Origin of the sequence: Bacillus sp. PS196 (assembly GCF_037963555.1) — a bacterium.
Lineage (GTDB): Bacteria > Bacillota > Bacilli > Bacillales > Bacillaceae > Bacillus > Bacillus subtilis.
The window spans coordinates 1,042,110-1,157,452 of record NZ_CP150159.1 but is presented as its reverse complement, the minus strand read 5'-3'; the positions used below and the strand labels follow the sequence as shown (position 1 = coordinate 1,157,452).

The window sequence follows — 115,343 nt, the reverse complement described above, 5'->3', positions numbered from 1 at the left end:
GTCTTTATTTTCGGTAAATTTGGAGAAAGGGAAAAACGCCAGGTATCTTTTGGCACTTCCTGACACGAAAATTTCATATCCGTTCTTATCAAGAGAAGCAGAGGGACTGGCCCGACGAAGCTTCAGCAACCGGTGTAATGGCGATCAGCCATGACCAAGGTGCTAAATCCAGCAAGCTCGAACAGCTTGGAAGATAAGAAGAGACAAAATCACTGACAAAGTCTTCTTCTTAAGAGGACTTTTTTTATTTCTCTTTTTTCCTTGCTGATGTGAATAAAGGAGGCAGACAATGGGACTTTTAGAAGATTTGCAAAGACAGGTGTTAATCGGTGACGGCGCCATGGGGACGCTCCTCTACTCCTATGGCATTGACAGGTGTTTTGAGGAGCTCAATATTTCAAAGCCGGAGGAAATTCAGCGCATACATAAAGCGTACGTTGAAGCGGGAGCCAACATTATTCAAACGAATACGTACGGGGCCAACTATATTAAATTATCCAGACACGGGCTTGAGGATGACATCAAAAAAATGAATCAGGAGGCCGTAAAGATCGCGCGGGCTTCAGCAGGCGATGCATACGTGCTTGGAACGATGGGCGGCATACGCACATTTAATAAAAACGCATACAGTCTTGACGAAATTAAGCGCAGCTTCCGCGAGCAGCTGTATCTGCTGCTGCATGAAGAGCCGGATGGCTTGCTGTTAGAAACGTATTATGATTTGGAAGAAGCCCGTGAAGTGCTGAAAATCGCGCGCAAAGAGACTGATCTTCCGATTATGCTCAATGTCTCCATGCACGAGCAAGGCGTATTGCAGGACGGAACGCCGCTTTCTGACGCATTGCGCTCGATTGCGGATCTCGGAGCTGATATTGTCGGCATTAACTGCCGCCTCGGCCCTTATCACATGATTGAAGCGCTAAGCGAAGTGCCGATTTTTGATGACGTATTCTTATCCGTTTATCCGAACAGCAGTCTTCCTTCGCTTGAAGAGGGACGGCTCGTCTATGAAACAGACGACACGTATTTTCAAAACAGCGCGTCAGAATTCCGTAAGCAAGGTGCGCGGATTATCGGCGGCTGCTGCGGCACAACGCCGAATCACATCAGGGCGATGGCGGAAGCGGTTGGCGGGCTGGCTCCGATTACGGAAAAAGAAGTCAAAACCCGGGCGAAAGAATTCATTTCTGTTCATCACGAGCGAACCGAGCCCGGCCTGGATGAGATCGCAGCGAAAAAACGCTCTATTATCGTAGAGCTGGACCCGCCGAAAAAACTAAGCTTTGACAAATTTCTGTCCGCTGCTGCTGAATTAAAAGAAGCGGGAATCGATGCCCTGACACTCGCCGACAATTCTTTGGCGACCCCGCGGATCAGCAATGTTGCCTGCGGCGCCCTTGTCAAGCAGCAGCTCGATATGCGTTCCCTTGTCCATATTACGTGCCGTGACCGTAACATTATCGGCTTACAGTCACATTTAATGGGCCTTGATACGTTAGGGCTGAATGACGTACTTGCTATTACAGGTGACCCTTCTAAAATCGGGGATTTTCCTGGTGCGACGTCTGTATATGATTTAACATCTTTTGATTTAATCAGGCTGATCAAACAATTCAATGAAGGTCTGTCTCTGTCTGGAAAACCGCTCGGCAAGAAAACGAATTTCTCAGTTGCCGCCGCATTTAATCCTAACGTCCGCCATCTGGATAAAGCGGTAAAACGGCTTGAGAAAAAAATAGATTGCGGCGCAGATTATTTTGTTTCTCAGCCTGTCTATTCCGAGCAGCAGCTTGTCGATATCCATAACGAAACAAAACATCTGAAGACGCCGATCTATATCGGCATCATGCCGCTGACAAGCAGCCGGAATGCCGAATTCATCCATAATGAAATTCCCGGCATTAAGCTGTCTGATACGATTCGCGAAAAAATGGCCCATGCCGGTGAAGATAAAGAAAAGCAAAAGGCGGAAGGCCTTGCAATTGCACGCTCCCTGCTGGATACGGCATGCGAGCTGTTTAACGGCATCTACTTGATAACGCCTTTCCTCAGATCTGACTTAACCGCTGAGCTCACTTCATATATTCAGCAAAAAGATGAGCAGCGCCAAAATATCTTTTTGCATTAATCCCTTAAAAGACTGTCTGATCCAATCGGGCGGTCTTTTTCAACGGGATTCGTGTTACGATATAGAAAAACAGTCATGAGGAGGAACATTATGCTCGAAGTCAAAACCATTTCCGCGGAAGATACATATGAAATTCGGCACCGCATTCTGCGTCCCCATCAATCCATTGAACAATGCAAATATGAAGAGGATCATGCAAAAGGCTCCTTTCATCTCGGCGCGTTTTTTGAAGGAAAGCTGATCAGCATCGCTTCTTTTTCCCCGCAAATTCAGCCATTAGTAACAGAATCCCCAGCATATCGGCTGAGAGGCATGGCAACGCTTGAAGGATATCGTGATCAAAAAGGCGGGAGCACGCTGATCAAACACGCGGAGCAGAAACTGGCAAAGAACGGCGTTCAGGCAGTCTGGTGCAATGCCAGAAGCCATGTGAAAGGCTACTATTCAAAGCTTGGCTGGGAAGAACTCGGTGAACCGTTTGAGATTCCCGGCATAGGCACACATATCATCATGTATAAAAAACTCGAAACAAGCAGGTGATCTGTATGAGGGTAATCGATGAGCTGATTAAGCTTCATGAAGAACATATCCCTAGTCTATTGCGGCTTTGCAGGCAAGCCGGGTGGCCGGATTACGGCGAACAAGAGCTGGCACTGCTTGTCCAGCAAGGACGCTTTTTCGGCTATCAAAATGTCAGCGGTGATATTATTTCCTGCATCGGCTTGTTTTTGTTTGGCCGTCTTGCTTCTATCGGCCTCGTGATCGTGGACAAAGAATATCAACGGCTCGGTCTAGGCCGGCGTATGGTAAACGCCTGTATCACCCAAACGGATGAAAACACCGCCATCAGGCTTTGCGCCACAAAAGAAGGTTTGCCGCTTTATGAAAAAGCAGGCTTTCATACGGCAGGAACAGTGCGAAAGTACAGCTGTCACAGTTTTCAACCTTATACAAAACAGCTTGACGCTGAACTGTCATCCTTTAGAGAACAAGACTTTCAAGACTTAGCGACGGCAGATCTGGCCGCCTTTGGAGGAGATCGATCAAACCTTTTGCAGCAGCTTATTTCCACTTCATGCGAATGTGTCATCGCCAGAAATCATGACGGACAGTTCATTGGGTACGGACTATCTGTACAAACACCGGCCCATTTGAAATTCGGCCCCATTATCGCTCCATCATCAGACGTTGCTGCACAATTAATCAACAGGCTGGCGGCCGGCAAACAAGGTCCGATGCGAATCGATATACCGGGTGAACACACGTCTCTGCATGACAGCCTGATAGAAATGGGATTTCATAAAGATGATGAACCTCCGCTGTTGTTCTATCAGAAAAAAGCGCCTATTCAAAATGGACACTTATATGCTTTGATTTCACAGGCTCTCGGTTAACCCTCTTTTTTCCCGAACAGGTATCTTCTGTTCGGTTTTTTGCTGTCTGCTCGCTGAATAAACGAAGCCATCAGGGACATTCTAAGCAGAAGAAAAGGAGTGTGCTCTGAGATGGAATCATCAAAACAAAATAACGGAATGACGATTGTAGCAATCGGTTCAATCCCTTTAATATTAACCCTAGGAAACTCGATGCTTATTCCGATTTTGCCAAAAATGAAATCTGAACTTCATTTATCACAATTTCAAGTCAGTCTCGTGATCACAGTATTTTCCTTGATTGCAGCATTTGCGATTCCGATTGTCGGTTATCTCGCAGACCGATTCTCAAGGAAAGTCATCATTATTCCCTGCTTAATTTTGTATGGTGCCGGTGGTTTGTTAGCCGGGTTTGCGGCAGGTTTTTTTGACAATGCCTACCCTTGGGTCATGGCAGGACGAGCGTTACAGGGAATCGGGGCAGCCGGAACCGGCCCAATTGCCATGGCACTGACGGGAGATCTGTTTAAAGGCGCCCAGGAGAGCAAGGTGCTCGGCCTTGTTGAAGCTTCAAACGGCATGGGGAAAGTGCTATCGCCGATCATTGGCTCGCTGATCGCCCTGCTTGTCTGGTATGGCGCGTTTTTTGCCTTTCCTGTGTTTTGTATCATTTCGATCGTACTGACTTGGATTTTTATTAAAGAGAAGAAAAAGGAAAAAGAACCGCCACCTATCGGAAAATATGCGAAAGGGCTGTTAAGTGTTTTTAAACATGAAGGCAGATGGCTGTTTACCGCTTATTTAGCCGGTGCGACCTGTTTGTTTACTTTATTCGGCATCCTGTTTTACCTATCAGATGTTCTTGAAAAAACATACGACACCGACGGCGTGAAAAAAGGCTTGATTTTAGCGATTCCACTTTTGGTTATGTGTGTGACGTCTTATACAACAGGAAGCAAAATCGGGCAAAAGCAATCGTTAATGAAAAAACTGATCGTACTCGGATTGGCGTTCATGACCGTATCTTACGCGGCACTGTCATTCATTGAAAATCTTGTCCTCTTTATCAGTGTTCTCGTGCTGAGCAGTATCGGCTCAGGTCTTGTCCTTCCTTGTGTGAACAGTTTCATTACCGGGGCTGTCGGCAAGGAAAGACGGGGATTTGTCACCTCGCTGTACGGATCTGTACGCTTCTTAGGGGTAGCAATCGGCCCTCCGATTTTCGGCCGCCTGATGCAATGGTCTAGACCCGGCATGTTTTTAAGCATCGCGGGATTGACTCTCGTTGTCGGGATTCTTGTGATGATGCTCATCCATGTGAAGCAAAACAATGAAGAAACAAAAGAAAAAGAAGACCCTAAAATGGCTGGCAATCGACTCCAGCCCGCTGAGGAAAGGTAGCACCCAGTGTGAAAATTGTACGGATTGAAACCTTTCCGCTATTTCACCGATTAGAAAAGCCATACGGAGATGCCAATGGGTTTAAACGATATCGGACTTGTTATCTCATCAGGATTATCACCGAAAGCGGGATAGACGGCTGGGGAGAATGCGTTGATTGGCTCCCTGCTCTCCATGTCGGTTTTACGAAACGGATCATCCCGTTTCTATTAGGAAAACAGGCTGGCAGCCGCCTGTCATTAGTGCGCACGATTCAAAAATGGCACCAGCGGGCGGCCTCCGCTGTAAGCATGGCGCTGACAGAGGTTGCAGCCAAAGCTGCGGATTGTTCGGTTTGCGAATTATGGGGCGGGCGATACAGAGAGGAGATTCCTGTGTACGCGTCTTTTCAATCGTACTCAGACTCCCCGCAATGGATCAGCCGCTCAGTCTCCAATGTTGAAGCCCAGTTGAAAAAAGGGTTTGAGCAAATCAAAGTCAAAATTGGCAGGACTTCATTCAAAGAGGATGTCCGGCACATCAATGCGCTGCAGCATACAGCAGGCAGCTCTATTACGATGATTCTGGACGCAAACCAAAGCTACGATGCCGCTGCGGCTTTTAAATGGGAGCGCTATTTCTCCGAATGGACGAATATTGGCTGGCTTGAGGAGCCTTTGCCCTTTGATCAGCCGCAGGATTATGCTATGATTCGAAGCCGTTTGTCTGTTCCTGTTGCCGGCGGAGAAAACATGAAAGGCCCGGCGCAATATGTGCCTCTCCTTTCACAGCGCTGTTTGGATATCATTCAGCCCGATGTCATGCATGTCAACGGAATTGATGAGTTTCGGGACTGCCTCCAGCTCGCGCGTTATTTCGGCGTCAGAGCATCCGCACACGCATATGACGGATCGCTTTCACGGCTCTATGCTTTATTTGCACAAGCCTGTCTGCCCCCATGGTCTAAAATGAAGAAAGATCACATTGAACCGATCGAGTGGGACGTCATGGAGAATCCTTTTACAGATCTCGTCAGCCTGCAGCCTTCAAAAGGAATGGCCCACATCCCGAAAGGAAAAGGCATTGGAACAGAGATCAATATGGAGATCGTCAATCGCTACAAGTGGGATGGCTCAGCATATTAAGCTGGGCCATTTCTTTATTTTGAGACATAAATAATGGACAGCCTCATAAAATGAAAACAGCGGACAAGTCTTTTCATAAAGGAGCAAATGACTTAATGGCTGAACTGCTGATGAAAGCAAAACTTACGTTTATGATTGTCGTAGGCGGCGTACTACAGGGACTCGGCATGTCCTTGTTTTTATTTCCGCATGATATTCCGACAGGCGGTGCAGCAGGTATTGCGGTGCTATTGCATTATCTGTTTCAAATCCCCCACGGATTTTCAGTGTGGGCTGTGAATGTATCAATGCTTTTTACCGCTTTAAAATGGCTGGAGATGAGAACATTCACCGGCACCCTCGCTTCTATCACCGTCACCTCTGTCTCGGTATTGATCTTTGATGCAGTTTTTCCTGATATCACATCTAACCTGTGGCTTGATCTGGCAAGCGGCGCAGTGTTATTGGGACTCGGAATCGGACTTTTATACAAATATAAAATTTCGAACGGAGGATTCGGAGCCCTTGCTCTGATGATTTCTATCTACCGCGGCGGGAATCCTGGAACGATCCTGCTCATCATGAATTGCATCATTTTTATGGTCACCGCGTCTATTATTGACTGGGGCATCGTCATTCAAGCCCTCATATGCCAGGTGATATCGACAAGAGTCATCGACTTCATCTACAACATCCGCCTGACCTCACTTCCCTATCTCACGCCTATGTACCGCCATAAAAAATAATAGGCAGAGGCTCTCTTCACGACGAGAGCCCCGCAGCCGCTATTTTACAGAAAAAAGGTATCGGATCTTAGCCCTAAACGCAGCGTTTCCAACGCGATGGCATCATGAAATGGAATATTGGCCAGATTCACATTCGGCCCGATTTTTTGAATAAACCCTTGCTGAAGCGTTTTGTTAGGCGCTTCAAAAATCAGCCTGTTGATATCAATATCCGAGGAAATGATGTCGTCAACAATTTGAAACCTGACATCGCCGCTGCTGGAACAGATCCCTCCCGTTCCGCTTTCTCTGGCTTCTGTAATCACTTTTTCCGCGCCCGCTTCCATATCCTCAACGATATATTCAAGCCATTCCTCAGAGCTTTGCCGGCTTGCTAATTCCGCATCCTTGCTGCCCACCTCACTGAGCACAAGAAATTCATCAGAAAAATCGGCAATGAAAGCCGCTTTCTCTTTATTTGTCATCGGGAGCGTACCGTTTGAAATCTCAATATATTCACAGCCGAAATAGGTGCAGTACCGATGAAATTCATTCACTTTTTTCTGGCTTACGTACTTTTCAAACAGTGTGCCGCCAAAGAAAAATGTAATGTCATGTTCTTTCAGTGTGCTGATTTTTTCTTCAAGATCTTTCGTAAGTAATGATGTGCCCCAGCCGAATTTCACAAAATCAATATAGTCGGACGCTCCGGCTATCGCATCTTTGAAAAATTGCAAGGGATAGCCGTTATCAATTAAAATGGACTGCCCGGTTTCTCTCGGCTTGTTTGTTCTCACTGGCAATTCTAGTGAAAAATCATTCATATTATGACCCTCTCTATCGTTGGAACTTCTCCATCTTGTTTCACTTTCATCACGAAATCGCCCGTCAGTTCTTTTGTACAGTAAACGATGTCTTCCGAATCAAACAATGGCTGGCGGCAGTCAAAAAACTTCTCCGCAACAGAAGAGCCTTTTATTCTTTCAATCGCCTCCGCAGCCGTTACCACATTTGTCCCTTCAATGATGCCTTTGATATACTCCGCACATGCCATATCGTCATCACCGGATGGATGGGAAGCCACTATGTTTATGACACAATCGTTTGCGACGAGCTTTTTCACATGCTGTGCCGTTGTTTTGGCATTGGAAAATCCAGTTACGAACAGATGCTTTGCGTTCAGCGCCCCCAATGCTGCTGTGACGCCGTTTGTTGTTTTCTGGATCAGGCTTTTATCCGTCATATTCTGCCCAGCCATACGTTTTGGAGAATTATCTAAATCAAATCCGCTGATACCGACCCCCTTTTCCTCTCCCGTCAAAACATAATCCGGATAGGTGTCTTTCAGCGCAAAGGCTTCATCAGCTGTCCGGACCAACAAAATCTCTTTCGCCCCGCCGATAAACGCATAATGGGCGACCGTAAAGGCTCTGATGACATCAATGACGATGTTAATGTCCGCCGGGGCAAGCGAATGATGATGCCCCTGATAAATGGCAATCGGCATACTACCTCTCCTTGGGCATAAAACCATTTTGCTAAAAAGCATATTCAGCCGGGCTCTTAATGGTTCCGCACCTCATTTTAGGCGGGCGCGGCACCTAAAACCTGAACCTTTATGCAAAAAATGAATAGTCTGCCTATAACTCGATCAATAGATAAAAAAAGCAGATGCAAACGGGGGGAAAACATTGAACGAAACCATCACATATGACACATGGAACGACATGCTGTCCAAACGGATAACGGATCAATTGATCGATGAGCTCGATGTGTTGAAATGGGCTTACCGAACGTACGGAGAAAAGATTGTGTATGCCTGCAGCTTTGGCGCAGAAGGAATGGTGCTTCTCGACTTAATATCAAAAATCAACAAAAATGCACACATCATCTTTTTGGATACAGGGCTTCATTTTCAGGAAACATATGAGCTGATCGAGACCGTCAAAGAGCGATATCCGGGATTTGCAATCCAGATGCTCGAACCCGAGCTGAGCTTAACAGAACAGGGGACGAAGTACGGCGGAGAGCTGTGGAAGCATAACCCGAACCTCTGCTGCCAATTGCGGAAAATCGAACCGCTCAAAAAGCACCTGTCCGGCATGACAGCTTGGATTTCAGGACTGCGCCGGGATCAGTCACCAACGAGAAAGCATATTCAATACGTAAACCTGGACCAGAAGTTTGAGCTCATCAAAATTTGCCCGCTTATCCACTGGACATGGGATGACGTTTGGACGTACATCCGCCTGCACAATTTGCCTTATAACAAACTGCACGATCAACATTATCCGAGCATAGGCTGTGAAATGTGTACACTGCCTTCCTCGGACCCGAACGATGAGAGGGCTGGAAGATGGGCCGGACGGGAGAAAACAGAATGCGGCCTGCATCAAGAATAGCGGATGGCAGGTTCTTGATGTGAGAATCGAAATGATGTTAAGGCGCTGATGTCAAACTTTCATTAAGTGCAGAAAAGAAAACAAGGAAACGTATAAATGGAGGTTGAACACGTTGAATGGAAACGAACCCCACGGAGGGGTATTAATCAACCGCTGTGATCCCGCATGCCATTTTGAAGGGTGCGCGTGCCAAGCAGAGCTGGATCAGCTTGCACTGAGTGATCTGGAGCTTATTGCGATCGGCGGCTACAGCCCGTTAACAGGTTTTTTGGGAGAAAAAGATTATCATTCCGTTGTGAAAGAGATGAGGCTGGCAAACGGCTTGCCGTGGAGCCTGCCGATTACGCTGCCTGTCGGAGAAAAAACAGCAAGACAGCTGTCTGCCGGAGATCACGTCAAGCTTGTGAAAGACGGTGTTACCTACGGCATGATCACAGTCACCGATATATACCAGCCTGATAAAACACAAGAAGCACTGTCTGTTTTTAAAACAAACGATCCTGCCCACCCAGGCGTAAAAAAATTGCTGGCGCGCCCGGATTACTATATCGGAGGGCCTATCACGGTCAGCCGCCTGCCTGACAAATCTTTCGAACAGTTTTATGCAACGCCCGCTGAAACAAGAGCGGCCTTTCAAAAACTCGGCTGGAAGACGATTGTCGGCTTTCAAACCAGGAACCCTGTTCACAGAGCGCATGAATACATTCAAAAAACAGCGTTAGAAACGGTCGACGGTCTGCTGCTTCACCCACTTGTCGGAGAAACAAAGTCAGACGATATCCCAAGCGATATCAGAATGGAGAGCTACCAGGCTTTGCTTAATCACTATTATCCAAAGGATCGTGTCATGTTATCGGTTTTCCCTGCCGCCATGCGTTATGCAGGTCCGCGGGAAGCGATTTTCCATGCGCTCGTCCGAAAAAATTACGGCTGCACCCATTTTATTGTAGGCCGTGATCACGCGGGTGTCGGCAGCTACTATGGAACATACGACGCCCAAAATATTTTTCAATCATTCACAGAGGAAGAGCTGGGCATCAAGCCGCTGTTTTTTGAGCACAGCTTTTATTGCCGAAAATGCGGAAACATGGGCACCTCCAAAACATGTCCGCACAGCCCGAGAGACCACATCCACTTATCAGGCACAAAAGTGAGAGAGCTTCTCCGCCAAGGCAAAAAGCCGCCTAAAGAATTCAGCCGGCCTGAGGTCGCAGCCGTGCTGATCAAGGGACTTCACCAACAGCCTGTTGCCATCAAGCAAAACAGCGGGGAATTGCAATGACACACAATCCGAACATCATTTGGCATCCCGCTGCCATCTCAAAGTCTGACAGACAGTCCTTAAACGGACACAAAAGCTGCGTCCTTTGGTTTACAGGTTTGTCCGGCTCCGGAAAATCGGTGCTGGCCAATGCTGTCGATGAAAAGCTTTACCGCAAGGGCATTCAGAGCTACGTGCTTGACGGTGATAATATCCGCCACGGCTTAAACAAAGATCTTGGATTTCAGACTGGTGACAGGATTGAAAACATCCGCCGGATCGGAGAAGTGGCGAAGCTGTTTGTCGACAGCGGGCAAATGATTTTAACGGCTTTTATTTCTCCATTCAGAGAGGATCGGGACATGGTTAGAGCGCTCTTTCCTAAAGGTGAGTTCTTCGAAATTTATGTGAAGTGCCCGCTGCATGTTTGTGAACAGCGCGATCCAAAAGGGCTTTATAAAAAAGCGCGAAACGGAGAGATCAAACATTTCACCGGGATCAATTCTCCGTATGAAGCGCCGCTTTCACCCGATTTCATCATTGAGTCAGACCAGACCTCTATTTCCGATGGAGCTGATCTCATCATTAACGCACTGCAAAACAGAGGAATTATATAAAAAACCCGATCAATGTCGGGTTTTTTCTTATGAGTTGGAGAACTGCGCAATCAAACTGTTGATCTTCTCTTTTTCCTCATAAAATGCTCCGTGCCCGCTGTTTGCAAACGGAACCAATTCCGACTGTTTGATGCCGCGCTTCAATTCTTTCGCAAAATCAAACGGCGCAATTCTATCCTTTCTCCCGTGCAGGATCAGCGTCGGCACCTTGATTGCAGCAAGTTCCTTTCTGAGATCTTCGTCTCTTAATGCGATGCCCGAGTGGATCGTCCCGTAGGAGGAGGCCTCCAGCATCAGATTGAGAAACCACTGTCTAAGCTCTGGAGACACTTTTTTCTCAAAAAACTGTTTCCCTAAATCAGCCAGTGTTTTGGGCCGATCAGCTTTGAACAATTCAATCATATCGTCAATATCCTGCTTCCTCATCCCGTACGGATAACCCGGGCGTTTTGTAAACGCGGGGGCCGCCGCAGACAGTAAAATCAGCTTATCAACATCGGCTCCTTCATGCCTTGCCATATAACGGATTGCAATGGCGCCGCCCATTGAAAAACCGGCAAGAATCGCATTCTCAAGCTGCAGCGTATAAATGACTGCTTTCACATCATCGGCCATCGTGTCATAATCGTAGCCTTCCCAAGGGCGGTCAGATTGCCCATATCCCCGTAAATCAACGCCGATAAAACGAAATCCCCTTTTCGGAAGCTCATTCATTTGATATTCAAACATCTTATGATTCAACGGCCACCCGTGCAAAAAGATGATCGGCCTTCCATGTCCGATATCCTCTACAAACAGTGTCACATGCTCCTCGGTTTTGATGTAATGCCCCATTCCGCATTCCTCCTGTTCCCTTTGGCTTTTTCGGCCTGTAAACGCCTTGACGTATAGGAAGCTTTCCATTTATGCTTACAAAACAAGCGGGCTGCTGTACCAAGAAAAGGCTCTTCACGATTTACTATATGTATCAATTTCCTTAACGATCTATTAAATTGAACCCGGAAGCCTCTGTTTTTCGGGCAGCAAAGGATGTCATCACATGAATAAAATCGCAATTCAAAAACCGAACATACCGGAAAACCTGCAAACCGCAGATTTTCATGATGCCGTGACACAGGATGATGTAATCAGCATGCATTTGTTTGAAGATTGTACAATCTGCGGCGAAGATATCGAAAGACTCTGTGTGGAAAAAACGGTATTCAGAAATGTCGTCTTTATCGATGTGTCTTTTCGGCATATTGAACTGACCGATGTGATCTTTGAAAAATGTGATTTATCAAACGCCGATTTCAGCGGGGCTGTCATTCACAGAACTTCAGTTAAGCAGTCAAAAATGGTTGGAATGAATGTGGCGGAAGCAACGCTGCGGAATGTTTCATTCGAGGAATGCCACGGACATTTCAGCTCATTTTCGTACTCAAATATGAAACAAGTTCGATTTGATCACTGTGCTCTTATGCAAAGTGAATGCAGCGATACGGTGCTCCAGCAGACACACTTTGACGGATGCGAATTGGAAGGCGCCAGCTTTACCGGCACGTCCCTTCAAAACATGGACATCAGCACGTGCCGTTTTGAACAGCTTCATGTCTCCCTCGACAAATTGAAAGGCTGCAAAATCGCACCTGAGCACGCGATTGCCTTCGCCAGGGCACTGGGAGCTGTCATCGTATAACCAAAGCCTAGGACATCATCAGGCGGCGTGCTGTTTCAGCTGCCGCTTTAATGCCAGTTTCCAAATCTCCAAGAGATGCATAGGAATATGACAGCCTGATGCTGTTTCGGTCTTCACCGTCATAAATGTAGCCGGGATTCACAAGCACCTGCCGTTTCAGCAATCCATAAAAGAAACGGCTGACAGGCAGGTTTTTGTGAAATGTCACCCAAATATAAAAGCCGCCTGCGGGAATCCGCCACGTGGCAATGTCCCCGGCATACCGCTCGAGAAAATGAACGGCGGCGTCTCTCCTTTCTTTAAGCTTCCTGCGTACCCAAGTCAGATGCTCTTCATAATACCCCTGTGACAGCCACTCGGCAGCAGCCCACTGGGACAGGCCGCTTGATCCGTAGTCTGTCTGCATTTTAATGTCCGCCAGCCTTTCAATAACCGGCTCCGGACCGGCAAGCCAGCCGATTCGCAGACCGGGGCTAACCGTTTTTGAAAACGTGCCCAGATACAGAATATTGCCCTCATGATCCATTGCTTTCAATGGCTGTGGCGGTTTTTTTTCAAACCATAAATCACCGTACGCATCATCCTCAATGATGGGCAGCTGCTCTTTTTTTGACAGGCTGATGATCTCTTTCCTTCGCTGCTCTGACATGACTGTGCCTGTCGGATTATGAAACGACGGAATCGTGTAAAGCAGCTGTCCTCCATATTGTTTTCGATTAGAAGAAACAAGCCCCGCTTTGACCCCTTCATCATCCATCGGCAAGCCGCGAAGCCGCATCCCAGCTGATTGAAATACATGCAAGGATTGAAGGTAGGACGGCTTCTCCGTCAAAATGACAGAATCTCGTTTTAAAAGTCCAATTGAGATGAGCTGAAGTGCCTGAAGTGCACCGGACACAATTAAAATTGCAGACGGTGACACATGGATCTTCTTTCCTTTTAAATGGTCGGCCACTGCCTCCCGCAGCAGACGGTTTCCTTTCGGCTGCTCATATCCTAAAGACAGGGCGCCAAGATTGATTTGCTGAAACATCCGTCCAATTGTGTCAGCAGGCACAAGATCCGGTGAAAGTTCTCCAGTTCCTAATCTGATGATATCCGCTCTTGGTTCGTTCTGATTAATAGCTTGAATGATGGAAGAATTGGCGCGATGAATGCCCGAACGGACGTAATCGCTCCAATCAAGCGGAGGCTCAGCCGCCAGCACGCTCCAAGTACTGTTTACAACCTTCGTACCGCCGCCTCTTCTTCCCTCTAACAAGCCTTGAGACGTGAGTTCATCTATGGCGGCTGTGACTGTGCTGCGGTTGACTTGAAACATGTCGGCCAGCGTTCTCTGTGAGGGGATTCTCGTCCCTACAGCCCACTCTCCGTGAAGAATCTTGTCTTTCATATATTGTTCGATCTGCCGATGCAGCGGAACATCCGACTTTCGGCTTGGCTGCCATTGCGACAAGGTCATGCCCTCCCCTTTTTTACACATTATACATTTGGCTGGTTCCTAACCCAACCAAATGGCTGGAGACTTTAGTGACAATCTCTCTTATGATTGAAAAAAATGTGAAGGGAGCTTTTTCAGCATGAATGCAATCATTCACGGAATTGTGCTCGCGTTTGGCTTAATTTTGCCGCTGGGAGTGCAGAATGTGTTTATTTTTCAGCAAGGCGCGTGGCAAAAGCATATTTGGCGGGCTCTCCCAGCTGTCATCAGTGCTTCAGTCTGCGATACCCTGTTAATCGTATTAGCCGTTGCGGGCGTGTCTGTCATTGTGCAGGAGCTGCCTGTGTTTGAGACAGTCATGATGGCCGGGGGATTTTTATTTTTGCTTTATATGGGCTGGGTGACTTGGAACAGCCGTCCGAACACAAGCCAAAATGAGAAACATACGTTCACACCAAAAAAGCAAGCTGCATTTGCGGCCGCTGTTTCTCTTTTAAACCCGCATGCCATTCTGGACACGATCGGCGTCATCGGCACGAGCTCTCTTCAATATTCGGGGCTTGAGAAATGGCTCTTTATGGCCGCCTGCATCACTGTGTCTTGGATTTGGTTTATCAGCCTTGCAATAGCGGGCCGGTTGTTTCAGACGATAGATACGAGCGGCAGGCTTATGCTGATGGTAAACAAATGCTCTGCAGCGGTAATGTGGGCAGCGGCAGGATATTTTGGGGTGTCACTCTTTTGCAATTGAAGGAGAAACAAATGAAAAAAACGAATTTCTTAGAAAAGGGGGCATACTGATGACTGATGCAAAACAGTTTTATGACTATCATTCTTGGGCAAACAAGAAAATATTTACCCATATCGAAAACCTGCCGGAGGAAACTGCCTATCAAGAAGTAAAGAGCGTATTTCCTTCTGTCAGCGACGTGCTGCTTCATATGTGCAGGGCTGACTACATTTGGCTGAATGTTCTTTCGGGAGTGGCCTACCAAGAGATTATAGACAGCGCAGGCAAATTAGAGTCCGCGCAAGGTAATATGGCAGCGATTAAACAGCACGCTGCCGAGCTGGAGTCACAGTATCATGATTTCTTCAGCCGCCAGACGGACTTAGAACAGACCTTCACAATGCAGCATCCGAAACTAGGTACACTGGAATCAACCTATGCAGACACCATCCTGCATGTCGTCAATCACGGCACTTACCACAGAGGAAACGTAACCGCCATGCTGAGACAGCTGGGCCATTCAGGCGTACCTACTGATTATATGTACTATTTATATGAGAAAAGAGAAAGCAAGGGCTAAAATGTCCTTGCTTTTTTTTGCGGAAAACCTCAAATGCAACACATTAGCTTTTACATACCTGTATAAGCGCGCTTCACATCAAGCTGTACAGGCCTGCCGCTCTTATAGGAATTGGTCGCCGCGATGCCCACTTCTAAATTGATCGTCGCATCGATATCTGTCACAATCGGTGTTTTTCGATCCCGGACACACTCGGCAAAATGCTGAAGCTCCAAGCAGTAGGCTTCATGAAAACGAGTTTGAAAGTCTGGAATGATATCAAAACTGCTCCCTTTAGCCGATAGGATGGTCACATGTTGATGTCTCAATGTTCCTATGAAAATACTGCCCTCTGTCCCGATCACCTCCGCCCGAATGTCATGTCCATATGGAGAGGTTCTGCTTGCCTCGACGTCCCCCGCTGCGCCGGAGTCAAATTCAATATACGTCAGCGCCTGATCCACATCGCCGTACTGCTCCATAAACGGATTGTTCAGAATCCTGCCGTGTCCTGAAACAGAAGTAATTTCCGCCCCTAGCAAATAACGGGCAATATCATAGTCATGGATGGAACAGTCAATAAAAATCCCACCGCTGTGTTTGATAAATTCTGCGGGAGGCGCGCCTTGGTCGCGCGTAAAGCCTTTATAATAGATAGGTTTGCCGATTTCTCCAGCGTCGATCCGCCGTTTGGCATCTGCGTATGCTGGATCGAACCGTCTCATAAAGCCGACTTGGCAGATGACACCTGTCTCCTGCACTTTTTCAGAAACTGCTCTAGATTCCTCAAGGCTTAATGTCAGCGGTTTTTCAACAAAGATCTGTTTGCCGTTCTCGGCAGCTTTGATGATCATATCACCATGTGTGCTTGTCGGCGTTACGATAATGACAGCGTCAATGCCGGTATCTTCTAACACTTCATACGGGTCCTCTGACCATTTTTCGATACCGAGTTCTCTGGCAACCTGCTCCGCTCTCCCTTTTAACGGATCACCGACACAAACCAGCTTTGCCCCCGGCACACTGGTGACGAGATTTTTCGCATGATAATAACCGAGCCTTCCTAATCCCAATACTGCGCACCTTACTTGATGTTCCACGTCCCATCCTCTCCTTTATCTCATTTCGGGCTCGCTTCAGGAAAGCGCTTTCTCTTAACAGCTAAAAAAACAGCGGTTCTATCCGCTCTGCCATTTTGCGCAAGCGCTTTCTCAAAAGATGGTTTCATTTTACACTGCCTTTGGTTTACACGCAATATGTTTTTTTGGCTTCAACTGTCATAATGAAAAAACCCGCTCATTAGCGGGCTCATGTGTTGAGCGGTGATGTAGAATGTCTGACTACAAGCTCAGGCGGGAGCACTATTTTTTGTTTCGCCTTTCGTTTTCCCTCTATTGCTTCTGCCAGCAGTTCGATGACGCTCCGCCCCATCTCTTTTATCGGCTGGGCTACGGTTGTCAGGGGCGGAGCCGCCATTTCTGCGAGTATCGTATTATCAAAACCAATGATAGAAAGATCATCCGGCACTTTTATGCCTCTTATTCTCGCAGCTTGTATGGCGGCACAAGCCAATACGTCGTTGAAGGCAAAAATAGCAGTCGGAGCGTTTCTGTCGAGCAATTTTCCCGCTTCTTCCTTGCCGCTTTCCAAGGAAAACCGCGTCTGGATGATAAGTGATTCATCAATGGGCACGCCCGCTTCCTCCATCGCCTGACGGAAGCCTTTGATTCTATTTTTTTCGCCTGTCGTTGACCCGTCTCCAATAATGCAGGCGATGTTCGTGTGGCCGAGTGACAGAAGATGCTTGGCAGCCTCATATCCGCCACGAACGTCATCTATCACAACAATATCCATCGGAAGAAGCGGCTTATCCTGAGAAATCATGGCAATCGGAATGTGTTCACTGGCGATTTCCTCCAAAGCAGACATACTGTCATGGCTTTCAATCCCTGTTGCAAAAATAATGCCATCCACCTTTTTCTGTTTCAGCACAGAAAAATACTTTGTTTCTTTTTTCGGATCGTAATCGGTGCTGCAAATCAACATTTGAAAACCGAGCTCATCCGCTCTTTCCTCAATGCTTTTGGCCAGTTCGCCGTAAAACGGATTTGAAATATCAGGCGCCACGAGAGCAATCATATTCGTTCGTTTTCCCGTTAACGCCGCGGCGTGAACATTGGGCGTGTATGCCATTTCATTCATGACATTCATGACCTTCTGCCGTGTTTTATCGCTGATTCTCCCCGTATTGTTTATCACACGGGACACAGTTGTGATCGAGACACCCGCCGCCTTTGCCACATCGTAAATTGTTGTTTTCATGTTCATCCCTCGTCTGGTTATTGAACTTTCCGGCTGACAATTTTCCGGTATTCAATTGGTGAAATGCCTTCTATCTGCTTAAAGAGTTTTGAAAAGTATGTCGGATCTTCCATTCCGACCGTTTCCGCAATAACGCCCATTTTATCATTTGTAGAGGATAAAAGACGCTTCGCTTCCGTCATTCTCACCCGGTTCGTGTATTGTGCCGGAGTTACGCCGAGCACCTGCTGCATGCAGCGGCTCACATAATCCTGATGATAGTGAAGGGCGAGCGACAGATCCTTGATTGTCGTCTTTTCCTTATAGTGCTCCTGTAAGTACCGGGCCGCCTCCCAGGCTACCCGCTCTTTCGCAGACGGTATTTGGAACGCTTCTTTTTGAAGATGCAGCATCAGCTCCTCAAATAAGATTTGCTTTCTGAGGGGCAAATCAGAGTTTTCCGCGGAGTAATCGATCAGCTTTTCAAACTGCTGCGCCATAAACTGCGGGCGCTGCACCTTGCCTTTTCTCGGCAAAGCCAATCCGTAGCGGGCCGGCTCTTCGAAGCTCCCTTTTTCCTGCTGAAGCTCAGACCAGTTGCTGCCTCCCTTTGCCGTAAATTCATATCGATGTTCATCGAAGTGAAGCCAATAGTAGGAGGTTGCTTCATCACTGCCCTTCGTCCCGTAGTGTTCAAGACCGGGAGAAAGCAAGATGTACTCGCCGCCTTCAACAGAAAACGATGTTTCATTTTCCGTTATATATAACGTTCCCTGTTTGACATATATCAGATCAAACACGGAGAATACACGTTTCACATGGGTTTCTCCTTTTTTAAAAACCCCTTCCCCAGCTGCGATAAATACCGGAAAAGGCGGGACTGTAAACAGGATGCGAGGCATTTGAATCATCCTCCTTTTTAAGTCGGATTTTTACAAGAAGTATCGTTTCTATCCCTTTTTATTATAAGGAAATGGAGGTACACTTTAAAACGTTGATTTTATTTACGAAAGGGGTTAGACACTATGAAACAAGCTGTCTTCAAATCAACTGCTTTGAAAAAACCCGCTGACAAAACGTTCTCATTATTTTCGCTTACTTGGCCGATCTTTATTGAGGTCTCATTATATATGTTTATGGGTAATGCCGATACACTGATGCTCAGCCAATACTCGGATAACAGCGTGGCAGCAGTCGGCGTCAGCAACCAGATTTTAAATTTAATTATCGTGATGTTCAGCTTTATCGCAACAGGAACGACCGTTATCATTTCACAATTTCTAGGCTCACGGCAAAAGAAAGAAGCCATGGAAGTCGCTTATGTGTCAATCGGCGCCAACTTCTTCATCAGCCTGGCCATCAGCGCCGTCGTCTTTTTCGCGGCTGTCCCTCTGCTTCATATGATGGGATTATCAGACGCACTGATGCCTGATGCGAAAGTCTTTTTACAAGTTGTCGGAGGTCTGTCCTTTATTCAGGCTTTAATCATGACATTCAGCGCGATCTTAAAAAGCTACGGCTACACAAAAGATACAATGTTTGTCACTATCGGCATGAACATTTTAAACATTGCCGGAAACTTTGTTGTGATTTTCGGTTTGTTCGGCTTTCCTGTTCTCGGCGTTGCCGGTGTGGCCATGTCCACATCTATCGCCCGCGTCATCGGATTAATCGCGATGATTGTGATTGTCAACAAACGCATCCAGCTGAAGATGTCGCTGAAAAAAGTCTTTCATATGCATAAAGAGCATTTGCGCAAGCTGCTGAAAATCGGCATTCCTTCTGCGGGAGAGCAGCTTTCATACAACCTTTCGCAAATGATTGTCACGTATTTTATCGCCATCATGGGCGCGCAGGCGTTGACAACAAAAGTGTATACGCAAAATATTACGATGTTTATTTTGCTGTTCGGCACTGCGATCAGCCAGGGTACACAAATCTTAATCGGCCGTTATATCGGCGGCAAACAATTTGATGCCGCTTATGAGCGCTGCATGAAGAGCTTATATTGGGCACTCGGAATTGCTGCGGCTACCTCTGTTTTGATGACGATCTTTTCAAAAGACCTGATCGGACTCTTCACACAAAGCCCTGACATTATAGCAACTGCAAGCCTATTGATTGCCATGACCATTATTCTTGAACCAGGCCGCTCGTTTAATGTCATTATCATTAACTCTCTGCGGGCTGCGGGGGATGCGAAATTCCCGGTTTACATGGCAATGATTTCAATGTGGGGCATCGGCCTCCCGCTTGCTTATCTTTTCGGCATCCACCTCGGTTTCGGTCTTGCCGGCATTTGGATTTCTTTTATCGCGGATGAATGGGTCCGGGGAATCTTAATGTACAGAAGATGGCGCTCACGTATCTGGATTCAAAAAGGTATGGCGTAACACCCGGCTCAATCAAGGCCGGGTGTTTTTTAGATATCAGACAGAATCTGCTTCACTTCGGTCTCTGTGAGAGCGATGTGATGTTGAAATACATCGTGCTGCTTCGCCCGGATTTTTTCTAAAACAGCCCGGTGCAAATGAAGAGCGGCTTTCACCGTTTTTTGAGAATACTGCGGAAATAGCGGCAAGGCATCCTGACACTCTTCAAGGTAGGCTTCTGCTTCAAAAGCGATATACTCCCACGTCATTGTGAACGCTTTATTTACGGTGCCTTTTTGGAGATCAGCCTCTGTATAGCCGAATTGCTGCATTACCTGACGGGGAATGCGGTTTTTTTGCTGATCTGTGCCAAGATCACTTAAGAAGCGAACCAGCTGTACGGCCAAGCCTAGAGAGACGGCTGCTTGTTTGAGCTGATCTTGTTTTCGGCGTGTCAGTATCGGCAGCAGCATCAATCCGGCAGCACCGCCCGTCCGATATGCGTACATGAGCAGTTCATCAAGGTCATCATACGGCTTGGCGTCTTCTTTTTGTGCGGCAATAAACTCCCGAAAAGGTTCGCTTTCCAATGTAAAGGTCCGATACGCATGATCAAAAGCCTTCCATAGATGTTGATTACCGTTATTTGTCCTTTGGTAAACATGATCAGCTTTAGCTTCAAATGCGGACAATACCTTTTCGTCTGCACTGGCCGCCGTGTGGCAAAACGACAATACTGCCCAAGAGGCTTGTCTTTGCTTTAGCGGAAGATATGATAATGCTTTGAAACAGGCTGGCGCGTATTCGCCAACAATCTGTCCGCATTGCTGGTAAGCTTCTTTTATCTCTTTCATTTTCTCACTCCTATGTATCACTGCTTCTTCAAGTCTAGTATGTTTTTTCCTAATTGTATATGAAGAAAATGCCGATTCTTACTTTGTAAAAGTAACAAGACGCACAGCATCATCGACGAGATATGCATTATTATTTTTAATGCCATACAACAGGTAGAATGTAAACATTTCTCAATCATCACTTCAATAATAGAGGAATCACGGAAAAAAGGGCTAATTGTTATGATACATGATAGTATTGGAGTGAGTTCAGTGATAAAATTTTTTGAATATAACTGGCAGGTTAGAGATCAATGGTTTACTTGGTGTCATCAACTAACCACTGAAGAATTACTTAAAAACCGTCTTGGCGGAGTAGAGAATATTTTATATACCCTTTTTCATATTATTGATGTGGAATATAGTTGGATTCGTGCTATCCAAGGAAAAGAAGATATCGCTGTTCAGTTCGCTGATTATCAAACACTCAATAAAGTGAAATCTCTCTCAAATACATTCCGAACTGAAATAATTGATGTTTTACAAACACATTCAGATCAAATAAAAGATGAACTTGTAAGCGTTCCTTGGGAGACAGGCGTTTTATATACGCGAGATGAAATATTACACCATATCATCGCTCACGAAATTCACCATATTGGTCAACTTTCTGTATGGGCTAGGGAATTAAAGTTAAGCCCGGTATCAGCTAGTTTTATCGGCAGAACATTAAAACCTATTCATTCTTATTGAAGGAATGCGGGGGCAATTCGATAGTGCTGTTGTACAAAAAAGGATAGATAGAGCATATATTTCCCTGCTCATCTATCCTTCTTATTTAAATCTATACATCTCTGGCTTTTAATCACATTTGTATTGAACCTACCTCTCGTCAATATCAATGCGATACGCTTCAAACCATGTATGAATTTGAGCAAGATGGGCGATCAGCTGAGGCCCCTTCATGAGCTGCCCGAACCACGGCACCTTGAAGGAGGAGCCTTCCGTTTCTAAAAGCTGATCTAATTGTTTTCTGTCCAGCAAGGTATGGAGCACGGAGTCCTTTTGGCTTCTGATCGTTTTCAGCCATTCGCTGACGCCTTTTGTATATTCCGGATGGTGTGTTTTCGGATACGGGCTTTTTTTGCGATACAGAATGTCATCAGGCAAAATACCTTCAAGCGCTTTGCGTAAAATGCCTTTTTCCCGATTATCATGCATTTTCATTTCCCACGGAATATTCCAAACATATTCCACAAGCCGGTGATCGGCGAACGGCACCCGCACTTCCAGGCTCGCCCCCATGCTCATGCGATCCTTCCGATCCAAAAGGTTCGTCATAAACCAAAGCATATTTAAATAGAACAGCTGTCTTCTTGCTTTATCCACACCCGTTTCTCCGTCTAATAATGGCGTTTCTGCCAAGGTTTCTTCATATTTGGCATTTACGTATTCTTTCAGATTCAATTTTTTCTGCCATGAGTCAGAAAGCAGCTTGATCCGCTCCTCCGTTGATCTCATCCATGGAAAGCCAGACTCAACATCTGCCGTATGGAACCACGGGTACCCGCCGAAAATCTCATCCGCGCACTCTCCCGATAGGCTGACGACAAAGTCCTTTTTGATTTCCCGGCAAAACCACAGCAGGGATGAGTCGACATCCGCCATTCCCGGCAAGTCTTTGACCAGTACAGCTTCCTCCAAATGATCAACGAGATCTTTTTGGCTGATGACGCATTTGTGGTGCGTTGTGCCGAAAGCCTCTGTCATTTTTTCAATCCATGGTCCGTCATCATTCGGCTGAAAAGCGCTTGCTTGAAAAAATTTATCGTTCTCTTCGTAATCAATCGAATAAGTATGAAGCGGTGCTTTTCCTTCCTTTTCAAAATGGCCCGCCGCAATCGCTGTAATTGCGCTTGAGTCCAGACCGCCTGATAGGAATGTGCAAACCGGCACATCCGACACAAGCTGCCGCGTCACCGCGTCCTGAAATAACGATCTGACATTGGCAACCGTGTCATCAAAACTGTCCGTATGTTTTTCGCTTTCAACATTCCAATAACGCCAAATATTAAGTCCGTCTTTGGAAAATGTCAGCGCGTGAGCCGGGCGGATTTCTTTTATGCCTTTAAATATGCCAGTGCCCGGGGTTCTGGACGGTCCAAGACCGAAAATTTCAGAAAGTCCCGTTCTGTCCACTCGCGCTTTTATATCAGGGTGCGCGAGGATTGCTTTGATTTCCGAACCGAAGAGAAATGAAGAGCCTTCCTTCGTGTAAAAAAACGGCTTTACGCCGAGACGGTCTCTCGCGGCAAACAACAAATTTCGCTTTTCATCCCACACAGCGAAAGCGAATATGCCATTGAGATGGTCGACACAGTCTTCCTGCCATTCGATGTAGCTGTGCAGAAGCACCTCGGTATCTGACGTACGCTCGAATTGATGGCCCCGCGCCCGCAATTCTTTGCGCAAATCTTCCGTGTTATAAAGCTCGCCATTGTAAATAATGGTGTACGTATCCCCTTTATAGGTACACGCCATCGGCTGGCGTCCGCCTTCAATATCAACAACCGCAAGTCTTTTATGTCCGAATAAAACATGGTGCTCCCCCCAAACGTTTGAATCATCAGGCCCTCGTTTGGAAAGAGTGTCTGTCATTCTGTCCATCGTTTGTTTTTCCTGGACGAGCTGCTTTTTAAAATCGATCCAACCCGTAATTCCACACATGTGACATCAGCTCCAATCCCGTTTCTTTCGTAACAATTTCGTTTCTTTCAGCACCTTAGTAAGTTTATGCATCTATAGGCAGATAGTTGATTTGTCCATAAAAGAGTTGTATGGGACAGGCTTGAATTGGAAAGAAAAGAGTTGTATGGGACAGGCTTGAATTGGAAAGAAAAGAGAGGAATGAAGAAAAAGGAGACAGCATGGATGAAACGGAAACAATTGATATATACAGGGGAACGAAAATGGGAATACGGCACCATCCTCATCGAAGACGGCATCTGTTTAATCGAAAACGGAGAAGGCGATATACTGCTGGCGGACAGTCTCCAACACAGCCCAATCTGGATCCATCATAAAGGAAAGTGGGAGCAAGCCGGCTTTCAGGACAAGTTGGTTTTGGCATGCGGTGCAGAAAACATCTCCCTTTCCGGCGGAGAACGCATCCGCTATGAGAAATCAGTCAAGCGGCCGCTCATGGCGCTTTTGGATTCTCTTGACGACGAAACCTTTATCGCGTTTCTACAGCACTTGCACAGCTTCGGCTTATCGGTATTCGATTGCGTCTTTTCTTATAATAAAGGAGTCTTTTCGAATTCTTCGGCGGGGCAGGGTGTGTCCTTTTATCACTTTTCAAATGACACCGCCCAATGCGCGATGCAGCATCACTACAGCAGCGAAGGGACAGGAGACCGTTTTGAATGGACGGCTTCAAACGGAAAGCGATCCATTATGTATTCAGCAGTCCAACGGGGGGGCAAATAAAAAAGCGGTGCATCGAGCACCGCTTTTTGGTTACTTTTCAACAACCACTTTTGCTTCCTTGCTTTCTTTTTTATCTGTATCCGCAGCCGTGACGTACAGCACCGTTCCGGCTTTTTGTTTTTTGATTTTCACCGAAAACGTTCCTTTTGCGTCAGCTTTGGCAGAAGCAATGACTTTCTTTGATTTGTTTTTCACTCTGATCATCGCTTTGCTGTTTGCCTTCCCTTTTACTGCCGTATCCTTCGTTTTCACCGCGTTTACTTTCGGTGTGCCGGAAGGTTTTCCTTTGACGACAACAACTTTATACGATGTTTTCGCATCGCCTTTTGTTGCTTTCACATACAGTACTTGATCCTGTTTTTGAGTCGCGATATTAACCTTGAACGCATTGTCTTTTCCGGCTTTGGCGCTGCCGAGTTTCTTTTTGCCGTTCATCACCTCGATAAGTGTGCCTTCCTTCGCGCTTCCTCTGACAGCTGTTTGAGTGCTTTCCAGCTTGTTGACCTTAAGCTGTAAATCAGCTGCGCTGACAGCCTTCATGACATTCAGCCGCCCGTAGCCTGAATGCCAGTCTACACCAGGTGTCTTCGGAATTTCAATCGGATCGCCATAATCGTCATACAACTCTTCTTCTCCGCCATCGACACTTTCAAAGGAAATATCATCTGCCGTCTTTTTCAACATATCCTCAACTTCTGTTCTTTTCAGCTTAGGATTTTGAGCAAACAGCAATCCTGCAGCAGCGGCAGCATACGGCGTCGCCATAGACGTTCCGCTCATGTACGTGACATTTCCGTTCGGCACTAAGCTCGGGATATCAGACCCTGGAGCAGATATGTCCAGACCTTTTCCATAGTTAGAGAAATCAGCGGTCATATCCATGCGGTTCGTTGCGCCGACTGACATCACATATTTAGAAGATGCAGGATAAGATAAGGCATTTTCTCCATCATTCCCGCTGGCTGCGGCAATCAACACATTTTTGTCAGCTGCGTACTTCAAAGCAAATTCAAGCACGCGGCTGTAGCCACCGCCTAAACTTAAATTAATCACCTTTGCTCCTTTGTCAGCAGCATATTTGATGCCGAGAGCAATTTGTTCAGTATCTCCGGAACCTGCGGAATCAAGCACTTTTACCGGGATGATTTTTGCTTTGGCATTCAATCCAGTCATTGAATAGCCGTTATCGCTTTGGGCCGCAATAATGCCTGCGACATGCGTCCCATGCCCCTGATCATCCATTGCATTGTTATTCCGTCCGACAAAATTGTGTCCGAGATCTGTTCTTACTTTTCCTTTTAAATCAGCAAGCGTGCTGTCTACGCCTGTGTCTACTACTGCAATGAGTGTATCGTTAAGCTTGCGTTTGGACAGCAATGTGTTGGCAGGCTCATATTTCACATCCGCATTTTTGACACCCCCGTTTTCACCGTTGTTTTTAAGCGGCCATTGATAAGGGTACTGAATATCGTTTGCCAGGCTTTTGTATTCCTGCACGGGTTCCGCAAACTCTACATTGGACATCTTGGATAGTGTCGCAGCAGCGCTTTTGACCCTTTTGGCGCTTGCCGTATATGCGCCGTTCTGTTTCTTATCTTTCGGAAGTTCAAATGAATACAGATTGTCAAACAATTTCTTTGCCTTTTTCACATTAGATATGTCTTTTTTCGATTGCGCGCTTGCAGAAAAGCCCTTCATTTCATTATGTACGGATGAGAGGCTTTTATTGTCCTTCACCTTGAAAATAACCTTTGTTGTCTGAACTTCACTTTTTGCTGCAATATTGTTTTCTGTTAAAATGGCTCCGGCTGTTTTGCCTTGCAGCTGCTTCATATTTAGTCGGTCCGCTTGTTTCTTTATCTCCTCTTTAAGGAATGACGGGACTGATTGTAAAGCTTTATCATATAGCCGGTTGATTGCTTTTTGATCCTTTTCAGTGACCTTATGCGAAGATGATGCTCCGTTTTCTGACACATCGTCAAATAACGGCTTTAATGTCACAAGATCCTGATAGATTTCATTTCTTGCTGTTTTATTTAGTGCGAGCTTTGCAACGATAAACGGTGCTGCTTTGTAATAAAGGCTTGTCAGTTCTTTGCCTTCTGCTGTTTGGCTCAGCTGCTCATCACGAATCGCTCTCAGCTTATCCAGGATGCCTTTTCCTGATTTCTTCTGATCGACACTCATTTCAACCGGACAAGCTTCTTCCTCTTCTAAATCTGACGGCTGTTTTTTGGTGCCTTTATACCCAATCGTATACTTGGCTTCTGCAGCTGCTTCTGCCGTTCCGCCGTCCTCTGGTTCTTCTTCTCCGAGGTATTCAACTTTTACATAGTAAGGGCCGCTCCACGCGTATGGAAAAATGACTTCGCTTTTTCCATCCTCCGCTGTGAAAGAACGGTACATCTCAAACGTCTCATCTTTAAGCGCTTTTTCCTTACTTGGATATACAGATACATTCAGTACTGAATCACTCTTTACGGTCAGTGCCATATGTGAGTTTTTCTGAATATCCGTTGCTCCCGGGGTCACTTTGTACCATTTCACCTGTTCCGGCTCCTTCATGGCGCCTGTCTGCTCTTTGCCGTTTTCCAGAGCAGCCGCCTGATCGATCGCGCCGGCCGCTGCAGCTTTGGTTCCCGGAGAAAAAAGGCTGAAAATCAGTGCAAAAATAAGCACTGCCGCCACAACCGAGCTGAATTTTCTGCGTTTCATGTTATCCCTCCTGCAAAATAATGAATCTCCTTGAAGGTATCATAATTTCATAGGACGAGATACCGCTTACAGGGAATTTTAAGGTTATTTTAAATGATTTGGAATATGAGGGGATAAATATAAAAAAACCCAACTCTATCAAAGAGCCGGGTTCATAGGTTTTTCTATTAAAACAATTGAAAACCAATTGGCAAATGCAGACCGAGCAGCACTGTCAGCAAAAGGACAATGACGAAGCCTACCCACAGGCCTCCTGTTGATTTTTCTTTTTGCTTGCGGATGAGGAGCATTTCCATCAGGCCGATGGTGATAATGCCCAGAATCATTTTGCCGGCGTATTCTCCGTTCCAGTTGGCGAAACGGACAAACAGCTCAGCTCCTGTCAAAATAATAAGGATATAGAATAACCGCAGAATCATATGAGTGATTTTTGCGCCCTTTGCACTTCCTGACGAATACAGCGAGTAGCTGACGAAAAGCAGAATCAGCGCTACCACCCATGTCGTAATATGTAGGTGTGTCATATATGTTCCCCCTATCAGATAAATTACCCCACTTATAGTACCATGAACTTGTCCTCTGCCACAAAGATGATTGTCAGAAAAAACGGGCGGGTCCGGGTCCGCCCTCCAGTTTTATTCAGCCAATTTGGTTTGACAGCGTTCCGATCGGATCAATTGTAATATCAATTTTGTCACCTGACCGCAAGAATTTTGGAGGCGTAAACCCCTTGCCGACACCAGACGGCGTACCGGTGGCAATGATGTCGCCCGCTTCAAGCGTCATCCCCTTTGAGAGGGTTTCAATTAATTCCGGAATGGAAAAGATCATATCGCTTGCCGAACCGGATTGGCGCAGCTCGCCGTTGACTCTTGTTTCAACCTTGAGGCGCTCTGGCTCCTGAATCGTTGATTTATGTACAAGCACGGGCCCCATCGGACATGTCGTATCCAAGCTTTTTCCGATAAAAAACTGCTTATGCCTTTTTTGCAGATCACGCGCCGTGATATCATTCACAATCGTATATCCGAAAACATGGTCATATGCATCTTCTTTTGAAATGCGGGTCCCGCTTTTTCCGATCACGACAGCAAGTTCTCCTTCATAATCAAGCTGAGAGGTAACCTCTTCATGGCTCTTTACGATATCACCATGCCCCGTAACCGTTACCGGCGATTTTGTAAATACCATCGGATGCTCCGGAATATCAGCCTCGCTTCCCATTTCAATCGCGTGATCCCGGTAGTTTTTGCCGATGCAGATGATATTTTTTGATGGCTTCGGAATGGGTGCATGGAGCTTCACCTCAGATAATGAATACATAAATGATCCCAGCTCATCATTCGGTTTCTTTGCCCACTCGGCCAGCTGCCTTGCATGCGCAACGAATTTATCCCCTTCTGCGATACATTCAATCAGCGATCCCGGAATCGTCTCAAGTTCAAACAGTTTTTTTTCAGCCTTTTGCAAATCCATAATTTTCTCATCATCAATGATCAGGCCGACAAACATTCGGTTGTAAAGTTCCCCTGTCGCAAATTTCATGTTATTCCTCCATCATCTTTTAAATCAGAATGCTCCTTCATGTATTCTCTGTCGAATGCTGAAATCCCTTTTTCTCAATTCCGTTTTCATTTCGTTTCAGGACGGGCTTGCTCTACATATCATACAAATGTCGTTTTGAGAAGGAGGAAAGAATATGGAGCGCGTGCATTTATTTTTTCATCGGGAGCAGCTGAAAAGGAAAGGTACTGCCAAGGGGCTTTTCGTAACAGATCGATCTGTTTCTCCCATTCTTCTCACACAGCGTGACAGAGCGGAAAAGGCATCCTATGAAATCAGCTGGGAAAAGTCTCTGCTTGGTGAAAGGACACTTTTTTTGAATGCAGAACAGGATGATCCGTCCCTGATGCGGCGCAGACTCGCCTATTGTTTTTTTGACCAGATCGGCGTACCTGCTCCCGTTGCCTCGTACAGCTTTCTGACCATCAATGGCCAGCCTGAAGGCATTTATTTGAACATCAAGAACCATCAGCCAGCCGGTAAAAGGAGTTACGGAGTGAAGACGGCCGATCCAAGGGTTCCGTTGTCCCTTTTTAACAATGATTCCTCGGCATTCTTACATGAATTTTTCATACTGATCCGCACAGCCGGAGATGACGAATTGGCTGAAAGGATTAAATTGTATCTGGATGTCAAGCTGTTTTTTTTGTGGCTGATCGGCAACGCCTGCACCAATCAAGGCTTTTACTACACATTTTGTTTAAACGAATCCGGTCGGCTTTACGTTTCCCCGATGGAGACAAGATCGCTTGCCGTACAAGAATGGTATGAAGAAGACCCGCTTCTGACAAAAGGAAAGACGCTTTCGTCAAGGCTTCTATCCATTCCCGCCTTCAGGTCGCAATATCACACCTTAATGAAAAACGTGCTGAAGCGGTCGTTTACTATTGAACGATTATCTCCTCTCATCAACGAATGGCACCTTGACATTTGTCAAAGTGCTGCTGATGATCCTTTTATCAAAAAAAGCCCCTTTCAAATCGAAAAGGAGCAGACCAACATACTTAGAGAAATTGAGGAACGGCAGGACTTTTTGCAAGCACACTTAGCAAGACTTTAGTCCTTTCTCCATTAAAAAAGGCCGCAGCAAAAATTGTCGCTTTTTTAGTCAAATTGACGAAAGGCAACCTTTTGAGCCAAAATAGGTTATACTAACGATATCCTGTATTTATATCAAAATAAAATCTAGAATTGGAGATAGCGTAATGAACAGTAAAATTGAAGAAATGAGGATCACACTAATTGAAACCGCACAAAAATATGGCATGAATTCAAAAGAAACGATTCAATGCAGCCAAGAGCTGGATATCCTGCTGAATACCCGGATTAAAGAAGAAATGATTTTTGGGAGATATCTTGAAAACTCCCGTATGTAAATCATTTTCTATAACAATTAGAATACACCACATGTAACTCCGCTTTTTGCTCAGCACTTCTGGGATATACCTCAGGGCGAGAATGTGCCCGCCCAAAAATCGAATACCGCAGCACGACATACTCCAAAAAGCATTCTACACGCAAAAACACCAAAGAAATAAACAAAAATCACCATAGGCGGATAGCGGCATCCTTCGCCGCATTTCCGCTCAATTTATACCCAACATCCTCTTTTGCCATGTTTAAACATAACGGCCCGAAAAAATAAAGCGCTTTCATAAAGAGCCGATATGTCCCCTTTAAATTTCTCTCACACATATGTGCGTTTGTCATAAGCTATCGTGAATAGCCCAATTGAAATCAGAATTGTCATTTCACTTTACCTGTCTTTTTTTAATTTTTCAACAAAGGATGTGCTCGTATGCCGGCCATTGTCGGAGCGTTTAAAATTAATGCGATTGGTACGAGCGGAGTCGTTCACATCGGGGACTGCATTACGATTTCTCCTCAGGCTCAGGTCAGAACGTTTGCCGGTGCTGGCAGCTTTAATACCGGCGACAGCCTCAAGGTGATGAATTATCAAAACGCGACGAATGTGTATGACAATGATGCGGTTGATCAGCCGATCGTGGCCAATGCGTAAAAGGAGTGAGGCTCATGAACTTCTATATTAATCAAACCATTCAAATCAACTATCTCCGGCTGGAATCAATCAGCAACTCCTCCATTCTGCAAATCGGGAGCGCCGGATCAATCAAGTCACTGTCAAATTTGTATAATACAGGAAGCTATGTAGAACCGGCACCAGAAGTTTCTGGCTCAGGGCAACCGCTCCAGCTGCAGGAGCCCGACACAGGTTCATTGGTCCCGCTCCAGCCTCCTGGCCGTTAATCATATGAAAGAGGTGAAGAACATGTATGATCAATCTGTTTCCTCTTACCTGCAAAACTTGAATTCCTTCGTTCAGCAGCAGGCGATTCACATTCAGCAGCTCGAACGTCAGCTGAAAGAGATTCAAACTGAAATGAATACGATGAAACAGCGGCCGGCCACTACCATTGAGCGTGTGGAGTATAAATTTGATCAGCTAAAAATCGAAAGGCTCGACGGGACTTTGAATATCGGTTTAAATCCGACTGACCCGAACAGCGTCCAAAACTTTGACGTCAGCCAGTCGACACCGCAAATCGGGATGATGCAGCAGGAAGAGAGCGCTCAGCTCATGCAGCAGATCCGCCAGAATGTCGACATGTACTTAACCGAGGAAATCCCAGATATTTTGGAACAGCTTGAAAATCAATATGACAGCAGACTTGACGATACAAACAGACATCATGTTATTGAAGACATCAGAAAACAAATGGACAGCAGGATTCACTATTATATGTCCCATATCAAAAAAGAAGAACATACACCGCCTGCACAATATGCAGAACATATCGCTGAGCATGTGAAGCGTGATGTCATCCGCGCTGTGGAACACTTTCTGGAGCATATTCCATCAGAAATGAAAGGAGATGAGCAAGCATGATCTTTACAGTCATCAACCGCAGCTTGGAAGTCGGGGACATCCGGATGAACGGTGTGTCCAGTTCCTCCGTTTTCCACATCGGAGACACTGAATCCATCTACCTGTCTTCTATTTTTGATACACCGCCTGAATCTCTTATTATTGGGCCGTTTGCTCCGCTTGCGCCAGAATAATGCTTAAACGCATATCACGCATCAGACTAGTTAAGTTTAATTCCCTCGGGATCGCAAGTGTGTTTCAAGTTGGCGACACAAATGAAATCGATATGAGTGTAAAAGTATTTGCTGTGCAGCGTTCTCTGTCCACGTTTTACCATAATGAAGGCTCATTTAACAAAAAGGAGTATCAGATCTTTCAGCAGCAGGCCGTGAAGCCGCTCCCCGAAACAGGTGTACAAAGCGCTTTTTGCCACGAGGTGCCGGCTATTTATGTTCGCAGCATCAAAATTCAAGGGGTCTCAGCCTCTTCTGTTTTACATGCCGGATCAGCTTCGCTTATTCGCGGTGATGCGAGACTCAAACATATCAGACAGATTCAGTCTCCCCGCTCACAATCGCCCGCCAAGAACATATAATAAACAGAGACTTCGATAAAGGGTGTCGTTTATGCCAGCAATTGTCGGGCCTATAGCTATCAATTCCATATCGGGCGGAGTCGTAAACTTTGGTGATTCCTTTTACCTTTCTCCGAAAAGCTCTTCAAAATCTGCGCTCGGTTCGGGAGCAGGAAACACGGGAGATTTCCTTCTATTAAATAACGCAGTCAACGCGACAAATTATATAGACCCCGATGTCAACGATCAGGATATGGTTGGAAACGGATAAAAGCAGCCGCTCTGCAAAGAGAGGGCTGCTTTTTAGTCATTTTTTCTTTTTTCGTTCATTTGATTTCTTTGTTTTGATCAGCTTCTCAGGCGGCTGTTTTCTGATCCATTTGACAAACCGGGCAAGCTCTGGATCGCTTCTGAGTTCAGCCATTCCGTTTAAACGTACGGCGAGCTCTTGATTGGTATATAAGGCATGAATCTGTTTATGACAAGGAATACAGAGCATCGCTGTCGGCAAAAACGTTCCGCCTTCCTCTTTCGGTGTGAGATGATGCTCTGTCAGCTGGACATCGCTCCGGCCGCACAGCTCACATATTCCGGCAGTCTGCTTTGCCATATCCGCTCCTCCCTTACATCAACTCAAGTGATACCCGCGTACCGCGGCCGCTCGGTTCAGCCGGATGGACGATCAGCTTTTTCGGAAGCCGTGCACGCAGTTCCTGCACATGGCTGATGACACCGACAGCCAGATTGTCTGACTGAAGTTTTTCCAAGGCCGTTACAACCGTATCAAGCAGATCTTGATCCAGTGTGCCGAAGCCTTCATCTAAGAAAAAGAACTGCAGCGGGTATTCCCCCCGAAGCTGAATCTGAGCAGACAGCGCAAGAGCAAGTGAAAGCGAGGTGAGGAAGGTCTCTCCTCCAGACAAACTGGAAACCGGGCGTCGTACGCCTCCATTCGCGTCATCCCGCATCACGAAGCCGCCTTCTGAATCTACTTCGATGGCATAGCGCTGTCTTGTCAGCATACTGAGTCTTGCTGAGGCGTCCCTCGCAACGCTTTCAAGCTGCTCCTCAGCTAAAAATTCGACGAAGGTATTGCCTTTAAACACAGCTTGCAGCTTGTCCAGCCTGTCGATATGCGTCTGCCATTTTTTCAGTTCAGCTTCAATTTCATTAAACCGTTTATGATGGTCGCGAATGACAGCCAATGCTTTTGCTGCCGCGCCTTTTTCCTCTATAGCAGCGCCAAATGCGTCCTCAGCTTCTTGTAATGCTGCAACGGTTTCGTTCCATTCGCTCTCTGATAATGCTCTGCCGGCAAGTATCTCTGCTACTCGTTTTAAGTTTGCAGCATTTTGCTTCAGTTTATCCATAAACTGGTCTATGCCGGTTTTCATCTTTTCAAGTTCATCAGCTGGGATGAGACTTTGTTCAACCTCCTCAGTCCGGGTAATGGAGGTGTTTTTTGTATGCTCAAGCCAATCAGCTTTTGCTTTTTCCAATCTGCCCTTCGCCTCTTGAAGAGTGAGCTCGCTTGCAGAAGCGCGGCTTTTCGCTTGGTTGAGCTTCATTTGGGCGCTTTGCAGTTCTTCATATAAAGATTGTTCTTTTTCCTTTAACAGCTTTAGATCCTGCTGGACAGAGCGGAGTTTGATTTGAATCGAATCTCCTTTTGCATAATCTCCGAGTTCGTGCTCATAATCAGCTATCACGCTCTTGATGCGTTCAGCCGCATAATGAAGCTCCAGCTTTTCCCGTTCAAGCCGGTGTCCAGATTCCCGCAGTTTTTCCTTTTGTGCTTCATGCTCAGCAAGAAACGCGATACTCTTCTCAATTCGTTTTTCACATTCTTCTGCAGCCCGGTCCTTTTCTTCAATGGCTTGCTGCCATTTTTCTGCTTCGTCCACAGATTGATTCTGAAATGCTTCTTTAAACATGTTCAGACTGCTGTCCATTGAGGATTGAAGCTCGCTGATGATGCTTTCAATACGGTCAGCTTCTCTTTTTTCAAAACCGATTTTTTCATTAAGCTGCTCGGCCTTTTTTAAAGACTCCTGATAGGCGCCGATCATTTGTGCCATTCGTGTCTTAACAGAAAGAATGTCCTGCTTGATTCGTTTCCATTCAAATTTGGCAGTTTCAAATGCTTCATACACCGGCTGATTTTCGAAGGAAGCTGCCGCTTCAAGGTTCTGCGCTTGAATTGTCTGCAAAAACGGACACTGTTCAATAAAGCGCGCGGACTGTTCTTCAAGCGTAATTTTGGCTGAAAGAATCTCCTGGCTGAGAGCTGCAGCTTCCGTCAATAACACATCTGTCCGTTTGATGTCCTCTTCAAGATGGCTGTCGGCTTCATACGTTTCATGTACTGAGGCAGATGGATCATGATCGGTTGAACCGCATACCGGGCAAGGCTTTCCGGCAGTCAGCTTTTGGGCTAACTCTTTTGTCAGCAGTGCCACCCTTGCTTTTTCACGCTGTAAGTGAAGCGTGTGTTGACTCTTTCTAGCCTCTTCCGTCATATGTGTTAATGAGCGTTCCGTTTCGCACACCAAATGGTACACAGTTTGTACAGCCTCATATGCCTGAATGATGTTGTTTTCTTCCGCTTCCGTCTTTTGAACGAGTGTATTCTTCTCTTCATTCATCTTCTGCAGCACGAGGTTCAATTCTTCACTTCGTTTTTTCTCTTTTTTGATTTGCTCCTCGGTTTGTCTGATGCGCAATGCCATTTCTGCAGCCTGATGGCAGCTTTTTCGCTCATTGGATGTCACCTGCAGGGATTTGAGCTGCTGTTTCAATTCTGTCTGTCTGTTTTGCCCTCGTGTCAGGCGGTCTGTTACGGTCTCCAATTCATTCATGACAGATTGAAGAGCCTCTTCTTTCTGCCGGAGGTCAGCCTTTTTGCGCTCTTCCTCTTGCTTGGCCTCACTCAGTTTGATTTCGATTTCCTGCAAGCGTGAAAGCTGTTCCTGTTTGGCTAAAAGCTCAGGCTCTTTCTCGCTTTTATGCTGGCGCCACGCTTCATACTCTTCATGTTTTTGCTGAAAGAAAGCTGTCCGGTCTGCTAAATCCTTTTGGGCTAGCGTTTGTTCCTTTTCAGCTTGCTCCTCATGCTGGATCGCTTCTGCGTACCGGTCCGCATAGGGCTTAAGAGCTGCTGCTGTTTCTGCTTCCAGCAGGCGTTTTTGCATGCTGTCTATATGCGGCTGTTCTTCTGCGAGACGTTTTTCCTCTTCTTCATAAGCGGATTTTTCCTTTTGGACATTCCATATCTCCTGATGCTCTGTAAACCGCTCCTTCGCCTGATCACGGTTCTTCCTCATCGCTTCCAGCTGGGCTTCAGCTTGTTCGAGAGCCTTTTCAGCCTGCTCCACTGCCTCTGAGCTCGCCTCACCGAGACCGGACTGTTCAGCAAGCATTTCATTTTTTCTCGCATTGGCTTCCTGCGCCTGCCGTCTCAGCTTTTTCACAAGCCTGTCTCCATATTGCTCCAAATTAAATAAACGCTGAAGCATATGCCTGCGCTCTGCCCCTTTTAAAGACAGAAATTCAGCAAATTTCCCTTGGGGCAGCACCACCGCTCTCGTAAAATCGTCGATCGTCAGCCCTAAGAGCTCCTCAACTCTTTTATTCACTTCGCTGGCTTTATCAGCCAGCACCGTATGCTCGTCCTTGATTTCGATGAAGCGGCAAAGTGCCGTTTTTACCTTCATTTCATCCGTTCTCTTAAACACACGCTCGACTTTGTATGAGATTTGGTGATTCGTCTGAAGCGCAAAGGTAAAGGAAACAGACAGCGTATCTTCCGCCTGGTTTAAGATACCGTGCGTATTATTCGCCGCCCTTTCCACCTTTCCGTATAAAGCAAGCGTCATTGCGTCGAGAATAGAGGATTTACCGCTTCCTGTCGGGCCGAAAATGCCGAAAACACCGGCACCGGAAAGGCCTTCAAAATCTATCGTCTGCTCCTCTCTAAAGCTGTGGAGCCCCTTAATGCTTAAGGCGATCGGCTTCATTTCGCATCCTCCTCTTCAACGCCTGATGCAAGCTCTAAAAACAGCTTCACCGTTTCTTCATCCGGCACTGCACCGCCAGTTTGTTTTTCATAAAATTTCTTAAAGCGGTCCTCGATTGAGACATGTTTAACCTCGATCCGTTTCCGGTCTTTGTTCTGTTCTTCAAAAACCGGCCTGATATGGATAAAGCCCGGGTGCGCCTTCCGCAGCCTGTGAATCTCTTCAAGTGACAGCTGGTCCGCGACACGGATTTCCAGGTCAATCCAAGCATTCTGATCTCTGCCTTCATCCAGCCAGCTGTACACCTCACTCAATCCATTTGCCGCTTTCCACTTCACAAGTGGCTTGCCGCTTGATAATAACACCTCTTGCCAAGTGGCCTCTTCCCCAGGCTTTGCGTCCACAATCGTCACTGATTTTGCGTAGCCCGCTTCAGAAAAGCTGTAGGCGAGCGGAGATCCTGAATAACGCGCAAGCGTCCGCGCCCGCTTGATCGTTTGCGGGCGATGCAAATGGCCAAGCGCCACGTAAGCGGCATCTGCCGGCAGGCTTTCAGCAGCCACCGTGTATGCACCGCCGACTTCAATCGGCCGCTCTGAATCGGTTTGGTTTCCGCCTGCCACATAAATATGGCTGGCGGCAATCTTCACTGCATCGTTCCGGAACCGGCTTGTCATATGCTCAAACGCCTGCCTGATTTTCACATCATAGTGATCACGGAGCAGCTTTTCATCAAACGTATCGGATAGCACTTCATTTAACCGCGCTTCAGATGGGTACGCCAGCGCTCCAACCGCCAAAAGCTCTCCTGCTGAAGGCACTTCAATATGAATCGGCTCTGTTGTCGGATAACCGATTAAATGAATGCCGTTTTCATGTGTCAGCGGTGAAGCGGCGGACAAACGGTCAGGATTATCGTGGTTTCCGGCAATGACGACGATCGGGCGCTTTCCTCTGTCGCTAAGCGCAGACAGGCTTTCATAAAACAGCTGCTCGGCTAAAGCTGGCGGGTTTACGGTGTCAAATGCATCCCCCGCCATTACAATGGCATCGATCTGCTCATCCTTTACAATCGTATTCAATTCATCCAGCACATCGGCCTGCTCACTCAGCCTGCTTCTTCCTTCAAGCGTTTTTCCAAGATGCCAGTCAGCTGTATGTAATATCCGCAAATGCTTTCACCTCTCTTTTATATAGAAAACGAGATCCGCTCCGCCACAAATCCCGGAGCTTATGGATCTCGCTATAATGTCAGAATGTGCCCCCCGTCAAAGAAATAAAGCGCACATCCCTTTACCTTTGTTTTTGCAATTTGCTCCACTGCCTTCGTGTACAGCTGAATTTGCGTTTCATATCGTTTCTTCAAGATCGGGGCCGCTCCTTCAAATCCATGCTGGAATTTGCCCTCAATCCGGTCCGACTTATAATCCAATAGATATAATCCGTCCTCAGTTTCATAGAGACAGTCAATGATACCCTGCACTAAAAGCGGCTCATCTGCCTCCTGTGCATCAGGATAGATCTCCTTGGCCGGAAGCGCTAAGCTGAATGGTATTTCCCTGTCCTTCCACTTTGCGCCGATCAGCTGTCCGCCGATTTCTGTATGGAAAAATTGCACGATTTCTTCTATATCAATAGCGTCTTTTTGTTCTTCAGTGAGAAGCTCTTTTTCATAAAGCCTGTGAACCGTCTGCTCAGCTTCTTCTATCGACGGCACATGTGACAGCGGGATATGCTGCATAACCGTATGCATGGCAGTCCCTTTCTCTGCCGCTGTCAGGCCTTTTTTCATCATAAAAGCGGGACGTCTGTACAGAATGCTTCCATCAGCCGGTTTTACAGGGGCCCTGCCGCTGTATTCATCCTCGTACTCTCTTTTTCTTTTGATCTCAGAAACCGATTGCTTTGTCCGAATTTGCGTCACCTCGTGATGCGGGTATGTCCAGCTCAGCTGCTCGCGGACTTTTTCATCAAACGCAAACGAGCCGGGAACTGATTCACCTCGGCGGATCGCTTCTAGGCGCTCGCTTTTTTCTTCCATTCTTTCTTCCAGATCATCATCAAGCAAATCATAGGAATGGATCATTTGAACGGCAAAACGAGCCGGGTGATCTGAGATGTCAGCGTGTGCTGGCACACCAGCCAAATCCTCCAAGTCTCTGTGCCTGGCAAGAGCCGGCCCGATGAAATCTAGATACGTTTTCGCCTGATAGCGGTCAAATTCTGGCAGAAGCCAATCAGTTTGGGACGCGGATGCCTGCCATTTTGCAAGCTGTTTCTGATGATCCTTACATGAGCCAATCAGAAACAGCTTTTCCTTCGCTCTCGTTAATGCAACATAGAGAACACGCAATTCCTCTGACAGCAGCTCCCTGCGCATTTTTTTCTTCATCGCAATGAGCGGAAGCGTCGGATAGCTGATGCGTAATTGCGGATGAATATACTTCGTGCCAAATCCGAGCTCCTTATCCAGCAGGTACGATTTGTTCAAATCCATCATGTTGAAATTCCGGCCGAGACCTGCTGCAAACACGACTGGAAATTCGAGCCCTTTGCTGCTGTGAATCGTCATTAAGCGGACAACATCCTCCTGCTCGCTGAGCGCTCTCGCCGTACCAAGATCATCGCCCCGCTCCTGCATGCGTTCGATAAACCGCAGGAAACGGAACAAGCCGCGAAATGCCGTTGATTCATATTGACGCGCCCTGTCATAAAGAACACGCAAATTGGCCTGGCGCTGTTTTCCGCCCGGCATCCCGCCGACATAATCCATATATTTGGTGTCGCGGTACACTTCCCAAATCAGCTCAGATACTGAGTGGTTTTTCGAAAACGCGCGCCATTTTTGCAGATGTCCGTAAAACGTATTTAGCTTTTGATAAAGCTCATCGTTCCGGTCACCAGCAGCCAGGTAGTCTTTCATCGCCTCATAGTACGGCGCTTTTTTATTTTCAAGCCGGATCAAAGACAGCTCGTTTTCATCTGCTCCGACAATCGGTGAGCGCAGCACAGAGGCAAGCGGTATATCCTGATACGGATTATCAATCACCTTCAGCACAGAAAGCGCGACGGCGACTTCGACCGCTTCAAAATAGCCTGACGTTAAATTGGCGTAAACCGGTATGCCCTGTGCTCTCAGCTCCTCCATGATTTGCGGAGCCCACGGCATCGAACGGAGCAAAATCACGATATCCCGGTATTGAATATTGCGATGTGTTTTCGTTTTTCCGTCATACACCTTAAATGGCGATGAAATCAGCTTGCGAATTTCCTTAGCGATGGCCTTGGCCTCGAACTGCACGGTTTCAAGCTCTTCTGCTTCCTCGCTTGCATCCGTATCTTCTGCGTTGTCGATCAGCAGCAGCTCTGTTTCCGTCTCGTCATTGTCCGGATACGCTGCACCAAGCTTCAGCTCAGCCTGCTCGTCATAATCGACCTCACCGATTTTGCCACCCATCAGCTGTTTAAATAAAAAGTTTGTGCTGTCTAAAATATCAGCCCGGCTTCGGAAATTTTTATTTAAATCGATTTTCCGCCCCGTGCCTTCTCCGCTCTCTGTAAACCGTTTGTATTTAGAGAGGAAAAGAAGCGGCTCCGCAAGCCTGAATCGATAAATCGACTGTTTGACATCTCCTACCATAAACAGGTTACCAGTCTCCTCCGGCCCGCTTGTGACAAGCTGCAGAATCGATTCCTGCACGAGGTTGGTATCCTGATATTCGTCAACGAGCACCTCATGAAACTGTTCCTGATAAAACCTTGCAGCCTCGCTCGGCCCACGTTCACCTTTGTCATTCTCAGCTGTCAAAATCGCTAAACAGTAATGCTCCAAATCAGAAAAATCGATGATTGATTTTTCCTGTTTCGCAGCTTCGAATCGTTTTCCATAGCTGATGACAAGCTGTACGAGCGTTTCAATGACAGGCTTCATCTCGGCTAGGCTTTTCAAGTGCTGTTCAGGACTTCGCGTGAAGTAGTCGGTTTTGAGCTTTTCAAGCAGTTTTTTTGCGCCGTTTCTCAAATCTGTCGCCTCATCAAGGAGCGCTGGATCGAACTCATCCCCTTTTACTGCTTTGGCACGCTTAAAAGAGACGGCGGGCACCCGCTTATATAGTTCACTGAAATCGTCCTGATGCTGAATCAGTTCATCAATCTTAGCAAGATCATCAAGAAAATTGTCAGTACGCGGCGCCGGGCCGCCCGGCGCTTTCGTCAGCTCAAGCGCGCGCAAGAGCTTTTCCTTCGCCCCGTTAAGCACCATTGCAATATCTTCTTTGACATATTGATAAAACGGCAGCTCCTCGATGGCGTTCTTTTCTGATACATTATACAAATGAACAAAGCTTTCCAGCCACGCCTCCGGGTTGGGATGGGATCGGGAATACTCGTACACCTGTTTAACGAGAAATTGCAGATCCAGATCATGCCGGTCTGTCGTATAGCGGTCAACAAGCTCAAAAAACGCCTTTTCACCCTTTGCGTATTCGTCTTCAAACAGCTCGTCAAGCACTTCATCCCCGAGCAGCTCGCCTTCCGTCTGATCAGCTATCCGAAAGCCCGGATCAAGATCGATCAAGTAGTAATATTTCTTCAGCACTTGCAGGCAAAAGGAATGGAGCGTCGAAATGCTGGCCCGGTTTAAAAGAGACAGCTGGCGTCTAATATGCAGCGAGCCGGGGCGCTGTACAAGCTCTTTTTCCAAGGCTTCTGCGATTCGGTGCTTCATCTCTGCCGCTGAGGCGTTTGTAAATGTCACAACGAGAAGACGGTCTACATCTATTGGGTTTTCCTCCGCGGTGATTTTCCGAATCATTCGTTCAACGAGCACAGCGGTTTTACCAGAGCCCGCAGCCGCTGCCACAAGAATATCCTGGCCGGTTGAAACAATGGCATTCCATTGGTCATTTGTCCATGTGCTGTCTGCCGGTTTAGGAATGTTCATTGCCATCCGCCTCCTTTTTTATCCACTCAAGTATTGTCTTGTCCTTTTCAGCCTTTAATGGGCGATACTCGTTTTCTTCCAGTGATTCATCAAATTGGCATACTGATTTGAACGCACAGTATGTGCACGGCGTCTTGTTCTTCATTTTGTACGGCTCAATGGATACGCGTCCGTCGGTGATTTGTTCGCCCGCTTCCTGGAAGGTGCGGCGCACATGCTTTGTCAAAAGATCAAATTCCTTTTCACCGACTGCTGCCGAGTCTGATCTAAGAGATCCGTCTTTTTTCAAGCCGGCGTTTATGATATTTGACCGTCCCTCTTGAAGGGTTGTATCCATGAGGCGAACCACTTCCTGATCACCGAGGAGCAAGCCCTTCATTTTAAATTTCTTAAAGATCTCCTGTTCAATCTCGTCAAGCCCAAGCGGGAGATTAGATTGAATCATCGGGTCATGAATGTGGAAATACAGCACTCCGGCAGGCGTCGCCCTCATCCCGAGCCAGTCAGCTGAATGTGTAATCGATAAATCAAGGTACGTCAGCATTTGCAGTGCCAATCCGTAATATACTTCCGCTAAGTCAAGGCCTTTGTCGCTTGATTTATAATCGACAATCCTGAGGAGCAGGCCTTTTGAGCTTTCAGCCTTATCAACACGGTCAATTCGCCCGACGAGTTCCATCGTACAGCCGTTTTTCAGTTGAAAGGTCAGCGGCGGAAGCGGCCCTTTTCCTCCAAAGCCCAGTTCAAGCCCGATCGGTACGAATCCGCTCGCTTTCGCATGCTCGCTTAAAATGCCGGATACACGTGTCACAATTTTTTGCAGTTTTTCTTTCACATAATAATGCCGGTTTGAGCTGAGCAGGATTTCCTTTTGCAGTTTCGGTGCCAGCCGTTCTACCGCATCATAGGAAAACAGCTCGCACTGCTCCTTCGTTAAATCGCGCCAATCCAGCTTTTGCTCACGCAGCCTGTCCGAAATCAGCTTTAAGCTGGAATGAAACAGCTGGCCGATATCCGGTGCTTCAAGCTTGAAGAATTGCCGTTCCTTCAAATGCAGCCCGTGTGACGCAAAATGGGAAAACGGGCATGCGTTAAAGGTTTCCATTCTCGATACACTGCCCTGAATGCGTTCACCATAGAGCTGTCTCGACACGCTGCGTTCAAGCTGCTTCACTTCATTCCGGAAAAACAGGCTTGAGAACAGCTTTTTCGATTGCAGCCTGTCCTGCTCACTCATCAGCACATTGTACGTGCTCCACCAGACGTCGCTGATGTCGTATTCCCGAGTCCATAACCTGAGCTGGCTCGCGGTAAAGGACTGTGCCACGCTTTTATTCACAACATACATCAGCTGTTCCTCATCGCTGACCTGTTCAGGTTCATTTGTTAACAGGCGCTCCATATGATGCGGAAACAGTTCTTCCAGCCGCTTAACGATCATCGACGGCAAAAGCGTTTTTCCTTCCGCATCAGCAATCGGATACGATACGTAAAGCCGGTCAGACGGACTTGAAAACGCCATGTAGATGAGGAAGTGCTCATCAAGCAAACGCTCTCGTCCGCCTGAGGATAGCTCAACCCCAATCGTTTTCAGCCATTCCCGGTCGTCATCCGACAGGACCCCGTTTTCATCAGGGCGTGCCGGCAGAACGCCGTCGTTTGCCCCGAGCACAAAGGTGCAGGAGGTGCCATACATTCTGGACAAATCCATATTGCCGACAAACACCTGGTCAAGCGCAGGCGGAATAAGAGAAAATGTAAGCGACTCCGCGCCGGCTTCTATCATTTGCTGAAACAAATCAAGAGAAATCTCATCATCTCCCATCATTTCAACAAACTCCTCAAGCAGCTGAATAACTGCGTCCCACGCCTGCTGATGCTGCTGCGCTTCAATGATTCTGCCGTCATCCTCAGCACGCTGCCTTTCCTGATCCAGCTTCAGCGGCACATCTGTCTCTTCTAAATAACGATAGAGCGCCTCTGCCTTCTCTTGAACCGTCTTCGCTTTTTTCATGCGTTTTTGAAGCTGAAAAAGCGGCGGAACAATCCAATCGCGGGTGTCATTCAACATGTTTTCCATTTCGATTTCCTGATCAGTCTGTGCAAAATCATCATCCAATGACACAAAACGCCTGTATTGGAAACGATCGCCCTTTGTCCAGCGGTCGCCTTTAATACCATAGGCGATACAGTAATTTTCGAGCTGATCGACCTGTTCTCTCACTTTGGCCTTCGGTTCATTGAGTGGGAATAGCAGTTCGGTTTTCACGCAGCGAAACACCGCTTCATAACGCCAATTCCCTTTCAGAACATCAAGGCTTGACCGGATAAATTCAATTAACGGATGGTTCAGCATAGATGCTTTTCCGTCAATGAAATAAGGAATCTCGTAATCTGCGAAAACTTCCTTCACCATATCCTTGTAGTCTTCCGGCTGGCGCGCAAGAATTGCTACATCCTTATAGCGATATCCCTTCTCTCTGACTAGGGCGTGAATTTCCCGAGCAATGCCTTCCAGCTCAGCTCGTCTGTTTGCGGCCTGCATCACAGTAAGGGCTTCTTGTTTTTCTGAGTATGGAATGGCCGGACGCGCTTCATACTGTGCCTCTAGATGCGCCAATTCCGGCGTCTTTGTATGCCGCTCAGTCCCGCTCAGCTCTTTATACGTAATGTCCAAATTCAGTTCCTTCGCCTTCTGATGCAGGCGGTAATAGGTTTTCCCCGTCATTCTGAACAATTCCAGTTCATGCGGCTCCCGCTCATATGACGGCTTGTCCGCTGTGAGCGAAAACGTGATATGCTCCGCATGAACCATAAGCTGCTCCAACACCCTGAATTCCTGCGGGGTAAACTGATAAAAGCCATCCACATAGATATGGGCGCCTTTTATATCTTCCGCAAGCGGGATATGCTCTGCCAGCAATGTCAAATAATCCTCAGAGTGAAGATATTGATCTGCGAGGCTTTTTTCCATTTGCTGATACAGAATTGATAAGTCATGGAGCTTTTCAGATAAAACACGTTCTCCGCGATACTCGGAAGCCGTTCCGCTTTCCGCCATCCGGCGGATATCCTCCGGTTCCAGACAATAGCGCTTAAACTCTGTCAGCATCCGCTCAACCTGTGCGGTAAACCCGCTTTTGTCACTCGCTTTTTGATAGACTTTGAACTCCTGTTTATGCTCCTCTATGAGCTTCCGCAGGAGCATTTGTACGCCGGTGCTCGTCAGAAACGGCCTGCTCATTCCTCCCGTATGCTGGAGGATGCGCCAGGCCAATCGTGAAAAACTGAACACTTGAGCGCGTATCATCCCGCCCATATCTGGCGTTTTAGCAAGCTCGTATTCCATTAAAAACGTCATTTGATCCGGGACTAGAAAAATGATCGGCTTCCCGAATGGAGCCCGGCGCAATTCATCCTGAATGCTGTCGATGATCAGCTTTGTTTTTCCACTCCCGGACCTGCCTACTAAAAACTCTGCTCCCAAATTAGAAGACCCCTCTCTTTTTATCTCTATATATTTTATCGAATGTTGACGAAAATGACCAATCTGATCTATTGGTAAAAACGGCCTTTTCACATATAAAAAGCTGATTATCTCCGCACATCTCTCCCTGCCCAACATATACTTTTACAGAAGCCCAATTCCTAAGAATGGAGTTGAATCCCCTTGCATTACAGCTACTATCCCTATCCGGTGCCATACAGGGAAGATCCTGGTTTGATTCGGAATTTGCAGAAGGCCATCAACGGAGAATTCAGTGCCATTCAATGTTACCGCAAGCTTGCCGAACTCGCCCACAGCGATGAGGTCAGAAAACAGATTGAAGAAATCAGGCGTGACGAGATTCGCCACCTCCGTGAATTTTCCACACTGTATGGTTCAATTACCGGCAAACACATCATGCCGAAACAAACGGAAGAATGCCCGGACAATTTCACAAGAGGACTGGATGCCGCTTTTAAAGATGAACAAGAAACCGTCGACTTTTACTTGCGTGCGGCCGAGGAAACGTCAAACTTAAAAGCGAAAGGCGTCTTTACGCGCGCAGCACGTGATGAACAAAATCACGCTGTCTGGTTCCTATACTATCTGATGGAACGTTAGATATACCCGTTCAGGGTATATGTACATATCCCCTTAGCTAAAAACACACTCCCCTGTTTTTTTCAAATGCAGCCGGGAAACATAAAACCATATACTGTCATACAGGGGGAATCCACCATGGAGCAATATTCTGAAGCTTGTATTGAGGCTTGCATCGATTGTATGAAGGCTTGCAATCATTGTTTCACTAAATGCTTGGAAGAAAGCGTGCAGCATCATCTCAGCGGCTGCATCCGGCTTGACAGGGAATGCGCGGATATTTGCGCGCTGGCGGTCAAAGCCATGCAAACGGACAGCCCGTTTATGAAAGAAATTTGTGCACTTTGCGCCGATATTTGTGAAGCATGCGGCACTGAATGCGGAAAGCACGATCATGATCATTGCCAAGCATGTGCGAAAGCCTGCTTCGCCTGTGCTGAACAATGCCGCAGCTTGGCAGTTTAAAAAAGAGGGTTCAAAAAAGAACCCTCTTTTTATTTGGACAGCCATACGGAGTACAAATCAATCCATCCCTCTTCATCAAGCACCAGGCCTTTTACATTTTTACTTGATGTCACCTGGAGCACATTTTGATACAGCGGGATCGCATTCAGCTCCTGTATCATCTGCCGGTCAATGTCACGCAGGATGTTGATTCTTGAACAGCGGTCAGGCATGGAAAACATCTGCTCTGTCATTCCTGAGCATATCTGTGTCAGCTTTTCAGATAGATGCTGATACAAGAAACTGTTCTCCGACAGCAGCAAATGCAGAAAACCAAACTCGCTGTCTTGATAAAACGTCGCACTGTCATGAATGATATCCGCCATCTGCACGATTTCCGGCCGTCGCAGATCAGCAGCATCACAGAATTGAAGTGTAAGCCTGATACCGTGCTGGGCGCAAATATTTTGAATCCATTCGGCGTCCTCACGATGATCCGTTTCCGAAAAGGTATAAAGCACGATTGTTTCGCCCTCGTATCCGCTTTTCTTCAACAATTCAGATGGCGAAACGCCCTCCCACTCAAAAGAACTCGGATGCAAAAAGGACGTAACCGGGATTCTTCGGTGCCCTCCCGCTTCACGAACGAGCCGTTCAGAGGAAATCAGCAGCCGGAGCGCTTTTCTAAAGCTTCGGTGCTGAAGAGGCCCCTTCTTTTTCAGATTAAGCGACAAATACTGAACATGCCGCTCATCAAAAACAGTTTGCTGCTCAGGACTTGTTTGTTTTTCTTGAATGGTAAAACCGTTCATCTCTCCGGCTTGCTCAGAAAAAACAAACTCAACGCGATCCAAATAGGGGCGTCCCTTGAAGTAGCGCTCATTGGCTTCAAGCACAAGCATCCCGCTGTGTTGCTGATTCACCTGAAAAGGCCCTGTTCCATTTTTCCCGCCGCCCTGTTCTGCCGGCAGTATGGACAGCCGTTCATCACAAAGAGCATACGGCAAAAGCGCATTCGGCTTATCGAGTATGAGTTCCACACAATAAGGGCCCTTTTCTAAGACTTGTTTCACTCCGTGCAGAAGCCATTTATACGGGTTGTCAGCCAGTTCCAAAAAGCGTTGAAACGTAAACGCAACGTCCCGCGATGTCAGCGGCTGTCCATTATGAAATAACACACCTTTTCGAAGAAAAAATCTCCATTGTTTTTTTCCGACCTCTTCCCATCCATGAACCAAATGAGGCTTTGGCTCCTGCATATCCGAATCAAACGTGAAGAGTGTATCAAATATCTGTTTGACGAAATGGCCCTCAGACCGCAAAAATATTTGGCATGGATCCAAACTGCTGACAGATTCAGGCGTGATGAACAGCCGCAGGACATCCTTCGCCCCATTCTCGCCTGTCTCCGTCACAAATCCGAATACCTCTGAAAGCCACATGTTATATTCGTTTTGAAGCCCTGGAAACGCGGACTGATACTGCTGAAGCAGCTCCTTTGCCTTTTTAAGCTTTCCTGACATGGTATATTCCTTTGCAGTTTGAAGAAGCAGTTCCTCAGGCCTCCGAAGAAACGCGATTTTAGATTTGCGGCCGCGCCCCGCCCCGCTTTCCCGGATAATCCAATTGCTGTTCTCCAGCTTATGTAAAATGAGCTTTGCATTTCTTTCTGTACAAAATAAACAGTCGGCAATCTCAGTAAGCGTCATTTCGTTCATTTGCCCATACTCGGCGCAGCCTGTTTTTACAAGCGCCACGTAGTGCTCTATCAGCTTCAATCCCCGCACCTCCCGACAAAAGGGGAACTTTTATCTCTTCTTTTCTTCACTTTTTGGGCTGCCGCCCCTTCTATACACTACTACTATATCAAACAGCGAAAGGCGGCGATCACATGTTGACCAGTTTTCACTCTATAAAATCGAGATATACCGCTCCCGTTCGGCTCCGCTTTTTCGGCGAATTGCTGACAAGCCTGACAGGTGCAATGATGGGACCTTTTATGGTGCTGTATCTGCATGAACAATTAAACGGCAGTATCATGATGCCAATGCTGATCATCAGCCTTCAGCCATTTGCTGATATTTTCCTGACGCTCGCTGCAGGAAAGGCGGCGGACCGGATTGGGCGGCGCACAGCGATTTTGACCGCATTGCTTCTTCAATCAGCGGCAATGACAGGGTTTGTATTTGCTGAGCATGCGTATGTTTTCGCTATTCTCTATGTCATGAATGGCATCGGAAGATCGTTGTACATTCCCGCTTCCCGCGCCCAAATCGCCGAAAGCACGCCGGAAAGCAGACGTTCGGAAGTGTTTGCGGTCATCAATGCGATCTATTCGGCGGGACTGACGGCAGGGCCGCTAGTGGGGATGCTGCTGTACAATCATAACCCCGTGTGGATATTCGCATTAGATGCCGCAGCATTGTTTATCTACTTTCTGATCGCTGCACTGAAACTGCCTGAGACAAAGCCGCTACACCCAGCTGTTACCCCGAAAATGTCCGCGAGCTTTACGATATACAGGCCTGTCCTGCTTCTTTTGCTGCTTTCTCTCCCCATCAGCATGTTATATGCACAAACAGAAACAACATACAGGCTGTTCAGCAAAAACATGTTTTCTGATTATCTGTCCATGCTGACCATCTATTCAGCAGCAAAAGCTTTATTCAGCTGTGTTCTCCAAGTACCTCTTGTCAAAGGGACCGAAAAGCTTTCAATGAAAACGATCCTCTTCATTACTTATATTTGCTACTCCCTTGCGGCTGCCGGTTTTGCATGCTCAACCTCCCTGATAATGCTTTTAGTGACGGCAGCGGTGATGACGGTTGGCGAAAGCATCGGGCTAACCCATATCCAGACCTTCATATCAAAATTGGCGCCGCCTCATTTGCTGGGCCGGTTTTATGCTGTCTATGGTCTGCATTGGGATATATCCCGCTCAATCGGACCGCTGGCAGGCGGGCTGATCCTGACATCATTTGGCGGAGAAGTGATTTTTTACGCTCTTGCCGTGTGTCTGCTGACAGCGGGTTTATCTCTAACTTACACAATAGAGAAGCTCGAACACAAGGTCATAAGAAAAGTGAATCGCTTATAGAAAATAATTCATAATTTCTTTATCAACAAAAATATACTATAGTAATAAATACATTCACTACGTGAACAATTGGAGTGTTACGTGAAAAAGGAAGAAGGGTTTTACATTGAAGAAAGACGAAAATCTCCTCAAAGATCTATGGTTTATCGCAATCAGTGCAGCCGGGGGGTTTATTCTTTCATTAACCGGAATATCAATTGGATGGATGATCGGAACACTGATTGTCGCCTGCTGCCTCGCCATGATACGGCCGGCATGGCTGATGATGGCACCAGACCAAAAAGGAATTAACCGACGATGGCTCGCCCTCGGGCAGATGATCCTCGGCATCGAATTGGGCCAAAAGCTGAATTTATCCGTTCTCTCTGTTCTCAAAGACCATTGGTTTTCAGTCGGCGTTATGCTGATATTGTCTATCCTGCTGGCCATGCTGTCAGGATATGTGCTTTGGCGTTTCAGCAAAACGGATATGATGACTAGCTTTGTCGGCACCGCTCCCGGCGGGCTTTCCGCCATGCCGAGCATCGCACAGGAAGTAGGCGCCAATACCGCTATAGTCAGCCTCGTTCAAATGATGCGTGTGCTGCTCGTGGTGCTTTCCATTCCGTTTTTAGTCATTCTGATCTATACAAAACAAGATCGTACCGCAAGTGCCGCAGCAGAGACAATTTCTTCTGCAACGACAGATTTTAGGCTCGCTCCCGTTTTGTGGACCGTCATTCTTATTCTCGCTGCCTGGGGAGCTTGCAAAGCTGCGAAATTTTTAAAATTTCCAGCTCCATGGCTGCTCGGCAGCATGCTCGGTGTAGCAATTGTACATGTTGGCGGAGCTGCGGTGACAGGGCACGACATGACGGCATGGTGGCCGTCACAAGCTAACCATGTATCACAAGTATTTCTCGGGGCAACGATCGGCTCTAAGATGTACAAAAGCATGTTTGCCGGCGTCACCCGTATTATCATCGTCGGGTTTGTCTCGTCCGTCGGTTTAATCGCAGCAATGTTTTTGAGCGCCGTGATCGTTTCCGAGCTGACAGGAATTTCGCTCATCACTTCTGTTCTGGCATTTGCGCCCGGCGGGATTGCAGAGATGGCGACGACGTCTGTTACCTTACATGCTGATTCCACCTTTGTCGTTGCGGTTCAGGTCATTCGCGTCATTCTGGTTATTGCCCTGCTGCCGCCGTTTTATCGCCTGCTTCACCATCTTCATGGTGAAAAAAAAGACAAAAAGAGCTCAATCAGCGGCAGTAATGCCTAGTTGAAAAAAGGGTTCAAGAACTTTTAATTCGCAAACCATCGAGATGGGGAAATATAAGCGGATATTTCGTTGTTAATGGATCAGATTTGAAGTGAGTGCTGCCAGAGGGTGAAATGAAAGAAATAATTGACGACTTACGATTGAAAAAGAGGTTAAAATGAATAACCTCTTTTTCTTATATAAAGATATAAAATGTTAAAGGGAAATCTATCGTTACGTTGATTCTCTTATAATAAGCTTTGTTGGCAGTTTAATAATTCTTCTGTTTAAAGAGGCATTACCCGAAATGGACTCGATGATTTTCAACACAGCCTGTTGGCCTAATTCTATTACGGGGATATCAATTGTTGTTATGGTCGGAGTAACGACTTGGCAGATCAATTGGTTGTCAAAACCAATTACAGCTAAGTCTTCTGGAACTTTAAAGCCATTTTTCATCGCCTGTTTAATAATCCCTGCGGCGACTTGATCATTTCCTGTAAATATTGCTGAGGGTCTGTCCTTTAGATCCTTTATCTTATGAAAAACACGAAAGCCATCCTCGATATTAAACATTTCGCCGAATATCCATTCGCTTCTATGATGTAAATTGTAATCTTGTAAAGCTTTCAAGTAACCCTCTTTCCTCTGACATTGAGCTTCGCTATATGGAGTATCAAAACAAAACCCAATTTTTTCATGCCCTCTTTCAATTAAATGTACTACCCCCATGTATGCGGCTTCAAATTCATCATACCCAATTATCGTGATGTCCGCTGAGTGATGATATTCATTACATAATAAGATAGGACCATACTTTAAGAAAGGGGATATCTGATCCCATTCATTTTCTAAAGTTCCAAGAATAATGCCATCCACTTCTTTATGTTTCAATAACTCTAATAATTCTAGCTCCGTCTGTTTGTCATAAAAGGTCTGAAATACAATTACCTTGTAATTCTTAAACAGTGCTTCATGAGAGACCCCTTTTATTAATTGAGCAAAAAATGGATGGTCGATACTCGGAACCGATAAAGCTATCGTTTGAGTCTTATTTCTCCTAAAATTCCGAGCTAAATAATTGGGAGTGTAGTCAAGTTCGTTAATTGCCTTTAAGATCATATCTCTTTTTTCTTTCGACACATACGGATGATTATTCAATACTCTTGACACTGTGGTTTTAGACACATTGCATAATTTTGCTATTTCATCAATTGTAGGCATATTTTCCCTTCCTTAAAAAAGTTGTTGACATGTTACCGATTTCAGAAATTAGGATAAATTTGTAATAAATTTTTAGATTATAAAATCATTGGAGGTACTGTTCATGCAAAAACAGGTTAAGATTTCAGGTAAAAGCAAAGAAAACATGTCACTATTAAAACACTTAAAAGGTGACGTACAAGGAAAAGAACTTGTTATTGAAGACAGTATTGTAAACGAGCGGTGGAAACAAGTATTAAAAGAAAAGATAGATATTGAACATGACCTTTTCAACTATCAAAAAAATCGTGAAATCAGTAAAGTCCCTTTTTTGCCTGTAGACAGATTAATAACCAATGATGAAGTGGAAGATATCTTAAATACATTAACTGAAGTTTTGCCAACTGGAAAATTTACGAGTGGCCCCTATTTAGAGCAATTCGAAAAAGTTTTATCTACATATTTACATAAAAGGTATGTAATTGCAACCAGCAGTGGAACCGATGCTATTATGATAGGTTTATTGGCTTTAGGGTTAAACCCAGGGGATGAAGTTATCATGCCGGCTAATAGCTTTTCAGCTACTGAAAATGCTGTGTTAGCTTTGGGAGGCGTTCCTATCTATGTAGATATTAACCCACAAACATTCTGCATCGATCCTGACAAAATTGAAGAAGCAATAACTCCTTATACAAAGTTTATTCTACCTGTGCATTTATACGGAAAACATTCAGACATGCAGCATATCCGTCAAATCGCAAATCGTTATAAATTAAAAGTAATTGAAGATGCCTGCCAAGGAATTGGACTGACAGACTTAGGAAAGTATGCAGACATCACTACATTAAGTTTTAATCCCTATAAGAATTTGGGTGTATGTGGCAAGGCTGGGGCAATAGCAACTGATAATGAAGAACTCGCTAAAAAATGCATTCAATTTAGTTATCACGGTTTTGAAGTAAATGTAAAAAATAAGAAAGTCATCAATTTTGGATTTAATTCAAAAATGGACAATTTACAGGCAGCAATTGGTTTAGAGAGAATGAAGTATCTTTCATTAAACAACTTCAAAAGACTGTTCTTGGCGGATAGATACATTACCCAATTAGCAGAGTTGCAGAATAAAGGCTATATTGAATTACCAGAATTAAGTGAAGATCATGTATGGCATCTGTTTCCTATTAAGGTAAGAACAGAAGATAGAGCAGATATCATGACTAAATTAAATGAAGATTTTGGTGTTCAAACAGATGTATATTATCCAATACTGTCTCATATGCAAAAAACTCCTTTAGTACAGGACAAGTATGCAGGACTCCAATTGGTTCATACGGAAAAGGCTCATAGTCAGGTACTGCATTTGCCTTTATATCCGTCATTTACTTTAGAAGAACAAGACAGAGTAATGGAGGGACTGTTTCATGTTATTAAGCAAGAAATCGGAGTATAAAACGTTATCCACGGTTGAACATCCTCAGTATATTGTTTTTTGTGATTTTGATGAAACGTATTTTCCGCATACAATCGACGAACAAAAACAACAAGACATTTATGAACTCGAAGACTATCTAGAACAAAAAAGTAAAGATGGGGAACTAATAATCGGATGGGTTACTGGGAGCAGTATAGAATCTATTATCGATAAAATGGGACGAGGAAAATTTAGATATTTTCCGCATTTTATAGCTAGTGATCTTGGAACTGAAATTACGTACTTTTCAGAGCATAACTTCGGTCAGCAAGATAACAAGTGGAACAGTCGCATAAATGAAGGGTTTAGTAAAGAAAAGGTTGAAAAACTTGTGAAACAGCTGCATGAAAATCATAACATTCTTTTGAATCCTCAAACTCAATTAGGAAAGTCACGGTATAAGCATAACTTCTACTATCAGGAACAAGATGAAATAAACGACAAGAAAAACCTATTAGCAATTGAAAAAATCTGCGAGGAATATGGCGTTTCAGTAAATATAAATCGGTGTAATCCCTTAGCAGGCGATCCAGAAGACAGCTATGATGTAGATTTTATCCCCGTAGGGACAGGAAAGAATGAAATTGTAACGTTTATGTTAGAGAAATACAACCTAAATACCGAAAGAGCTATCGCATTTGGGGATAGTGGAAATGATGTTCGTATGTTACAGACAGTAGGGAATGGATATCTGCTAAAAAATGCAACACAGGAAGCCAAAAACTTGCACAACCTTATAACTGATAGTGAGTACTCAAAAGGAATTACTAATACCTTAAAAAAATTAATTGGATCATGAGGAGGAAATAAAAATGAAGAAGATCGGCATCATAGGTGCAGGTGGTATTGCAAGAGCGCATGCAACTGCTTTATCTACAATAAAAAATGCAGAGTTAGTAGGGGTATATGACATAAATCAACAAAATGCGGAAAGCTTTGTGAAAACTTTCGGCGGGAAGTCATTTGAAAACGCAGATGAACTAATTGATGCCTCAGAAGGTTTAATTGTAGCATCACCAAACTTTTGCCATAAAGAACATGCTTTGCAAGCATTAGCAAAACATAAGCATGTATTGTGTGAAAAGCCTATGGCTATTTCTCTTGAAGAAGCAAGCATAATGAAAGATACTGCTGAAAGGTTGAGCGTAAGAGCCAGTATGGGATTTAATTATAGATATTTATCTTACGTAAATATCTTAAAAAGCTTAATTATCAATAATGAACTAGGTAACATACTGTCCATAAAAGTACACTTCAAGAAAAATAGTGCACTTAGACGTAAGAAATTTACTTGGAGAGATGACGCTAACAGTAAGAAGACGAGTGGATCATTGGGGGATCTGGGTATTCACCTTATTGACATGGTATGGTATTTGTTCGAGAGTGATTTCATCACAGAATCAGTAAGGGCAAAAATGAACACAAATGTAAAAACAAAAGAGGATAAACAGGTACTCGTAGATGACTATGCAGAAATTTATGGCCAGCTGAAGAACAAGGTATTTGTAAATATCATCACATCAAAATGTTCTGTACCTGAAGACTGTGGTTTTAGCATTGAGGTAGTTGGTCACAAAAAAGAGTTTAAATACCACACAGGTAATCCTCACGTTTACAAGCTCATAGATGGCTTGAACGTGGTAGACTGCCCAGTACCGCAAAGCCTATTAAACGATCCGCCAAACGAGTTTTATGGATGGGCTGATTCTTTTAGAAGCGAGTTAATCAATTGGATTGCATCAACTCAGAATGATTGGGTTGAGATCCCTTCTTTTAGTGATGGTTTTAGATCTCAGGAAGTGTTAGAAATGTTCTTTGAGAAAGACAGCAACTCTCAACCAATGTCTGTTTCAGCAGTCAACTAGTATTTCGAAGAGAGAAGTTACTAAAAAAGCAGGAATTTATTTTCCTGCTTTTTCATATAGGGGTGTAATGAATGTTAAGAGGGACATATTTATTTGGATATGCTTTCTTTTTTACAGTAGGTATTATCCATATATCAACAGGGAGTTTGACACCATTTCTATTAGAGGCTTTTAACAAGACAACAGATGATATTTCAGTCATAATCTTTTTTCAGTTTACCGGATTTCTAAGCGGAGTATTAATCGCACCGTTAATGATTAAGAAATACAGTCATTTTAGGACACTTACTTTAGCTTTGACAATAATGCTTGTAGCGTTAAGTATCTTTTTTCTAACCAAGGATTGGTATTATATTATTGTAATGGCTTTTCTCTTAGGATATGGGGCAGGCACATTAGAAACGACAGTTGGTTCGTTTGTTATTGCTAATTTCGAAAGTAATGCAGAAAAAATGAGTAAGCTGGAAGTTCTCTTTGGATTAGGCGCTTTATCTTTCCCATTATTAATTAATTCCTTCATAGATATCAATAACTGGTTTTTACCGTATTACTGTATATTCACCTTTTTATTCGTCCTATTCGTAGGGTGGTTAATTTTCTTGTCCAAGAACCGAAAGTACGCTAAGAATGCTAACCAACAAGTGACCTTTCCAGATGGAGGAGCATTTCAATACTTTATAGGAGATAGAAAAAAATCAAAGCAATTAGGCTTTTTTATATTTTTTGCTTTCCTATATGCTGGAATTGAAACAAATTTTGCCAACTTTTTACCTTCAATCATGATAAACCAAGACAATGAACAAATTAGTCTTATAAGTGTCTCCTTTTTCTGGGTAGGGATCATCATAGGAAGAATATTGATTGGTTTCGTAAGTAGAAGGCTTGATTTTTCCAAATACCTCCTTTTTAGCTGTAGTTGTTTAATTGTTTTGTTGATTGCCTTCTCTTATATAAGTAACCCAATACTTCAATTGGGTGGTACATTTTTGATTGGCCTAAGTATAGCGGGCATATTTCCCATTGCTTTAACACTAGCATCAATCATTATTCAGAAGTACGTTGACGAAGTTACAAGTTTATTTATTGCTTCGGCAAGTTTCGGAGGAGCGATCATCTCTTTCTTAATTGGATGGAGTTTAAACCAGGATACGATCTTATTAACCATGGGAATATTTACAACTATGGCGGTCATTCTAGTAGGTATTTCTGTAAAGATTAGGAGAACTAAAACAGAAGACCCTATTTCACTTGAAAACAAAGCATCAAAAACACAGTAAAAAACGTATAAAATAAAGATACTAATAGACATATCGTATAAGCAGTGCAAATTCCTGAACATCTTGAATTTCATTCTTCAAGAGGAAATCTGATTTACGTTACAGCCTTGAAAAAGATAGAAAAAAGCGAAAAACACGCACCGCAGTGCGTGTTTTTTATTTAAAAATGCTCGGGAGACCCCCTTCAATTTCTTCTGACGACGGATACCATTTTGTCACCAGATCCCGAAACAGCCGTTCCGCAAAAAGAATCTCTTCCTCGGTATAGCGGTCAAAAAATGACAGAAAACGCTGTTCAGCCTTCTGATGATAATATTTGTGCAAACTGTGCAGCTTTTTTCCAGCAGGCGTCAATCGGAAGTAGACCTCCTTTTTATTATCGCTGAGCTGTGTTCTGTGAAGGAAGCCTGCGCCGAGCAATTTTGTGCTGATGCGTGATACAGTCGCTTTTGTCGTATTCATTTTTTCTGCTATCGACGTGACATTAATTGGTTCATTGTCCCCGACACAAGATAGAACATGAATTTCTGTCATCGTCAATTGAGATTTACTCCCGTGCTCTACATCCAGCTTCCTCAATTCGTCAGATAAAAAGGCTTTAATAAGCCCCTCCCATTTCTCCTGCTGATGAATGAGCTCCGCATACAATTCAAAAAGATTGCGTGTCGTATGATCTGTGTTCATCGGGTTTTCCATCCTTTTTCATTCGATTGTTTCTTCTATCATACCGTTTTGTTACAGATGAAACAATCGAATTGAATTATACTCGGCTGGTGACGGAAAACCAGCGGCTGATCCCTTTTTGAATCACCTCGGCACAATCGGGCGCTGATGCATCCACCGCCCAGGCTACATGTCCATCGGGACGAATCAATATGGTATGCACATCCCGCAACTTTTCATTCGGTTCTGCAAGCGAGGCGGTTACCGTACGTAAGCCTTTCACTTCGATATGATCATCAGCTTCCTGCCTCAATGACAGCAAAACGAATGTCCCGTTTTGGAGAAAGCTGTACAGCCGTTCCGAATTGCCGTCGGAAAGAATCAGCTTCATGTCAGGGAGCCTTGCCCCATTCAAACGATTCGGCGGCATGGTACGATCAGCTTCATATCTGACATCCAGCGCAGAAATTTGCCCCGCTACATATCGATTCACATCAGGGAAGGCCAGCAGCTCCGACATCATGCTTCGCAAATGGAGGCCTGCTTGAGTGAAATCGATCAGCTTTGTCTGTGCCTCCGTGTTTCTCAGGAGACCTTCAGCTGCCGGGTGCCGCTCGTCATGGTAGCTGTCCAAAAGCCATGAAGGCGCAGAGCCTTTGATGGCCGCCGCCAGCTTCCACCCAAGGTTCATCGCATCCTGAAGGCCGACATTCAGTCCTTGCCCGCCCGCCGGAAAATGAATATGCGCGGCATCACCCGCAAGAAAGATTCTGCCGTCCCGATACCGTTTCGCTTGGCGCGCGGCGTTCCCGAACCGCGACATCCACGAAGGGTCGCTTAAACCAAAGTCAGTTCCGCAAATTCGCAGGAGGTCAGCTTTCAGCTCTTCCTCAGTCATAGGCACATCTTTCGGTGTTTGCGTGCGATAAGGGCTGATCACAACGACACGATATCGGTCTGAAGATAACGGAACAATCATAACACCGCCCTCTTTTGTGCAAAGGGACAGCACGCCTGACGCCGGCGGAGAAAGGAGCGCCACATCCCCAAGCGCAGCGGTGACAGTGCTGTCTGTTCCCGGAAACTCAATTTTCGCCTGTTTCCGGACGGTACTCCCGGCGCCATCTGCCCCAACGGCAAACTTGCTTGTGATCGTCCGTACACTGCCGTCCCGATCCTTAAAAATTGTTTGGACCGCTTCCCCGTTTTGCGTAACCGCCAGCGCCTCGGCACCCCGAAACACCTCTGTTCCCAGGCTTCGTGCATGATCTTCAAGAAGCTTTTCTGTTTTGGACTGCGGGAGCAAAAGCGTGTAAGGACAGCTCGTATCCAAGCCTGAAAAATCCAGACGGGTATCCAGCATTGAAAAATGTCCGGTAGGTATCTTGCTTCCCTTGGATACGAACCGCTCTAAAATCCCTCTCATCTCAAGAAGCTCCAGCGTTCGGGGGTGCAGCGTCAACGCCTTGGAATGCGGAACAGGTTTTTCAAGCCGTTCAATCACACATGTTCCCACTCCGGCCATTGCAAGCTCAGAAGCCAGCATAAATCCAACCGGCCCTCCTCCTATAATCACTGCTTCATATTTCATCATCATTCACCACTCCTTTTGTTTCATGAAAAACGAACAAAAACCAATAAAAACGGCCCTCCAGTCAAAAAAATATATAAATTTTGTTACACAGGTAACAATTTTGATTATAGCTCCTTACAAATTTTTCTTCAACACATTTTTCCAAACGGCATACAAAAAGACGCCTCTTCAATTAGCGTCTTTTTATTCGGCATCAGAAATCACACCGACAATATTTTTTTCTCTTATCGGACCAAAATGCCGGCTGTCGAAGCTGTATATGCGATTATCTCCAACGACAAAATATTTTCCTTTCGGCACCTTGCTTGTTCCCGTCACATCTTTCAAAGAAAAATCACCCGTTACATGGCTGCCGGCAGAAACAGATTTCAAATGCTTCAAAAATGGCTCAGCAACCTGCTTTCCGTTCACATACAGCTGATCATCTTTATATTTGATCGTTTCACCGGGCAAGCCGATTACCCGTTTAATCAGCACTTTATGATCAGGGCCTTTAAAAAGGACGATGTCAAAACGATGGATGGTTTTAAATCGATGCGAAAATTTATTGACCAACAATTCGTTTCCTTCCTGGAAGGTCGGGTTCATACTGACGCCTTCTACCTTGTAATCAATAAAGACAGCATTTTTAACCTGAATGGCGAGAACAACGGACACTACACCGGCAAGAAACCAAAACCGTTTTTTCATGTTACTGTCTCCCTCCATCATGCTCACGCTGACTGGCTCTTACATGCAGATACCGCTCCACCTTTTTGCCGACATACCATAAGACAGTGATCACCAATACGGCGATGACCGTTCGAATCGGCTGTGTAATCAGCGCGTGCAGATCATATCCGATGAAGCTGATCATAAAAATCATGACAAGCTTCCCCGAGGCTGCCGCCAAAATAAACGGCCGCGTTCCGATCCTTGACAAACCGGCAACAACATTCACCGCGGCTGACGGTGTAAATGGAAAACAAAGCAGAAGAAACATGGGACCGAAGCCGTGTCTTTCCACCCATAACATCAGCTTTCTGACAGACGGATGACTGCGGATAAATCCAAGCAATTTTCTCTGTCCGTATTGACGGACAATCAAAAAGACGAGAATGGAACCAGCAGTTGATCCCGCCCAGGACAGGATGAATCCTTCCCACAAGCCAAACGAGTTCGTATTCGCCACCACAAACACGATCAGCGGCAAAAACGGGAGAAATGCTTCAATTAAAGGCAGCAGCACAGCAATGAGCGGACCGAAAGCCCTATAGCTTTGAAATAATTCAGTTAAATGTTCTTGTGTCAAATAGGATAAAAAATGCTCCAACATTTATACTCCTTACCGGGTTTGTCTATCCTTATTCTACACATTATCAGCAGAAAACTAAAAAGTTTTGGTGATTTTTTCTGTCTTGAAACATTTCACCAGCCGATATAGAATACGAATAGAACAAACGTTCCCTTAGAAAGAAGGAGTCAACATGCCAAATCTGCAGGAGGAAATATACGATTTAATTGAACGGGCTCTCTTTTTGCCCATGGCCATTACGATTTTTAACCGTGATCTCGCCGGAATTGAAGAAAGCACATTAAAATTGAAGCATCCTTATAAACAGCTTATCAGCAAATCATTAAAAATAGCACAAAAGGATTTGATGGAGGTCAGAAAAGAACTGAGGAAAAGAAAAATTGCAATCCGCGAGACGGATCGCGATGAGGCCTTTACGCTCTATACATTTGTCATCGACGGTTATGAAGAAAACCATCGCTATTTTAATCCGCGAATCCGTGAGCAGGTCAGCGAATTATTAACATACTATCTATTTGCCCCAGACAGACTCTGAGCCTTTTGAATCATACTGCCCGTTTCCTCTTCGGGCGATTCAGATCATTAATTTCAGACAATTCACACTATACAAACAAAATAAATTTATTTATAATTCGAACCACAGCCTTTCACCCTAAAAAGTGACATGTGCTGCCATATCTGCGACATCATTTTCAGTACGCTTAGGCTTGTACACCCCAATCCTAAATAGAAGGAGGATTCTATGAAACTGATTCATGTTCTTGCCGCTTTGCCCTTTATCGGAATCTTACTCGGCATCCCTTTTGCAAATAAGGTGACCCCCTATGTGTTCGGCATGCCGTTTATTCTTGCCTATATTGTGATGTGGGCTCTTTTGACCTCTGCGCTGATGGCGATTGTGTATGTCCTCGACAAGGAAAATAAAAAGGAGGAAGCAGAATGAATGCAGCTCTCATCATCATCTTCGGTGTCCTGCTCTTGAGTATTTTTCTCGGTATACGCGCCCAAAAAGGAAAAGACATGAACCTGGAGCAGTGGACGGTCGGAGGGCGCGGCTTCGGAACTGTTTTCGTCTTCCTTTTGATGGCAGGCGAAATTTATACTACTTTTACGTTTCTCGGCGGCAGCGGCTGGGCCTACGGAAAAGGCGGTCCAGCCTTTTATATCATCGCCTACGGATGTCTGGCCTACATCCTTTCTTACTGGCTTCTTCCAGCAGTTTGGACGTACGCGAAACAGCATAAACTGATGTCGCAGTCTGATTTTTTCACAAAAAAATACAACAGTCCGCTGCTTGGCATTCTCGTTTCACTGGTCGGCATCGCCGCACTCATTCCCTATCTTGTACTGCAGCTGAAAGGCCTCGGGCTGATTGTATCGGAAACCTCGTACGGCAAAATCACCCCGACCGCTGCCATCTGGATCGGCGCTGTTTCCATCACGGTTTATGTTATGGTTTCAGGCATTCACGGGTCTGCCTGGATATCGGTTGTGAAGGACATCATGATTCTGGTTGTCGTTCTGTTTTTAGGTGTGTATTTGCCAATTCATTACTACGGCGGATTTCAAGACATGTTTCAGCAGATTGAAACGGCAAAGCCTGGCTTTCTTACGCTACCCGAATCGGGACAAAGTGTAGCCTGGTTCAGTTCAACCGTACTCTTGACAGCGCTCGGGTTTTACATGTGGCCTCACACGTTTTCCGCCTCGTATTCAGCCGAAAACCCAAAAGTGTTTCGTAAAAACGCCATCATCATGCCTTTGTACCAGCTGGTCCTGCTCTTCGTCCTTTTCGTTGGCTTTGCGGCTATCCTGCAAGTTCCAGATCTGAATGGCGCAGACGGGGATTTGTCGCTTTTGAGACTGTCTCTGCAAGCATTTGACCCTTGGTTTGTCGGAATTATCGGTGCTGCCGGACTGCTGACAGCACTTGTGCCAGGGTCTATGATCTTAATGTCCGCCTCCACACTGTTTGCAAAAAATGTGTACAAGGTAATCGCGCCCCGCACGACAGAACAGCAAGTATCGGCGCTTGCTAAGTTTTTAGTGCCGGTGATTGCGCTGATTTCGGTGTATTTTACCTTCAAAGGCGGGAATACCATCGTTACGCTGCTTTTGATGGGCTACAGCCTTGTCACACAGCTATTCCCCGCCCTTTTGTTCAGCCTGTTCAAGCATAATATGGTGACAAAGCAAGGAGCTTTCGCCGGCATTATTGCAGGTGTCGGAGCAGTTACTTATATTACAATGACGGAAACGACGATCGGCACTTTATTTCCGGCTCTGCCGCAAGCCGCAAAAGACTTGAATGTAGGAATCGTCGCCCTGCTTTTGAATATCACGGTCATGATGGCAGTCAGCCTTATGACAAGGAAGGCGAAAAGTGCTGCGGCCGATCAGGCGGCCTAAGCATAAAAAAAGCAATCTGGACACCAGATTGCTTTTTCTTATTTACCGTTCACAGGCGATAAGATCTTTATCGCGGTCTTTGTTTTTATTGGCATCATAAAGGTCCTTAGAGACGTAAGGCTTGTACTTCGTTTTTCCGCCTTTGTTTTTCGCCTTCGAAGTGCGGGCCACTCCGCCTTTGTATACTTTGTTTAACTCCTTGCAGTTCTTATAGACCTTCACCTTTGTTTTGGCTTCCGCCACATGATCAGCTCCGTATGAAAAACCGAAAACGAGACCGAGTGACAGCAAAACCGCCGCCGCTTTTTTCATGACGATTCACTCCCCCAACACCCAATATTTAGTTGATTTATAGCTCGAATTTATCATAATTCATATAGTCTTATTTGACAAGATAAATATGGAAGAAGGCTTTGTTTTTTCTTGTTTTCTTTTTCCTTCACTATTCAAACTGCCAAAACATGTTTTTCTGCTTATGCTCAGGGGTACACATACGAATGTACACCAAACAGAAAAGGAGCGTTGCTGATGTCTGATTCAAATCTTACGAATCCTATAAAAGCATTTTTTCATGATGAATTTCCCGAACAATATCAAGAACCGCCAGGCCTGCAAAAGAACATGAAGCCTGTCCCTGATTGCGGAGAAAAAAGCTACAAAGGATCAGGTAAACTAACGGGTCGAAAAGCGCTTGTCACGGGCGGCGATTCCGGTATCGGCCGCGCTGCCGCAATTGCTTACGCCAGAGAAGGTGCCGATGTGGCCATTAACTACTTGCCCGAGGAACAGCCAGATGCTGAAGAGGTAAAAGAACTAATTGAAGCAGAAGGCCGAAAAGCAGTGCTGATCCCCGGAGATTTGAGCGACGAATCCTTTTGCCAAGATCTAGTCAAACAGTCGCATCACAAACTCGGCGGACTTGATGTGCTAGCGCTCGTTGCAGGTAAACAGCAAGCGGTCGAAAACATCGAAGATCTGCCTACTGAACAAATCTATAAAACATTTGAAGTGAACGTCTTTTCCCTTTACTGGGTTGTAAAAGCGGCGCTTCCGTATTTGCCGGAGGGAGCTTCAATTATCACAACTACCTCAGTTGAAGGCTATAATCCAAGCCCGATGCTGTTAGATTACGCAGCAACGAAAAACGCCATTATCGGCTTTACCGTCGGACTGGGAAAACAGCTTGCTTCCAAAGGCATCAGAGTAAATTCAGTTGCGCCCGGACCAATTTGGACACCGCTGCAAATTTCCGGCGGACAGCCGACGGAAAACATCCCGAAATTCGGACAAGGCACGCCGCCAGCTCCATTAAATCGCGCTGGGCAGCCAGTGGAATTGGCCGATGTTTATGTATTTCTAGCTTCAGAGAATTCAAGCTATGTGACATCTCAGGTATATGGCATCACCGGAGGAATTCCGACGGCATAGCTTTATGAAAGGAGCTGCCCTGTTCGGTCAGCTCCTTCCTATTTTTCTAATACCGTTCCCCGAGCTCACGCAAAATAAAATCATAAATCATCTTCGTCCGCTCTTCTTTCGGGTACAGCATAAATTCCTGTCTTTTCGGCACGCGGTGGTCGATTCTGTCTTGGAATTTGGTTCTGAGCCACGCTGTTCGGTATACCTGGTTCTCGAACGAATTATAAGAGATCGGCAGCTCCATCGTTTTCCCATTGGAAAACGTCACTTCCGTATCGTCGAATTCAGTCGCTTTGAATTCTTTTACATGCACATGGGAAATCCAGCCGCATTGGGGTCTTGTCGAAGAAAGTGTAGGGAATAAAAAGATTTGGTTCGAAGGGTCCACCATGATCGGCGGCTTGTGTGAAATTTTTGTCACTTCATAAGTTCCTGCTTTTCTTCCCGCATAGCTTGATCCAAAAAATCGGCAGCTTCTGTCGACAATTTGCAGCGGCTTCATGTTGACATAAAACACGCAATCTTTTTCAATAATTTTGGAACAGATTTTGCCGTCTATTTCTTCTGGCAGCACTGCAATTGTTGCGCCGTTCACTTCATACGATTCTAAAGGTGCGTCTGTTTTCTGACTCATATTATGGCCTCCATCCTTTTTCTGCAAAATTTATACTAATAATCTATCATCTGTTTTTGTAAAACGACAGGTTTTTTTAACATTTAAGATAAAATCATCTTTTAATGATATTTAATGGTACTAAATGACTAGTAATAAACCGATTTTACTTTCATAAGACTTGCCGGTTTACGGCATTTTGCAGGATATGTCGATAGATTGCCAAGTATTAGTTGTCTAAAAATTATAAAAATTTATTGATTTTTTCGACCGTTATCCATATACTATAAAAAAGGCATTGGGGGGATTCTTTATGAAAGAGAAAAAATCGTACACTGAGCTCATGAAGTCCCGCAACACGCAAAAAACAAAAGAATTCGATGTCACAATGACGGATATTTACATTCAAATGGTGCTCGATGAATCCTTGTATAACCGTCGGCTTGCCATGCTGACGGACCAAATTAACAAAGCCTTGGACGAAAAAGATAAAGATGCGTTTCTTACGCTCTCTAAAGAATATGCAGCGCTCAAGCAGAGCGAATAAGCCAATCCTTCAAGGATTGGCTTTTTATTATCCGTTCACAATTGTTCCGCCATTGACGTGAATCGTCTGCCCTGTGACGTATGTGGAATCATCGCTGGCAAGGTATAGATAGCTTGGCGCCACTTCGACCGGCTGTCCCGGGCGTTCCATCGGCACGTCTGAACCAAACACTTCCACGTCTTTTGCGGCAAAGCTGGCCGGGATAAGCGGTGTCCAAATGGGACCCGGTGCCACTGCATTGACCCGTATGCCCTGCTGAACAAGCGACTGGGAAAGGGACCTTGTAAACGTAACGATCGCGCCTTTTGTCGCTGAATAATCGATCAGCGTTTTATTGCCTTTATAGGCGGTAATTGAAGCGGTATTAATAATAGAGCTCCCTTTTTTTAAATGAGGCAGCACTGCCTTTGTTAAGTAAAACATGGAAAAAATGTTTGTTTGGAAGGTTCTGATCAGCTGGTGGCTGGTGATTTTTTCAATGCTGGGCTGGACATGCTGCTCAGCTGCATTGTTAACCAATATATCAATGGATGGAAACACTTGGCTTGCCTGCCCGACCACATCATTGCAAAACGCTTCATCCCCGACATCTCCTGCAATCAGCAGGCATTTTACCCCTTCCTTTTCTACATACTGCTTTGTTTCCTCGGCGTCCTGATGTTCATTCAAATACACAATGACCACATTAGCCCCTTCTTTTGCGAATAACACCGAGACAGCGCGTCCAATCCCGCTGTCTCCTCCAGTAATAATAGCGGTTTTGCCCTCTAATTTTTTCGCTTTCTTCGGCTTATCAAAAACCGGACGCGGGTCCATCAAATATTCAAAACCAGGCTGCTGGTTCTGGTGCTGAGGCGGTAATGTTTTCTTTTTTTGATTCGCCAATGAAATCACTCCTTTTCAACCTTATTATGTTATGAACAATGCCTGCTTCCTATGTATGAAAAGATAGAATATGGAAAAATTAAGAATAAATCTGATTGGAGGTATAACGGCTTGGCTAATCAACATTTTGCAAAGGAAGCACCTGAAACATACTGGAAAACATCAACTGACCTGCCTTCTTTTCCTGCGCTTCAAGAGGACACTGAATGTGACGTCACCATTATCGGAGGCGGGATTACGGGAATCACAACGGCATATGAACTTACGAAGAGAGGCTTCCGTGTCGTTTTGATTGAAGCAAATCAGGTTCTTAACGGAACCACTGCGCATACAACTGCTAAAGTTACCGCACAGCATGACATGATATACGACGAATTTATCCGCCATTTCGGATTAAACCATGCGAGGCTTTATTATGAAGCAAACCAAAACGCAATTGATTACATAAAAGGCATTGTGGATGAACATCAAATTGATTGTGAATGGATCGAGCAAGACGCATATCTTTATACGGCAAATGAAAACGCTGTTCAAAAAATCCGCACCGAGCATGAGGCATACACAAAGCTCGGAATTGAAAGAGACCTTATCAAGGATCTTCCAATTCCCTTAGGTTCTAAGTTGGCGCTTGTCATGAAGAATCAAGCTCAATTTCATCCGCTTCAATACTTAAAAGCGCTTCTGGAGCAAATTGTTCAAAAAGGCGGCCGAATTTATGAAGAGACCGTTGCGCTTGATATCAAAAAAGGCGAAAAGCCCGAAGTGGTAACAAAAAGCCGGCACGCCATTAAGAGCCGCTTTATCATATGCTGTTCCCACTTCCCTTTTTATGACGGAGGCGGATTATATGCTGCGAGAATGTACTCCGACAGATCTTATGTCCTTGCCATCAAGCCGAAGATCGAGTATCCCGAGGGCATGTATTTGAGTATCGATCAGCCGTCAGTGGCGCTCCGCTATACGGTTGTAAACGGTGAAAAGCTGATTCTCTTCAGCGGAGTAAGCCATAAAACAGGCCAGGGAAAAGCCATGTCTACACATTATGAAACACTGAGACAACTGGCCGAAAGCACCATCGGCATCGAAAGTATTCCATATTATTGGTCCACACAAGATCTAGTGACGATCGACAAAATCCCGTTTATCGGGCCGATGTCGGAAAATGAGGACAATATTCTAGTAGCGACCGGGTTCAAAAAATGGGGCATGACGTCCTCAGCAGTCGCAGCCACTCTATTGTCAGACCTTGTGGAGAAAAAAGACAATCCATACGAAAGCATTTTCACTCCGTCCCGTTTCCATCTGAATCCCGGGTTGCAGAAAGTGATTTCCTACAATGCCGATGTCGCCAAGCATTTGATTAAAGGAAAGCTTGAAAAGCCTGATGTCCAATTTGAAGACATTTCGCCAGGAGAAGGGAAAGCCGTCACCATAAACGGCAGGCGAGCGGGAGCATTTCGGGATGAGACAGGCTGCCTCCATCTCGTTGATACGACTTGTACCCATTTAGGCTGCGAGGTCGAGTGGAACGACAGTGAGCATACGTGGGATTGTCCGTGCCACGGATCACGCTTTAAGCCATCTGGCGAAGTTGTAGAGGGTCCGGCCATTAAACCATTAAAACAAATAGATCTCGATTAAACCGTTCATTTTAATGAACGGTTTTTCAAATATTTTTCATCTGCAGCTTCATTCATGTTTCTCTTGGCCGATAAAAAAGAAAAAGGCTTAAAAAGCCAAAAAGTAAAAATTATATTTTTCCCAAGGGGGATCATTGTATTGTTATTTAAAAAAGACAGAAAACAAGAAACAGCTTACTTTTCAGATTCAAACGGACAGCAAAAAAACCGCATTCAGCTCACAAACAAACATGCAGATGTCAAAAAACAGCTCAAAATGGTCAGGTTGGGAGATGCTGAGCTTTACGTGTTAGAGCAGCTTCAGCCACTCATTCAAGAAAATATCGTAAATATCGTTGATGCGTTTTATAAAAACCTTGACCATGAAAGCTCATTGATGGATATCATTAATGATCACAGCTCAGTTGACCGCTTAAAACAAACGTTAAAACGGCATATTCAGGAAATGTTTGCAGGCGTTATCGATGATGAATTTATTGAAAAGCGTAACCGAATCGCCTCCATCCATTTAAGAATCGGCCTTTTGCCAAAATGGTATATGGGTGCGTTTCAAGAGCTTCTTTTGTCAATGATTGACATTTATGAAGCGTCCATTACAAATCAGCAAGAACTGCTAAAAGCCATTAAAGCAACAACAAAAATCTTGAACTTAGAACAGCAGCTTGTCCTTGAAGCGTTTCAAAGCGAGTACAACCAGACCCGTGATGAACAAGAAGAAAAGAAAAACCTTCTTCATCAGAAAATTCAAGAAACCTCTGGATCGATTGCCAATCTGTTTTCAGAAACAAGCAGATCAGTTCAAGAGCTTGTGGACAAATCTGAAGGCATTTCTCAAGCATCCAAAGCCGGCACTGTAACATCCAGCACTGTTGAAGAAAAGTCGATCGGCGGAAAAAAAGAGCTAGAAGTCCAGCAAAAACAGATGAACAAAATTGACACAAGCCTTGTCCAAATCGAAAAAGAAATGGTCAAGCTGGATGAAATCGCGCAGCAAATTGAAAAAATCTTCGGCATCGTCACAGGCATAGCTGAACAAACAAACCTTCTCTCGCTCAATGCATCTATTGAATCCGCCCGCGCCGGAGAACACGGCAAAGGCTTTGCTGTCGTGGCAAATGAAGTGCGGAAGCTTTCTGAGGATACGAAAAAAACCGTCTCTACTGTTTCTGAGCTTGTGAACAATACGAATACACAAATCAACATTGTATCCAAGCATATCAAAGACGTGAATGAGCTAGTCAGCGAAAGTAAAGAAAAAATGACGCAAATTAACCGCTTATTCGATGAAATCGTCCACAGCATGAAAATCAGCAAAGAGCAATCAGGCAAAATCGACGTCGATCTGCAAGCCTTTCTTGGAGGGCTTCAGGAAGTCAGCCGCGCCGTTTCCCATGTGGCCGCTTCCGTTGATTCGCTTGTCATCCTGACAGAAGAATAACCATCAAAAACCGGTCTGCCATACGGCCGGTTTTTTTGCGTTCATTATGTAAACTTAAATTAAAAATCAGTTGACATAATAATTGCCTGCATTTATTGTATAACCATATTTGATTACTTTTTGGAGGATTTCACATGCTGAAATTAATCGACATGATGCATATTGCGATTTTCACCGCGCTGATGGCAGTGCTCGGCTTTATGCCCCCTCTCTTCTTATCCTTTACACCCGTTCCGATTACATTGCAAACGCTTGGTGTCATGTTGGCAGGCAGCATTCTCAGGCCAAAGTCTGCTTTCTTAAGCCAGCTTGTCTTTTTGCTGCTCGTCGCCTTCGGAGCGCCGCTGTTGCCCGGCGGACGAGGCGGTTTTGGTGTGTTTTTCGGACCGAGCGCAGGCTTTTTGATTGCTTATCCCCTCGCTTCATGGCTGATCAGTTTAGCCGCTAACAGGCTGCGGAAGGTGACAGTATTGCGTCTCTTTTTCACTCATATCGTATTCGGCATCATCTTTATTTATCTGCTTGGTATACCGGTACAAGCTTTTATCATGCATATTGATTTGTCACAGGCCGCCTTCATGAGCCTTGCATATGTGCCTGGTGATTTGATAAAAGCGGCTGTATCTGCATTTCTGGCGATAAAAATCACTCAAGCCTTGTCTCTTTCTGATACGATGTTTACAAAAGGAGGATGACACTACATGACAATTACTCATACCTATTCATCTACTGCCGAAACATCGCCCGGCCGTGTAGCGATCCAGACTGAATCGGAGCAAATCACGTACCAGGATTGGGATCGGCTTGTCTCTCAAACCGCAAATTGGCTGCGGTCACAGCCGAGCATGCCGAATCGTGTGGCGATCCTGCTCCCAAATAGTCTCGCGTTTTTACAGCTGTTTGCCGGAGCCGCAGCGGCTGGATGTACGGCCATTCCCATCGACACACGCTGGAGCCCGGCTGAATGTAAGGAGCGGCTGTCCATAAGCAATGCGGATCTTGTGGTTACTTTAGCCTTTTTCAAAAACAAACTGACAGATAGCCAGACACCTGTTGTATTGCTGGATAACTGTATGGCAGATATTTCTGAGGCAGCCGCTGATCCCTTGCCTACCATTGATCCGGAGCACCCTTTTTATATGGGATTTACGTCGGGCTCGACAGGAAAACCGAAGGCCTTTACGCGATCTCACCGCTCATGGATAGAGAGCTTTACCTGTACAGAAACAGATTTTTCAATTTCATCAAATGACACGGTATTGATTCCCGGGACGTTAATGTCCTCTCACTTCTTATACGGGGCAGTCAGCACTTTGTTTCTCGGAGGAACCGTTTGTTTGCTGAAAAAGTTTTCTCCTGCCAAAGCGAAGGAATGGCTGTGCCGTGAATCCATCAGTGTTCTCTATACCGTACCGACGATGACAGACGCCCTCACAAGGATTGAGGGTTTTCCCGACAGTCCCGTCAAAATCATTTCATCCGGCGCAGACTGGCCGGCAGAATCCAAGGAGAAGCTTGCCGCTGCATGGCCTCATCTCAAGCTGTACGATTTTTACGGCACATCAGAGCTTAGTTTTGTGACGTTTTCTTCACCGGAAGACAGCAAACGGAAACCGCATTCAGCGGGCCGCCCTTTTCATAATGTCCGGATCGAAATCCGCAACGCTGAAGGAGAACGCTGTCAGCCAGGCGAAGTCGGAAAAATATTTGTCAACAGCCCGATGCGGTTTTCCGGCTATGTGAACGGCAGCACACCAGATGAATGGATGACAGTGGATGATATGGGCTATGTTGATGAAGAGGGCTTTCTATACATATCAGGAAGAGAAAACGGGATGATCGTGTACGGAGGATTAAATATTTTCCCAGAAGAAATTGAACGTGTGCTTCTCGCCTGCCCAGAGGTTGAAAGCGCGGCTGTCGTTGGCATTCCCGACGAGTATTGGGGAGAAATCGCTGTAGCTGTCATTCATGGAAACGCTAATGCCAGAACACTGAAAGCCTTGTGTAAACAGAAATTAGCCTCCTATAAAATTCCGAAAAAATGGGTGTTTGCAGACAGCTTGCCGGAAACGAGCAGCGGAAAAATTGCCCGTTCCAGCGTGAAAAAATGGCTGGAAGAGAGTATACAGTATAAATGAATGCGGTTATTGTTGATGCAAAACGAACGATCTTTGGAAATCAAAACGGACTGCTGAAGCCCTTCCTGCCGGAGGATTTGTCAGCTCCCATCATCCGCTGTCTCAGCCGAAAGCTAGAGGATCAAATTGACGAGGTCATTCTCGGAAACGCTACCGGCAGAGGCGGCAATCTCGCCAGACTGTCAGCCCTTCAAGCCGGACTGCCTTTATCGGTTCCCGGAATGACAATTGACAGACAGTGCGGCTCCGGCCTTGAAGCTGTGCGCTATGCCTGCAGTCTTATTCAAGCGGGAGCCGGCACGATGTATATCGCGGGCGGCTCAGAAAGCAGCAGCCAATCCCCTTTTTCAGAACGGGCCCGCTTTTCTCCAGATGCCATCGGCGATCCAGACATGGGCATTGCGGCAGAATATACGGCTGCACGCTATTCCATCAGCAGAAGCATGCAGGATGAGTACGCGCTTCTCAGCCATCAACGCAGCAGGAACGCGCATGATGAAGGATTTTACCGTGAAGAAATTGTTGCTCTTGGGGAATTGGAGATGGACGAAGCATTTTTGAAAACGCGGCCGATAGAAGCGATTATTCCCCGTGCAAAGCCGGTTTTCGACACCAGCTCCGGAACAGTCACAGCAGCCAACAGCAGCGGCATAGCAGACGGAGCAGCCGCTCTTTTGGTAATGGAAGAAGAAAAAGCGGCAGCCCTCGGACTTAAGCCTGTGCTTCGGTTTATCGGCAGCGCTGTCAGCGGCATTCACCCCAACTATCCGCCCGCGGCACCGGTTGATGCGATCCGTAACCTCTTACATACACACGATGTAACACCTGAGGATATCGGTTTATTTGAAATCAATGAAGCCTTTGCCGTCAAAATTTGTGTCTGCTCGCAAGAACTCGGCATTCCCTTTTCAAAAATCAATGTGCGCGGCGGCGCCTTAGCTCTTGGCCATCCGTACGGTGCATCAGGTGCAGCTCTGGTAACCAGATTGTTTTATGAAGCGAAAAGACGAACAGACTGTCAATATGTGGTTGCAGCCATCGGAAGCGGCGGCGGAATTGGACTTGCTTTATTATTTGAAGTTCTTGCATAGGCTTTTTCATAGGACACACGCTTTCGATTTAGTATAATAGCGATATGAATAAAGTCAGGAAGGGGATTTTATGACAGCCGTTTGTTTAGTAAGACATGGAGAAACCGATTGGAACCTGCAGCAAAAATGCCAAGGCAAAACCGATATCCCGCTAAACGCAACAGGTGAACGCCAAGCAAGAGAAACCGGAGAATATGTAAAGGACTTTTCTTGGGATATTATTGTGACGAGCCCGCTGAAAAGAGCGAAAAGAACCGCGGAAATTATTAATGAATATCTGCATCTTCCGATAGTCGAGATGGATGATTTTAAGGAACGCGATTACGGCGACGCGGAGGGCATGCCGCTGGAGGAACGGACAAAGCGCTATCCAGATAACATCTATCCGAATATGGAAACGTTAGAAGAACTCACTGACAGGCTGATGGGCGGTTTGGCAAAAGTGAACCAGGCGTATCCAAACAAGAAGGTGCTGATCGTGGCGCACGGTGCGGCAATTCACGCCCTGCTGACGGAAATATCCGGCGGTGACCCGGAGCTTCAAAGCACCCGCCTCGTCAACGCCTGCCTCAGCAACATTGAATTTGCAGAAGAAAAATGGCGGATAAAAGACTATAATATCAACAGCCACTTATCCGGCTTTATCAGATAAGAAAAAGACAGGCGTTTGCCTGTCTTTTCTTTTATTTCTTAGCAGCCGTCATCTCTTTTTGAAGCTCGTCCAAAATGGCATTCGCCCCGTCTACACTGCGGCGCAGAGACCACACCGCACGATCCACGTGGTATACATGCCCGTTTTTCACTGCCTTCAGTTTTTTCCAAAGGACATTCTTTTCGATCGGGCGTTTACCGTCGGCGTCGAGGTCATCTGTTTTTCCTGTCATCAGGATGATCACATCCGGATCTGTTTTCAGCAGCTGCTCCAGTGTCATTTTCATATTCACAGAGTCGCCGCCATTGCTTGAATCGCTATTGCCTGACGTACTGATTGCATATCGATAGCCGACCTGTGTTAAAAGTCTCGATGTAAAGAAGTTTTCATCCCTGGCCATAATCGTATCATTTGTATTTCCGATCAAAAGCACGGACTGGCTGTTCGCGCTGATTTTCTGCTTTGTCTCGCTAAGCTTTTCTTCATGCGCCGTCAGCTTTTTCTCCATTTCCTTCTCCTTGCCGACTGCTTTTGCAATCGTAAGCGAAGCGTCAATTGTATCCTGATAATCAGCATTTAAATTATTAAGCGCAATCGTCGGCGCTATTTTTTTCAGCTGATCGTACACCTTCTTATGCCGGGTCGTGTCAGCAATAATTAAATCGGGTTTTAATGAAGCAATCTTTTCCATGCTTGGCTGTGAGCGAGTGCCGACAGATGTGTAGCCGTCAATTTTCTTCAGCACATCCTTGTTGATCAGCTGCTTCGCTTTGTTGTCATCGGCAACCCCGACAGGCGTAATGCCGAGATCAAGCAGTGTATCAATAAAACCTAGCTCAAGAACAACAACCCGCTTCGGATGCTCAGGCACATTTGTCTTCCCTAAATCATGTGTTACCGCCACTTTATGTTCTTTACTGTTTTGATTGCCGCTTGAAGACGAGCAAGCAGCCGTTAAGACAGAAAGAAGTAAAACTGTAAGAATAATCAGTGTTTTTTTCATATGTTCCAGTCTCTCCTGTTGGTAGTTTCTATGGTTAAGATGTCCAAGAGTAGTATAACACGGAATGAGAATCATTATCACCAATTATTTTTAAAATGAGAAGAGAAAGTTCGGCTTACAGGAAAATCTTGTTTCGCGACACAGCAGTTCAGCAGCTGATCATCCTGTCCACAAAAAAGCTTGCAGAAAAATAACATTCTCTGCAAGCTGATCCTGTTAAAGCTTCACAATCACTCTTCCTTGAATGCGATTTTGCAAAATATCTTTTAACGCACCCGGCGTTTCTTCCAATGATACTTCCCTGTCCACGATGGTCAGCAGCTGATCAGGCTTGAGATCAGAAGACATGCGCTCCCAAACAGCGGCTCTGACGTCCATCGGACAATATACTGAATCGATTCCGAGCAGGCTTACTCCGCGAAGAATAAAAGGATACACGGTTGCCGGAACTTCTCCTCCGCCGGTTAAGCCGCTCACTGCGACAGATCCGCCGTATTGAATTTTGCTTAAAAGCGAGGCAAGCTGTTTTCCGCCGACTGGATCAACCGCTCCCTGCCATTGCTGCTTGGACAGCGCCTTAAGCGTTCCGTCATAGACATCTTCCCTGCTGATTACTTCGCTTGCACCAAGCTGTTTCAAATAATCAGCCGCCTCCCGGTTTCCGGTACTTGCCACCACATCATAACCCCGCTTGTTCAGCATCGATACCGCAATTCCGCCGACACCGCCGGTTGCTCCTGTGACTAGCACGCTGCCTTTTTCCGGAGACAGACCGTTCTGTTCAAGCCGATGCACTGATAACGCCGCAGTAAATCCCGCCGTTCCGTACACCATCGCTTCTTTTAACGAAAGATTCTGTGGCAAAGGCACCAGCCAGTCACCAGGCACCGAAGCGTATTCACTTAATCCGCCATCACGGGAGACACCGAGCTCATAGCTTGTCGCGATCACCTCATCCCCCTCCGCAAAACGCGGATCATTGGAAGAGACGACCGTACCCGCAGCATCAATGCCTAAAATAAGCGGATACTCTCTGACGATATTGCCTCCTGCTTTTCCGGCCAGACCATCTTTGTAATTAATGCCGGAATAAGCAACTTTAATCAGGACACCATCCTTCGGCAAATCCTCTGTTGATATGGTTTTCACATGGACTGAAACATCATAGGCATTTTTTTCTGCCTGCAATGCTTGAAATAACGTTGACATTCGGCACACTCCTTTTCATTTATATCGTAACCGAAGAACGTTCAAAAAACCAAATCATCAAGCCGCCATTTTCACTTCGCCGGCACATTGAGACGATAATGGACAAATCCGGTATCCTCTTCATAGCCGTTTTGCTCATACAAGCTTCTTGCCTTCCGGTTGTGGTGCTCAGTCTGAAGTGTTAAACATTTTGCCCCGTTTTCCTCTGCATAATCCTTTGCGGCAGAAAGAAGCCGGCCGCCGGCTCCCTTTGTACGCGCATGAGGAACGACAAATAAGTCATTTAATATGTAGATCCTTTTCATTGACACAGAAGAAAACGTTGGATAGAGCTGGGTAAAGCCTATGAATTCTCCATTTTCTTCTGCTATCAAAATAACAGACTCGTGATTTTCCAAACGAGCTTTCAAAAAAGCCTCTGCCCCTTGCAAATCGGATGCCTGTCTATAAAATTCCCGATATTGGTTAAACAGCGGCGCAATGGCGGCCGCATCTGATGTCTTTGCTTGGCGAATGTTCATCTTATTTCTTCCTCCCTCTCAATAATTTTTTCATTCTATCCCTTTTCTGTAAAGTTTATTTTTCAGAATACTTTTATCATCATGCTTTGAAAAAATATCACGATAATATCCATTGTTCTCACGGAAGCACACGCAGGTCATTTGAACGAATTTTTTCGACAGGAATTTGCCGGGACTCAGGAGCATTTAACCTAAAAAAGCATGACATTTCAGCATAATGAACATTTACTCATGTCTATTTTCGTTCTTTTCTGTATGAAAATAGTTATTTCGAGTCTCTACGGAAATAGCGAGAGATGATATACCTAAATAGAGATAAAATCATCTCAAAAAAATGGGTCTACTAAAATATTATTCCATCTATTACAATAAATTCACAGAATAGTCTTTTAAGTAAGTCTACTCTGAATTTTTTTAAAAGGAGAGGGTAAAGAGTGAGAAGCAAAAAATTGTGGATCAGCTTGTTGTTTGCGTTAACGTTAATCTTTACGATGGCGTTCAGCAACATGTCTGCGCAGGCTGCCGGAAAAAGCAGTACAGAAAAGAAATACATTGTCGGATTTAAACAGACAATGAGTGCCATGAGTTCCGCCAAGAAAAAGGATGTTATTTCTGAAAAAGGCGGAAAGGTTCAAAAGCAATTTAAGTATGTTAACGCGGCCGCAGCAACATTGGATGAAAAAGCTGTAAAAGAATTGAAAAAAGATCCGAGCGTTGCATATGTGGAAGAAGATCATATTGCACATGAATATGCGCAATCTGTTCCTTATGGCATTTCTCAAATTAAAGCGCCGGCTCTTCACTCTCAAGGCTACACAGGCTCTAACGTAAAAGTAGCTGTTATCGACAGCGGAATTGACTCTTCTCATCCTGACTTAAACGTCAGAGGCGGAGCAAGCTTCGTACCTTCTGAAACAAACCCATACCAGGACGGCAGTTCTCACGGTACGCATGTAGCCGGTACGATTGCCGCTCTTAATAACTCAATCGGTGTTCTGGGCGTAGCGCCAAGCGCATCATTATATGCAGTAAAAGTGCTTGATTCAACAGGAAGCGGCCAATATAGCTGGATTATTAACGGCATTGAATGGGCCATTTCCAACAATATGGATGTTATTAACATGAGCCTTGGCGGACCTTCTGGTTCTACAGCGCTGAAAACAGTCGTTGATAAAGCCGTTTCCAGCGGTATCGTCGTTGCTGCCGCTGCCGGAAACGAAGGTTCGTCCGGAAGCTCAAGCACAGTCGGCTACCCTGCAAAATATCCTTCTACTATTGCGGTAGGTGCGGTAAACAGCAGCAACCAAAGAGCTTCATTCTCAAGCGCAGGTTCTGAGCTTGATGTGATGGCTCCTGGCGTATCCATCCAAAGCACACTTCCTGGAGGCACTTACGGTGCTTACAACGGCACGTCCATGGCGACTCCTCACGTTGCCGGAGCAGCAGCGCTAATTCTTTCTAAGCACCCGACTTGGACAAACGCGCAAGTCCGTGATCGTTTAGAAAGCACTGCAACATATCTTGGAAACTCTTTCTACTATGGAAAAGGGTTAATCAACGTACAAGCAGCTGCACAATAATAGTAAAAAGAAGCAGGTTCCTCCATACCTGCTTCTTTTTATTTGTCAGCATCCTGATGTTCCGGCGCATTCTCTTCTTTCTCCGCATGTTGAATCCGTTCCATGATCGACGGATGGCTGCCTCTGAAAATCTTCACAAGCACCGGAGGATCAACCTGGCTCAGCCCCGTCACGGCCAAATCCTGAAACGTTTTAACAGCGGCTTCTCTGTTCTCTGTCAACTCGATCCCATACTGGTCAGCCTTATTCTCCTGATAACGCGAGACAGCATTAGAAAAAGGCGTCACCGCAAAGCTCAAAACAGAAAACAAAAGCAATAACAGCGGAAGTGCCGCAAGATCATGCCGCCCTTCTAAATGAAACATGCTGCGGGTTAGGCGAACCGTCCGCTTGTAAAGCTTATCAATGACATAAAATCCGGCGAGCGACACGAGCAAATAACCAGCCAGACCGATGTAAACGTGCTTCATGACATAATGGCCCATTTCATGGCCCATAATAAACAGGATTTCTGAATCGTCAAGTTTGTTCAGCGTCGTATCCCACAATACAATCCGTTTATTGGCCCCAATTCCTGTAACATAGGCATTCAGCGCATTTGTTTTTTCTGACATGTTCACTTCATATACATGGTCAGCCGGAATATTGGCTTCATCTGCCAGCTCTAAAATTTTGCTTTCAAGCTCTTTGTTTTTCAGCGGATAAAAATCATTGTATAAAGGGTCGATAATGACCGGCTGAATAAAAAACAGAAACAGCGAAAACGGCACTGTTAACAGCCAGGCGTATAACCACCATTTTTTTTCATGCCTTTTGATCAGCCAATAAAAAACGAGAACGCAAAGCGTAAAGATTGGAAAGCTGATCCAAAAGCTGATAACCTGATCCTTAGCCCAGCTGGCCGTTGTCTGTGTGGAAATGTTATAGTCAAGCGATACTTGATAGCCTATCCAATCTAAAGGCAGCGTCACCAATGTTGTAATCAGCGAAAGCACAAACACAAAACCAACGGTCTGCAAAAACCGAAAAGGCACGGCCGCTTCGATCCATTTCTTGATTTTCTTTGAAACACCGCTGACAAGCAGAACAAAAAACAGAAACCAATCAAGTGGTACCCCGATAAAAAATAAAAAATTCTTGACATTCGAATACTGCTCGGCCACTGCCAACTCAGACGGCTTCATGAAAGAAGCCGGATCAGCCTGCGTCCCTTTCACGGCTTCCGGTATTGCGGAATCACCCGACAGGAAAAAATACCAATAAAAAAACAGCCCGTACAGCACGTAAGCAAGTCCTGCTGCCGCAATCCACTTGCGCATAACGCCTCACTCCTCACATCAACCCGTTACTTCTATTGTAATCATAAATTCAAATTCTTAGAACCAAGCTGTGTTCCGCACTTTTCCACCCTTTTAAGCATGGAAAGCCCGATCGCTGGGAAAACTAACAATGTTTGGAGTGATGCAAATGAAAAAAATAGTGGCAGCCATCGTGGTAATCGGTCTTGTGTTTATCGCATTTTTTTATCTTTACAGCCGATCAGGCGATGTGTATCAATCGGTAGACGCGGATTTGATCACACTGTCTTCAAGCGGCCAGGAAGATATCGAGATTGAAAAAAGACAGCACGTCAAAGATATGCTGGATATTATGAATCAGGGAAAACAGGTGAAGACAGAAAAAACATCAGCCCCTGATTACGAAGGGACAATCAAGTTTCATAAAGACCGGTATGACTCATTCAGACTATGGATTGACGGCAGCCAGCAAGCCGTTTTTTTGAAGGATGGCACATACTACAAATTAAGCAAAAATGATACAAAGGCGCTGCTAAATATTATTAAAAAAGAAGCAAAGGATTGAAAATGAAAAAGCGAAGCTAACCGCTTCGCTTTTTCATTTTATTGGGGCAAAATATCTCTCAGTGCCCGTCTGAGCATTTTCCCCGTCGCATTTTTCGGAATATCGTCAAGAAACGTAATGGCGGCAGGCCGCTTGTATTTTGCCAGATGCTTTTCACAGTGCTGCATGATCTCCTCCTCTGTTACCCCAGAGCGTTTCGGCACCACATATCCCTTTACCGCTTCCCCGCTTTGGGGGTCCGGCACGCCGATGACAACCGCCTCCTTGACGTCCGGATGGCTGTACAGCACCTCCTCTACCTCCCGCGGATACACATTGTATCCTCCTACAATGATCATGTCTTTTTTCCGGTCAACAATGTAAAAATAGCCGTCCTCATCCCGTCTTGCCAAGTCCCCCGTATAAAGCCACCCGTCTTTTAATGCATGCTCTGTTTCCATCGGCATTTTATAATAGCCCTTCATCACATTGGGGCCTTTCACGATCAATTCGCCGACCTGGTGAGCGGGCAGCTCGCGTCCGAGCGGATCTACGACCTTGTTTTCGACATGTAAGATACTTGTCCCGATGGAGCCCGGTTTTCTGCCCCTGTCAAATGGGTTAAAGCACGTGACGGGTGATGCTTCCGAGAGCCCGTAGCCTTCCAAAATGGTAACACCGAATTTTTCTTCAAACGCCGTCAGCAACGCGACTGGCATGGCCGCGCCTCCCGAAATGCACAGCCGGATGGAAGAAAAATCATCTTTCTTTCCGTTTTCATGCTGAAACAAGTAGTTATACATTGTAGGCACACCGGCAAAAATGGTCGCCTGCTGCTGCTTAACAAGCTTAAAAACAGATGCCGGACTGAATTGAGGCTCAATCAAGACAGTTGCGCCGCTCATCAGCGGTGCATTCATGCAGACGGTTAAACAAAACACGTGAAACATGGGAAGAGCGCAGACCACATTGTCCCTCTCATCCATTCCCAAATAGCCTGCAACATCGTTGGCATTGCTGTACAAATTCTGATGAGTCAGCATCGCGCCTTTCGGTTTTCCAGTCGTTCCTGACGTATATAAAATAACCGCGGTATCATCAGGGACAAGTTCTTGATTTTGTTTAGCGACAGATGTCGGCCGCAATATTTTTGCAAACGTTGTCATTTTCATTCTGACCTCTGGGTCCGCCGCTTCCGGCTCGGCCTCCCCCGTCTGGCATAAAATGACGAGCTCAACCTTTGGCAGCGATTCATGCATGCTCTCATAAAGCGGCAAAAGCTGGCTAACGCCCACGATTGCCTTTACATCACCATTTGTCAGCATATAACCAATTTCTGTCGGCGTGTACAACGGATTGATGGGAACAACCACGATCCCAGCTTTTAAAGCGCCAAAAAACGCGATGATAAAATCAGGCGAATTGCCAAGCAGCAAAGCTAGATGGTCCCCTTTCTCCATACCGGCTTCCTGAAGGCCGTCCGCAAATCGCTGAATATGTTCATTCAGCTCTTGATACGTCATCATGTGATCTTTAAACCTGCATGCGATGCTGTCGGGCTTCTCAGATGCTGTTTCTTCCAATTTTGAAACAAGATTCATTCTCCCACCCCTTAAAGTGAATGAATAGTCATTCATTATTGAAGCCAAGCTTTCTCCTCCATTATAGAGAAACAGAAAAAAACACTCAAGAGCAAAAAGCCCTGAGTGTCAGTACTGTCATAGTTTCTTCAATGCTTCGGCAATCGGCGTATCTCCTTCTGTCAGATCAAAGGCCCGATTTTCCGTATTCTTCTCATCTAAAGAGGCAATGACCGTTTTTGCAACGTCATCACGGGAAATAAATCCCCGCTCCAGATCCTTCGCTGCTGAAACAGTTCCCGTTCCAGGCTCATTGCGAAGGCCTCCCGGACGGATAATCGTATAGGTTAAACCGCTCGCTTCCAGAATTTTATCAGCATAATGCTTGGCCACATAATAAGGCTTGAGTGCCTCATTCCAATTTTCACGGTTATGGGCTTGCAGGGCGCTGACCATAATAAACCGTTTGATTCCGGCAATGTCCGCAGCTTCAATGGCTTTCGCCGCTCCATCGAGATCCACCAGCAGTGTTTTATCATAGCCTGTGCTGCCACCGGAACCGGCTGTGAAAATGATCGCGTCACAGCCTTTTGCCGCAGCGGCGATTTCTTCCGGGCTGCCCTCCAGATTCGCAAGCACAGCTTCTGCACCGGCAGCTTCAAGAGACGCTTTCTGTTCTTCTTTTCTGACCATCGCTTTGATGGAATGATCAGGATTATCTTGGAATAAAGAGACGAGTCTTTGTCCGATTTGTCCGTTCGCTCCGATTAAAAACACTTTCATGTGAATCCCTCCTGGCTCCATTATTTCAAAAACACAACCGCTCTTTCAAACGATGTGTTTTGCCTTAATAAATCAGATCAAGGAAATCCTCTTTCGTAATGTTCCCAAAGTAATGCTTGAGATTCACACCTTCGAGCACATCAGCGATGACGCTGCGTTCGTATTGTTTTCCGACCAGCAGGTTTTCAATTTCAGATACATCACCGACACCGAAGAAATCTCCGAAGATTTTGCAGTCCTCGATTTTGCCTTTCTTGACCTCTAGGCGCAAATCGATCGATCCAACCGGATAACGTTTCGAATGATTAAGGTTAAATTTCGGTGAGCGGCCGTAGTTCCAATCCCAATTCTGATAGCGCTCTTTCGAAATTTGATGAATGGTCTCCCAATCTTTTTCCGTCAGCTTATACTCCGGCACGTTTCCAATGTCGTTTGTGTTAAAAATATGGCGAAGCAAATGGCTGCGGAATTCTTCGGTGGTCATTTTATCATCGAGAAACTCACTGATGTTTGCTACTCGGCTTCTGATCGATTTGATGCCTTTTGATTCAATTTTATCCTTTTTCACCTTTAATGCTGATACAACATGATCAATGGCTGAATCAAACATGAGGGTGCCGTGGCTGAAAATACGGCCTTTCGTTGCAAACTGAGCGTTTCCGGATATTTTCCGGCCATCCACTACAATGTCGTTCCGGCCGCTTAATTCAGCTTCAACCCCAAGCTGATGTAACGCCTGAATCACCGGCTCAGTGAATTTTTTAAAGTTATGAAAGCTGTCCCCGTCATCCTTGGTAATAAAGCTGAAGTTCAAGTTCCCCAGATCATGGTACACAGCGCCCCCGCCTGATAAACGGCGGACGACGATAATCCCGTTTTCCTCAACATATTTTGTATTGATTTCTTCTATTGTATTTTGGTTTTTCCCAATGATAATAGACGGTTGATTCACATAAAAGAGCAAATATTGCTGTTCAGGGTCTAAATGCTTTACACAGTACTCCTCGATAGCAAGATTGATCCGCGGATCATTGATATTTTGATTGTCTATAAATAACATGGTGCTCCTCCTTTATCCTTCCCACACAAAACCTGATTTCGCAATATTCACTTCTCCGTTAAAAACGGTTTTCGCTTCTTTGCGAAGGTTGTCATGCACGCCAAAATGCGGCAAATGGGTCAGCAGCAGTTCTCCCGCTCCCGCCTCTTTTGCAATGCGCCCGGCTTCCAGGCTGTTCATATGGCCTGCACTTGTTCCGTCTTGATCGGCATAAAAATTGCATTCCGAGATCAATAAATCAGCATCTTTCGAAAACGGTATAAATGAATCCTGATAGCTGGAATCAGCAGTATAAACGACAGTGTGGCTGCCGTCAGTAATCCGCATGGCATAGCACGTCACCGGGTGAATTGTTTTTAAAAAGGTGATCGTAAACGGACCGGCAGCCAGCGGCTGATCCGGCTGATAGGCGATCCCTTTTGTATGTGTTTTATATGTAAGCTTTTGAAACTGTTCTATATCAGCATCATGTCCGTAAATCGGAAGCGTATGCTCTCCTTTGCCGAGAAACGAACCGACTTGCTTGGCAAATTGCAGCGGCCCGATATCAGCGATATGGTCATGGTGATAATGAGACAGAACGACCGCATCCAGCTTTTCCGCCGGCACATATCCGAACAGCTTAGACAATACGGCACTGCCGCAATCAACAAGCAGAGAGTAATCACCTGACTGAAACAAATAGCCTGACGTCGCTTCATTTGCGGCCGGAAAACCGCCATAGCATCCGATAACTGTAACTTTCATAATGTCCTCCTATCTTTTCAAAAAAATTGATCCTCCTTCAATATACCCATTTTTCTTGAAAAAAGCATGTTTTAAACATTGTATCAAAACAGTTATTGATTTTTGTGATCTGTTATATTACAATGAAATCACTACAAAGGGGAAAGAGGGATTGGTTATGCTGGGGAAAATCACAGAATTTTTTAGAAACCTGCCTTCGAAAAAGTGTGCGGAATGCGGAAAAAAGATAGAAGAGCAGCATGAGTGTTATGGTAATATCTGCAATGACTGTATAAAAGTAAACGATTTGTAATGAGCGAAAATCCCGCGCCTTATGCGTGGGATTTTCTTATTTTTTCACATATCTCTTAATTTTGAAATAATAGTCAGGTTAGGTCAAAGCTCACCTGTTTTTAGATAATTCTGGTGATTATCATAATGTCATTGAATATTCTTTATTTTCGAAATATAATTTACTATAGACGAATTGATTTCTTATCTATTATAATTTGATCTAATAGTGAGATTAAATATATGTCTATTCATGATATATGTTGATACTTTGTTTTTTGGGAGGTAATCTATGAAAAGAATTAAGTTTGGATTAGCCACACAAATATTCGTTGGACTTATTCTAGGTGTCATTGTTGGCGTCATTTGGTATGGCAACCCAGCATTGCCTACTTACCTGCAGCCAATCGGGGATCTCTTTTTACGCTTAATCAAAATGATAGTGATTCCTATTGTTGTCTCCAGCTTAATCATCGGTGTAGCCGGTGCAGGAAATGGAAAGCAAGTCGGTAAATTAGGCTTCAGAACGATTCTGTACTTCGAGATCATCACGACTTTTGCCATTATTCTCGGACTAGCCCTTGCAAACATCTTCCATCCGGGTACAGGAGTTAATATACACGAAGCTCAAAAATCGGACATCAGTCAATATGTTGAAACTGAAAAAGAACAAAGTAATAAATCAGTGGCAGAAACGTTCCTCCATATTGTGCCGACAAACTTCTTCCAGTCATTGGTCGAAGGGGATCTTCTAGCCATCATCTGCTTTACAGTACTATTTGCATTGGGTATTTCCGCAATCGGTGAAAGAGGCAAGCCTGTATTAGCCTTTTTTGAAGGTGTATCCCATGCCATGTTCCACGTTGTAAACCTTGTGATGAAAGTGGCGCCATTCGGCGTTTTCGCTCTTATCGGAGTGACTGTGTCTAAATTCGGACTCGGTTCTCTTATCTCTCTCGGAAAGCTCGTTGGATTGGTTTATGTCGCGCTTGCTTTCTTCTTAATTGTTATTTTCGGGATTGTCGCAAAAATTGCCGGCATCAGCATCTTCAAGTTCCTTGCTTACATGAAGGACGAAATCTTACTGGCGTTCAGTACGTCCAGCTCTGAAACGGTTCTTCCTCGTATCATGGAAAAAATGGAGAAAATCGGATGTCCAAAAGGCATTGTTTCATTTGTCATTCCGATCGGTTACACGTTTAACTTAGACGGTTCCGTTCTCTATCAATCTATTGCCGCACTCTTTTTAGCACAGGTATATGGCATTGATTTGACGATTTGGCACCAAATTACGCTTGTGCTCGTCTTAATGGTGACATCTAAAGGGATGGCTGCCGTGCCTGGTACTTCTTTTGTTGTCTTGCTTGCAACGCTTGGCACCATCGGCGTTCCGGCTGAAGGACTTGCCTTTATTGCCGGCGTAGACCGCATCATGGATATGGCACGTACAGTTGTCAACCTGACTGGTAACGCGCTTGCTGCCGTTGTGATGTCTAAATGGGAAGGCATGTTTAATCCTGCGAAAGCAGAAACTGTTATGTCCCAATCGAAAACAGAACAAAACGCAACCATTTCTGGTTAATGAAAAGCCTGCGGGGTTCTTGCCCCGCAGGCTTTTTTAATCTTTAATAAGCACAAACAGCTCTGTAATCAAAACAGTATCCTCATTCAGCTCCAGTTCACCGCTTTTGATCAGTTCCGCCCATGCCATCCGATGATCCTCTTGAAACTCCTCAATTCGGTCTCCATTGCCCTCTCCTTTGACTAACCTCATATCAGGCGCACCAAAGGTGGTTTCAAAGACATCTGTTACTTTTATATTGCATCTTGGATTGTCATGTTTATCATAAACGGTAACAAGCTGACCCGCTGTTTGATAAACGTCCCTCAATTCATCTTTTGAATACAATGATTTCGGCGCGCACGTTGCGTTTTTTTCTCCGGCAAGGATCTGCTGAATCAGCTGTTCTCCCAACCCGTCATCACCTTCCCAGCCGAATGTGCTTTTCAGCTTATAAATCTTCATTGGTCCTCCCCCTTATACCATTGGTGACTGTACATAGTAATACAGAAGCTTAGCGGTATGGCGAAGAGATGATTTATGGGTGCGTTCAAATGCATGGGAAGCGTCAATTCCCGGCCCTATGAGGCCATGCACAATATCATGCCCGGATTTGATCGCTGCTGACGCATCAGACCCGTAGTACGGATATATATCAAGCTTATAGTCAATATGATGCTTCTCGGCTAATTGAACTAAATGCTTTCTGAGCTGATAATGATACGGCCCGCTCGCATCCTTCACACAGATTGATACTGAATATTCATCTGTCGCCTGCCCGTCACCGATAGCGCCCATATCAACCGCCAAATATTCAACTGTTTCAGGAGGAATATTCGAATTCCCGCCGTAACCGATTTCTTCATTATTGGAAATAAGAAAATGGGTTGTATACGGCAGCTCAATGTCTTCTGTTTGAATTTCATGAATTAAGCGGAGCAATAAGGCGACGCTTGCTTTGTCATCCAAATGGCGCGATTTAATAAATCCGCTTGATGTGATCTCGACACGTGGATCAAACGACACAAAGTCTCCGACGCCAATGCCAAGCTCCTCCGTATCTTTCCGGCAGTGAACAGGTTCATCTAGGCGGATCTCCATATTCTCTTGATTCCGCTCAGCCTTTCCCGCGTCTTTGTATACGTGCACAGACGTTTGATGCATTAAGATTGTGCCTGTGTACGTTTTTCCTGAGGCGGTTTCAATTTGGCAATACTCCCCCTCAATCGAGTTGTAGCGGAACCCGCCGATTAAATCGATTTTCAGCCGGCCGTCCGCTTTAATTTCCTTTACCATAGCGCCGAGGGTGTCAACGTGCGCAGTCAGCATGCGATGCCGGGATGTGTCGCGTCCTGGAAGCGTTGCAATTAAGCCGCCCTTGTGGTTCCGAACCGTTTCTACCTTCCATTCTTTTAAAAGGCTTTCAATATAATTGATCACCTCATATGTATTTCCTGTCGGGCTTGGGATCGATACCAGTTCTTTAATGAGCTCCATCGTTTTACGTACGGACGTCATAGGGCATTCCTCCTTTTATATTCTACTTAAAATATACTCTTTTCCCGAGGGACCCGTCCAATCTTTTCCTATCAATCTCTCATATGCTGTAGAGAGCATGGGAAGAGGAGGGATTTCTATGTGCTGTCGTCATTCACATGAACAGAAATGTCGTTGTCACGATTGGTTCGATGATTTTTGGTTCTTTGACGAGTGGTTCGATAAAGATTTCCACGACCATTGCAAGAAAAAGAAAGAATGCCATGACCCTTGCGAGAAGAAGAAAAAGAAACACCATTGTTTCTCTTGTAAAAAACACAGACATTCTTGCTGTCATTGTAAAGACTGAATCAGAAATATTCTGATGACCCATGCTTAATGAATATTTCCATTCACATTTTTCCAAGCGGGCATTGCTGCTGCTTGGACCTTTTATTGAAACACCCTTTTTGCTTTTACAATCAAATAAACTGATAAAGCCGCTATAAGAGCAACAATGATTTCAACAGCAGCAGCATGCTCTATGATTCCTCTCTGATATAAAACCGCCGGTACATTAAACAGTGCATGTAAAAGAATAGAATACAACAAAAACAGCGGCCGGCGGCTTTTAACCGCGTACAAAACAAGCAGAGACAGACCAATTTGGACGGCAATGGCACTGATTCTTTCTATTCCGCCCAGCATCCATTCATACGAAGGAGTATGCAGCAGCTGCTCCTGTATCGGCAAAAGCGCCTGTTTGACGTCGCCATTGACCAAAAGCTGTTCAAACGTCCCGCTATTGATTGCAAATGCGTATACAATAAGTGAGATAGAGGACAAGCCTGTAATCAGGATGGCTTCAAGCCCGCCATGGCCTGCCCCGAAAGCCAGACCATCCGCCCAGGTATGATGGCGCTTCATAAAAAATCGCATCATCATATACCTTCCGCACTCCTCAAAAATTCCGGCCATCAAGCAGCCGTAAATGCCATACCATAATGGATGTTGCATCGCTTCTTTCGTCATTTCATTCACTTGCAGTACATAAACATGAACGCCGCCTTCCAGCAGCTGAGCGAAGACAAAAAACGTGAGAGCGCCAATAAAAAACACTTTAAGCGAGGCGCCATACTTTCGCTTAAACCATACAATCAGCCCGATTGGCAACAGAAACGCAATAGCCCCGGATAATGCCAAAAAGACTACTGCTTCTTGACTGACCATTTTTCAGCCTCCTTTTTCTTTTTCATAGATTCCCTATTCTACACTTCTCTTTTTTTGTAAAAAAACCTCCTTTTTAGTACCAGATACTAATATCTAGTGTTATAATCTGACCATAAGGAGTGATTCATATGTCAAAAGCAAAAATTACAGCTATCGGCACCTATGCGCCGAGCAGACGTTTAACCAATGCAGATTTAGAAAAGATCGTTGATACCTCTGATGAATGGATCGTTCAGCGCACAGGAATGAGAGAACGCCGGATTGCAGATGAACATCAATTTACCTCTGATTTATGCATAGAAGCGGTGAAGAATCTCAAGAGCCGTTATAAAGGAACACTTGATGATGTCGATATGATCCTCGTTGCCACAACCACATCCGATTACGCCTTTCCGAGTACGGCATGCCGCGTACAGGAATATTTCGGCTGGGAAAGCACCGGCGCGCTGGATATTAATGCGACATGCGCCGGGCTGACTTACGGCCTCCATTTGGCAAATGGATTGATCACATCTGGCCTTCATCAAAAAATTCTCGTGATCGCCGGAGAGACGTTATCAAAGGTAACGGATTATACCGATCGAACGACATGCGTTCTGTTCGGCGATGCCGCGGGTGCGCTGTTAGTAGAACGAGATGAAGAGACGCCGGGATTTCTTGCGTCTGTACAAGGAACAAGCGGGAACGGCGGCGATATTTTGTATCGTGCCGGACTGCGAAATGAAATAAACGGTGTGCAGCTTGTCGGTTCCGGAAAAATGGTGCAAAACGGACGCGAGGTATATAAATGGGCCGCAAGAACCGTCCCTGGCGAATTTGAACGGCTTTTACATAAAGCAGGACTCAGCTCCGATGATCTCGATTGGTTTGTTCCTCACAGCGCCAACTTGCGCATGATCGAGTCAATTTGTGAAAAAACACCGTTCCCGATTGAAAAAACGCTCACTAGTGTTGAGCACTACGGAAACACGTCTTCGGTTTCAATTGTTTTGGCGCTCGATCTCGCAGTGAAAGCCGGGAAGCTGAAAAAAGATCAAATCGTTTTGCTTTTCGGGTTTGGCGGCGGATTAACCTATACAGGATTGCTTATTAAATGGGGAATGTAACAAAAAAAGAACTTGTTTCCAAGGAAACAAGTTCTTTTTCTTTATGAAGCCGGCTGTTCTTCTGATGTTTCTTCCTTCCGGCTTAACATTGTAAAGTAAGTAATGCTTAGTGCAATCATGACGAGGGCAATGCCGATTAAGACGCCGGCCATCTGCCACATGTAGCCAAAGTCACCGTTTGAAATGACTGCTCTGAATCCGTTAATGCTGTAGGTCATCGGCAATGCGCCGTGGATGACCTGATAGAAATTCGGAAGCAATTCCAGCGGGAAGGTTCCTCCGCTCGCTCCCAGCTGCAGCACTAAAATAATGACTGCGATAAATCGCCCCGGGTTGCCCATCGTTGTAGCCAAAAATTGAATTATCGCAAGAAAAGCGAGACTCGTAATGATCGTAAACACGTAAAATCTCCACGTGCTCTCTACCTCGAGACCAATTCCCAATAGAAGAACCGTCGCCACAATCAATGATTGAATGATTCCTACAAGCATCATGACATTGAATTTGCTGAAGAACCACTCAAAACCGTTTCTCGGACGTCCTGACGCTTCCTTCAGCGGGAAGACAACCGTCAGCATGATGCCGCCGACATACAAGCCCATTGACAGGATATAAGGTGTCAGCCCTGTTCCATAGTTAGGAACGGAATGAATGGCATCATCTTTGGTTTTAACCGGATCCGCAAACATGCCGTATGTTTGATCATCAGCATCGATATCTCCTGTTTGGTCAGCCGCATCCTTCAGCTTACTAGACAGCTCTCCTGTGCCGTCCAATAGCTTGCCTAAACCTGTATCAAGTGATGCAGATCCGTCTGCAAGTTTTGATGATCCGCTTTGGACCTGTTTAGACCCGTCTAACAGCTTAAACAATCCGCCGGATACTTGGCTGCTTCCTGTCACCAATTGCTCTGAGCCCGCTTTTGCTTTTGCGAACTGCTTATTATATTCACCGATGCCCGCTGTCAGTTTAGTTTGGCCATCTGTCAGCTTCTGAGAACCGTTGTATATCTTATCAGCTCCCTCAGTTAATCTGTCAATCGCATCTTGGATTGTTTTTGCGCCGTTATAAAGCTTAGATGTAGCTTCCGGCATGGCTTTCACCTGCGCCACCTGCGCTTTCACGTCTTCAAGAGAGCTTTTTATCGTTGCGATGTCAGGCAGCTGATCAGCTGTAGGTAGCTGGCTTAATATTTGATCAAAATCAGGCGCATCAACTTGCGGAAGCTTTTTCTCAACAGAATTAATCAGCTGGCTTTTTTGCTCCGCTGTTAAGAAGTCACTCGAATTGATGACATTTTTAAATGCCTGATCACGGTTTTTCAAACTGTTTTCAAAGTCAGTCAGCTGTTTTTTGAATTCCTTCATCGCAGTTTCTGACTTTTCCAGATTGTTTACAGCAGTTTCAAGCTTCGTTAAATCGAGCGCATTAATGATCTTTTCCGCTTTTGCCGCTTTCTCAGAACCTTCTTGAACTTTACTGTTGAGCTGATCCAACCCGTTAGTAAGTTTAGGCGTACCCTTCTGCACGTTTTGAAGTCCGGCAAGAAGTTCATTCATCTTGCTTGTCAGTTCGCCTGATCCTGCTGCAAGCTGACCAGATTTATCATAAATCTGGTTGCTGCTGTCCTGGAATTTACCGAGCGAGCTGTCAAGCGATTGGATGCCGCTCGTCACCTGAGCCGCTCCATCTGCGAGCTGCGCTGTTTTGTCACTGATAGTGGCGGTGCTTTCCTTCAGCTTCGCCAGATTTTCTTTCAGCTGGGCGCTTCCGTTTTTCGCATCCTTTGTGCCGTCATCAATTTTTTTCGCGCCGCTGCTCGCGTCGCTCAAACCTTTTGCGATATCTTTAAAGTTATCAAAAATAACTTTCGTATATTGCTCGGTCACTTCTTTTGAAACAGAGGCTTTCAGTTTATCAATCGCTTTTTCGCCGATCGTTGCCCCTACATAGTTAGAACCTGCATTTGTGTGGTATTTCAGATCCAATTTTTTCGGATTTTTGTCTAATACAGTGCTGGCATTCTTAGAAAAATCCTCAGGAATCTCGACAACTAAATAATATTTTTGGTTCAATAAGTCCTTTAACGATTGGTCGAGATCATTGGAAAAATGCCAATCAAAGTTGTTATTATCCTTTAATTCTTTGACCAGATCATCACCGATTTGAAGTTTTTCTCCTTCATACGTTGCTCCCTTGTCTTGGTTGACGACAACGACAGGCAGCTGGTCAACTGTGCCGTACGGGTCCCAATAAGCCTTTAAGAATACGCCGCTGTAAATAAGCGGGACAAACAAAATGGCGATGATGGGAATCAATAATTTTTTACTTGTTACGATGTCTTTCCACTGACTTCGTATTGTGTTCATCCTGATGCCTCCATTCTAAAACTGACTCATCATAAAAAATGGTCATTTTCTTGCAAAGAGAAAGGATTATCTAGTTCGCTGACAATCCTTTGACAACATACAATTCAAGCAGTCCCGCAATTGTCTCTTTATCAAGCGGGGGGTGTTGTTTTTCCCAGTCAAAAATGAGCGCGATATAAAGCTTCAGCATCACAAAGGCTGTCAGCTCAGGGTCGCACGGCTTGATTGCGCCGCTTTTGATCCCGTCTTCAATCTTGCTTTTGATATAAGACAGGATGGATCGCTCCATTTTCTGGATCACTTCCTGAACTGCCATTGTACCAATCTCGGCATTCTCTTGGAAAATTTTAATCGTCAGCTGATGTGTTTTCCTGAACTCCAGAATGGCAAACAGCGCTCTGTGCACATTTTCATGGAACGGAAGGTTCGGCTCCATCGCTTCATCCGCTTTTTGCTTCATTTCCTTTAATAAAGTAGTGAAAATCTCGTCAAACAGCTCTTCTTTGTTTTTGAAAAAAGTATAAATGGTTCCCTTCCCCACGTTCGCAAGTTTTGCGACAAGATCCATTGTCGTCGCTTTATACCCGAACTGCGTGAAAGACTTTGTAGCCGCCTCCAAAATGAGCTTTTTTCGATCTATTGACATTGTATTCACCTCGAAACTGACCGTTTGAACATTTTAGTCATTAAGTACATATGCAAATGTATCATAACCTGCTGTTCAATTCAATCATTTTTTACACAATATTGCCATTGCACATCAAAAAAACCTCCGCGATAAAGCGGAGGTTTTAGCTGAATAAATAGGTAAGCGCGTCAGACACGGCAGCTTTTCCTTGATCAATGCAGTCGGGAATGCCGACACCTTCGAAAGAAGCGCCTGTCATATAAACACCCGGATACGCAGATGCAAGTGCTTCACGCAGCTCCTTGATACGCTGCTTATGGCCGACATGGTACTGCGGCATGCTTTCATGCCATCGGGTTACACATGTCATTTCCGGCTCGCCGTTTATGTTCATGACTTTCTTTAAGTCTTCTAACACAATGTTGATAATGTCATTATCTGATAGATCGACAATGGATTCGTCTCCGGCTTTTCCGACATATGCCCGAAGCAGCGTTTTGCCTTCCGGCGCTGCGTGCGGCCATTTTTTATTCGTCCACGTACAGGCTGTGATCGCAAAGTCACTGTTTCTTGAAATGACAAAACCCGTGCCCTCATGCTCCATTTGGACGGAGCCTTCAGGGAAACCTAAAGCGACGTTTGCCACGGATGTGGAGTGCATATTTTTCAAATGAGAAATGGCAGGAAGCTCAGAAAGCATTCCCGCAGCCGCTTTATGCGGAGCAGTCACAATTACTGAATCAGCATCAAGTGTGACGCCGTTATCCAGTTCGAGCGAATAGCAAGAGCCGCTATGGCTGAGTTTGGTCACTTTTGTGCCTTTATACACCTTCGTCAGCTTTAACTGCTTTTCGATCTCTTCTACAAGGGTCTGCAAACCGGTTGACAGAGTTTGGAACTGCCCTTGTTTTTTTGCCGTCAGCTGCTGGCCTGAGCCTTGAGGCCTTGTTTTTTTCATGCCGAGAATCAGGCTTCTATGCTTTTGTTCCGTCTGATAAAATTGCGGAAATGTCGACATCAGGCTGAGCTTGTCAATGTCGCCTGCGTAGATCCCTGATAGTAGCGGCTCGATTAAGTTCTCGACCACTTCATCTCCGACACGTCTGCGGAAGAATTCTCCCAATGACTGATCATCCTTTGTTTTGCTTGCAGGCAGGATGAAATCCATAGCAGCTCTCGCCTTCCCGGACAAGGAAAACAGACCCGTAGAAACAAACGGCGCAATTTTTGTCGGTATCCCCATTACAGCGCCCTTCGGCATTGGATGCAGGGTGCGGTTTACAAGCACATAGGATTGCCCGGTCGCATTGTTGACAAGCAAATGCTCAAGACCTAAGTCTTTAACAAGCTGCGGGGCGCTTTTCTTTCGTTCCAGAAATGAGTCTGGCCCTCTTTCGATGATATAGCCGTCTTTCTTGACAGTCTGGATTTTCCCGCCGACTCTCGGACTTGCCTCAACAAGTGTCAGCTCAAGCGGCAGATTCTTTTCTTTGATTTCTTTTTCCATATAGAAGGCGGCGGCTAAACCGGTAATGCCGCCGCCGATGATGACTACATGTTTTTTGCCGTCACTCATGTTCATCGCCTTCTTTAACGTCCTAATTTTTTTAATACGACTGTTGCCAAAGCATCAATAAATTCAGGCTTGGCATTTGGCATTTCCGGCCGGTAATAGCTTGCGCCGATATCGTCAGTAACCACTTTGCATTCATAATCATTATCATAAAGCACTTCTAAGTGATCCGCGACAAACCCAACAGGAACATATACAAATGCTTGATAGCCTTTTTGTTCGAATAAATCACGTGTTAAATCCTGAACATCGGGTCCGAGCCAAGGATCAGGCGTGTTCCCTTCACTTTGCCAGCCGACAGCATATTCGGAAACGCCTGCGCCTTCAGCAATTAATTTCGCCGATTCATGAAGCTGGTCCGGGTACGGGTCTCCAAATTCTTTGATTTTTTCCGGCAGGCTGTGTGCGGATACGATGAGCATTGCGTTTTCTCTTTCATCCTCAGGCATTGACGCATATGTTTCCTTCACTCGGTCAACCCAATATGTCACGAACTTCGGTTCATCGTACCAGCTTTCAACTGACGTAATCGTTAAGCCGCCGAGTTTTTCAGCCTCTTCTTTGGCGCGTTTGTTGTAGGACTGAACGCTGAACGTGGAGAAATGCGGCGCCAGCACGATGCTGACTGCTTCTGTAATGCCATCCTTATGCATCTCTGCTACGGCGTCTTCAATAAACGGCTCGATATGCTTCAGTCCGATATACGCTTTAAACGTAATCTCATCCTGAATTTCATTCAAGTGCTGTTCCAGATTATGCGCCTGCTGTTCTGTGATTTGGGCAAGCGGTGAAATGCCGCCAATCGCTTCGTATCTGTCTTTCAAATCTTGAAGCATTTCAGGTTCAGGCTTTCTGCCTCTTCTGATATGTGTATAATAACGTTCAATATCTTCTTCCTTATAAGGCGTGCCGTACGCCATCACGAGAAGCCCCATTTTCTTTCTACTCACTGTTTACACCCTCTTTAATGATCTGATACAAACATTTTGACAGGATATCATTAAGATACCAAAAGATATGCTTAGGAATATTGACCCATTTTTTTGTTTTGTGAATATTCATGGACAAATGCTGTCAGTTTTTTCAAAACCTCGGGACTGACATCAGGAAATACCCCATGGCCAAGATTGAAAATGAAGCCGTCTGACTCCATACCCTGATCAAGTATTTCCTTCGTTTTCTGCTCAATGACTTCCCATGGCGCAAGCAAAATGGACGGGTCCAGGTTGCCCTGCACTGTTTTAGTAATTCCTTTTGATCTGGCTTCATCAATGCCGAGTCTCCAGTCAAGCCCGACAACATCGAGAGGAAGGTCATGCCAATCACCTGCAAGATGGCTTGCGCCAACGCCAAACATGATCAGCGGCACATTCTCCTTTGCGAGCTCTGAAAAGATCCGGTTCATCACGGGTTTGATGTATGTTCTGTAATCTGCCTGATTCAATGCGCCGACCCACGAATCAAAGATTTGAATCGCTTTTGCGCCTGCCTTAATCTGCGCTTTCACGTACACGATGATCATGTCGGCAAGCTTGGACATCAGCAGATTCCATGCATCCGGCATGCTGTACATGAAGGCTTTTGTTTTATTGTAGTTTTTCGACGGGCCGCCTTCGATCATATAGCTTGCAAGCGTAAAAGGCGCACCTGAGAAACCGATGAGCGGGACGTTCAGCTGCTCATTGACAAGCAGTTTAATCGTCTCAAGCACGTACGGCACGTCCTGTTCCGGATCAATCTGGCCGAGTTTTTCAATGTCCGCCAGAGACCGGATTGGCTGATCAATCACAGGACCGATCCCGTTTTTGATTTCAACATCCACACCGATTGACGGCAGCGGCGTCATGATATCTTTATAAAGGATTGCAGCATCGACTCCGTATTGCTCAACCGGCAGTCTTGTGACATACGCACAAAGTTCGGGCTGATGTGTGATCTCAAACAATCCGTACTTTTCCTTCAGCTTGCGGTATTCCGGCTGTGAGCGCCCTGCTTGCCTCATATACCACACAGGCGTGTGATCCGCTTTTTCTCCCCGCGCAGCTTTTAAAAACGTCTCGTTAAACGTTTCTCGTTTACTCATCTGATTTCCACCTTTCATACGGCAACCATACGTTCGTATTTCTTGACTTATTACACTATACCTTGTTTTAGGCAAATGGTATAGAAATGTAGCTCAAAGTTCAAAAAATCGCCGAATTCCATTAAGAGGAAAACAATTTTGGCTGAACGTAATCGGTTCCTTCCCCTTCTCTTTTTGTCTGTGTATTATAAGGCACAATTTTATAAGACGCGCCCGAAAATAAGTTGGCATAAGGAATTTCATAGCTTCCCTTCCCTTCAACCGAATCAAGAAGCGTCTCCTCGCCGTCCTTGTTTACATAAATTCTGTATACGGCCCGATCATCCTCTTGAGCGTCCCACTTTAATTCAATAGTAAAGAGCCCCGCTGCTTTAAATGTGTAATCGGCTGTGAGTGTTTTGACCGGCTTCAGCTCAATCGGGCTTTCCAGGTCTTTAACGTTTTTAGGCTTTGTGAACACATGACCGGTTTCTCCTGCCTGTGTCAAAATATCCTTAAACAGCCGCGTCGGGTATGAGCTCCCGGCTTTCAAATAATGGTTTTGATCCGTTTTGTCATAGCCCATCCAGACTGCCCCGGTTATTTTCGGCGTATAGCCTGCAAACCAGGCGTCCTTTGTCGCGCCGGAGACGCCTGTATAAGATGTTGAACCTGTTTTTCCCGCCAGGTCGCCGTGATAGGTGCCGGACGTGGCCGTTCCCTTTTTGACTACCTGCTGCAGCATTCTCGTCATATTCCAAGACGTCTGCTTGCTGAATACCCGCTTTCCTTCTTCTTTATGATCGGCTATTGTTTCTCCGTCTTCATCTATTATGCTCGAGATAAAGAAGGGTTCAGTATACGTTCCATTCGCGGCAAATGTATGAAACGCGCCGGCAAGCTGGAGCGGTGAAACGCCTTTTTCCAAGCCGCCTAGAGCAAGAGCAAGGCCTTCATCAGGGATATCAATGCCGTTTGCTTTCAAATAAGATTTTCCTGTTTCGACGCCGATCTCATTCAGCGTCCAGACAGCCGGCGCGTTTTTGCTGTACGTAATGGCGTCAGACATAGTGACTTCGCCCTCATACCGGCTGTCGTAGTTTTTCGGCGTATAATCTCCGTAGGACTGCAACTCATCCTTCAATAGAGAATATGGCTTAAATTTCTTTTCCTGCATCGCCGGTCCGTATACAGCAAGCGGCTTAAATGTGGAACCCGGCTGGCGGACAGCTGTGACACGGTTATATCCTTTGGATGTGTAATCCCTTCCGCCGATGGCCGCTTCTACACCGCCTGTCTTGTTATTAATAAAGACCGCGCTTCCCTCGGCATTCTGATCTGTTCCGGGATAATAGCTTCCCTCTTTCATCACCTGGTAAGCCGTCTTCTGCAGCTTCGAATCGAGCGGCACCTTGATCGTGTATCCGCCTTGAAGAAGCTGCTCTCCGGAAATGGAATACTTGTCTTCCGCCTCTTTGATCACAAGGTCAATGTAGCTGTCAAACCAAGGTGTTTCCGACTGTTTCTTCACATGCAGTCCAAGCGTCCGGCCCTGTGCGGTGACAGCCTCTTTCGCACTGATATAGCCTTGGTCATTCATCATACCTAGAATTGTATCACGCCGCTCCTTATTTTTATCAGGGTGCAAAATTGGAGAGTACGTAGAAGGCGCCTTCGGAATAGCGGCCAAAACAGCGCCTTCAGATACAGTCAAATCTTTTACTTCTTTATTAAAATAATAGTGGGACGCCGCTTGTATGCCGTAAACCCCGTGTCCGAAGTAAAGCTGGTTTAAATACATTTCAAGCAGCTTGTCCTTGCTGTAATCCCGTTCAAGATTAATCGCAATGATCACTTCTTTTGTTTTTCTTAGAAATGTTTTGTCATGTGTCAGAAAAATATTTTTGGCAAGCTGCTGGGTGATCGTGCTTCCGCCTTCCACCTTTCCGCCTGCTAATATATCGCGATACACTGCTCTTCCGACAGATTTTGCATCAATGCCGTGATGCTCATAGAACCTTTTATCCTCAACAGCGATAAACGCTTCTCTGACCTGCTTTGGAATCTCATTGATCGAGACCGGCTCGCGATTTTCTGTATACAGGCTTGCAACCTCATCTCCGTTTTGATCAACAATTTTTGAAGAAGCATGAAGTATCAGCTTCTTTTCATCTATGACATAATGGCCGAGAAAAATAATTGAAATATATCCTATTAAAGCGAGAAAAGCAGTTAACACTAAAATAATGATAGGTATAAAAAGTTTCTTTTTCTTTATCTTAAACATGAACTCACCTCGCCTTTCTAAAGGTAGTATGGGAAAAATTGTTTGGAATTATGTTCGAAGCACTCGCCAATAGAAACTTATACCATTGTTTTGATATACTAGCAAGCAGGAGGTGGCTGATATGAAGGTTTATATTACATATGGGACAGCCGATTTTTTAAAAACGATCGTAGAGAAGCATCCCTCAGAAAATATCCTTTTGATGCAGGGGCAGGAAAACGCCATTTTAATTCATGAAACAAACGGAGATACCGTTTTCCAGGCACCACACGCTTATGAAGTCATTGACCAAGTCGGAGAGATCAAGCATCCCGGTTTTGCAGTATTGAACAATATTGCCGTCACTCAGGAAGGGCGTCCGCTGTTTGAAAACAGATTTAAAAACAGAGCGGGAAAAGTCGAAAATGAGCCTGGCTTTGAAGCAATTCGAGTGCTCCGTCCGCTTGACAGTGACACCTATGTCATTCTGACCTTGTGGGAAACGGAAAGCGCCTTTCAAGACTGGCAGCAGTCCGGTTCTTACAAAGAAGCCCACAAAAAACGCGATACATCTGCCGGAATTGACACAACGTCGATCTTCTCCCGGCCTTCCTATGTCACCACATATTTCGCTGTCGAATAGCTGCCGGCATGTCCGGCAGCTTATTTTATTGGGAGGAAAGCAAAATGAAGCATACTTGCCCAGTCTGCGGGTTTAAGAGATTGGCTGAACCGCCATATGATCATGAAGGCAATCATTCTCATGAAATCTGCCCGTGCTGCGGTTTTCAGTTCGGATTTGATGATTACGAGATGCAGCACGAGGATGATTCATATTTAGAGCCATCGGAAAGCATCATCGCCTATAGAAAAAACTGGCTTGCTGAAGGGTGCGTCATTTTTTCTCCTGAATGCTTCCCAAAACATCTGCAAAAAGCGAATAGAGTATTAAGGCATCATCGATTGAGCAGCTGAAACAGATCAATGTTCATCTTCCATCATAACCCTCCCCTCTGTCCCGGCACCTTCCGCCCGCCTATGAATAATCTGTAAGCGGAAGGAGTGATCGATGATGGAAGTCGGGATTTTGTCTGTCCATGTTCTGTATGTGTTTTTTATCGGTGCAATTATCCTATTTATGCTGCTGAGAAAAGACACGACATTTATTTCTCTATTCGGCATTTTTATCATATCGCTATGGGCCAGCCATTCACTTTCAGCTTCTGTCAGCAGTTTATTCCACAGCTTTATCTATGCGGCCGGCGAACTGCTGCCCACGATTTTCATCATTTGCTTTATCGTTTCAATGAGTGATTTGTTAACAAAAACAGGGATAAATGAAGCGATGATTTCTCCCTTTGCAAGCCTTGTGAGAGGGCCTGTGACTGCCTATTGGCTGATTGGAGGCCTGATGTTCGCCATTTCTCTATTCTTCTGGCCTTCTCCGGGTGTCGCTTTGATCGGCGCCGTCCTGCTCCCCGCAGCCGCACGTGCCGGTTTGACGCCTCTTGCCGCGGCCATGGCCATGAACTTATTCGGACACGGTTTTGCCCTGTCAGGAGACTTTGTCATTCAGGCGGCGCCAAAGCTGACTGCGGATGCAGCAGGCATTCCAGTCGGTGATGTCGTCTCGGCCAGTATTCCGCTTGTGCTGATTATGGGTGTGACAACAACAACTGCTGCCTTTATCATGATTCAGCGCGAACGCAAAAAACAGGAGCATCCCGCTTCTTTTTCCCCCGTTCTTTCCGGCGAACAAGACAACTCGCTGTACTTGCCAAAACGCCTGCGGTCCATACTGGCTTTTTTGATTCCGCTTGCCTTTCTTGCAGATATCGCCTGCATGCTCTTGTTTAACCTGCAAGGAAATGATGCAACCGCGTTAATTGGCGGGTCTGCAATTTGTATCCTCTTTACCGTTCATTTTTTCGTGTATAAGCATAAAGGGCTTGAAAAAATCACCGGCTATTTTATTGACGGATTTAAGTTCGGTTTTAAGGTTTTCGGCCCCGTCATCCCGATTGCCGCTTTCTTTTATCTTGGCGACTCAGGCTATGAAAGCATACTGGGCACTTCACTCCCTAAAGGTTCCCACGGCATTGTCAACGATCTTGGCATTGCTTTATCCCATATGATGCCTATGTCAAAGGAGCTTGCCGCCACTGCATTAACTGCCGCTGGAGCCATAACAGGCCTTGACGGCTCAGGATTTTCTGGCATTTCTCTCGCCGGCTCCATCGCAAAGCTCTTTTCGTCCGCTCTCCATGCCGATCCCGCTATTCTGACCGCGCTCGGACAAATCTCTGCCATCTGGGTGGGCGGAGGAACACTGGTCCCATGGGCGTTGATTCCCGCCGCGGCCATTTGCAAAGTTGATCCTTTTGAGCTTGCCAGAAAAAACTTCATTCCCGTCGCGATTGGCCTTTTGGTGACAACCCTCGCAGCTGTGATGATGCTTTAAAACAGCATGAGTTGAAATATTCAGACTTTTTCTATACAATCATGGAAAAGCATAGAAAAGGGGGAAGCGGCTTTGTCCATATCCACACTGCAGAAAGAGATAAACAAACAGCTCGACGGCTGTTTTGAAGAAATGGTTGAGATCAGGCGCCATTTTCATATGTATCCTGAGCTCTCATTTCAAGAAGAAAAAACCGCCGCATTTATTGCTTCCTATTATGAATCGTTAGGAGTCCCAATCCGCACAAACGTTGGCGGCAGAGGGGTTTTAGCATATATAGAAGGAAGCGAACCCGGCCCTACAGTCGCTTTGAGGGCCGACTTTGACGCTCTCCCCATTCAAGATGAAAAAGATGTCCCTTACGCCTCCAAAGTGCCTGGTGTCATGCATGCATGCGGCCACGACGGCCACACCGCAGCTCTTCTCGCAGTGGCCAAGGTCCTTCACCAAAACAGACATGAACTGAAGGGAACTTTTGTGATGATCCACCAGCATGCAGAAGAATATTATCCGGGAGGCGCAAAGCCAATGATTGATGACGGCTGTCTCGAAAACGCGGATGTGATATTCGGCACTCATCTTTGGGCAACTGAGCCGCTCGGAACTATTCTCTGCCGCCCCGGCGCCGTCATGGCGGCGGCGGACCGATTTACGATTAAAGTCTTCGGAAAGGGCGGCCACGGCGCTCATCCGCATGATACTAAAGACGCCGTCCTAATCGGTTCTCAAATCGTTACCTCTTTGCAGCACATTGTCAGCCGCAAAGTCAATCCGATTCAATCCGCCGTCATTTCGACAGGCTCCTTCATCGCCGACAATCCGTTTAATGTCATCGCAGACCAAGCAGTACTCATCGGCACAGCGCGTTCTTTTGATGAAAATGTCCGGGACATTCTAGAGAAAGAAATTGAAGCGGTTGTAAAAGGAATATGCAGCATGCACGGCGCGTCCTATGAGTACACCTATGAACAGGGTTATCCGGCGGTTGTGAACCATCCTGCCGAAACGAGCCACTTGGTGAGCACCGCAAAGAATACTGACGGCGTTCAGCAGGTCATTGACGGTGAACCGCAAATGGGCGGCGAGGATTTTTCTTATTACTTACAAAACGTGAAAGGCACTTTTTTCTTTACAGGTGCCGCTCCCGAACAGCCAGATCGAGTTTATTCCCACCACCATCCGAAATTTGATATCAACGAAAAAGCCATGCTGACAGCGGCCAAGGTCCTTGCCGGCGCTGCGATTACCTATCATCAGCTATAAAAAACAGCCGGAGTGTTTATTCTCCGGCTTTTTCCTTTAATATCCTCAGATGAAAAACATGTCTTGCCGTTTCTCCAAGCTGAGCAAGCAGCTTATAATTGGCAATTCCGCCGACTGCCGCTCCTACGCCCGGCAAAAGCTGAAAAAGCTTCACGACGTCGATATAATCGCGATATTCCTGCTGGAACACTCTCCAGTCGATGCTCTTTTTCTCCGTCTCCCAATTTTCGATGACAGAAAAAAGCGATTTACGGCCATCGTCACTCGAAAATGCAAGCTGAAACACGAGCAGCAAGAACATTCTTTCTTGTGCATCTTTCACATCAAAGCCGTAAATGGAAGACAAGGTAAATAAACACTTCATCTTAATTGAAAGCAGCAGCGGAAAATCAGCAATGCCTAAAAAAATGCCGCCCGCTCCGGTGCCGACTCCCTCAGCAGCTGCCACTTTCTGATAAGAAACAATCGTTTTTTTCGCCAATTCATTTTTTTCACTGAGCGACAGTGCACTTGTATCCTTTTTATAAGTGATGATATTGGAGCCGGCCATTGTCGCTTCTACCATTTTTCTCACACTCTCGGTGACGACCGTATGGATTTTCTCAGGAATCCGTTCATTCACTTTCGTCTGGACACGCTTCGAAAAGCGTTCAAACATGGAATCCTTTCGCAAAAAATGCATTTTCCATTCCAAAGCTTCCTGCATCAGCAGCTGATTATCTGTCATTTGATTACCTCTTTTCAGTTCACAGCTTTCCGTGCTTTTTCAGCCTGGTTGTCATATAAGCAGGCAAAACAACAAAAATCAGAACGGCAGAACCGATCAGCGCGTACAGAAAACCGGTCAAGCCGGCTGCATAGGCAGATGCAACAGACATCAGCAGCGCTTGAATACTAAGTGCAGTTTTTAATAGAGAGAAATAGCTTTTCAGCTTTGTTTCTTTTTTCACAGGGTACAGCTCTTGAAGCGCCAGATGGTCAAAGTGGCCGAAGAGCGGCAGAAGCTGAATGCCCGTAATGAAAATGGCAAACACAGTCAAAACCGCTGCAATCAGCGGGCTGGCTGAGACATACATAATGATCAGCGCGAAAACGATCGTTAATCTGACAAGAATGCCCAAATAATCACTCGAACGCAAAAAGGCGCGGGTGAACATATAGGCAAATGTTTTGCGCTGTTCAAACGGCACAAGCCGCAACAAAAAGTCGAGATAAGCTCTGCGTTTGGCTTGCTTTCGCAAATGCGGCACATCAGTAAACAGGTTGGCAATCCGATAGAAACGCTGCTTTCGTCTCAATTCGGACTCAATATGGCTTTCCCATTTAAATGTTTTCCGTTTTGCTACGGAAGACATATACAGATAAAGAACAGCCATAATGACATAGACGAGAAGCGCATACATATAAACAGATTGGAAAACAAAATAAAGAACGAGTGTATTCGCCGCAAAGCGAATGATGACGTCCATCCGTTTCATGCTGCGGTCGTTTTGGAAAGTCGTGCGCCATTCCATTACCTGATTCCACGCTTTCAGCAGCAACAGTTGGACAAAGACCGCGGCATACGATACGAGCGAAGCTCCCGGTGTGACTGCGAAATAAAGCGGCATCGCAACGATGCTCAGCGCAATAAGCGGAAACAGCTGAGACACATAGCTGTAGACAAACGCCTGCTTCAAGTAAGGCTCCATTTTTGCTTCAAGAGGCAATAAGAAAACAAGGTCAGCCTCCTTCAAAAGCGTTCGCACATAAGAGCTTGTCAACACGAGCGAAAACAGTACGGCCATCACCCAAAAGGACGGAAAGTGAGCGGGAATGTCCCGTATCCATTTGCTGTACCAGCTTGCAGCGCCCGCTAGAAAAAAAATCAAAACAATGACGAGGTGATCGTTGAGCATATATTTCATGTATGTTCTTGTTTCTTTGATATGCTCCTGCAGCCGCGACTGCCAAATATCAAGCATATTATTCATGGCCAGCGTCTTCCTTTGTAAGCTCAAGATACAAATCGTCCAGCGCCGCGTCCTTCATTCCAAACTGCTCTCTGAGCTCTGACAGCGTGCCGCGCGCCCGCACCTCGCCGTTATGTAAAATTATAAACGAATCGCAATAGCGTTCTGCCGTTGCCAAAATGTGTGTTGACATCAGCACGCTCGCCCCGCCTTTTTTCGCTTCATTCATCCGTTCAAGCAGCGCGTTAATGGCAAGCGGATCAAGCCCTAGAAAAGGCTCATCAATAATGTAGAGCGCAGGCTCTGCCAAAAATGCGCACATAATCATAACCTTCTGCTTCATTCCTTTAGAAAAATGGGCCGGGAACCACTTCAGCCTCTTTTCCATTCGGAATTCCTTTAAAAGCGGAGGCAGCCTTTTCTCCATCGTTTCTTTTGACAGTCCATATGCCATGGCTGTTAGTTCAAGATGCTCCATCAGCGTCAATTCTTCGTATAAAACAGGTGTTTCAGGTATATAGGTAAATTGTGAACGGTAGCCTTCCGGATCCTCAGCAAACGTTTTACCGTTTAATTCGATTGAACCTTTATGCGGGTCCATCAGCCCGATGATGTGTCTGATTGTTGTACTTTTACCAGCACCATTCAGCCCGATTAAGCCGACAATTTGATTCGGTTCAAGGGTGAATGATACGTTTTTTAAAACCGGATTCCTTGTATATCCGCCGGTCAAGTCTTTTACCGATAGCAGAGACATAGTTTCTCCCCTTATAGTGTTTTTCTTCATAGTACCAAAAACAAGGCCTGATTTGAAACAATTCCCTTTTAACAAATGATGAATTTGCTGTCATAAAGAGACAGGTTCTGGACATCATAATAGTTGTAGAGGAAAAGCATATCAACTGAAAAATGAGGTGTTTGTCAAAGACGTCTTAGAAACAGTTGGATAGAAAATAAACATGTCCAATGCTCAAACCATTTCTCTTCACTGAATTGATGAATTCTTCATGTATGAAGCAAATTGTCAAATGAGGTGTTTATCGCAGGAATCGTTAGGCATTAAACAAGTCTTCATTTTATTGACAAATGAGGTGCTTACCAAAGGCATAACACATTTTCTTCATATAAGCTCTTCCTCTGCATTCAGGGTGAACGCTCGCCGTTCATCCTGTTTTCTATTTTCTGCATTTCTGTGGTACGATGAGTGTATACATACTAAACAATTTCATAAGGAGGAACCCTCATGCATTGTGCAGAGAATTGTATCTTTTGTAAAATTATTGCCGGCGACATTCCATCCGCGAAGGTGTATGAAGATGAACATGTACTTGCCTTTCTTGATATCAGCCAAGTGACAAAAGGCCATACGCTTGTCATTCCGAAAACACATATTGAGAATGTATATGAATTTACAGATGAATTAGCAAAACAATATTTCCATGCTGTTCCAAAAATCGCCCGCGCTATCCGGGATGAATTTGAACCGATCGGCTTAAATACGCTGAACAATAACGGCGAAAAAGCTGGACAATCTGTGTTCCACTACCATATGCATATTATCCCTCGCTACGGAAAAGGAGATGGATTCGGAGCGGTTTGGAAAACGCATGCTGATGATTATAAACCGGAGGATCTGCAGAACATCTCTTCCTCTATCGCAAAACGCCTGGCCTCATCATAAGATGAGGTTATTTTATTTTGTGAACATTTCGCAAACATCCGTCAATTTCTTTTGATAATTCTAATTTTTTATCAAAAAACTGAATTTTTGTGATAGGATAATTGTATTATTTTATACATTAACGTGGAAAACAGGGAGAGATCATAATGGAACGTACAACGAATTTTAACGCAGGTCCTGCAGCGCTGCCACTGGAAGTTCTGCAAAAAGCACAGAAAGAATTTATTGATTTTAACGAATCCGGCATGTCTGTTATGGAGCTTTCCCACCGCAGCAAAGAGTATGAAGCGGTGCACCAAAAAGCGAAAAGCCTCTTAATCGAACTGATGGGCATTCCGGAAGATTACGATATCTTGTTTCTTCAAGGCGGGGCAAGCCTTCAATTCTCAATGCTTCCGATGAACTTTTTAACACCTGAAAAAACCGCACATTTTGTGATGACCGGCGCTTGGTCTGAAAAAGCACTGGCAGAAACGAAACTGTTCGGGAACACGTCTATCACCGCTACAAGTGAAACAGACAATTACAGTTATATTCCAGAGGTTGACCTTACGGATGTAAAAGACGGCGCATATTTACATATCACATCCAACAATACAATTTTCGGCACTCAGTGGCAGGAGTTTCCGAATTCTCCAATTCCGCTCGTAGCCGACATGTCCAGCGATATTTTAAGCAGAAAAATCGATGTGTCCAAATTTGATGTGATCTACGGAGGCGCCCAAAAGAACCTCGGCCCTTCCGGCGTGACTGTAGTCATCATGAAAAAAAGCTGGCTGCAAAATGAAAATGCGAACGTCCCAAAAATCTTGAAATATTCCACGCATGTCAAAGCGGATTCACTCTACAACACTCCGCCGACATTTGCGATTTATATGCTGAGACTTGTTCTGGAGTGGCTCAAGGAAAACGGCGGTGTGGAAGCTGCTGAACAGCGCAATGAACAAAAAGCGCAGGTTCTCTACAGCTGTATTGATGAAAGCAACGGCTTCTATAAAGGACATGCCAGAAAAGACAGCCGCTCACGCATGAATGTCACCTTCACGCTTCGGGATGACGAATTAACGAAAACATTCGTCCAGAAAGCAAAAGATGCGAAGATGATCGGCCTTGGCGGACACCGTTCGGTGGGAGGCTGCCGCGCTTCTATTTATAACGCGGTCTCTCTCGAAGACTGTGAAAAATTAGCTGCGTTCATGAAGAAATTCCAGCAGGAAAATGAGTAAAAAGTCTGGCTATGCAAACCGTCCGTTTGGTATACTGTTTGCATAACACATTCTGTAAAGCCTTCGCAATAAATGATGAGCATATTATTGGAGGGCAAAAGCTTAGCAGAGGAGAGCATAGATATGAAAACAAAAGAGTTAGTCATTATGGCTCTGTTTGCCGCTATCGGCGCAGCGCTTCATTCCATTATTCCGCCCTTTTTAGGCGGCATGAAACCAGATATGATGCTGATCATGATGTTCATGGGCATTCTGCTGTTCCCGCGGGTGCAAAATGTACTCGTCATCGGGATCGTGACCGGAATCATTTCCGCGCTTACAACCGCGTTTCCAGCCGGACAGATCCCTAACATCATTGATAAACCCGTATCAGCGTTTCTGTTCTTCTCCCTGTTTCTCTTGTTCAGAAAGAGCCGGAAAACAGGTGCAGCCGCTGTGCTGACAGTGATCGGGACCATCTTATCAGGAATTGTGTTTCTATCGTCAGCTTTATTGATCGTCGGTTTACCGGGCGGTTTCGCCGCATTGTTCGCGGCTGTTGTTCTGCCGGCCGCTGTGCTGAATACAATCTCAATGATCATTATTTATCCGATTGTGCAAACCATTTTAAGGCGTTCAAGCTTTATGGAAGCTGCTAAATAATTGTCACACAAAACCTCTTCCGCTTCCGGGAGAGGTTTTTTTGAACAGAGCGCCCGCAGCATGTCAGCATGTTTTAAGCGAGGAGTTTTGTGAAAAAGATAAGACATAGTGTAAAGGCGGTTCCGGTTGAACAAACAAGCGCTTTCTGCCGGATAACCCTCTTGGGCGGATAAGAAGCAGCCTGGCTGAGAAGTTTGATATAGTAAACAGCGCCTGAAGCGAAGGCAAGGGTGATGCAGGATAATACAATCAAAAAGACAGACAACCTTCTCCCTCCTTTTCACTTAAAAAATATGCTAAAATAAAGCAAGCTATGTATAGAAGTTCAGGCTTTCAACAAAAATGAAAAATGCTGAATGAATCCTATTTTGAAGAAAAAGACGGGGTGATTGTAATGGCGAGCGGACGTTCTCTATTAACAGGACTATTCGTAGGCGGCATCATCGGAGGAGCAGCGGTTCTTCTTACTGCACCTTCCTCAGGAAAGCAGCTGCGTGAAAAAATGAAAACCAATTATGATTCTTTTGAAGAAACAATCAAACGCTTAAAGTCAGACGGGCTTGCATTAAAAGACCAGCTGATCAAAGCGGCAAAAGAAAGCACGGATGTTATTAAAGACGTGGGCGGCGAGCTCCAAACATCAATTAAAAAATGGCAGGAAGAGATCAAGCCTCACCAGCAGGATCTGCAAAAAGAAATTGCCGATATCGAAGAGAAAATCAGACAGCTGGAGAAAACCTTACAAAACTAATATCCTATTCAAAAGAAAAAAATGCGGGCCAAAATTGGACCCGTATTTTTTTTGGCCGAAAAACCCTTCCGCCGCAATGGTTTGTGAATTTATTAAAAAATTCTTACATTTTCATCTTTATTAATCTTTATTTTATTGGCATAATAGAGAAAAAGAAAAAGAGAAGCAGGTGACGTAATGAATCGAGTGGAACCGCCCTATGATGTGAAAGAAGCTCTGGTCTTCACCCAGAAAATGGCTCAGCTTAGCAAGGCGCTTTGGAAATCAATCGAGAAGGATTGGCAGCAATGGCTCAAACCGTATGACCTGAATATTAATGAGCATCATATTTTATGGATTGCGTATCAATTGAATGGAGCTTCCATTTCTGAAATCGCGAAGTTCGGGGTCATGCACGTATCAACCGCATTCAACTTTTCAAAAAAGCTGGAAGAACGGGGATATTTAAGGTTCTCCAAACGGCTGAATGATAAACGGAACACATATGTCCAATTGACTGAGGAAGGTACCGAGGTATTCTGGAGCTTGCTTGAGGAATTTGATCCGACACGCAACGCTGTTTTTAAAGGTTCACAGCCTTTGTATCATTTATTCGGAAAATTTCCTGAAGTGGCAGAAATGATGTGTATGATACGCCATATCTACGGCGATGATTTTATGGAAATTTTCGAAACGTCACTCACCAATATTGACAATGACTTTGAAAGCGTAAACGGAAAATTGAAGAAAAAAGCAAAGGACAGTGCGGCGGATGAACCGGCTGAAGAGCTCGAACCTGTAAACAGTTAATCAAAATGCTTCATGATGTCGATAAAGACTTCCATCAGCTCTTGATAAAGCCCCTGCTCATACAGGGCAAAAATTGTTTCATGAACATCTAATTTTTCATTCAGCTGTCCGGCAAAAAGCGCAAGGAGCTTATCAAAGGTTACAAATCCTTGCGCTTTTTGTGTTGCCAGCTCTTCCGACAATTCATCGCATATCCTCATAACCGCTTCCCCTTCTTCCTTGCTCAGCCCTTTATCAATGAGAAGCGCATAGAAGGGGTACCTGTCCATATCTACTGTTTTCACTAATAATTGTATGTAATATTCTAATCGCTCAATGCGATGATCCATCGAATCCATCCACACCACTTCTTTCTATCTTTAATCTTATTTTAGCTGATAATTCACTGAGAAGAAAGTTCTAACCCCATATTTCGCAGTTTGTTTGCTTGTTTCAAAAAAATACCTGCAGGATGATATTTTTTCTTAAAAAAGCATTGATTTTTTCTCTTGGGAGGAGTAAATTATTTTGAGATTCTATTCAAGATGTATGGAAGGATGACTTTGATGAATTGCTGGAAGACCATAAATCTCATGAAGGATTATGGCGCCGTTCGCATAATATTAACTGCTGTATGTTTTATGATTTTGGTTTTTATATCTACCTTTTTAGCTTTTGAGCTGCTGCGGCCTGGCACAAGCTTAAGCGATGAATATGTATCTTTATTCGGCGGTTTGCTCGTCGTTATTTTATTTGTACATAAAGTCATCCATGTCCTGCCAATCATCTGCAAAAAAAGAAAAATAGAAAAAAAGTTTTACATATTGCGCATGCGCACATGGAAACGTATACCAAAAACAACAATGCTGATTTCACTCGTCAGCCCGTTCTTGCTGATTACACCGGTATTGTTTTACGCAGCACTGGCATTTCCGAATCACGCTCATTATTTTTGCATGATCTCGGGCATTCACGCCGGCTACTGTCTGCCTGATTTCCTGCTGGCTCTCAAGCTGATAAAAGCACCGAAAACCGCTTTTATTGATCAGGAAGCTGACGGCTTGGATATTCTTGTTGAAAAGTAGTCAAACCCTGGTGCTGGTGGCGATTTTTCAATTTGCATTCTATCTTTTTTAATAAATATTTGGTAATGTAATATGGGACAGTTCAGAGAGAGGGGGAATCTCCCATCATTTTATTCTATTTTATCGTGGCTGCCGTGTTTATTTTATATTTCATAAACAGGCTCACCAATACATTATGCCTTGTCAGAGAGATTCCTGAAGAGCGGCAAGATAAGGTATTCCGATTTATTAATGTATCTATATTAATTTTACTGATCTCTTCGTTTGTGGAGATCTCCTTTACAGTGTAAATACGAAAGAAAGCATAGCTGCTGATTAAGCAGCTATGCTTTTTTATGTTGATTAGTACAGCCAAGAAGCGCCGATGATAATCAATAAAATAAATAACACAACCAATAAAGCGAATCCGCCTGCAAATACTTCACCCATCTTAAATAGCACCTCCTGTAATAAGCTTTATTTACCAATTACATGTTATGCAATTCATGTTTGAAACGATTAGGCGCTAGTGAAAATAAAGGATCGCTTATGTTGCAAGCGATCCTCGGGCTGCTTAGTAGATGTAAGCTGCACCTACGATGATAAGCAAAATGAACAGTACTACGAGCAACGCGAATCCGTTAGAGTATCCTCCGCTCATGTTACATACCTCCTTTTCTTGATCAATATATAAGTATGTCATCAGCAAAAGTTTGACTAGACGAATGCCCTTTATTTAAAATCTTTTTACAGAAAGCCACAATATGTTATGATACGCATAGGTAATTTAATTTGGAATGATTAGGAGTGTTTGAAAACAATGAAGAAAATCGCAATAGCAGCTATCACTGCTACAAGCATCCTCGCTCTCAGTGCTTGCAGCAGCGGCGACAAAGAAGTCATCGCAAAAACAGACGCAGGCGATGTAACAAAAGGCGAGCTTTACACTTATATGAAAAAAACAGCTGGAGCAAGTGCTCTCACACAGTTGGCACAGGAAAAGGTGTTGGACAAAAAGTATAAGGTAACTGATAAAGAAGTGGAAAATAAACTAAAGGAATACAAAACACAGCTCGGTGACCAATATTCAACCATAAAAAAACAATATGGTGAAGATTTCCTGAAGGAAACAGTAAAAATGGAATTACTTACAGAAAAAGCGGCTAAAGATAACATCAAAGTAACAGACGCCGATATCAAAGAGTACTGGGAAGGCTTAAAAGGCAAAATCCGTGCAAGCCACATCCTTGTTGCTGATAAAAAGACAGCTGAAGAAGTAGAGAAAAAGCTGAAAAAAGGCGAGAAGTTTGAAGACCTTGCGAAAGAATACTCAACAGACAGCTCTGCTTCAAAAGGTGGGGATCTTGGTTGGTTCGCAAAAGACGGTATGATAGCTGATTTCAGCAAAGTTGCATTCAAATTAAAAACAGGTGAAGTCAGTGATCCTGTCAAAACGCAATACGGCTACCACATCATTAAAAAGACAGAAGAACGCGGCAAATACGATGATATGAAAAAAGAACTGAAATCTGAAGTGCTTGAACAAAAACTAAATGACAGCAATGCCGTTCAGGAAGCTGTTCAAAAAGTCATGAAGAAAGCTGACATCGAAGTAAAAGATAAAGATCTGAAAGACACATTTAATACATCTTCAACAAGCAACAGCACTTCTTCGTCTTCAAGCAGTTCTAAATAATAAAAAAGCTGTGCAGGCTCATTGAGCCGCACAGCTTTTTTATGCGATGGAATGGTTTTGATTTTCTTCTCCATGCTGCTGAGAACTGCGGCGTTCTCGTTCCTTTTCCATCCTCTCCATATAAATCTGCCCTTCTTTTTCAATAAAAGCCTGGTCTACTTTTTCTTCCTCTTTGGCTGCCGCCACAAGTTTATATGCACTGAAAATGATGCCTACAATACAAAGATACACCCACCATGGAAAAAATAACACGGGCTCCTCCCCCTTTGCATAGATTCTTTATTCTTAATCATATGCGGGAATGAGACGAGTTATGAGCGGGAAAGACGCATCAAAAAGGACTGAGCTGAATATGTCAGCATCAGTCCTTTTTAAGTTATTTATGAAATGTCGGTTTATAAAAGGAACGGTTTTCCAGTGCAAATACACGTTCAGTATACTCGCCCGGCTTCACGCGCTCAAGCGCTCTGTCCATCATATTCATTTTTGCATCCAGATTGTCTATATAGTGAAGAATTTCCGCTTCTTTCACCATCGGCGGTTTCGGGCTGCCCCATTCTGCTTTGCCGTGGTGACTCAAAATCAAATGCTGAAGAATTAACACCTCTTCAGAATCGATTTGAAGCTCCTCAGCAGCTTTTGAAAGCTCTGTCACCATGATGGAAATATGGCCGAGCAAATTGCCTTCAACCGTATATGAAGTGGAAACAGGGCCGGACAGCTCCTTCACTTTTCCAAGATCATGCAGGATAACACCGGCGTAAAGCAGATCACGATCAAGAGAAGGATATAAATCTGCTATTGCTTTCGCCAGGTTCAGCATAGAGACAACATGATACGCCAAACCTGAGACAAACTCATGGTGGTTTTTCGTAGCCGCCGGATAATCCATAAACTCAGCTTCGTGTTTTTTAACTAAAAACCTTGTGATTCGCTGGATATTCGGATTTTTCATTTCAAATATATATTGAGTGATGGTATCCATCATTTCATTTTTCGGAATCGGCGCGGTTTCTAAAAAATCATCAATATTGACGTTTTCTTGCTCGCTTACCGGTCTGATATTTCTTAGCTTCAGCTGGGTGCGTCCGCGATAATGATGAACATCGCCGACGACCTTGACAATCGTCTGCGGCGCATAGGTCACTTCATCACTTTGCTTGGCATCCCACAGCTTCGCTTCAATATCGCCTGACTGGTCTTGCAGCATCAGCGTCAGAAACGGTTTTCCATTGCTTGCAATCCCTTTCGTCGAGGATTTAATCAATAGATACTGGTCCACCTGTTCGCCAACCTCATGTAGCATAATCCCTTTAGCCATTCTATTAAAGCTCCCTCCGTATCTTACATAATACCAGTATATCACATACCGATTTTCAGCTATAGAACCTCTTTTATGACACCAAATGGATGATTTGGCTGCTATGAAATGCATCTTTTACGTGCTCATGGCATGTAAAATACAAAATCTGCCTACCGCCTTCAGATAAATCATACAGAACATGTAATACACGTTTCAGCCTTTCCTGATCAAAATGAACAAAACTGTCGTCAAGCTGGAACGGAAGCTTTGACTCACCCTGGCGCGTAACGGCCAAAGCAAAGCGGATCGCTGTATACAGCTGTTCACACGTCCCTTGTGACAGCTCTTCCGCATGATAGACAGTGCCATCGCGATGCATAACCATGATCGAATCATCCGTTTCGGAAAAATAAATGGTTTGGTAGTTTCCGTCAGTCAGAGGACGGAAAAATTCTCCTGCCGTCTCCAGAAGGCGCGGAAGCTCGATTTTTTTATGCCGCTCCAATTTGTTTCTGATCACCTGTTTGACCATTTGTATGGAGGCCCATTTTTTAGCCGTTTCTTTCACACGTTCTTTTTGCATTTCGGTTTGAAGCTTGAGGTCTGAGACCATTCCCGAAGCCTCTAATTGTTCCTGTTTGACTGAGAGCAGTGCGATTTGGCTGTGGAGCTGCTCGATCTCCTCAGTCAGCCGCTCTTTTCTTTCATTCTCAACAAATTGCTTATCTTTCAATTCAGAAAGCGTATTGGAATCCGCCAGTTCAAGTTCCTCCGGGTACCCGCCTTGAAGCTGTGCGTTTACGTGATGAAGCTTGTTCTCCGTATCCTTCAATTGCCTGCTGATGGCGGCTATGGCAAAAAACGCATCTCTGTCTTTTGCAGCAGCCGCGGCAAATAACTGTTCAATCTGTGCGTGGAAATACTGTATTTCTTGCTCAAGTTCAAGCATCTGTTCCTTTGTATAATGAATATCTGTTTCAATTTCCTTTTTTTGCTTCTCAATTTCTTTTTCACGTTCAATGTTTTTCCGCAATGTGTGAAGGGCGTCCGAAATGGAGATATCCTGACTCTGATTCACGGGAAGAAGCATACTGACGCGTTCTTCGAATGTTCTCCGGTGCTTTTTCAGCCTGCCTGCTTCTATGGTCAGCTCATGCTTTTTCTTCACTTCTTTTTTAACATCCTTCATTAAGCTGTATGCATCAAGCAAAAATGATGGATCTTCCTTAAATCCGAGCTCATTCATAAAACGCTCAACCTGTGTAAAGGACGGCGCCATTTCGGCTTCCCACTGTTCAAACTGCTGGATGACCCTTTCATACGCCGCCTCTTTTTGCTGGAGCGCTGCACGCTGTGTGAGAAGGTGCTGCTTATTGCGGTCATCCTCCCATAACGCTTCTCTAAGCATTTCAGCTTCTGCTGGTGAAATATCCGTCATGGGCTGTCTTGTCTCTCGGCTGTTTCGAGAAGACGACTTTCCTGAAACAAGCCAATACACAATAAGTGCAGCGCCGAAACTTATGGCGGGAATCCATTGCTGCAGCAGAGAAAAGAGAACGATGAACAACATACCAGCTGCAATGACAGTCTTTTTCTGTTTAGCCTGCTGTCTTTCAAAAAACGTTAGCTGTTCTCTGAGCTTCGCTTGCTCTTGGTGCTGCCCCTGTGTTTCATCATATGCTCTAAGAGCTGCTTCTTTATCTTTTCTTTGGCTGTTTTCAAGAATCGCGGACGAAGCGGCACGAACGGCCTTTTCCGCGTCTTCCAGCTCTTGCCGGGCAAGTTCAAACGTCTCGTCAAGCTGCCGTTTTCTGTCTCTTGCCTGTACATATTGCTGCACCGCTTGCTGAAGCTGCCATTCATAATCATATGAGGTGTTCATATTCAGGAGCTCATTTTCATCCGTTTTATTGAGCTGTTCCAGCCCTGCCGCTGTCTGCGCAGACGTCTGGCGCAGCTGTGCCTGAATGGCTGCCAGCTGTTCTCCCCAGGATTGGTACATATGAAACGCTGCCGAAAGCTCTTGTATCAGCGTTTCTTTCGCCAATAGTTCTTTATCGGGGATAAGCTTTTGCCTCTGTTTGTCCAACTCCGCCATCTTCACCCGAAGCGCCTCAAGCTGTGCTGATTTCGGGTGAAGATGGGATTCATATTTTTCCAGCTGATGCAGTCCGTCAGCAGGAAATTGTCCTGCGTGTTCCGGAAATTCTGCAATCACCTGTTCGAGTGTCGCTTTTTCATTTAGCAGCGGCTTTCGCTCAATCGCTCCCTCAATCATTCGGATATGTCCCGCCGTCTCTTTCAATTCGGTTTCCGCGGCTGCAAGGCGGGCTTCAAGCGTTCGTTTTTCCTCGAGAAGCTGATGATAGCCCGCTTCCTCTGCTTCAGCCTGTTTTAGCTTAACTGCCAGCTGCTTAAGCGTTTCCAGATCCTGATTCAATTGAGGGTTTCGCCCATTTGGTTTATAGAGCCTTTCGCTTTCCTTCGTCAGCCTTGAATCAAGCTTTGATACGGCTTCAGCACCAAACAAGCTGGAAAAGAGCAAAAATTCCCCTATCTTGTCCCGATTAAAGGCGTGAATTTCCTGCAGCCCGAATACGTCGAACGAATATATGGCTTTGTACAACGACCTGTCTGTGCCCTGGAACAGCTGCTTTAAAACATCTCCCTGCTTTACTTCGCCCTTTTCTGTGTACACGCTTAGTTTTTCGGCAGTCCCTTTCGTCCGTTCGATCTTCAGCACCCCATACTCAGGATGTTCAGCTTCAAGAACACCGCCGTAGACACCGCCTGTTTTCGGTTCATACTTTTTCGTTTTCGGAAAACCGAACAGCATGCTTTCAATAAATGACATCATCGTCGTTTTTCCTGCCTCATTTAATCCGTAGATGACTTGGACAGGAGAGGCGGAAAAGTCAAAGGTCCGATTGGAAAATTTTCCGTATTGGTAGATATGTAAAGATATAATTCGCAAAGCTGTCACCGCCTCATGTATCAAGCACCTTAAGCTGTCTTTTCAATAATATCTGTGCCTGCTCTTTTATTTCCTTTACCTCCTCTTGGCTAAACCGGTCCGCGTGCCTTCTATACACTGGATGCCGCTCAAGCCCTTCCAGCACGTCTGACAGATCGCTGCGATCAATGTCTTCAAATAAACCGCCAAAAAAAGGATCAAGGTTTGTTAGGTTTGCTTCGTTTTCTGTCTCATCGTCCAATCTAAGAGGCCAAACGAAATGTTCCTCTTCCGCTTCTTGTTCCTGAAGAGCTTCAAGAAACTCATCCAAGGTGCCTTTTGGCGCCTCCAGCAGCCATTCCGGCGCCGTTCCTTGTAAAACAAGCCTTACACAAACAGGGCACCCCTTTTTCCGCAGCTTCGAAAACGTGTTCTCCACCATTTGGAAGAGGGCGGTCATATTCTTTGCCTCCGTCACATCAACCGCCGCTTTTTCCCACAGGACATCGTGCGCTCTCTGAAATTCATAAGATATAT

112 protein-coding genes, 2 pseudogenes and 1 riboswitch (1 of these 115 only partly in view) are annotated in these 115,343 nt (G+C 45.2%); of the genes and pseudogenes, 59 read left to right on the top strand and 55 right to left on the bottom strand.

All coding sequences use genetic code 11. The annotated features are described in order from the left end of the window. The first annotated feature begins 82 nt into the window (after positions 1–82). Positions 83–200: riboswitch (SAM riboswitch) on the top strand. 89 nt (positions 201–289) lie between these two features. The 6 genes from NST79_RS06010 to NST79_RS05985 all read left to right on the top strand — a co-directional run bounded on the left by NST79_RS06010 (position 290) and on the right by NST79_RS05985 (position 6,751). After that, entirely contained in the window at positions 290–2,128 is a 1,839-nt protein-coding gene (locus NST79_RS06010) for a bifunctional homocysteine S-methyltransferase/methylenetetrahydrofolate reductase (RefSeq protein WP_003245847.1), read from the top strand. 90 nt (positions 2,129–2,218) lie between these two features. Beyond that, positions 2,219–2,668: a GNAT family N-acetyltransferase gene (locus NST79_RS06005; RefSeq protein WP_029317596.1), complete on the top strand. Its 450-nt coding sequence runs from the start codon at positions 2,219–2,221 to the stop codon at positions 2,666–2,668. A 5-nt stretch (positions 2,669–2,673) separates the two neighbouring features. Then, positions 2,674–3,522 carry a GNAT family N-acetyltransferase gene (locus NST79_RS06000; RefSeq protein WP_029317595.1) on the top strand — a complete coding sequence of 283 codons (849 nt, stop codon included), beginning with the start codon at positions 2,674–2,676 and terminating at the stop codon, positions 3,520–3,522. Between the two features lie 111 nt (positions 3,523–3,633). Beyond that, positions 3,634–4,902: an MFS transporter gene (locus NST79_RS05995; RefSeq protein ID WP_003233041.1), complete on the top strand. Its 1,269-nt coding sequence runs from the start codon at positions 3,634–3,636 to the stop codon at positions 4,900–4,902. An 8-nt stretch (positions 4,903–4,910) separates the two neighbouring features. Then, positions 4,911–6,026, top strand: a complete 1,116-nt coding sequence (locus NST79_RS05990) for a mandelate racemase/muconate lactonizing enzyme family protein (protein WP_212058993.1) — start codon at positions 4,911–4,913, stop codon at positions 6,024–6,026. Positions 6,027–6,121: 95 nt separating this feature from the next. Beyond that, a complete protein-coding gene (locus tag NST79_RS05985) occupies positions 6,122–6,751 on the top strand; it encodes a YitT family protein (RefSeq protein WP_009966972.1) in 630 nt (209 codons plus the stop codon). A gap of 44 nt (positions 6,752–6,795) precedes the next feature. On the opposite strand, the gene NST79_RS05980 is transcribed toward NST79_RS05985, so the two are convergent. Then, positions 6,796–7,554: a phosphosulfolactate synthase gene (locus NST79_RS05980; RefSeq protein ID WP_128992626.1), complete on the bottom strand. Its 759-nt coding sequence runs from the start codon at positions 7,552–7,554 to the stop codon at positions 6,796–6,798. After that, positions 7,551–8,237 carry a 2-phosphosulfolactate phosphatase gene (locus NST79_RS05975; RefSeq protein WP_003233050.1) on the bottom strand — a complete coding sequence of 229 codons (687 nt, stop codon included), beginning with the start codon at positions 8,235–8,237 and terminating at the stop codon, positions 7,551–7,553. The genes NST79_RS05980 and NST79_RS05975 overlap by 4 nt, the downstream gene beginning before the upstream one ends. Before the next feature lie 184 nt (positions 8,238–8,421). Between NST79_RS05975 and NST79_RS05970 the strand changes: the two genes are divergently transcribed. From NST79_RS05970 to cysC, 3 genes are all read left to right on the top strand, one after another. Next, positions 8,422–9,132: a phosphoadenylyl-sulfate reductase gene (locus NST79_RS05970; RefSeq protein WP_032730457.1), complete on the top strand. Its 711-nt coding sequence runs from the start codon at positions 8,422–8,424 to the stop codon at positions 9,130–9,132. Positions 9,133–9,244: 112 nt separating this feature from the next. Next, positions 9,245–10,414: a sulfate adenylyltransferase gene (gene sat, locus NST79_RS05965; RefSeq protein WP_076457876.1), complete on the top strand. Its 1,170-nt coding sequence runs from the start codon at positions 9,245–9,247 to the stop codon at positions 10,412–10,414. Beyond that, positions 10,411–11,010 (top strand): adenylyl-sulfate kinase, encoded by a 600-nt coding sequence (gene cysC / locus NST79_RS05960; RefSeq protein WP_003233056.1) that lies wholly within the window; start codon positions 10,411–10,413, stop codon positions 11,008–11,010. Before sat ends, cysC begins: the two co-directional genes overlap by 4 nt. Positions 11,011–11,037: 27 nt before the next feature. Here the strand turns inward: cysC and NST79_RS05955 are convergent, their stop codons facing one another. Then, positions 11,038–11,844, bottom strand: a complete 807-nt coding sequence (locus tag NST79_RS05955) for an alpha/beta hydrolase (RefSeq protein ID WP_003245141.1) — start codon at positions 11,842–11,844, stop codon at positions 11,038–11,040. A gap of 205 nt (positions 11,845–12,049) precedes the next feature. On the opposite strand from NST79_RS05955, the gene NST79_RS05950 reads away from it, so the two are divergent. Beyond that, entirely contained in the window at positions 12,050–12,688 is a 639-nt protein-coding gene (locus NST79_RS05950) for a pentapeptide repeat-containing protein (protein WP_003233060.1), read from the top strand. 7 nt (positions 12,689–12,695) lie between these two features. Here NST79_RS05950 and NST79_RS05945 read toward each other — a convergent pair whose 3' ends face one another. Beyond that, complete coding sequence (locus NST79_RS05945) at positions 12,696–14,150, bottom strand: PLP-dependent aminotransferase family protein (protein WP_212058991.1); 1,455 nt, start codon at positions 14,148–14,150, stop codon at positions 12,696–12,698. Between the two features lie 68 nt (positions 14,151–14,218). Between NST79_RS05945 and NST79_RS05940 the strand changes: the two are divergent. Both NST79_RS05940 and NST79_RS05935 read left to right on the top strand, forming a co-directional pair. Then, a pseudogene (locus tag NST79_RS05940) lies at positions 14,219–14,880 on the top strand (LysE/ArgO family amino acid transporter). 49 nt (positions 14,881–14,929) lie between these two features. Beyond that, positions 14,930–15,439, top strand: a complete 510-nt coding sequence (locus NST79_RS05935) for a DinB family protein (RefSeq protein WP_064671447.1) — start codon at positions 14,930–14,932, stop codon at positions 15,437–15,439. A gap of 50 nt (positions 15,440–15,489) precedes the next feature. Here the strand turns inward: NST79_RS05935 and iolX are convergent, their stop codons facing one another. From iolX to NST79_RS05920, 3 genes are all read right to left on the bottom strand, one after another. Next, positions 15,490–16,518, bottom strand: a complete 1,029-nt coding sequence (gene iolX / locus NST79_RS05930) for a scyllo-inositol 2-dehydrogenase (RefSeq protein ID WP_015715649.1) — start codon at positions 16,516–16,518, stop codon at positions 15,490–15,492. Between the two features lie 208 nt (positions 16,519–16,726). Beyond that, a complete protein-coding gene (degA, locus tag NST79_RS05925; protein WP_015715647.1) occupies positions 16,727–17,740 on the bottom strand; it encodes a transcriptional regulator DegA in 1,014 nt (337 codons plus the stop codon). A gap of 17 nt (positions 17,741–17,757) precedes the next feature. Then, positions 17,758–18,621 (bottom strand): AraC family transcriptional regulator, encoded by an 864-nt coding sequence (locus NST79_RS05920; RefSeq protein WP_003245539.1) that lies wholly within the window; start codon positions 18,619–18,621, stop codon positions 17,758–17,760. A 123-nt stretch (positions 18,622–18,744) separates the two neighbouring features. On the opposite strand from NST79_RS05920, the gene NST79_RS05915 reads away from it, so the two are divergent. Further along, positions 18,745–20,112, top strand: coding sequence for an MATE family efflux transporter (locus tag NST79_RS05915; RefSeq protein WP_003233074.1), 1,368 nt, complete (start codon positions 18,745–18,747; stop codon positions 20,110–20,112). Positions 20,113–20,141: 29 nt separating this feature from the next. Here NST79_RS05915 and farP read toward each other — a convergent pair whose 3' ends face one another. After that, positions 20,142–20,966, bottom strand: coding sequence for a farnesyl diphosphate phosphatase (gene farP / locus NST79_RS05910; protein ID WP_212058989.1), 825 nt, complete (start codon positions 20,964–20,966; stop codon positions 20,142–20,144). 231 nt (positions 20,967–21,197) lie between these two features. Here farP and NST79_RS05905 point away from each other — a divergent pair, with 231 nt between their 5' ends. Then, positions 21,198–21,677: a DinB family protein gene (locus NST79_RS05905; protein WP_021479592.1), complete on the top strand. Its 480-nt coding sequence runs from the start codon at positions 21,198–21,200 to the stop codon at positions 21,675–21,677. 129 nt (positions 21,678–21,806) lie between these two features. Here the strand turns inward: NST79_RS05905 and asnB are convergent, their stop codons facing one another. Continuing rightward, complete coding sequence (gene asnB, locus NST79_RS05900; protein WP_212058976.1) at positions 21,807–23,651, bottom strand: asparagine synthase (glutamine-hydrolyzing); 1,845 nt, start codon at positions 23,649–23,651, stop codon at positions 21,807–21,809. Between the two features lie 180 nt (positions 23,652–23,831). Between asnB and NST79_RS05895 the strand changes: the two genes are divergently transcribed. Next, positions 23,832–24,413, top strand: a complete 582-nt coding sequence (locus tag NST79_RS05895) for a DUF2777 domain-containing protein (protein WP_212058999.1) — start codon at positions 23,832–23,834, stop codon at positions 24,411–24,413. Between the two features lie 30 nt (positions 24,414–24,443). Here NST79_RS05895 and wprA read toward each other — a convergent pair whose 3' ends face one another. From wprA to NST79_RS05880, 3 genes are all read right to left on the bottom strand, one after another. Continuing rightward, positions 24,444–27,128 (bottom strand): peptidase S8, encoded by a 2,685-nt coding sequence (gene wprA, locus NST79_RS05890; RefSeq protein WP_212058974.1) that lies wholly within the window; start codon positions 27,126–27,128, stop codon positions 24,444–24,446. 167 nt (positions 27,129–27,295) lie between these two features. Then, the gene (locus NST79_RS05885) at positions 27,296–27,652 is read right to left on the bottom strand and encodes a YisL family protein (protein WP_160221484.1); all 357 of its coding nucleotides are present in this window, start codon (positions 27,650–27,652) and stop codon (positions 27,296–27,298) included. 115 nt (positions 27,653–27,767) lie between these two features. Next, a complete protein-coding gene (locus NST79_RS05880; RefSeq protein ID WP_003233084.1) occupies positions 27,768–28,673 on the bottom strand; it encodes a fumarylacetoacetate hydrolase family protein in 906 nt (301 codons plus the stop codon). Between the two features lie 154 nt (positions 28,674–28,827). On the opposite strand from NST79_RS05880, the gene NST79_RS05875 reads away from it, so the two are divergent. The 8 genes from NST79_RS05875 to NST79_RS05840 all read left to right on the top strand — a co-directional run bounded on the left by NST79_RS05875 (position 28,828) and on the right by NST79_RS05840 (position 32,423). Continuing rightward, positions 28,828–29,751 carry a CotH kinase family protein gene (locus tag NST79_RS05875; RefSeq protein ID WP_134991603.1) on the top strand — a complete coding sequence of 308 codons (924 nt, stop codon included), beginning with the start codon at positions 28,828–28,830 and terminating at the stop codon, positions 29,749–29,751. A 145-nt stretch (positions 29,752–29,896) separates the two neighbouring features. Continuing rightward, positions 29,897–30,067, top strand: a complete 171-nt coding sequence (gene yisI / locus NST79_RS05870; RefSeq protein WP_003233086.1) for an aspartyl-phosphate phosphatase YisI — start codon at positions 29,897–29,899, stop codon at positions 30,065–30,067. Positions 30,068–30,489: 422 nt separating this feature from the next. Continuing rightward, positions 30,490–30,711, top strand: coding sequence for a spore germination protein (locus tag NST79_RS05865; protein WP_003233088.1), 222 nt, complete (start codon positions 30,490–30,492; stop codon positions 30,709–30,711). 14 nt (positions 30,712–30,725) lie between these two features. After that, complete coding sequence (gerPB, locus tag NST79_RS05860; RefSeq protein WP_003233090.1) at positions 30,726–30,959, top strand: spore germination protein GerPB; 234 nt, start codon at positions 30,726–30,728, stop codon at positions 30,957–30,959. Positions 30,960–30,981: 22 nt separating this feature from the next. Continuing rightward, the gene (locus NST79_RS05855; RefSeq protein WP_015252404.1) at positions 30,982–31,599 is read left to right on the top strand and encodes a spore germination protein GerPC; all 618 of its coding nucleotides are present in this window, start codon (positions 30,982–30,984) and stop codon (positions 31,597–31,599) included. Continuing rightward, a complete protein-coding gene (gerPD, locus tag NST79_RS05850; protein WP_003233093.1) occupies positions 31,596–31,772 on the top strand; it encodes a spore germination protein GerPD in 177 nt (58 codons plus the stop codon). Before NST79_RS05855 ends, gerPD begins: the two co-directional genes overlap by 4 nt. Next, positions 31,772–32,173: a spore germination protein GerPE gene (locus tag NST79_RS05845; RefSeq protein WP_010886467.1), complete on the top strand. Its 402-nt coding sequence runs from the start codon at positions 31,772–31,774 to the stop codon at positions 32,171–32,173. The genes gerPD and NST79_RS05845 overlap by 1 nt, the downstream gene beginning before the upstream one ends. A 31-nt stretch (positions 32,174–32,204) precedes the next feature. Further along, on the top strand, positions 32,205–32,423 hold the full coding sequence (locus NST79_RS05840) for a spore germination protein (RefSeq protein ID WP_003233096.1): 219 nt from the start codon (positions 32,205–32,207) through the stop codon (positions 32,421–32,423). A 36-nt stretch (positions 32,424–32,459) separates the two neighbouring features. On the opposite strand, the gene hlpB is transcribed toward NST79_RS05840, so the two are convergent. The 5 genes from hlpB to addB form a co-directional block, all read right to left on the bottom strand. Next, complete coding sequence (gene hlpB, locus NST79_RS05835; RefSeq protein WP_003233097.1) at positions 32,460–32,762, bottom strand: HNH nuclease-like protein HlpB; 303 nt, start codon at positions 32,760–32,762, stop codon at positions 32,460–32,462. 13 nt (positions 32,763–32,775) lie between these two features. Beyond that, the gene (gene sbcC, locus NST79_RS05830; protein ID WP_212058971.1) at positions 32,776–36,168 is read right to left on the bottom strand and encodes an exonuclease subunit SbcC; all 3,393 of its coding nucleotides are present in this window, start codon (positions 36,166–36,168) and stop codon (positions 32,776–32,778) included. Beyond that, positions 36,165–37,340 carry an exonuclease subunit SbcD gene (gene sbcD, locus NST79_RS05825; RefSeq protein WP_033883628.1) on the bottom strand — a complete coding sequence of 392 codons (1,176 nt, stop codon included), beginning with the start codon at positions 37,338–37,340 and terminating at the stop codon, positions 36,165–36,167. The genes sbcC and sbcD overlap by 4 nt, the downstream gene beginning before the upstream one ends. 71 nt (positions 37,341–37,411) lie before the next feature. After that, on the bottom strand, positions 37,412–41,110 hold the full coding sequence (addA, locus tag NST79_RS05820; RefSeq protein ID WP_181216954.1) for a helicase-exonuclease AddAB subunit AddA: 3,699 nt from the start codon (positions 41,108–41,110) through the stop codon (positions 37,412–37,414). Continuing rightward, positions 41,097–44,597 (bottom strand): helicase-exonuclease AddAB subunit AddB, encoded by a 3,501-nt coding sequence (gene addB / locus NST79_RS05815; protein ID WP_181216953.1) that lies wholly within the window; start codon positions 44,595–44,597, stop codon positions 41,097–41,099. The genes addA and addB overlap by 14 nt, the downstream gene beginning before the upstream one ends. A 183-nt stretch (positions 44,598–44,780) precedes the next feature. Here addB and NST79_RS05810 point away from each other — a divergent pair, with 183 nt between their 5' ends. Both NST79_RS05810 and NST79_RS05805 read left to right on the top strand, forming a co-directional pair. Then, complete coding sequence (locus NST79_RS05810) at positions 44,781–45,218, top strand: ferritin family protein (RefSeq protein ID WP_029317584.1); 438 nt, start codon at positions 44,781–44,783, stop codon at positions 45,216–45,218. A 117-nt stretch (positions 45,219–45,335) separates the two neighbouring features. Further along, the gene (locus NST79_RS05805) at positions 45,336–45,662 is read left to right on the top strand and encodes a four-helix bundle copper-binding protein (RefSeq protein ID WP_032728981.1); all 327 of its coding nucleotides are present in this window, start codon (positions 45,336–45,338) and stop codon (positions 45,660–45,662) included. 29 nt (positions 45,663–45,691) lie between these two features. Here the strand turns inward: NST79_RS05805 and NST79_RS05800 are convergent, their stop codons facing one another. After that, positions 45,692–47,419 carry an SgrR family transcriptional regulator gene (locus NST79_RS05800; protein WP_212058969.1) on the bottom strand — a complete coding sequence of 576 codons (1,728 nt, stop codon included), beginning with the start codon at positions 47,417–47,419 and terminating at the stop codon, positions 45,692–45,694. A gap of 113 nt (positions 47,420–47,532) precedes the next feature. Between NST79_RS05800 and NST79_RS05795 the strand changes: the two genes are divergently transcribed. Both NST79_RS05795 and NST79_RS05790 read left to right on the top strand, forming a co-directional pair. After that, a complete protein-coding gene (locus NST79_RS05795) occupies positions 47,533–48,738 on the top strand; it encodes an MFS transporter (RefSeq protein ID WP_181216951.1) in 1,206 nt (401 codons plus the stop codon). 106 nt (positions 48,739–48,844) lie between these two features. Next, a complete protein-coding gene (locus NST79_RS05790) occupies positions 48,845–49,999 on the top strand; it encodes an AbrB family transcriptional regulator (RefSeq protein ID WP_015383286.1) in 1,155 nt (384 codons plus the stop codon). Positions 50,000–50,212: 213 nt separating this feature from the next. Here the strand turns inward: NST79_RS05790 and ntdR are convergent, their stop codons facing one another. After that, positions 50,213–51,202 carry an NTD biosynthesis operon transcriptional regulator NtdR gene (ntdR, locus tag NST79_RS05785; RefSeq protein ID WP_029317580.1) on the bottom strand — a complete coding sequence of 330 codons (990 nt, stop codon included), beginning with the start codon at positions 51,200–51,202 and terminating at the stop codon, positions 50,213–50,215. A gap of 103 nt (positions 51,203–51,305) precedes the next feature. Between ntdR and ntdA the strand changes: the two genes are divergently transcribed. From ntdA to glcP, 4 genes are all read left to right on the top strand, one after another. After that, positions 51,306–52,631 (top strand): 3-dehydro-glucose-6-phosphate--glutamate transaminase, encoded by a 1,326-nt coding sequence (gene ntdA / locus NST79_RS05780; RefSeq protein WP_029317579.1) that lies wholly within the window; start codon positions 51,306–51,308, stop codon positions 52,629–52,631. After that, positions 52,603–53,451, top strand: coding sequence for a kanosamine-6-phosphate phosphatase (ntdB, locus tag NST79_RS05775; RefSeq protein ID WP_088325535.1), 849 nt, complete (start codon positions 52,603–52,605; stop codon positions 53,449–53,451). Before ntdA ends, ntdB begins: the two co-directional genes overlap by 29 nt. A 13-nt stretch (positions 53,452–53,464) precedes the next feature. Then, positions 53,465–54,517 (top strand): glucose-6-phosphate 3-dehydrogenase NdtC, encoded by a 1,053-nt coding sequence (ntdC, locus tag NST79_RS05770; protein ID WP_106073786.1) that lies wholly within the window; start codon positions 53,465–53,467, stop codon positions 54,515–54,517. 71 nt (positions 54,518–54,588) lie between these two features. Then, positions 54,589–55,794 carry a glucose/mannose transporter GlcP gene (glcP, locus tag NST79_RS05765; RefSeq protein ID WP_116315431.1) on the top strand — a complete coding sequence of 402 codons (1,206 nt, stop codon included), beginning with the start codon at positions 54,589–54,591 and terminating at the stop codon, positions 55,792–55,794. A gap of 156 nt (positions 55,795–55,950) precedes the next feature. Here glcP and NST79_RS05760 read toward each other — a convergent pair whose 3' ends face one another. From NST79_RS05760 to NST79_RS05745, 4 genes are all read right to left on the bottom strand, one after another. Continuing rightward, the gene (locus tag NST79_RS05760) at positions 55,951–56,478 is read right to left on the bottom strand and encodes a MarR family transcriptional regulator (protein ID WP_042977771.1); all 528 of its coding nucleotides are present in this window, start codon (positions 56,476–56,478) and stop codon (positions 55,951–55,953) included. A 76-nt stretch (positions 56,479–56,554) separates the two neighbouring features. Beyond that, positions 56,555–58,054 carry a monooxygenase gene (locus NST79_RS05755; RefSeq protein WP_212058968.1) on the bottom strand — a complete coding sequence of 500 codons (1,500 nt, stop codon included), beginning with the start codon at positions 58,052–58,054 and terminating at the stop codon, positions 56,555–56,557. A gap of 180 nt (positions 58,055–58,234) precedes the next feature. Further along, the gene (lepB, locus tag NST79_RS05750; protein WP_003233128.1) at positions 58,235–58,741 is read right to left on the bottom strand and encodes a signal peptidase I; all 507 of its coding nucleotides are present in this window, start codon (positions 58,739–58,741) and stop codon (positions 58,235–58,237) included. 1 nt (position 58,742) lies between these two features. Then, complete coding sequence (locus NST79_RS05745) at positions 58,743–59,366, bottom strand: VTT domain-containing protein (RefSeq protein WP_010886465.1); 624 nt, start codon at positions 59,364–59,366, stop codon at positions 58,743–58,745. A 151-nt stretch (positions 59,367–59,517) separates the two neighbouring features. Here NST79_RS05745 and NST79_RS05740 point away from each other — a divergent pair, with 151 nt between their 5' ends. From NST79_RS05740 to NST79_RS05730, 3 genes are all read left to right on the top strand, one after another. After that, positions 59,518–59,880: a hypothetical protein gene (locus tag NST79_RS05740; protein ID WP_212058966.1), complete on the top strand. Its 363-nt coding sequence runs from the start codon at positions 59,518–59,520 to the stop codon at positions 59,878–59,880. Between the two features lie 207 nt (positions 59,881–60,087). Further along, positions 60,088–60,288: a DUF3311 domain-containing protein gene (locus NST79_RS05735; protein WP_003224377.1), complete on the top strand. Its 201-nt coding sequence runs from the start codon at positions 60,088–60,090 to the stop codon at positions 60,286–60,288. Beyond that, positions 60,285–61,754 (top strand): sodium:solute symporter, encoded by a 1,470-nt coding sequence (locus NST79_RS05730; protein WP_015252422.1) that lies wholly within the window; start codon positions 60,285–60,287, stop codon positions 61,752–61,754. The genes NST79_RS05735 and NST79_RS05730 overlap by 4 nt, the downstream gene beginning before the upstream one ends. A 42-nt stretch (positions 61,755–61,796) precedes the next feature. On the opposite strand, the gene NST79_RS05725 is transcribed toward NST79_RS05730, so the two are convergent. Continuing rightward, positions 61,797–62,066, bottom strand: a complete 270-nt coding sequence (locus tag NST79_RS05725; RefSeq protein ID WP_072173850.1) for an excalibur calcium-binding domain-containing protein — start codon at positions 62,064–62,066, stop codon at positions 61,797–61,799. Positions 62,067–62,282: 216 nt separating this feature from the next. Between NST79_RS05725 and NST79_RS05720 the strand changes: the two genes are divergently transcribed. Continuing rightward, entirely contained in the window at positions 62,283–63,182 is a 900-nt protein-coding gene (locus tag NST79_RS05720) for an SDR family oxidoreductase (RefSeq protein WP_041851019.1), read from the top strand. A 46-nt stretch (positions 63,183–63,228) separates the two neighbouring features. On the opposite strand, the gene comK is transcribed toward NST79_RS05720, so the two are convergent. Next, the gene (comK, locus tag NST79_RS05715) at positions 63,229–63,807 is read right to left on the bottom strand and encodes a competence transcription factor ComK (protein WP_003245329.1); all 579 of its coding nucleotides are present in this window, start codon (positions 63,805–63,807) and stop codon (positions 63,229–63,231) included. 292 nt (positions 63,808–64,099) lie between these two features. On the opposite strand from comK, the gene NST79_RS05710 reads away from it, so the two are divergent. Beyond that, positions 64,100–64,333, top strand: coding sequence for an IDEAL domain-containing protein (locus tag NST79_RS05710; protein WP_003233142.1), 234 nt, complete (start codon positions 64,100–64,102; stop codon positions 64,331–64,333). 27 nt (positions 64,334–64,360) lie between these two features. On the opposite strand, the gene NST79_RS05705 is transcribed toward NST79_RS05710, so the two are convergent. After that, on the bottom strand, positions 64,361–65,218 hold the full coding sequence (locus NST79_RS05705; protein WP_003245662.1) for an SDR family oxidoreductase: 858 nt from the start codon (positions 65,216–65,218) through the stop codon (positions 64,361–64,363). Positions 65,219–65,329: 111 nt separating this feature from the next. Here NST79_RS05705 and NST79_RS05700 point away from each other — a divergent pair, with 111 nt between their 5' ends. From NST79_RS05700 to phoE, 6 genes are all read left to right on the top strand, one after another. Continuing rightward, positions 65,330–66,859: an FAD-dependent oxidoreductase gene (locus NST79_RS05700; RefSeq protein WP_212058965.1), complete on the top strand. Its 1,530-nt coding sequence runs from the start codon at positions 65,330–65,332 to the stop codon at positions 66,857–66,859. Between the two features lie 138 nt (positions 66,860–66,997). Beyond that, the gene (gene hemAT / locus NST79_RS05695) at positions 66,998–68,296 is read left to right on the top strand and encodes a heme-based aerotactic transducer HemAT (protein ID WP_003245216.1); all 1,299 of its coding nucleotides are present in this window, start codon (positions 66,998–67,000) and stop codon (positions 68,294–68,296) included. 134 nt (positions 68,297–68,430) lie between these two features. Further along, entirely contained in the window at positions 68,431–68,991 is a 561-nt protein-coding gene (locus tag NST79_RS05690; protein ID WP_003233151.1) for a biotin transporter BioY, read from the top strand. A gap of 6 nt (positions 68,992–68,997) precedes the next feature. Beyond that, positions 68,998–70,437 carry an acyl-CoA synthetase gene (locus tag NST79_RS05685; protein WP_212058964.1) on the top strand — a complete coding sequence of 480 codons (1,440 nt, stop codon included), beginning with the start codon at positions 68,998–69,000 and terminating at the stop codon, positions 70,435–70,437. Beyond that, positions 70,434–71,528 carry an acetyl-CoA C-acyltransferase gene (locus tag NST79_RS05680; RefSeq protein WP_019712349.1) on the top strand — a complete coding sequence of 365 codons (1,095 nt, stop codon included), beginning with the start codon at positions 70,434–70,436 and terminating at the stop codon, positions 71,526–71,528. The genes NST79_RS05685 and NST79_RS05680 overlap by 4 nt, the downstream gene beginning before the upstream one ends. Before the next feature lie 70 nt (positions 71,529–71,598). After that, complete coding sequence (gene phoE / locus NST79_RS05675; RefSeq protein ID WP_212058963.1) at positions 71,599–72,180, top strand: histidine phosphatase family protein; 582 nt, start codon at positions 71,599–71,601, stop codon at positions 72,178–72,180. 31 nt (positions 72,181–72,211) lie between these two features. Here phoE and NST79_RS05670 read toward each other — a convergent pair whose 3' ends face one another. From NST79_RS05670 to NST79_RS05660, 3 genes are all read right to left on the bottom strand, one after another. Further along, positions 72,212–73,183: an ABC transporter substrate-binding protein gene (locus NST79_RS05670; RefSeq protein WP_032721272.1), complete on the bottom strand. Its 972-nt coding sequence runs from the start codon at positions 73,181–73,183 to the stop codon at positions 72,212–72,214. Positions 73,184–73,399: 216 nt separating this feature from the next. Beyond that, the gene (locus tag NST79_RS05665; RefSeq protein ID WP_019712915.1) at positions 73,400–74,392 is read right to left on the bottom strand and encodes an acryloyl-CoA reductase; all 993 of its coding nucleotides are present in this window, start codon (positions 74,390–74,392) and stop codon (positions 73,400–73,402) included. Positions 74,393–74,463: 71 nt separating this feature from the next. Continuing rightward, positions 74,464–74,913, bottom strand: coding sequence for a GNAT family N-acetyltransferase (locus NST79_RS05660; RefSeq protein ID WP_019712916.1), 450 nt, complete (start codon positions 74,911–74,913; stop codon positions 74,464–74,466). Positions 74,914–75,347: 434 nt separating this feature from the next. On the opposite strand from NST79_RS05660, the gene aprE reads away from it, so the two are divergent. Continuing rightward, positions 75,348–76,493, top strand: a complete 1,146-nt coding sequence (aprE, locus tag NST79_RS05655; protein WP_015715621.1) for a subtilisin AprE — start codon at positions 75,348–75,350, stop codon at positions 76,491–76,493. 38 nt (positions 76,494–76,531) lie between these two features. On the opposite strand, the gene NST79_RS05650 is transcribed toward aprE, so the two are convergent. Further along, positions 76,532–77,812: a M48 family metallopeptidase gene (locus tag NST79_RS05650; RefSeq protein WP_003233175.1), complete on the bottom strand. Its 1,281-nt coding sequence runs from the start codon at positions 77,810–77,812 to the stop codon at positions 76,532–76,534. 148 nt (positions 77,813–77,960) lie between these two features. Here NST79_RS05650 and NST79_RS05645 point away from each other — a divergent pair, with 148 nt between their 5' ends. Further along, positions 77,961–78,356, top strand: coding sequence for a hypothetical protein (locus NST79_RS05645; protein ID WP_003245187.1), 396 nt, complete (start codon positions 77,961–77,963; stop codon positions 78,354–78,356). Positions 78,357–78,394: 38 nt separating this feature from the next. Here the strand turns inward: NST79_RS05645 and lcfB are convergent, their stop codons facing one another. From lcfB to NST79_RS05625, 4 genes are all read right to left on the bottom strand, one after another. After that, on the bottom strand, positions 78,395–79,936 hold the full coding sequence (lcfB, locus tag NST79_RS05640; RefSeq protein WP_212058962.1) for a fatty acid--CoA ligase family protein: 1,542 nt from the start codon (positions 79,934–79,936) through the stop codon (positions 78,395–78,397). A 117-nt stretch (positions 79,937–80,053) separates the two neighbouring features. Beyond that, positions 80,054–80,698 carry an SDR family oxidoreductase gene (locus NST79_RS05635; RefSeq protein ID WP_212058960.1) on the bottom strand — a complete coding sequence of 215 codons (645 nt, stop codon included), beginning with the start codon at positions 80,696–80,698 and terminating at the stop codon, positions 80,054–80,056. A gap of 64 nt (positions 80,699–80,762) precedes the next feature. Further along, positions 80,763–81,758 carry a lipoate--protein ligase LplJ gene (gene lplJ / locus NST79_RS05630; RefSeq protein ID WP_014479356.1) on the bottom strand — a complete coding sequence of 332 codons (996 nt, stop codon included), beginning with the start codon at positions 81,756–81,758 and terminating at the stop codon, positions 80,763–80,765. 12 nt (positions 81,759–81,770) lie between these two features. Continuing rightward, complete coding sequence (locus NST79_RS05625) at positions 81,771–82,505, bottom strand: MBL fold metallo-hydrolase (RefSeq protein WP_144482605.1); 735 nt, start codon at positions 82,503–82,505, stop codon at positions 81,771–81,773. Positions 82,506–82,662: 157 nt separating this feature from the next. Between NST79_RS05625 and yhfH the strand changes: the two genes are divergently transcribed. Together yhfH and gltT are read left to right on the top strand one after the other, a co-directional pair. After that, positions 82,663–82,797: a protein YhfH gene (gene yhfH / locus NST79_RS05620; protein ID WP_003244802.1), complete on the top strand. Its 135-nt coding sequence runs from the start codon at positions 82,663–82,665 to the stop codon at positions 82,795–82,797. Between the two features lie 270 nt (positions 82,798–83,067). Beyond that, a complete protein-coding gene (gltT, locus tag NST79_RS05615) occupies positions 83,068–84,357 on the top strand; it encodes a glutamate/proton symporter GltT (RefSeq protein ID WP_003245579.1) in 1,290 nt (429 codons plus the stop codon). 36 nt (positions 84,358–84,393) lie between these two features. Here gltT and NST79_RS05610 read toward each other — a convergent pair whose 3' ends face one another. From NST79_RS05610 to NST79_RS05595, 4 genes are all read right to left on the bottom strand, one after another. Further along, on the bottom strand, positions 84,394–84,801 hold the full coding sequence (locus NST79_RS05610) for an ASCH domain-containing protein (RefSeq protein ID WP_212060122.1): 408 nt from the start codon (positions 84,799–84,801) through the stop codon (positions 84,394–84,396). 12 nt (positions 84,802–84,813) lie between these two features. Next, positions 84,814–85,854: a M42 family metallopeptidase gene (locus tag NST79_RS05605; protein ID WP_014479351.1), complete on the bottom strand. Its 1,041-nt coding sequence runs from the start codon at positions 85,852–85,854 to the stop codon at positions 84,814–84,816. A gap of 133 nt (positions 85,855–85,987) precedes the next feature. Further along, complete coding sequence (locus tag NST79_RS05600) at positions 85,988–86,206, bottom strand: hypothetical protein (RefSeq protein ID WP_170948348.1); 219 nt, start codon at positions 86,204–86,206, stop codon at positions 85,988–85,990. Between the two features lie 59 nt (positions 86,207–86,265). Then, on the bottom strand, positions 86,266–87,042 hold the full coding sequence (locus tag NST79_RS05595) for a YhfC family intramembrane metalloprotease (RefSeq protein ID WP_212060125.1): 777 nt from the start codon (positions 87,040–87,042) through the stop codon (positions 86,266–86,268). A gap of 128 nt (positions 87,043–87,170) precedes the next feature. Between NST79_RS05595 and fabHB the strand changes: the two genes are divergently transcribed. Beyond that, positions 87,171–88,148: a beta-ketoacyl-ACP synthase III FabHB gene (gene fabHB, locus NST79_RS05590; RefSeq protein WP_003233200.1), complete on the top strand. Its 978-nt coding sequence runs from the start codon at positions 87,171–87,173 to the stop codon at positions 88,146–88,148. Positions 88,149–88,189: 41 nt separating this feature from the next. Here fabHB and NST79_RS05585 read toward each other — a convergent pair whose 3' ends face one another. The 6 genes from NST79_RS05585 to NST79_RS05560 form a co-directional block, all read right to left on the bottom strand. Next, positions 88,190–90,517 carry a YhgE/Pip domain-containing protein gene (locus tag NST79_RS05585; protein WP_015252436.1) on the bottom strand — a complete coding sequence of 776 codons (2,328 nt, stop codon included), beginning with the start codon at positions 90,515–90,517 and terminating at the stop codon, positions 88,190–88,192. A gap of 70 nt (positions 90,518–90,587) precedes the next feature. Next, positions 90,588–91,163 carry a TetR/AcrR family transcriptional regulator gene (locus tag NST79_RS05580; protein ID WP_014476332.1) on the bottom strand — a complete coding sequence of 192 codons (576 nt, stop codon included), beginning with the start codon at positions 91,161–91,163 and terminating at the stop codon, positions 90,588–90,590. A 145-nt stretch (positions 91,164–91,308) separates the two neighbouring features. Further along, the gene (hemY, locus tag NST79_RS05575) at positions 91,309–92,721 is read right to left on the bottom strand and encodes a protoporphyrinogen oxidase (protein WP_003245394.1); all 1,413 of its coding nucleotides are present in this window, start codon (positions 92,719–92,721) and stop codon (positions 91,309–91,311) included. Between the two features lie 14 nt (positions 92,722–92,735). Beyond that, the gene (hemH, locus tag NST79_RS05570) at positions 92,736–93,668 is read right to left on the bottom strand and encodes a ferrochelatase (RefSeq protein ID WP_003244736.1); all 933 of its coding nucleotides are present in this window, start codon (positions 93,666–93,668) and stop codon (positions 92,736–92,738) included. A 71-nt stretch (positions 93,669–93,739) separates the two neighbouring features. After that, positions 93,740–94,801 (bottom strand): uroporphyrinogen decarboxylase, encoded by a 1,062-nt coding sequence (gene hemE / locus NST79_RS05565; protein ID WP_017695362.1) that lies wholly within the window; start codon positions 94,799–94,801, stop codon positions 93,740–93,742. Between the two features lie 121 nt (positions 94,802–94,922). Next, entirely contained in the window at positions 94,923–97,067 is a 2,145-nt protein-coding gene (locus NST79_RS05560; protein ID WP_163182313.1) for a transglycosylase domain-containing protein, read from the bottom strand. A 121-nt stretch (positions 97,068–97,188) separates the two neighbouring features. Here NST79_RS05560 and hmoB point away from each other — a divergent pair, with 121 nt between their 5' ends. The 4 genes and pseudogenes from hmoB (at position 97,189) to sndC (ending at position 100,770) form a co-directional block, all read left to right on the top strand. Beyond that, positions 97,189–97,689, top strand: a complete 501-nt coding sequence (hmoB, locus tag NST79_RS05555; RefSeq protein WP_024572544.1) for a heme-degrading oxygenase HmoB — start codon at positions 97,189–97,191, stop codon at positions 97,687–97,689. Between the two features lie 44 nt (positions 97,690–97,733). Continuing rightward, a pseudogene (locus tag NST79_RS05550) lies at positions 97,734–98,050 on the top strand (hypothetical protein). 65 nt (positions 98,051–98,115) lie between these two features. Continuing rightward, complete coding sequence (locus NST79_RS05545; protein ID WP_212060127.1) at positions 98,116–99,507, top strand: hypothetical protein; 1,392 nt, start codon at positions 98,116–98,118, stop codon at positions 99,505–99,507. Positions 99,508–99,579: 72 nt separating this feature from the next. Then, positions 99,580–100,770, top strand: coding sequence for a M20 family metallopeptidase (gene sndC / locus NST79_RS05540; RefSeq protein ID WP_212060129.1), 1,191 nt, complete (start codon positions 99,580–99,582; stop codon positions 100,768–100,770). A 16-nt stretch (positions 100,771–100,786) separates the two neighbouring features. Here the strand turns inward: sndC and NST79_RS05535 are convergent, their stop codons facing one another. Genes NST79_RS05535 through ecsA form a run of 3 tightly spaced genes read right to left on the bottom strand, consistent with a single transcriptional unit; the run spans position 100,787 to position 103,479 of the window. Beyond that, on the bottom strand, positions 100,787–101,497 hold the full coding sequence (locus tag NST79_RS05535; RefSeq protein ID WP_033883054.1) for an EcsC family protein: 711 nt from the start codon (positions 101,495–101,497) through the stop codon (positions 100,787–100,789). A 19-nt stretch (positions 101,498–101,516) separates the two neighbouring features. Continuing rightward, positions 101,517–102,743 (bottom strand): ABC transporter permease, encoded by a 1,227-nt coding sequence (ecsB, locus tag NST79_RS05530; RefSeq protein ID WP_212060131.1) that lies wholly within the window; start codon positions 102,741–102,743, stop codon positions 101,517–101,519. After that, the gene (ecsA, locus tag NST79_RS05525; RefSeq protein WP_003233230.1) at positions 102,736–103,479 is read right to left on the bottom strand and encodes an ABC transporter ATP-binding protein EcsA; all 744 of its coding nucleotides are present in this window, start codon (positions 103,477–103,479) and stop codon (positions 102,736–102,738) included. The genes ecsB and ecsA overlap by 8 nt, the downstream gene beginning before the upstream one ends. Positions 103,480–103,965: 486 nt before the next feature. On the opposite strand from ecsA, the gene NST79_RS05520 reads away from it, so the two are divergent. From NST79_RS05520 to trpP, 3 genes are all read left to right on the top strand, one after another. Further along, positions 103,966–104,403 (top strand): HIT family protein, encoded by a 438-nt coding sequence (locus NST79_RS05520; RefSeq protein WP_003233231.1) that lies wholly within the window; start codon positions 103,966–103,968, stop codon positions 104,401–104,403. Positions 104,404–104,549: 146 nt separating this feature from the next. Beyond that, positions 104,550–105,629, top strand: a complete 1,080-nt coding sequence (serC, locus tag NST79_RS05515; protein WP_021479639.1) for a 3-phosphoserine/phosphohydroxythreonine transaminase — start codon at positions 104,550–104,552, stop codon at positions 105,627–105,629. A gap of 123 nt (positions 105,630–105,752) precedes the next feature. Beyond that, the gene (trpP, locus tag NST79_RS05510; RefSeq protein ID WP_003233236.1) at positions 105,753–106,271 is read left to right on the top strand and encodes a tryptophan transporter TrpP; all 519 of its coding nucleotides are present in this window, start codon (positions 105,753–105,755) and stop codon (positions 106,269–106,271) included. A 73-nt stretch (positions 106,272–106,344) separates the two neighbouring features. Here trpP and NST79_RS05505 read toward each other — a convergent pair whose 3' ends face one another. Next, positions 106,345–106,536 carry a hypothetical protein gene (locus NST79_RS05505; protein ID WP_003233238.1) on the bottom strand — a complete coding sequence of 64 codons (192 nt, stop codon included), beginning with the start codon at positions 106,534–106,536 and terminating at the stop codon, positions 106,345–106,347. 129 nt (positions 106,537–106,665) lie between these two features. Here NST79_RS05505 and NST79_RS05500 point away from each other — a divergent pair, with 129 nt between their 5' ends. Next, entirely contained in the window at positions 106,666–107,022 is a 357-nt protein-coding gene (locus NST79_RS05500; RefSeq protein WP_003245875.1) for a YtxH domain-containing protein, read from the top strand. A 177-nt stretch (positions 107,023–107,199) separates the two neighbouring features. After that, positions 107,200–107,811, top strand: coding sequence for an HTH-type transcriptional regulator Hpr (locus NST79_RS05495; protein ID WP_003239501.1), 612 nt, complete (start codon positions 107,200–107,202; stop codon positions 107,809–107,811). Here NST79_RS05495 and NST79_RS05490 read toward each other — a convergent pair. Then, on the bottom strand, positions 107,808–108,149 hold the full coding sequence (locus NST79_RS05490) for a YhaI family protein (protein ID WP_009966921.1): 342 nt from the start codon (positions 108,147–108,149) through the stop codon (positions 107,808–107,810). The two genes, NST79_RS05495 and NST79_RS05490, sit on opposite strands and share 4 nt — an antisense overlap. Before the next feature lie 207 nt (positions 108,150–108,356). Here NST79_RS05490 and NST79_RS05485 point away from each other — a divergent pair, with 207 nt between their 5' ends. Further along, positions 108,357–108,875, top strand: a complete 519-nt coding sequence (locus NST79_RS05485) for a DUF3267 domain-containing protein (RefSeq protein ID WP_003245590.1) — start codon at positions 108,357–108,359, stop codon at positions 108,873–108,875. A gap of 107 nt (positions 108,876–108,982) precedes the next feature. Then, the gene (locus NST79_RS05480; RefSeq protein WP_024571667.1) at positions 108,983–109,165 is read left to right on the top strand and encodes a hypothetical protein; all 183 of its coding nucleotides are present in this window, start codon (positions 108,983–108,985) and stop codon (positions 109,163–109,165) included. A gap of 52 nt (positions 109,166–109,217) precedes the next feature. Here the strand turns inward: NST79_RS05480 and yhzE2 are convergent, their stop codons facing one another. After that, the gene (gene yhzE2 / locus NST79_RS05475; RefSeq protein WP_003155248.1) at positions 109,218–109,304 is read right to left on the bottom strand and encodes a sporulation protein YhzE2; all 87 of its coding nucleotides are present in this window, start codon (positions 109,302–109,304) and stop codon (positions 109,218–109,220) included. A gap of 124 nt (positions 109,305–109,428) precedes the next feature. Beyond that, complete coding sequence (yhzE1, locus tag NST79_RS05470) at positions 109,429–109,515, bottom strand: sporulation protein YhzE1 (RefSeq protein WP_003327753.1); 87 nt, start codon at positions 109,513–109,515, stop codon at positions 109,429–109,431. A 159-nt stretch (positions 109,516–109,674) separates the two neighbouring features. Here yhzE1 and NST79_RS05465 point away from each other — a divergent pair, with 159 nt between their 5' ends. Continuing rightward, positions 109,675–110,550, top strand: coding sequence for a peptidylprolyl isomerase (locus NST79_RS05465; protein ID WP_032725314.1), 876 nt, complete (start codon positions 109,675–109,677; stop codon positions 110,548–110,550). A gap of 39 nt (positions 110,551–110,589) precedes the next feature. Here NST79_RS05465 and yhaL read toward each other — a convergent pair whose 3' ends face one another. The 4 genes from yhaL to NST79_RS05445 all read right to left on the bottom strand — a co-directional run. Then, positions 110,590–110,802 (bottom strand): sporulation YhaL family protein, encoded by a 213-nt coding sequence (gene yhaL / locus NST79_RS05460; RefSeq protein WP_212060133.1) that lies wholly within the window; start codon positions 110,800–110,802, stop codon positions 110,590–110,592. A gap of 124 nt (positions 110,803–110,926) precedes the next feature. After that, on the bottom strand, positions 110,927–111,871 hold the full coding sequence (gene yhaM, locus NST79_RS05455) for a 3'-5' exoribonuclease YhaM (RefSeq protein WP_003245698.1): 945 nt from the start codon (positions 111,869–111,871) through the stop codon (positions 110,927–110,929). Positions 111,872–111,944: 73 nt separating this feature from the next. Continuing rightward, entirely contained in the window at positions 111,945–114,836 is a 2,892-nt protein-coding gene (gene sbcE / locus NST79_RS05450) for a DNA repair/recombination ATPase SbcE (RefSeq protein ID WP_212060135.1), read from the bottom strand. Positions 114,837–114,840: 4 nt separating this feature from the next. After that, positions 114,841–115,343, bottom strand: partial view of an exonuclease SbcCD subunit D gene (locus NST79_RS05445; protein ID WP_167408021.1) — the final stretch only. The gene runs 724 nt beyond the window's last position; only the last 503 of its 1,227 coding nucleotides appear in the window; the start codon falls outside the window, past its right edge; it ends in the stop codon at positions 114,841–114,843.

Coding starts and splice junctions, on each gene's coding strand:
- NST79_RS06010 (WP_003245847.1), top strand. CDS start 290: ATGGGACTTTTAGAAGATTTGCAAAGACAGGTGTTAATCGGTGACGGC.
- NST79_RS06005 (WP_029317596.1), top strand. CDS start 2,219: ATGCTCGAAGTCAAAACCATTTCCGCGGAAGATACATATGAAATTCGG.
- NST79_RS06000 (WP_029317595.1), top strand. CDS start 2,674: ATGAGGGTAATCGATGAGCTGATTAAGCTTCATGAAGAACATATCCCT.
- NST79_RS05995 (WP_003233041.1), top strand. CDS start 3,634: ATGGAATCATCAAAACAAAATAACGGAATGACGATTGTAGCAATCGGT.
- NST79_RS05985 (WP_009966972.1), top strand. CDS start 6,122: ATGGCTGAACTGCTGATGAAAGCAAAACTTACGTTTATGATTGTCGTA.
- NST79_RS05980 (WP_128992626.1), bottom strand. CDS start 7,554: ATGAATGATTTTTCACTAGAATTGCCAGTGAGAACAAACAAGCCGAGA.
- NST79_RS05975 (WP_003233050.1), bottom strand. CDS start 8,237: ATGCCGATTGCCATTTATCAGGGGCATCATCATTCGCTTGCCCCGGCG.
- cysC (WP_003233056.1), top strand. CDS start 10,411: ATGACACACAATCCGAACATCATTTGGCATCCCGCTGCCATCTCAAAG.
- NST79_RS05955 (WP_003245141.1), bottom strand. CDS start 11,844: ATGGGGCATTACATCAAAACCGAGGAGCATGTGACACTGTTTGTAGAG.
- NST79_RS05950 (WP_003233060.1), top strand. CDS start 12,050: ATGAATAAAATCGCAATTCAAAAACCGAACATACCGGAAAACCTGCAA.
- NST79_RS05945 (WP_212058991.1), bottom strand. CDS start 14,150: ATGACCTTGTCGCAATGGCAGCCAAGCCGAAAGTCGGATGTTCCGCTG.
- NST79_RS05935 (WP_064671447.1), top strand. CDS start 14,930: ATGACTGATGCAAAACAGTTTTATGACTATCATTCTTGGGCAAACAAG.
- degA (WP_015715647.1), bottom strand. CDS start 17,740: ATGAAAACAACAATTTACGATGTGGCAAAGGCGGCGGGTGTCTCGATC.
- NST79_RS05920 (WP_003245539.1), bottom strand. CDS start 18,621: ATGCCTCGCATCCTGTTTACAGTCCCGCCTTTTCCGGTATTTATCGCA.
- NST79_RS05915 (WP_003233074.1), top strand. CDS start 18,745: ATGAAACAAGCTGTCTTCAAATCAACTGCTTTGAAAAAACCCGCTGAC.
- asnB (WP_212058976.1), bottom strand. CDS start 23,651: ATGTGTGGAATTACGGGTTGGATCGATTTTAAAAAGCAGCTCGTCCAG.
- NST79_RS05895 (WP_212058999.1), top strand. CDS start 23,832: ATGAAGAAAAAGGAGACAGCATGGATGAAACGGAAACAATTGATATAT.
- wprA (WP_212058974.1), bottom strand. CDS start 27,128: ATGAAACGCAGAAAATTCAGCTCGGTTGTGGCGGCAGTGCTTATTTTT.
- NST79_RS05885 (WP_160221484.1), bottom strand. CDS start 27,652: ATGACACACCTACATATTACGACATGGGTGGTAGCGCTGATTCTGCTT.
- NST79_RS05880 (WP_003233084.1), bottom strand. CDS start 28,673: ATGAAATTTGCGACAGGGGAACTTTACAACCGAATGTTTGTCGGCCTG.
- NST79_RS05875 (WP_134991603.1), top strand. CDS start 28,828: ATGGAGCGCGTGCATTTATTTTTTCATCGGGAGCAGCTGAAAAGGAAA.
- yisI (WP_003233086.1), top strand. CDS start 29,897: ATGAACAGTAAAATTGAAGAAATGAGGATCACACTAATTGAAACCGCA.
- NST79_RS05865 (WP_003233088.1), top strand. CDS start 30,490: ATGCCGGCCATTGTCGGAGCGTTTAAAATTAATGCGATTGGTACGAGC.
- gerPB (WP_003233090.1), top strand. CDS start 30,726: ATGAACTTCTATATTAATCAAACCATTCAAATCAACTATCTCCGGCTG.
- NST79_RS05855 (WP_015252404.1), top strand. CDS start 30,982: ATGTATGATCAATCTGTTTCCTCTTACCTGCAAAACTTGAATTCCTTC.
- gerPD (WP_003233093.1), top strand. CDS start 31,596: ATGATCTTTACAGTCATCAACCGCAGCTTGGAAGTCGGGGACATCCGG.
- NST79_RS05845 (WP_010886467.1), top strand. CDS start 31,772: ATGCTTAAACGCATATCACGCATCAGACTAGTTAAGTTTAATTCCCTC.
- NST79_RS05840 (WP_003233096.1), top strand. CDS start 32,205: ATGCCAGCAATTGTCGGGCCTATAGCTATCAATTCCATATCGGGCGGA.
- hlpB (WP_003233097.1), bottom strand. CDS start 32,762: ATGGCAAAGCAGACTGCCGGAATATGTGAGCTGTGCGGCCGGAGCGAT.
- sbcC (WP_212058971.1), bottom strand. CDS start 36,168: ATGAAGCCGATCGCCTTAAGCATTAAGGGGCTCCACAGCTTTAGAGAG.
- addA (WP_181216954.1), bottom strand. CDS start 41,110: ATGAACATTCCTAAACCGGCAGACAGCACATGGACAAATGACCAATGG.
- NST79_RS05805 (WP_032728981.1), top strand. CDS start 45,336: ATGGAGCAATATTCTGAAGCTTGTATTGAGGCTTGCATCGATTGTATG.
- NST79_RS05795 (WP_181216951.1), top strand. CDS start 47,533: ATGTTGACCAGTTTTCACTCTATAAAATCGAGATATACCGCTCCCGTT.
- ntdR (WP_029317580.1), bottom strand. CDS start 51,202: ATGCCTACAATTGATGAAATAGCAAAATTATGCAATGTGTCTAAAACC.
- ntdA (WP_029317579.1), top strand. CDS start 51,306: ATGCAAAAACAGGTTAAGATTTCAGGTAAAAGCAAAGAAAACATGTCA.
- ntdB (WP_088325535.1), top strand. CDS start 52,603: ATGTTATTAAGCAAGAAATCGGAGTATAAAACGTTATCCACGGTTGAA.
- ntdC (WP_106073786.1), top strand. CDS start 53,465: ATGAAGAAGATCGGCATCATAGGTGCAGGTGGTATTGCAAGAGCGCAT.
- glcP (WP_116315431.1), top strand. CDS start 54,589: ATGTTAAGAGGGACATATTTATTTGGATATGCTTTCTTTTTTACAGTA.
- NST79_RS05760 (WP_042977771.1), bottom strand. CDS start 56,478: ATGAACACAGATCATACGACACGCAATCTTTTTGAATTGTATGCGGAG.
- NST79_RS05755 (WP_212058968.1), bottom strand. CDS start 58,054: ATGATGATGAAATATGAAGCAGTGATTATAGGAGGAGGGCCGGTTGGA.
- lepB (WP_003233128.1), bottom strand. CDS start 58,741: ATGAAAAAACGGTTTTGGTTTCTTGCCGGTGTAGTGTCCGTTGTTCTC.
- NST79_RS05745 (WP_010886465.1), bottom strand. CDS start 59,366: ATGTTGGAGCATTTTTTATCCTATTTGACACAAGAACATTTAACTGAA.
- NST79_RS05740 (WP_212058966.1), top strand. CDS start 59,518: ATGCCAAATCTGCAGGAGGAAATATACGATTTAATTGAACGGGCTCTC.
- NST79_RS05735 (WP_003224377.1), top strand. CDS start 60,088: ATGAAACTGATTCATGTTCTTGCCGCTTTGCCCTTTATCGGAATCTTA.
- NST79_RS05730 (WP_015252422.1), top strand. CDS start 60,285: ATGAATGCAGCTCTCATCATCATCTTCGGTGTCCTGCTCTTGAGTATT.
- NST79_RS05725 (WP_072173850.1), bottom strand. CDS start 62,066: ATGAAAAAAGCGGCGGCGGTTTTGCTGTCACTCGGTCTCGTTTTCGGT.
- NST79_RS05720 (WP_041851019.1), top strand. CDS start 62,283: ATGTCTGATTCAAATCTTACGAATCCTATAAAAGCATTTTTTCATGAT.
- comK (WP_003245329.1), bottom strand. CDS start 63,807: ATGAGTCAGAAAACAGACGCACCTTTAGAATCGTATGAAGTGAACGGC.
- NST79_RS05710 (WP_003233142.1), top strand. CDS start 64,100: ATGAAAGAGAAAAAATCGTACACTGAGCTCATGAAGTCCCGCAACACG.
- NST79_RS05690 (WP_003233151.1), top strand. CDS start 68,431: ATGCTGAAATTAATCGACATGATGCATATTGCGATTTTCACCGCGCTG.
- NST79_RS05685 (WP_212058964.1), top strand. CDS start 68,998: ATGACAATTACTCATACCTATTCATCTACTGCCGAAACATCGCCCGGC.
- NST79_RS05680 (WP_019712349.1), top strand. CDS start 70,434: ATGAATGCGGTTATTGTTGATGCAAAACGAACGATCTTTGGAAATCAA.
- phoE (WP_212058963.1), top strand. CDS start 71,599: ATGACAGCCGTTTGTTTAGTAAGACATGGAGAAACCGATTGGAACCTG.
- NST79_RS05670 (WP_032721272.1), bottom strand. CDS start 73,183: ATGAAAAAAACACTGATTATTCTTACAGTTTTACTTCTTTCTGTCTTA.
- NST79_RS05665 (WP_019712915.1), bottom strand. CDS start 74,392: ATGTCAACGTTATTTCAAGCATTGCAGGCAGAAAAAAATGCCTATGAT.
- NST79_RS05660 (WP_019712916.1), bottom strand. CDS start 74,913: ATGAACATTCGCCAAGCAAAGACATCAGATGCGGCCGCCATTGCGCCG.
- NST79_RS05650 (WP_003233175.1), bottom strand. CDS start 77,812: ATGCGCAAGTGGATTGCGGCAGCAGGACTTGCTTACGTGCTGTACGGG.
- NST79_RS05645 (WP_003245187.1), top strand. CDS start 77,961: ATGAAAAAAATAGTGGCAGCCATCGTGGTAATCGGTCTTGTGTTTATC.
- lcfB (WP_212058962.1), bottom strand. CDS start 79,936: ATGAATCTTGTTTCAAAATTGGAAGAAACAGCATCTGAGAAGCCCGAC.
- NST79_RS05635 (WP_212058960.1), bottom strand. CDS start 80,698: ATGAAAGTGTTTTTAATCGGAGCGAACGGACAAATCGGACAAAGACTC.
- lplJ (WP_014479356.1), bottom strand. CDS start 81,758: ATGTTATTTATAGACAATCAAAATATCAATGATCCGCGGATCAATCTT.
- NST79_RS05625 (WP_144482605.1), bottom strand. CDS start 82,505: ATGAAAGTTACAGTTATCGGATGCTATGGCGGTTTTCCGGCCGCAAAT.
- yhfH (WP_003244802.1), top strand. CDS start 82,663: ATGCTGGGGAAAATCACAGAATTTTTTAGAAACCTGCCTTCGAAAAAG.
- gltT (WP_003245579.1), top strand. CDS start 83,068: ATGAAAAGAATTAAGTTTGGATTAGCCACACAAATATTCGTTGGACTT.
- NST79_RS05610 (WP_212060122.1), bottom strand. CDS start 84,801: ATGAAGATTTATAAGCTGAAAAGCACATTCGGCTGGGAAGGTGATGAC.
- NST79_RS05605 (WP_014479351.1), bottom strand. CDS start 85,854: ATGACGTCCGTACGTAAAACGATGGAGCTCATTAAAGAACTGGTATCG.
- NST79_RS05600 (WP_170948348.1), bottom strand. CDS start 86,206: ATGGGTCATCAGAATATTTCTGATTCAGTCTTTACAATGACAGCAAGA.
- NST79_RS05595 (WP_212060125.1), bottom strand. CDS start 87,042: ATGGTCAGTCAAGAAGCAGTAGTCTTTTTGGCATTATCCGGGGCTATT.
- fabHB (WP_003233200.1), top strand. CDS start 87,171: ATGTCAAAAGCAAAAATTACAGCTATCGGCACCTATGCGCCGAGCAGA.
- NST79_RS05585 (WP_015252436.1), bottom strand. CDS start 90,517: ATGAACACAATACGAAGTCAGTGGAAAGACATCGTAACAAGTAAAAAA.
- NST79_RS05580 (WP_014476332.1), bottom strand. CDS start 91,163: ATGTCAATAGATCGAAAAAAGCTCATTTTGGAGGCGGCTACAAAGTCT.
- hemY (WP_003245394.1), bottom strand. CDS start 92,721: ATGAGTGACGGCAAAAAACATGTAGTCATCATCGGCGGCGGCATTACC.
- hemE (WP_017695362.1), bottom strand. CDS start 94,801: ATGAGTAAACGAGAAACGTTTAACGAGACGTTTTTAAAAGCTGCGCGG.
- NST79_RS05560 (WP_163182313.1), bottom strand. CDS start 97,067: ATGTTTAAGATAAAGAAAAAGAAACTTTTTATACCTATCATTATTTTA.
- hmoB (WP_024572544.1), top strand. CDS start 97,189: ATGAAGGTTTATATTACATATGGGACAGCCGATTTTTTAAAAACGATC.
- NST79_RS05545 (WP_212060127.1), top strand. CDS start 98,116: ATGATGGAAGTCGGGATTTTGTCTGTCCATGTTCTGTATGTGTTTTTT.
- NST79_RS05535 (WP_033883054.1), bottom strand. CDS start 101,497: ATGACAGATAATCAGCTGCTGATGCAGGAAGCTTTGGAATGGAAAATG.
- ecsB (WP_212060131.1), bottom strand. CDS start 102,743: ATGAATAATATGCTTGATATTTGGCAGTCGCGGCTGCAGGAGCATATC.
- ecsA (WP_003233230.1), bottom strand. CDS start 103,479: ATGTCTCTGCTATCGGTAAAAGACTTGACCGGCGGATATACAAGGAAT.
- NST79_RS05520 (WP_003233231.1), top strand. CDS start 103,966: ATGCATTGTGCAGAGAATTGTATCTTTTGTAAAATTATTGCCGGCGAC.
- serC (WP_021479639.1), top strand. CDS start 104,550: ATGGAACGTACAACGAATTTTAACGCAGGTCCTGCAGCGCTGCCACTG.
- trpP (WP_003233236.1), top strand. CDS start 105,753: ATGAAAACAAAAGAGTTAGTCATTATGGCTCTGTTTGCCGCTATCGGC.
- NST79_RS05500 (WP_003245875.1), top strand. CDS start 106,666: ATGGCGAGCGGACGTTCTCTATTAACAGGACTATTCGTAGGCGGCATC.
- NST79_RS05495 (WP_003239501.1), top strand. CDS start 107,200: ATGAATCGAGTGGAACCGCCCTATGATGTGAAAGAAGCTCTGGTCTTC.
- NST79_RS05490 (WP_009966921.1), bottom strand. CDS start 108,149: ATGGATTCGATGGATCATCGCATTGAGCGATTAGAATATTACATACAA.
- NST79_RS05485 (WP_003245590.1), top strand. CDS start 108,357: ATGAATTGCTGGAAGACCATAAATCTCATGAAGGATTATGGCGCCGTT.
- yhzE2 (WP_003155248.1), bottom strand. CDS start 109,304: ATGGGTGAAGTATTTGCAGGCGGATTCGCTTTATTGGTTGTGTTATTT.
- yhzE1 (WP_003327753.1), bottom strand. CDS start 109,515: ATGAGCGGAGGATACTCTAACGGATTCGCGTTGCTCGTAGTACTGTTC.
- NST79_RS05465 (WP_032725314.1), top strand. CDS start 109,675: ATGAAGAAAATCGCAATAGCAGCTATCACTGCTACAAGCATCCTCGCT.
- yhaM (WP_003245698.1), bottom strand. CDS start 111,871: ATGGCTAAAGGGATTATGCTACATGAGGTTGGCGAACAGGTGGACCAG.